Source organism: Streptomyces hyaluromycini, from assembly GCF_002217755.1.
GTDB lineage: Bacteria > Actinomycetota > Actinomycetes > Streptomycetales > Streptomycetaceae > Streptomyces > Streptomyces hyaluromycini.
This window is the reverse complement of sequence record NZ_BCFL01000023.1, coordinates 173015-284634: the sequence shown is the minus strand read 5'-3', so window position 1 is coordinate 284634 and position 111620 is coordinate 173015. Positions and strand designations below refer to the sequence as shown.

Here is a 111620-nt window from a genome sequence, read left to right as displayed (position 1 = left end):
GGGAGGCCTGCTCCTTCTGTCGCGGCGTCACGTCGCTTGCGGGCGCGGGCGCGGGCGCGGGCGCGGGCGCGGGCGCGTCGGTGTCAGGGGCCTCGTGAGCGGGGGTGATCCGCTCCGGCCGTCCGGGGACGGGTCGCTCAGCCTGCTGTTCCCGCCGTGGGGCGGGCACGGGTGCCATGCCGGCGGCGGGCGGACGCGCGTCCTGGCGCGTCCTGGCCGCCCGCGGGAGGCCGGCCACGGGTTCGGGCACGACAACCTCGAAACCGTCCTCGGCCACGGGTTCGAACCGCGATCTCGGCCGCGGCTCCAGCACGGGCACGAGCCCGAGGGTGCGCTCGACGAGGTCGGTCAGCAGCCCGCTCATGCGTCGGCCAGTTCCAGGTACGCGGCGCGCCGCGCGGGGCTGAGGGCGAGCACGTCCGGCTCGGTCCAGCCGTAGGCGCGGGCCAGCACGTGCACCTCCTGCAGCAGCGCCAGGGCCCGGGTCTGCACCTGTGCCCACAGCAGGGCGGGGACGTCCAGGGCCGCGACGGTCGACGCCGCGCACACCGGGCAGTCCACGGCGAGGGTCACCGCGGCGCCCGGCGAGGCCTCCTCCATCGCGGCCTCGATCACCGCCGCGGCCTCCTCGTCGATGCCGTCCGCGCCGTCCGGCAGACAGCGCGCGAGCAGCAGCCACCGGCCGGCCCGTGGATCGTCGGTGCCGGCCAGCGCCCGCAGGTCCCCGGTGTCAGGCAGCCGGAAGGCGATCCGGACACCGGCGACCTCCACCTCCAGCGGCCGCGCGGGGTCGTGCCGCGGCCCGCGGGGCAGGGCCGCCGGATGGACCGGTACGTCGAGCTGCTCGCCGCACCCTTCGCAGCGTACGCAGCCCCATACGGCCGTGCCCGCGGCGAGTTGCTCCAGTGCCGTGGCCAACGCCGCGTCCCGGTCGCCCAGTTCGGTGCGCTCGGCGTCCTCGCGCCCCAGCCCGGCGAGCGCGGACAGCAGTGTCACGGCCCGGTCCAACGGGCCCTCGCGCAGCCCGCGTTCCCAGGCCGCGAGCGTCCACGACGGGTCCGCCGCGTCCACTGCCTGCCTCATCATGCGCGTCACCCGCCGGGCGGGGTGAAGCTGGGCTCGGTCGGCTCCGGTACGTCGAGGTCGCGTTCCCAGCCCTCGTTCTCCAGCTTCAGGTGCTGGATGGCGACCGCGTTGGCGTTCGCGTCGAGCTCGGGCAGCGCCTGGTACTCCGACACCCAGCAGCGGAACACCTTGTAGGCGAGGGCGAGTTGGCCGGACTCGTTGTAGACCTCGATCACGATGTCCTTGCGGAAGTCGCGCAGGGAGACCTCGGAGCCGAGCCCGGAGCCGTGCGTCCAGACCTTGTTCGCCCACGTCTCGAAGTCCGTGTCGTGGGTGACGCCCCGCTCCAGCGTGATGGCCTGGTACTCGGTTCTGCCCGGCGACTTGCGGCTGCTGCTGGGGTCTCCGCCGTCCCGGTGGGTGACCACCTCGGTGGTGCGGTTGAGCGCTCCGACCTTGCTGACGCCCGCGACATAGCGGCCGTCCCAGCGCACCCGGAACTTGAAGTTCTTGTACGGATCGAAGCGCTGCGCGTTCACGCTGAACTGGGCCATGGTCTGCTCCTCGTGCCCGGTGCGGCCTACGCCTGGGCGATCTGCTGGATCTGCAGGATCACGAACTCCGCGGGGCGCAGCGGTGCGAAGCCGACGACGATGTTGACGCGCCCGAGGTTCACGTCGTCCGCCGTGGTGGTCTCGCGGTCGCACTTGACGAAGTAGGCGTCGCGGGCGGTGGTGCCCTGGAAGGCCCCCTGCCGGAACAGGCCCTGCATGAACGCCCCCAGGTTGAGCCGGATCTGCGCCCACAGCGGCTCGTCGTTGGGCTCGAAGACCGCCCACTGCGTGCCCCGGTACAGGCTCTCCTCGATGTGGAGGGCCAGCCGCCGCACGGGCAGGTACTTGTACTCGTCGGCCAGTTGGTCCGCGCCGCGCAGCGTCCGCGCGCCCCAGACCACCAGCCCGGCGCCGGGGAACGACCGCAGACAGTTGACGCCCAGCGGATTGAGCTCGCCGGTCTCCGCGTCGGTGAGGCCGACCGCGAGATCGGCCGTGCCGGCGAGGGCGGCGTCCAGTCCGGCGGGAGCCTTCCACACTCCGCGCGAGGCGTCGGTACGGGCGATGACCCCGGCGATCGCCCCGCACGCGGGGAATGTGCCGAGCCGTCCGCCCGCCGCCGGGTCGGCCTGGAGGAGGCGGGGGAAGTACAGCGCCGCGTTGCGCGCGTCCGGGCCGGTGAGCCGGAGGCCGGACAGAGCTGTGGCGGCGGTCGCGACGGTCATCCCGCCCGGCGGGTCGACGATGAGCACCGCCCGGCGCCGCGCGCAGTAGGCGAGCGCCGCCTGGTAGACGCCCGGCGGGGTGTCGCCCCCGGCGACCGGCGGCGGTATGCACAGCAGGTTGAACAGGTCGGCCTGGTCCAGGGCGTACAGCCCGCCGTGGGTGGCCTGCAGCGCGGGGGCGGTGTAGTCGTCCTCCGTCAGATCGCCGCCGTCCGTGCCGGCGTCGGCCTCGGCCACGGCCAGCGGCTGACCGGCGGTCGTCTCCTTGGGGCGCTGTGCGGGCAGGCCCGGCGTGTCGGGCACGCGCACCAGCCGTGACTCGGCCTGCAGCACGGCGTCCAGCCGCCGGGCGCTCGCGGTGACGGTGACGTTGCGGATGGTCTCCTGCTGACCGGTGCCGCCGTCGGTGACGACGAGGTTGAACAGTTCGTCGGCCGTCGTGCCGAGCCTCGTGGCCACCTCGGTCAGGTCCATGGTGGTGTCGTGGACGACGGCGGCGGTCAGCTGGTTGGCCCACGAGCCGGGTTCGGCGGCCACCAGCACCAGGTCCGTGCCCGTGTCGGCCGCGGTGGTGTCGGTGGTGTCGGTGGTGTCGGTGTCCTTGCCGCCCGGCGTCGCCGCCGGGCGGGTGAGACGGGCAAGGGTCGTCTTGACGGCGCCGGGAGCCACCCGGACCACCAGCGCCTGGCCGCCGCCGTTGGCGAAGAAGTCGCGCACCGCGGAGCTCACCGTACTGTCCGGCGACAGCCCGCCGAAGATCCGCTGGTAATCGGCGAAGCCGTTGACGACCGTGGCCCGATCCACCGGGCCGCGGCGGGTCTTGCCGAGGAACGCCGTGACGGAGGTCGCGACGCCGGTGATGGTCCGCACCCCGCTGGCGATCTCCTGGACGTAGACGCCGGGGTAGGGAGTGCTGGTGGTCACGGTGCTCCCTTCTCCGGGCCGCCGGCGCGGCGGGCCGCGCGCGAAGGCCGGACGGTCAGGCGGCCGGTGGCTCGCCGACCATGAGGCTACGGCCGCCCCCGTCACAGGATCGTCACATTCTTCACACCAGCACCTCGGGCCCGTCCGGCCGCCTACATTTGTTGCGGATATCGGCAAGTGTTGCGGATACCAACAAGTTCAGAGGGGGGAACAAGTGGCGTCCAGCGTCGTGCCCGAGCGGACGATGACCAAGCGCGGACACCTCAAGCTGTTCGATGGTTTCCGTCTGGAGATAGGCGATGATCGGATCCACTTAGCGGACAGCGCCCAGCGGCTGCTGGCCTATCTGACCATCCAGGGGCCCTCGCCGCGAACGGTCGTCGCAGGCAGTCTGTGGGGGGAGGCGCCCGAGGAACGTGCGCTCGGCAGTCTCCGGACGACTGTCTGGCGGATCAACCAGGTGGTTCCGGGACTGGTCACCGGAGAGCACCGCGAGGTGGCGCTGGCGAGCTTCGTCAGCGCCGACGTGACCGAGTTCGCCCACCGGGTCACCGCCCGGTCGACCGACTCCGGCACCAGGGGCCATGATCTGCCGAATCTGCGGATCCGCGAGTTACTGCCCGGATGGTACGAGGACTGGGTGGTCTTCGAGCGGGACCGGCTGCGTCAACTCCACCTCCACGCGCTGGAGGCAGCCGCCACCGCGCTGTGCATGGGCGGAGAGTACGCGGCTGCCTTGGACACGGCGCTCGCGGCCGTCCGCGGCGACCCGCTGCGGGAAAGCGCGCGACGTGCCGTCATCCTGGTGCATCTGGCAGAGGGCAACCTCGTCGAGGCACACCGCGAGTACCAGCGCTTTCGCGCCCTGCTGGCCGGCGAACTGGGCGTGGAGCCCTCCGGCCGCCTCACCAGCCTGGTGACGGGGCGGAACGGCGACCGGCAGTACGGAGCTCCGGCACCGACCGTTTCCGTACCGCTGTTCGACCGCCCTGAGGGAGGTGAGTACAGCAGCGTCGGGCAGGGGCCCGTACGGTGAAGGAGACCCGTTGCCTGCGGAACTCGGCACAGGTCTGCCCACGGCGGGCCTCACCTTGCACGGCATGCAAACGCGCCGCTGACAGCGCGCCTCCCGGTCCCGCCGGGCGGGCCGCCAACGCCCGGCCCCTACGACCGCTGCCCGAGCCGATGGCAGGTCCGCGGCCGGCACGACTACCCCCGTGACCGTATCGTCAGTGGTCAACTCCCCCCTTGGACACGGATCACAACCGCAACTTGTGCGGGTCGAGCTGAGCCTCGGCTCGCACGAGCTGTGTTGCGGGGTCGTAGGTCAGCTTGAGGCCGAGGTTCTGGTAGACGTCGGCTTTGTCCTGGGGTTCGGCGTCGGCGAGTACGTCGCGGATGCTGCCCAGTGATGTGCTCATCGAGCGCATATCCTCCTTGGTGAGCCGGTCCTCATGGGTGGCTGGGCGGCGCTCAGCGATCGCTCGGGCGCGGCGGGCCTGGACTTCGGTGATCCACTGGCCGACCAGTGCTGGGTCGGTGCCCGCTTCGCCGAACGCCTCGTGGACACCCCAACCCCCGTCGGCCCAACCCCCGGGAGCTCGGAACGACCAGCGCCTTCGTCCCTCTGGCCCGGCTCATGAGCACCGCTTCTGCGAAAGCGCCGGGTCAGCACGGCAGGCGAGATACCGGCCGAAAATCTCCTGACTGTCAGGAGTGAAGGTCCACTGCCGCAGAATCCGCCGCAGCTCGGACTCGGTCAGCCACCCGTGCCAGGCCACTTCTCCCGGATCGGGGGCGCCGATCTCCGGAAGCACGGCATCGCACACCCCGAGCCAGTGAGGGCTGAGCCCACCCCGGTTGAGGAACTTGAACCGAAGGCACACTGTCGCCCGCGCCCCCAGCTCCTCACCGAGCTCGCGGGCAGCCGCCTGCTCATAGGACTCGCCGACTCCCGCAGCGCCCCCGACACCGAGTTCGTATTGCCCCGGGAAACGGGACAGCTGTTCGGCACGCCGATGAACGAGAAAGCGACCTTGCCCATCGCGGCACACCACCACGCCAACCCGGTGCAGCCAGCCCTGCCGAACAGCGTCCCGCCGACTGACCACCCCCAGCACACGATCCTGCGCATCAACGCGTTCCACGAGTTCATCCACGACGCACACGATCGCAGAACCCACTGACACCCACCCGGAATGCCCGGACAGGAGCCGTTCCAGGAGGAGCCATTCGAGGTCACTGGTGTCGGAGGGGCAGCGGGGCAGGGGCAGGGTCATGACGGGGTGGCGGGCCGCGACCTGACAGACAGTCAACCCGGGCTGGCGAGGAGGTGCAGGGTGGACTCGATCGCGCCCATCTGCGCCATGACCGTCCGGATGCAGGGGCCGTCAGGTGTCCTCTTCTGGTGCGGCATCAGGAACCCGGCGATGAAGTGGGCGACGCGGGCAGCCGGGCTCACGGCACCACAAGCGGCGCTTGTGCCGGCGCACCTCCAGCCCGCTCTCGCCGTACGGCAGATCGCGGGGCCGGGGCACCGCCGAGCCCTTCACCCTGGTGGCGAACACCCCGCAGACCGGGCACGCCCGGGCCCTCTCATCGGCCGTGGCCAGGTGGACCCGGTGTGTTCCGTCCGCCGGCCGCTCGACCCGACACCGAGCGTGACGTCGCGTCAGCAAGCTGAACCAGCGCACCGCTCGACTTTGAAGACCCCGGAAGGCTCTGGGCGGCTTCCCGCTGATTCCGCAGCACCGGCGCCCCCGCGGCGGAGACCTGAGCCGGCACCCACGCGGCCGCCCTGTTCGGCGGCCGGCCGTGCCGAAGCCGTCCCGCTCAACCGTCACGCTGCTGCGGATCCCGGCAGGTCAGTGCCGGTGCCGTCCCGCCGTCCCACCAGATCCCGACTCGTTGTGGACGCGGGCCGGACCGGGGCCCAAAGATCACCTGCAGCGCTGCTTCCGACTGGTACCGCCCAAGCGCTGGACAGTTGGCTCCGGCAGGACTCGAATGCTGCGTCACCCAGCAACTCCCGCGCTGCTCACCGCAACCAGACGTCAAGGATTGGAACATGTCATGAACCTGTTTGACCCCAGCCGTCGATTGTCTCGGCGCAGGCTGCTGACCCTCACCGGCGGCGCCGCGGTGGCCACCGCGGCCGGCATCGGATTCGCCCCGTCGGCGTCCGCGGCTTCCGCGGCGACCGGCTATGGGATCGACTACTCCGACGCGTCGCTCACCGCCGGTTCGGTCGCTGCGGCGGGCTACGGCTTCGTGTGCCGTTACCTCAGCTGGCTGCCGAACCCGAAGGTCCTCACCCTGTCCGAGGCTCAGGCCCTGACCGCCGCGGATCTGGGCATCGTCTCCAACTGGGAGTCCGACGGGCTGCAGTCCTGGCAGAGCAGCGTCCCCTCCGACCCCTACGCCCAGGGGTCCGGGCATGCCACTGAGGCGCAGCGGCAAGCGCTGGCCAACGGGATGCCGTCGTCGCGGCCGATCTACTTCAGCGTCGACTTCGACCTTCAGCCCTCGATGTATGCCGCGCTCAACTCCTACTTCGACGGCGTCGCCTCGGTGATCGGCCGGTCTCGGACCGGTGCGTACGGCGGCTACCACGTGATCAAGGAGCTCTTCGACAACGGGAAGATAGCCTGGGGCTGGCAGACGTACGCGTGGTCCAGCGGGAACTGGGACAGCCGCGCGCAGTTGCGGCAGGTCCAGAACGGCATCGCGGTCGCCGGGCACGACGCGGACCTCGACCAGGCGATGGCCGCCGACTTCGGGCAGTGGGGCGGTACGGGCGGCGGCGGTACCGGTGTCATCCTGCCGTCCTGGCCGAACATCACCGAGGGCATGACGGGGCCCAGCGTGCAGGCGGCGCAGTATCTTCTGCGCTACCACGGTGCCACGATCACTGCCGACGGCCAGTTCGGGTCGGGCACCCTCGCCGCGACCAAGAGCTTCCAGTCGGCGCACGGCCTCGGCGTGGACGGTCAGATAGGTCCGCAGACCTGGTCGGCGCTGATCGTCCAGGTCCAGGACGGCTCCACCGGCGACGCCGTCCGCGCCGCGCAAGTGGAGCTGAACCGGTTCGGCTACGGCCTCGCTGTCGACGGCAGCTTCGGCTCGGGCACCGTCAGCGCCGCCCGGGCTTTCCAGTCCGCGCACGGCCTGGGCGTGGACGGCCAAGTGGGGCCGCAGACCTGGCAGATGCTCGTGGGTACCGGGAACGGCGCCTCGGGCGGTGGCACCGTCGCGCCGCCCTGGCCGAATGTCATCGACGGCGACACCGGGAACAATGTGCTGGCCGCGCAGTATCTTCTGCGTTACCACGGTGCCTCGATCACCGCCGACGGCCAGTTCGGGCCCGCCACCCTCGCCGCGACCAAGAGCTTCCAGTCCGCGCACGGCCTCGGCGTGGACGGCCAGATAGGCCCGCAGACCTGGTCGGCGCTGATCGTCCAGGTCCAGGAGGGCTCCAGCGGTGACGACGTCCGGGCCGCCCAGGTGGAGCTGAACAAGTTCGGCTACGGCCTTGCTGTCGACGGCAGCTTCGGCTCCGGCACCGACAGCGCCGCCCGGGCTTTCCAGTCCGCGCACGGCCTGGGCGTGGACGGCCAGGTGGGACCGCAGACCTGGCAGATGCTCGTCGGCAGCTGACCGCCGAGCCCCTCCGGCGGCGAGTGCGCGGGGCGGGGTTGCCGCGCGCGTGCGGGAGGTAACGCCATGGGATCCCGGTCCGGTTCACGTAGAGGACCGCGTCCAGCAGGCTTCGCAGGTCATGGTCCGGCGCCCGGCCGATATCCAGTCCGCGGCCGCGGCGCTCGGCCCGCACCGAACTGCCGCTCAAGGGCCATGTTCTGAGACGATCACCCGAAACCCTTCATCTGGACGAAGTGGAGGGTCTCGCGGCTGATGTCGTAATCTCACGGGCGCGTGGGTGCTGCTGCTCAGCGCCTCGTCTCGTACCTGGTCAGGACCACGCCGCCGGGAAGCGTCCGCGTCTCCACCAGGTTCAGGTTCACCCAGCTGTCCAGCGCGGTGAAGAACGGCGTGCCGCCGCCCACCAGGACCGGATGGGCGGCGATCACGTACTCGTCGATCAGCCCGGCGCGCATGGCCGCCCCGGCGAGCGTTGCGCCGCCGATGTTCATGGGGCCGCCGTCCTCGGCCTTGAGCCGGGTGATCTCGGCGATCGCGTCGCCGGTGACCAGGCGGGTGTTCCAGTCGACCTTGTCGATCGTCGAGGAGAACACCACCTTCGGCGTGTCCCGCCAGTTCCGCGCGAACTCGATCTCCGCCGCAGTGGCGCCCGGCTGCTGGTCGCCGGTCGGCCAGTAGGAGCTCATCGTCTCCCACAGCTTGCGCCCGTACAGCGACAGGCCACTCGCCTGCTCCTGGTCGAGCCACCACTGGAACAGCTCGTCGCTCGGCGGTCCGCTCCAGCCGATGTCGTTGCCGGCCGCGGCGATGTAGCCGTCCAGGGTCAGATTCATGCCGTAGATCAGTTTCCGCATGGCCCAGCCTTCCGTCCGTGGGTGTCCGGCGTACAGACCAGCGCGGCGCGGGAAACTCATCGGTGCGCGATCCGGGCTCGCCGGCAGCCCTCGTGCTCGGGGCTCAGCGTGGTGTACTCGGCCGACTCGGACAAGCCGCCTGATCTCGACCTCGCCGACACGAGCCGAAATGAGCTGACGGCTACCAACCCGGCAGAGGTTCGCCGAGAGTCAGGCCAGTGGCGGTGAGCCACTCCTCCTGCACGTCCCGGTTCCTGGTTCCGATGGAGAGGTAGACGCCATGCGTGCCCTGCGCCGGCTCGGCGCACTGGGATGTCCAGACGCTGTTGAGGCACAGCTGGACACCGCACAGTTTGCTGGAGGGCAGTCCGCGCAGCGCGGCGTGCCAACCCACGTCGAAGGACAACGGGCCGACATCCGCGACCAGGGCGTCGATGTCGGCTTCCCTGCAGTTTTCCTCCAGGCGGGAGAGGACGAGCGGCGGCCAGGCGTCCCGCCACGGTTGCAGGCACATCTCCGGGGGAAGCGGCCAAAGCCCCTCGAACTCGGGTATCAGCTCCACCTGCACCTCGTACGGACTGTCGCCACGCGGCACGCCCAGCGCGTGCAGCCCTCTCCAGAAGTCCTCCAGGCCCGTCTCCGGAAAGCGCCTGCCGGCCTGTGTCATGAACCGGCCCTCGCGAAAGAACGTGAGCGCGTGAGCGTACTGCTCCGCCGTGACGACCTGGCCGATCTCGGGGATGTCCGGGTCGTCCACCCAATCGGCGAAATCCCTCAGGAGCTCGCGTGCGCGACGCAGAGCGCTCTCCGCGTCCGGCAGCGGTTCCAAGACCTCGTACAGCAACGACATCCCCACGGGCGACCTCCGCGGGCAGCCTAACGGCGACCGAGCAGCCCGATCACTTCGTTTTTGCGCGGCCGTCGACCCGCGGCCGGTGAGAACCACGGGTACGGGCCCAGGCTGCTCCACACGTGATCGAGCAGCCTGACAGGACAGGCTTCGGTCGGCTACCGGCTACCGGCCGTCGGCCGACTGCGCTGCGTTCGGCGGCCGGAGCGCGGATGACCGGGTGAACCTCACCGCCAGAAGCCCTCTCCCGCGCGCGTTCGACGAATCGATACGCGCTGATCGTCTGATTATGAGGCTAATATCCCCCGATTGAGAGGCTGATGTCCCTCATGCGCCGTCCCACGTTCGCCGCCTGCACCGCGGCGTCCGCTCTCCTGAGCACCCTCCCCCTGACCCTGACCAGCCCTGCCGCGTTCGCCGCGGGCGGCGCCCATGAGCCGTGGGTGGTACGGAGTGCCGTCCTGAGTGCGGACGCCAGGGAATTCGCCGGACTGTGCCGCAAGCAGAAGGAAGGTGTCCCCGAGCTCCGTACGTTCCGGCTCTTCCCCAACGGACCGAAGATCACCGCGGAGCGTGACTACCTGCACAAGGAGGCGGACGGCACCGTGTACTGGGACGGCCACGACCCGAAGCGGCCCGAGGACACGGTCTCCCTGTCCGTCATGGGAGCCTGCACGCGCGGCCCGGTCACCCTGGAAGGGGTCATCGAGATCGGCTTCAAGGACTATCTGTTCGAGCCGTTGCGAAAGCGCCCCGGCAAGTACAGCCTGACGGAGATCGACACCCTGAAGCTGCCACCCAGCGGGCACGGGGTCGACACCGTCACGACGGCCCCACGGACCCGGCCCGGTCGGACGAAGCCGAAGGCCGTCGACATCTCCAACCCCGTCGCCATTGATGTCGTCGTCCCGTACACCCCCGCCGCCGTCGCCGAGCTCGGCGGTGTCACGGAGGTGCAGGCCCGCATCCGCTACGGCGTGAGCCAGCTCAACAAGGCCTTCGCCACCAGCCATGTGCCGGCCAGCGTGCACGTCGTCAACTCGTACGAGACGGCGCCGTCCGGCGTGCCCGACGAGGACGCGGGGCAGATGATGACGAAGCTCAGCAACCCCCAGGACCCGACCCTCGGCGCCACGGCACACGCGAAGCGGGAGGAGTTCGGTGCCGACCTGGTGGCGCTCCTCGCTTCCATTCCCATCCAGAACAGCTCCGGCCAGGCCGATCTGCCCCTGCCGGCGACGTCGACGACCGACAATCTCGCCTACTCCGTCACCAGCGTCCTGTCGGTGAAGGAGTGGGACAACCTCGCGCACGAGATCGGCCACAACCTCGGGCTGCAGCACGACCGCAAGACGCTGATCGCAGGCGGTTACACGCCGCCGGCCGGTACCACCGACTACGGATGGGTCACCGCCGACAAGCTGCACCACACACTCATGGCCTACTCCTCGGCCTGCGCCCCGCAGAACTGCAAGGTCATCAACCAGTACTCCAACACCGTGAACAAGATCGGCGGGCAGGCTCTGGGCGACGCGGACAACAACAACGCCGCCACCGCCCAGGCCAGCACCCCCATCGTGGCCGGCTACCGTGCCACGAAGGCCGTGGGCCGGCACACCCTCGGCCTGTCCGCCAACCCGGCCGCGGGCGGGACCATCAGCGTCAGTGAGTTCGGTCCCTACGAGCCTGGGACGCAGGTGACGGTCACCGCGCAGCCCGCCGCCGGCTACCGGTTCACCGGCTGGGAGGTCGACGGCCAGCCGGTTATCGGCACGGCCGACTACCAGCTCACCATGGACGCCAACCGCACGATCCAGGCGGACTTCAGCAGGATCCCGTGACCGTTCGCGTCCACCGCCACTGAACGGCGCACGCCGTACGGCACACGGCAGGGTCCGGATCCCGGCGACCCGGACCCTGCCTTCTCACCGAGCTCCGGCGCGGGGACCGTACGGTCAACGCTGGATCTCTGAGCGGGAAGTGGCACCGGATTGCAGACGTGGCCGTCTCGGCCGAGGCCGTTGAGAACGTGACCGGTCCATGAACCCACCCGCCAGACCGCAGGTCCCCACTCAGCTCTCGCCCGCACCGTCGCCGTCCGCGGCCCAATGCCTTCTCGGCGCCCGGGTACAGCCTCGGCGGAAGTGGTGGATCGCTGTGCCGGCCGGTGTGCTGGTGGCGCTGCCGGTTCAACTCGCCACCGCCTTCCTGCTGCTGATGTCTCCCATGGCGCTGGACTCGTGCGCTGCCGCCAACCCCTGCGGGTCCACGGAAGGCGCCATCGGCGTGGCCCTGGTGCTGCTCCTGCCGGCGCTGCTGTCACTGGGCGTGCCGCTCGGCCAGAAGGTGCTGTGCTGCCAAGGTGCGATCTCGCCTGAAAGGATCCGGCCGGTGCCGGACAGGACGGGTTGTGGAATCCATGACGGAAGAGGAGTCGCGCCAAAGGCAGCGGGCGCGCTTCGAAAGGCTGGCGCACGTGGTGGCCGAGCCGTTGCACCGGTATCTGCTGCGACGGACGAGCGCCGACACGGTCGACGACATCCTGGCGGAGGCGATGCTCGTGCTGTGGCGCCGTATTGACGACGTCCCCGGCCTGGGGCAGGCATCGGGTGTCCCGCCCGACCCCGATGACGTGCTGCCGTGGTGCTACGGGGTGGCGCGGGGCTGCCTGGCGAATGCCCGCCGTGCCGACGGGCGCCGGCTCCGGCTGGTGGAGCGGTTGATCCGAGTGCAGGAGCAGCAGCCGGCCGGGGGCGGCGACCACAGCGATCTGCACGCCGCACTCGCCGCCCTCGGGGCGCTGGACCGCGAGGTGGTGCGGCTGTGGGCGTGGGAGGGGCTGGCGCCCCGGCAGATCGCGGAGGCGACCGGGCTGACGTCCAACGCGGTGAGCATCCGGCTGCACCGGGCGAAAAAGAAAATCGCCGCACAGTTAGTTGGAAAGCATGACGAACCGACCGGACACAAGAGGGATGAAGGAAGGAGCGGTCAGTGAATGACGACGAGTTGCTGGCCCGGCTGAAGTCCGCGGACCCGGCGCTGACCCCACATGCTCCGCTGCCCGACATCGACCGACTTGTGGAGGACACCTTGACCACCGACACCGCGCTCCAGACCGGCAGTACAGCCCCCGCGAAGACCGCTGCGCGACGGAGCCGCCGTCAGCTGTTCGGACTCGCGGCGGCCGCCGGCTTGCTTCTGCTCGGCGGCGGCATCGCCGGAGGAGTCATGGCGAACAACGACAACGGGCACCCGGCCTCGGCCGGCCCGCTGACACTCACCACCGCCGGCGGCTTCGGCAGCCAGAAGTGTGTGGCACCCAGTCCCGACACCCTGCGCGGGTACCCGACCCTCTTCGTGGGAACGGCCACCTCCGTCAAGGGCTCCACGGTCACCTTCCGCGTCGACTACTGGCTGAAGGGCGGCGACACGGAGACGGTCGTGCTCGACAGCGACACGAGCCGGCCGGAGACGCTGACGTTCTCGGAGGGCGAGCGCTACATCGTGGCCGCCGAGAACGGTGTCGTCCCGGTGTGCGGCGCGAACGGGGCCGACGACGAGACCGTCGACGCGTTCCGACAGGCATTCGGGAAGTAACGGAAAACAGCCGCACGGACGATCCGAGCCCACCGACGGCCGCGGTGGGCTCGGATCGGTCCGGGAGCCGGTTCGGGAGCCGGTTCAGGGGCCGGTCCGGGAAGTCGCCGCGAGACGGCCGTCCTGGAGACGGGTGCCGGCTGGCTTGAGCCGGTGCAGTACAGGGACGACGTCGACCTGGACCACATGGGGGATCGCACCGACGACGCCGGTGACGTACATGTACAGGTCATCAACGTTTCGGCAGGTGACGGTCACGAGGAGGTTGGCCGCGCCGGTGACCGACGCGGCGAAGGTGGTCGCGGGATGACGGGACAGCGTTTCGCCCGTGGCGTGCAGGTGTCCTGGTGCGACCGTGAGCCACAGATAGGCCGTGGCATGGAATCCGAACCGGTCGTAGGCGAGGTCGACGGCCACGTACACCGCGTGCTCCGCAAGCAGCTGCTCCAGACGCGCCGACACGCGCGCCTGACTCCAGCCGGTGCTGCGGGCCAGTTCGACCACCCCTGCACGACCGTCACGCGACAACTCCGTCAACAGCGGTGCGTCGGCATCGGCGCACCCGCCCACCGACCGGACGACGGCCTGGTGGACCGGTGCGCCCGACAAGGCATCGCCTTCGTGCCCTTCTGGCCGCCGGGAGGGTTCCGTCCCCTCCAGCTCCAGGTCCTGGAGGACGTCGCCGCGGACCTGGGCGCCTCCGCCCGGCAGATTCGCCCTCGCCTGGCTGCTGCACCGTTCCCCCACCGTCTGCCTCATCCCCGGCACATCGACCCGCGAGCATCTCGCCCAGAACATCGAGGCCGCCGGCATCCGGCTTCCGGCCGCGGCGCTGGAGGCTCTGGAGGAACCCGTCCCAGTAATCTGACCCGCCGAAGAACACCCCCGACCCGGCGTCGAGCGGGCCACCCGCCGGAGGGCGAGAGCGGTGACGACGGGGTCGTCGGGGGTTACCCGCACTCAGTGGTTCGGTCAGACTCAGCGCATGGCAGAGGACGCCCGATGGTCGCTGGACGATGACTGGGATTGGCAGATGCGATGCGCGCGAGCCCACGATGCGTTGCTGCGTGGCACGGACTCGTGGGTGCCTCCTGTCGAGGAGGAGCTGGTGCTGGCCGCCCGGGCGAGTGCGTTGAGCCGGTGGTATCCGTCCACCAGTCACAACTACCTCCGGTTCTTGGACGGTCCTGCGCCCTGGTTGCCCGGAGGGCGCGACGACGTGAGATATCTGCCGGGATGCATCTCCTTCGCAAAGGACGGCGCGGACGGCAGCGCTGTCTTCCGGGTCTGGAGCGGATTCCTGTTGCAGACCCCTGATCCGGTGCTCGTGCTGGCCACCCCGGAGGCCGTGGTCGCCGTCGAGGCCCTGGTGAAGGTTCTGACCACGGACGACTGAGAGCCCGCGACGAGCCGCGTACTCGCCGCGCGGTCAAGACGCCCTGCGCTGCCGCCTGATGGGTTCTCCCACCCGGTGCAGGTGCGCGAGGGCCTCGTAGTAGGACCGCAGCAGCCCCGTCTCGTGGTACGGCACACCGATCTTCGCGCAGTACGCCCGCACGATCACCCGGGCGCGTCGCAGATGAGGTGTGGGCATGCTCGGGAACAGGTGGTGCTCGATCTGGTAGTTGAGCCCGCCGAGCATCACGTCCGTGAACCGACCGCCCCGCACGTTGCGGGAGGTGAGCACCTGACGCCGCAGGAAGTCGGGCCGCTCGTCGCCGGTGAAGGTGGGCATGCCCTTGTGGTTCGGGGCGAACGTACAGCCGAGATAGACACCGAAGAGACACTGGTGCACGGCGAGGAACGCGACGGCCTTGCCGGGAGAGAGCACCAGGAACAGCGCGGACAGGTAGGCCGCCAGGTGCAGGAGGAGCAGCGCGCCCTCCAGTCCCCGGTTCTTCATGGACGGCGAGCGCAGCGCCCGCATGCTCGACACATGCAGGTTGAAACCCTCCAGCGTCAGCAGCGGGAAGAACAGGAACGCCTGGTGGCCGCCGATGACCCGGGCCAGGCCGCTGCTGTTGCGTGCCTGGTCGGTGGACCAGACCAGGAGGTCCGGAGCGACGTCGGGGTCGAGTTCCTCGTGGTTGGGGTTGGCGTGGTGACGGGTGTGCTTGTTCATCCACCACCCGTAGCTCATGCCGATGGCGAGGTTGCCGAAGAGGCGGCCCCAGGTCTCGCTCGGGCGGCGCCGGCGGAAGACCTGCCGGTGGGCCAGATCGTGCGCCACGAGCGCCACTTGGCCGAAGACGACGGCCATGGCGGCGGCGAGGGCCAGCTGCCACCAGCTGTCGCCGAGCGCGAAGAAGGCCGCCCCGCCACCCAGCAGAGCCGCGATGACCAGACCCAGCCGCACCGTGTAGTAGCCCGGCCGCCGGTCCAGCAGGCCTGCCTCGCCGATGCGTTGGGAGAGTCTGGCGAAATCGCTGCCGGGACCGGAGGGCCGCGCAGGGGCGGCGGGCGGTGCGGCCGTGACCGGATCGTCGATGGAGAACGTCATGCCGCCGAGTCTGGGCAAGGCCGCACCGGGCCGACAGCGGGCCAGCCACCGGATCTGCAGGGGGCCCGCCTCCCGTTCCCTCGGGGGCTACCACCAGTCCTACGCCGCTGACCTCGGCTTCGGACGTCGTCTCAGGACCGAACGGAATGGCTGACGGTGGTGGCCCGAACGGTGGCTGCGGGCGGACCGGCACCGGTCTCCGGCAAGCGGGGCGGTGGGCCCGGCCTGATGTCGCACCCGGCTGTCAGTGCCGGGTGGGACACTGCCCGGCATGATCGAAGCGAACCCGAAAGCGGACCTCCTCCGGTACCTGCAAGAGGCGCGCGACGCCCTGGTGTGGAAGCTCGACGGCCTCTCGGAGTACGACATCCGCCGTCCCCTGACCCCCACGGGCACGAACCTGCTGGGGCTGGTCAAGCATGTGGCCGGCGTGGAGCTGGGGTACTTCGGCGACACGTTCGGGCGACCGTTCTTCGAAGCGGAGCCGCCGTCCTGGTGGTACACCGAGGAGTCGGAGCCCAATTCGGACATGTGGGCCGGCGCGGACGAATCGCGGGAACAGATCGTCGGTCTGTACCGCCAGGCGTGGGAGCACTCCGACGGCACGATCGCGACGCTCGCGCTCGACGCCACCGGTCGCGTCCCGTGGTGGCCGGCGGAACGCCGGGAGGTGACGCTGCACCACGTCCTGGTGCGCGTGATCTCCGATACCCAGCGGCACGCCGGCCACGCGGACATCGTGCGAGAGCTCATCGACGGGTCCGTCGGCTATCTGTACGGCAAGGAGAACCTGCCGCCGGGGGACCAGGAGTGGTGGGAGCGCCACCGGAGCCGCCTGGAGCGCGTGGCGCGGGAAGCCGACGGCTGATCCCGCTCCGCCGCCGACCCCGTCGGGTCCGGAACCGAGGCGCCAAACCTGCGGCCCGGGTGTCGCGCGGAGCGGATCAAGGGCCCTCTCCGGCCCCGGCGGGCGGGCGGATCAGCGCAGTCCGGCGAAGAGGTCGTTCTCGGGCAGGGCCGCGCCGGTGGTGTCCTGGACGCGTACGAAGGTCTCGACGCCCATCAACTCGGTGAACCTCTCCCGGCCCATCCCGAGGAAGAAGATGTTCTCGCCCTGGCTGGCATGTGCGGCCAGCGCGTCGAACTTCTGGCCGCCGAACGCGGTGGTGTCCACCCAGGTGGTGATCTCCTCGTCGGGGAGTCCGATCTCCGCGAGCGCGGCGGCCTCGGCCGGATCCGGCTCCGGCACGTCCGCACCGAACTCGCGCATGGCCTCCCCGAACCGCTGCATCATCGAGCGGGGCGCCGTCGTCCAGTACACCTTCGGCGTCGGCTCGGTCATCGCCAGCGCGGCCATGGTGATGCGGTTGGCCTGGATGTGGTCGGGGTGCCCGTAGAAGCCGTTCTCGTCGTAGGTGACGACCACATCGGGTCGGTAGCGCCGCAGGAGTTCCGCGAGTCGGGCGGCGCCCTCCGCCACGGGCGTCCGCCAGAAGGATCCGGGGGCGTCGTTGGCCGGCCAGCCCATCATCCCGGAGTCGGCGTAGTCCAGCATCTCCAGGTGACCGATCTTCAGGATGTCGCAGCTGGCCTTGAGTTCCTGACGTCGCATCAGGGCGACGGCCGCCGGATCGTGCCCGGGATCGCCCGGTTTGACACCCTCCGGTCCGTCACCGCAACCGCCGTCGGTACACGTCACGAGGACCGTGCGCATGCCTTCCGCCGCGTACCGTGCGAGGACGCCTCCCGTGCTGGTGGCCTCGTCGTCGGGGTGAGCGTGTACCGCCATGAGTGTCAAGGGCCGGTCGTTCATCAAACAGTCCTCCTGTGTGAAAGGGCATCGCTCCGAGTCTGTGGCGAGCACATGAGCGGGCGCCTCTGAATAGCAGATCACCAGGTAAAACGGCGAACCCGAGGGCAGCCGATCCCGTCGGGACGCACGATCTTCCGGTCTCCGTCGTCCCAGGCCGGGGGCGAGATCTGCCCATTCCTCTCGGTTCGGACCGATACGCTCCGGCGGGGCGTCGGCTGTCCGCACTGGAAGCGGCCGACCGTCGCGCGTGAGACGAAGGCGAACGCGCCCGACACGGCGATCGAGGTACGGCGATCCCGGCCGCCCGAGCCCCCGGCGCGACACACCCATCCCGTGATCGCGGGCGGTCGGCCACCATGCATCGAGGATTTGCGGACTTTGAGTGAGGAACTTGCAAGAACATGCGGGATTCATTCTTTACTTCGTCGGAATCTAGCGGGCTGAATGGGGGCTCTGTACGGTCGGGGCCCCGGTTTCCCGCATTCCTCGAAGGAGCATCACATGCTGACGATCTCCAGACCCCGGCGACTGGCGGTGGCCGCCGTCGCCGCGGTCGGCGCGATGTGCGTGTCCGCCTTACCGGCCGCAGCCGCACACCAGCCGCAGCCGCAGCCGCAGCCGCAGCCGCAGGCGGCGGCGAGCGCGGCGGTGGGTGCGACGACGCCGTTCTCGGTCTACGAGGCCGAGGCGGGAACGCCGGCCGGAGGTGCGGCCGTCCGGTCGCTGACCTCGGCGCCGACGACGCAGTACTCGAGCGCGGCCTTGGAGGCCTCGGGCCATTCGTACGTCCACCTGGACGGCACGGGCCAGTCGGTGCAGTGGACGAACACCACCGGGCAGCCGATCTCCTTCCTCAACGTCCGCGCCAGCATCCCGGATTCGGCATCCGGCGGCGGTCTCACCGGGACGCTGAACCTGTACGTCAACGGGGTGTTCCGGCAGACGCTGAACCTCAACTCGCGTCAGAGCTGGGTGTACGAGGGCAACGGCAACTACAACACGAGCGACAACCAGAACCCGGCCGACGGCGACCCGAGGGTCTTCTGGGACGAGTCGCACACCTTCGTCACCGGGTCCCCGATCCCGGCGGGCGCCACGTTCTCGCTGCGGAAGGACTCCGACAACAGCGCGTCCTTCTACGACGTGGACTCGGTCGACGTGGAGAACCCGCCGGCGCCGCTGACGCAGCCGGCGAACTCGATCTCGATCACGAGCTGCGGGGCGGTGGCGGACAACACGCCGACGAACGGCGCGGCCGACAGCCAGTCGGTGGACAGCCGTGCCGCCATCCAGAACTGCATCGACCAGGCGCAGTCGCAGGGCAGGATCCTGTGGATCCCCCAGGGCACCTTCTATGTGAAGGGCACCGCGGGACTGAACGCGCAGGGGATCACCATCGCGGGCGCGGGCCTGTGGTACAGCACGGTCTACCGTGACGTCCCGGTCCCCAACAACACGCCGTTGGCCGCACTGTTCGACCTGACCTCCTGCACCGTACGGAACTTCCACATCGACGCCAACGCCGTCAGCCGCAGCACCGTCGGCGGGGACGGCGGCGCGATGGACACCACCGGCACCGACTGGCTGGCCGACGGCATCTGGACCCAGCACACCATGTCGGGTTTCTGGGCCTCCGGCACCGGCGGGACGGTTCGGAACAGCCGGCTGACCTCGATCTGGGCGGACGGGATCAACGTCAACAACGTGTCGCTGGGCGCGGACACGGGGAACGACCTGACGGTCACCGACAACTTCGTCCGCGGCACCGGGGACGACGCGATCGCCATCAACTCGGTGAACTACAACACCAACAGCGACGGTTCCAAGACCTACTACAACCCGATGACCAATGTCACCGTCAGTGACAACACCTCGATCGCGCCGTGGGGCGGCAAGGGTGTCGGGATCTACGGGGGCAGCGGCCACCAGGTCAAGGACAACTACATCAGCGACACGGCCCGCTACATCGGCCTGGGAGCCGGGCGCTTCGGTGTCAACGGCAGTGACCTGCTGTCCGCGACCGTGACGGGCAACGCCGTGGTCCGCTCCGGCGGCAACGCCTACAGCCAGGGCCAGCCCGCCCTGCACATCGGCAACGGCGGCGACGGACAGAACACCGGGACCGTCGACAAGGTCACGGTGACCGGCAACACCGTCACCGACTCCCTCTACGACGGGATCGGCTTCTCCGCCTCGACCAACACCCTGCTCCAGGACAACACGGTCAGCAACCCCGGCCGCAACGGCATCGCGATCTCCCCGCCGTTCTACCCCGCGCCCACCGGTTCGGCGACGATCACCGGCAACACGGTCACGGGGCTCCCCTCGGGCGCCTCGGCCTTCGTGAACAACTCCGGCGGGTTCGTCGCGACGCTGAGTGACAACCACTGGCCGCCGCCCGCTCCCGAGGGCCCCTACGGCGGCACCCCGGCCGCCGTGCCCGGCACGGTGCAGGCGGAGGACTACGACACCGGCGGCCAGGGCGTGGCCTACAACGTCACCTCCGTCAACGGCAACGCCAACTCCTACCGCGCCGACGGGGTGGACCTGGACAACACCTCGGACACCGGCGGCGGCCACAACCTGGGCTGGACCGGCGGCGGACAGTGGTTCCGCTACACCGTGGACGTCGCCACGGCCGGCACCTACACCCTCGGCCTGCGCGTCGCGGCCCCGTCCGCGGTGGCCGGTGCGCTGCACCTGTCGGACGCCGCCGGCACCAGTCTCACCGGAGCCGTCGACCTGCCCGCCACCGGTGACTGGCAGACCTGGGCCACCGTGACCACTCATGTGACCCTGCCCGCCGGGCGGCAGGTCCTGACGCTCGACCAGGACACCGGCGGCTGGAACATCAACTACCTCGGCTTCACCGCGGCGGACGGCACCACCGGAACCGACCTCGCGGCCGGCAAGCCCACCGGCGAGTCCAGCCACACCGACGTGTACCCGTCGTCGAACGTGACGGACGGCAACCAGGGTTCCTACTGGGAGAGCGCCAACAACGCCTTTCCGCAATGGGTCCAGGTCGATCTGGGCTCGGCCCGGAGCGCCTCCCGCGTGGTCCTGCAGCTGCCCGCCGCCTGGGGCGCCCGCACCCAGACCGTGACCCTGGGCGGCAGCACCGACGGCACCACCTTCACCACCCTGAAGTCCCCGGCCGCCTACACCTTCGACCCGAGCACCAGGAACACCGTCACGCTCACCTTCCCCGCCACCACCCAGCGCTACTACCGCGTCACCATCACCGCCAACAACGGCTGGCCCGCGGGTCAGGTGTCCGAATTCCAGATCTGGACCACCTGACCCCACCCTCTCCACGGTGCCGCCGGACTCCCCGTCCGGCGGCACCGCCATGTGTGCGGCCCGGTGCCGGACGCAGCCCCAAGAGGGCACATTAGATCTTGCGGGCTGAATTTTTATTGTTGCAATGTTCTGTCTAGTTCTTGCGCGGCCCTGTCGAGGACATTACGGTCCCCCTCGCGTCATCAGCACCCCCTGCCTTCCCCCTGCCTTCCGTCTCCCCTTGCGCCACGTCCCTCCCTCTCTGGCGGTGTCAGCAGGGCATTTCCGGCATGTCCTGATGAAAGGAGTGGTAAGTGTTCCATTCCATCCGAGATCTGAGACGAGCCCTCGTCTGGGCGGTGAGCACCGCGATGGTGGCTGCCGTCGGCATCGTCGCTCTGGCCGTCCAACCCGCCTTTGCGGCGGCCGCCGCCACCGGCGGCAGCGGCGCGAGCCTGCCGTACGTCGAGGTGCAGGCGGAGAACTCCGCCACCAACGGCACGCCCATCGGACCGAGCTACACCCAGGGCCAGTTGGCCGACGAGGCGTCGTACCGCAAGGCGACGACGCTCCAGGGCACCGGCCAGTACGTCACGTTCACCACCCCGGTGGCGACCAACTCGATCAACTTCCGGTACAGCATCCCCGACACCTCGGGCGGCTCGGTCTACACCGCCGCGCTGTCCCTGTACATCAACGGCGTCAAGCAGCCCGACTTCACCCTGACCAACGCCTACAGCTGGTACTACGGCAGCTACCCCTTCACCAACACGCCGGGCAGCAACCCGCACCACTTCTTCGACGAGGCCCACCGCCTGTTCTCCACCACCTATCCGGCGGGCACGACCTTCAAGCTGCAGGTCGACTCGGGGGACACCGCCTCCTCGTACACCATCGACTTCGCCGACTTCGAACAGGTGGGCGCCGCCCTGACCGCACCCTCCGGGTCGGTGTCGGTGACCAGCAAGGGCGCCGACTCGACCGGTGTGAGTGACGCGACCAGCGCGTTCAACGCCGCGATCAGCGCGGCAGGACCCGGCGGCACCGTGTGGATCCCGCCGGGCACCTACAACATCCCCGGCCACATCAGCGTCAACAACGTCACGATCGCCGGCGCCGGCATGTGGTACTCGACCGTCACCGGCACGGCACCCGGCTTCTACGGCAACTCCGCGCCCTCGGCCAGCACCGGCGTGCACCTGCAGAACTTCGCCATCTTCGGCGATGTGCAGGAGCGCAACGACAGCGCCCAGGTCAACGGCATCGGCGGCGCGCTGAGCAACTCGACCGTGGCGGGCCTGTGGATCGACCACATGAAGGTCGGCGCCTGGATGGACGGGCCGATGGACGGGCTGACGTTCAGCGGCATGCGCATCCGCGACACCACCGCGGACGGCATCAACTTCCACGGCGCCGTCACCAACTCGAAGGTCACCAACAGCGACATCCGCAACACCGGCGACGACGGCATCGCCACCTGGGCGGACTCCGGTATCGGCGCCGACGCCAACGACACGATCTCCAACAACACCGTGTCACTGCAGATCCTCGCCAACGGCATCGCGATCTACGGCGGCCACGACAACACCGTCAGCGGCAACCGGGTGGTGGACAGCGGCATCACCCAGGGTGGCGGCATCCACGTGGGGCAACGTTTCTCCTCGACGCCGGTCGGCACCACCACCATCTCCGACAACACCATGGTCCGGGACGGCAGCCTCGACCCGAACTGGCAGTTCGGCGTGGGCGCGCTGTGGTTCGACGGCAGCCAGGGCGCGATCACCGGCCCGATCAACGTGACCAACGCGCTGATCCAGCAGAGCCCGTACGAGGCCGTCCAGTGGGTCGAGGGCACCATCAGCGGCGTCAACCTCGACAACGTGACCATCGCCGGCACCGGAACCTTCGCCCTGCAGGAACAGACCGGCGGCGCCGCGAAGTTCACCAACGTCACCGCCACCGGCGTCGGTTACTCCTCCCCGGTGTACAGCTGCTCGGTCGGGAGCTTCACGGTGACCGACGGCGGCGGCAACTCCGGTATCAGCGGCACGCCGTACTGCGGAGGGTGGCCGGCTCCGGTCTACCCGCCCTACCCGTCCGAAGGCGTGACGGCCACCCCCGGCGCGCTCAACTTCGGTTCGGTGCCGACCGGTTCGACGAGCGACGCGCAGACCGTGACGGTCTCCAACCCGATGAACACGGCCGCGTCCGTCTCGTCGATCTCGACCAGCGGCGACTACTCCCAGACCAACACCTGCGGCTCGTCGATCGCGGCGAACGGCTCCTGCACCGTCAGCGTGAGGTTCGCGCCGACGGCGACCGGCAGCCGCAGCGGCACGCTGACCGTCAACGCGGGCGGGGTCACCAACACGGTCACCCTCTCCGGCACCGGCACCGCGCCGGGCCCGGTCCTGAACACCGACCCGGCGAGCCTGGCCTTCGCCGCCACGGTGGTCGGCTCCTCGGCCGACACCCAGACGGTGAAGGTGACGAACTCGGGCACCACGTCGGCGACCGTCTCGGGCGTCGCGGCGACCGGCGACTTCAGCCAGACCAACAACTGCGCCACCCTCGCGGTCGGCGCGTCCTGCACGGTGACCGTCGGCTTCAAGCCCACCACGGGCGGCTCGCGCACCGGCAACCTGACCGTCACCAGCAACGCCAACAACAGCCCGACCGTCGTCTCCCTGACCGGCAGCGGCATCGACTCCACCACCGACATCGCCGCCGGGCGGCCGGCGACGGCGAGTTCGAGCAACAGCCCGTACGTCGCCTCGAACCTCACCGACCCGGACGCCTCGACGTACTGGGAGGGCACGAACGGCTCGTTCCCGCAGTGGGCCCAGGTCGACCTCGGCCAGAACTACAGCGTCGGCAAGGTCGTGCTCAAGCTCCCGCCGGCGACGGCGTGGTCGGCCCGTACGCAGACCCTGTCGGTGCAGGGGTCCACGGACGGCTCCAGCTTCTCCACGATCAAGGCGTCGGCCGGCTACACCTTCGACCCGAACGCCAACAACAACACGGTGACCATCACGTTCAGCGCCGCCACGGCGAGATACGTGCGGGTGAACATCACCGCCAACACGGGTTGGAACGCGGCCCAGTTGTCGGACTTCGAGGTGTTCCCCAGTGACGGCGGCTCCTCGAACGCGACCCTGTCGGCCAGCCCGACGTCGCTGACGTATGCCACCCAGGCGCTCAACACCGCCAGCAGCGCGCAGACGGTCACGGTGACCAACACCGGTACCGCGGCCGCGACCGTCTCCGGCATCACCGTCACGGGTGACTTCTCGCAGACCAACACCTGCGGTACGTCGATCGCAGCAGGGGCCTCCTGCACGGTGGCCGTCACGTTCACGCCCACCGCGTCCGGTACCCGCACCGGTGATCTCAGTGTCGCCAGCAACGCGTCGAACGGCACGACCACGGTCGCGCTGACCGGCACCGGGGCCGGCACGGTGAGCAGGAACCTGGCAGCGGGCGCGGCCACCACCGAGTCCAGCCACACCGACGTGTACCCGTCGTCGAACGTGACGGACGGCAACCAGGGTTCCTACTGGGAGAGCGCCAACAACGCCTTCCCGCAGTGGGTCCAGGTCGACCTCGGTTCCGCGCAGAGCGCCAGCCGCGTCGTCCTCCAGCTCCCCGCGACCTGGGGCGCCCGCAACCAGACGCTGTCCCTGTCGGGCAGCACCGACGGCTCCTCCTTCACCACCGTCAAGGCGTCGGCCACGTACACCTTCGACCCCACCACCAACAACACGGTCACCATCACGTTCACCGCGACCACCCAGCGGTACTTCCGGGTGAACATCACGGCGAACAACGGCTGGCCGGCCGGTCAGATCTCCGAGTTCCAGGTCTGGAACACCTGATCCGATCCGACGGTGCCGCCGGGCGCGAGCGTGAGCGCGCCCGGCGGCACCGGTCACCGAAGGCCACTCGACCAGAGGAGTCCAGATGGGTGTCACACGCAGAGTCTTCTTACGGGCCGCGATCGCGGCCACCGCGGTGGGAACCGTGGGCGCCACCGAGACCGTACTCGCGCAGACCGCGTCGGCGGCCAGTGCGCCGGGCGACGTCGTCGGCAAGATCAGCGTCGGCTACCAGGGCTGGTTCGCCTGCATCGGCGACGGCGCGCCCATCAACGGCTGGTGGCACTGGAGCCAGAACTGGGGCCAGTCGCCGTCCCCGACCAACACCAACATCAAGTGCTGGCCCGATGTACGTGACTTCACCAAGACGTACCAGACGTCGTACGCCGCCCTCGGCAACGGTCAGCCCGCCACGCTGTTCTCGTCGTACGACCAGCAGACGGTGAACACCCACTTCCTGTGGATGCAGCAGAACGGCATCGACACCGCCGCCCTGCAACGGTTCAACCCCACCGGCGGCGAGGGCCCCACCCGCGACGCCATGGCGACCAAGGTGCGCAGCGCGGCAGAGTCGTACGGGCGGAAGTTCTACATCATGTACGACGTCTCCAACTGGACGACCATGCAGTCCGAGATCAAGACGGACTGGACGAACAAGATGTCCGCGCACACCGCGTCCTCCGCCTACGCGAGGCAGAACGGGAAGCCGGTCGTCTGCATCTGGGGCTTCGGCTTCAACGACCCCAACCATCCCTTCACCGCTGACGCCTGCCTCGACGTCGTCAACTGGTTCAAGGGCCAGGGGTGTTACGTCATCGGTGGCGTCCCGCGCGAATGGCGGACGGGGACCGGGGGCTCGCAGCCCGGCTTCCTGGGTGTCTACCACGCCTTCAACATGATCTCGCCGTGGATGGTCGGCGCCATCGGGAACGTCACCGAGGCCGACAACGCGTACACCACATACACGGTCCCCGACCAGGCCGACTGCAACGCCAACGGCATCGACTACCAGCCCTGCGTGCTGCCCGGCGACGTCTCCGGCCGGCAGCGCGCGCACGGCGACTTCATGTGGCGGCAGTTCTACAACGTGGTCCGCGCCGGAGTGCAGGGCATCTACATCTCGATGTTCGACGAGTACAACGAGGGCAACCAGATCGCCAAGACCGCCGAGACCCAGGCATGGGTGCCCACCGACTCCGGATTCCTCGCCCTCGACGAGGACGGCACCGCCTGCTCCTCCGACTACTACCTTCGCCTGACGGGCGACGGCGGCCGCATGCTCAAGGGGCAGATCGCGCTGACCGCCACCCGCCCCACCCAGCCGGTCGTCCCCACCGGCGGCGACACCACACCGCCGGCCGCGCCGGGTGCCCTGACCGTCACCGGGCACACCGGCAACTCCGTCTCGCTGGCCTGGAACACGTCGACCGACAACGTCGGGGTGGCCGGATACCGCGTCCTGCAGGTGTCCGGCTCGACCAGCACCCAGGTGGGCACCACCGGCGCCGCCTCGTTCACCGTCACCGGACTCGGTGCGGCCACCGCGTACACCTTCGACGTCGTCGCCTACGACGCGGCGGGAAACGTGTCGCAGCCCTCCAACCAGGTCACCGTCACCACCGACCCCCCTTCCAGCACCACCAACCTCGCCCTGCACCGCCCCACCTCGGAGAGCAGCCACACCCAGGTCTACGCCTCGTCCAACGCGACCGACGGCGACACCAACACCTACTGGGAGTCGGCCAACAACGCCTTCCCGCAGTGGGTGCAGGTCGATCTCGGCGCTGCCACGGGCGTCAGACGGATCGTCCTCCACCTCCCCCCGGCAACCGCCTGGACCACCCGCACCCAGACCATCTCCGTCCAGGGCAGCACGGACGGCGGCACCTTCGCCCAACTGCTCGCCTCGGCGGGGTACACCTTCGACCCGGCGACCGGCAACACCGCGACCCTCACGCTCCCGTCCACCGCCACCACCCGCTACCTACGACTCACCTTCACGGCCAACAGCGGCTGGCCGGCCGGGCAGGTCTCGGAGTTCCAGGTCTTCGGAGCCTGATGCCCGGCCGTCCCGGACGCGCCTAGACCGTCGTCAGGTCGAACTGCTCCCAGGTCCCGATCGCGGTGCGGTTGGCGATGAGCGGGTCGGCGCCGCCGTTCTCGGCGGTCACGTACTTGCCGTCGGCGGCGGCCAGCAGACTGACGGTGCCGTTGGAGTTCTTCACCAGCTGGAAGGTCTCGTAGCTGCCGATGGCCGTACGGTTGGCGATCAGCGCGGACGCGCCCGCGTCGTCCGCGCAGACGATCCGGCCGTTGGCGCGTGAACGCAGCGCGATGTTGCCGTTGCCCAGGTCGATCTGGTCGAACCTCTCCCAGGTGCCGGCCGAGTCCCGGTTGGCGATCAGGGCGGAGGCGCCCGCGTTCTCGGCCGTCACGTACTTGCCGTTGGCCCGTGCCTTCAGGGTGACGGTGGCGGTGGCGGGGGTGCCGGCCGAGGTGCCGTTGACGTAGGGGGTGGTGGGGCGGGTGGCGGTCAGGGCGAGGTCGCCCTTGAGCATGCGGCCGCCGTCGCCGGTGAGGCGCAGATAGTAGTCGGCGGAGCAGGCGGTGCCGTCCTCGTCGAGGGCGAGCAGGCCCGCGTCGGTGGGGACCCATGCCTGGGACTCGGCGGTCTTGGCGATCTGGTTCCCCTCGTTGTACTCGTCGTACATGGAGATGTAGATGCCCTGCACTCCGGCCCGGACCATGTTGTAGAACTGCCGCCACATGAAGTCGCCGTGTGCGCGCTGGCGTTCGGCGACGTCACCGGGCAGGACGCACGGCTGGTAGTCGATGCCGTGGGAGGCGCAGTCCGCGACGTCGGGGACGGTCGCGTTGGTGTAGAAGTTGTCCGCGTCGGAGGAGGTGCCGATCCGGCCGACCAGCCACGGCGAGATCATGTCGAGTGCGTGGTAGACGTCCGAGAAGCCCGAGCGGGAGTCGCCGGTACCGGTCCGCCACCAGGTCGGTACTCCGCCGATGACGTAACAGCCCTGGTTCTTGAACCAGTTGATGACGTCGAGGCAGGCGTCCGCGCTGAACGCGTGCTTGTCGTCGTTGAATCCGAAGCCCCAGATGCAGACGACCGGCTTGCCGTTCTGCGTCGCGTACGCCGAACTGGCCGTGTGCGCGGACATCTTGTTCGTCCAGTCGGTCTTGATCTCCGACTGCATGTTCGTCCAGCCGCTGACGTCGTACATGATGTAGAACTTCCGGCCGTAGGCCTCGGCCGCGGAGCGTACCTTCTGCGCCATGTCGTCCCGCGTCGGGCCCTCGCCGCCGGTGGGGTTGAAGCGCTGGAGGGCGGCGGTGTCGATGCCGTACTGCTGCATCCACAGGAAGTGGGTGTTCACGGTCTGCTGGTCGTAGGAGGAGAACAGGCCAGGGGCGCGGCCGTTGCCGAAGTTCGCGAAGGCGGTCGGGTACGTCTTGGTGTAGTCGCGGATGTCCGGCCAGGCCTTGATGCCGTTGTTGGAGGGGGAGGGGGTGGAGGCGCTGTTGGGGGCCCAGTGCCACCAGGCGTTGATCGGCGCGCCGTCGCCCTTGCAGGCGAACCAGCCCTGGTAGCCGACGGTGACCTTGCCCACGACGTCACCGACGGCGCTGGTGTTCGCATCGGCCGCCGAGGCGAAGCGGCGGACGCCGAACGTGCCGAGTGCCGCGAGCGCGGTGCCGCCCGCCGTGGCGCCGAGCAGCTTGCGGCGCGTCCAGGTCGGAGCGCGGTGGGAGAGGGGCACGGAGGGCTCCGGGGTGGGAGAGAAGGTGTCCATATGAAGGGAGGGTCCGCCGCCGGCGCCGCCGTAACAGAAACCGCGCGAGATTCTTTCCTTGGCCGGGGGGACTGCTTGGTCCGTGGTCGGCGGAGAGATCATCATGTGGGAATGTCTGAGAACCAGTCCTCCGTGGCACCGACTGTGGTGCGGCTGCCCCGGTACACGAAGGCCGACCAGGAGGAGATCCTCGGCACCGGCGATGATCCCTTCGGTGTCGCCTCGACGGGTCTGACCTGGCTGCCGAAAGAAGACCACTTCGGCATCAGACACGACGACCGGCTCGTGGCCCACGCCGGCCTGCTGCGACTGCCTGTCGCGATCGACGGTGCCGGGACAGAGGTGGTGGGCGTCGGCGGGGTGGCCGTCGCACCCCGCATGCAAGGGCGGGGGCTGGCGCGGCGCGTCGTCACAGCCGCACTGGAGCACGCCCGCACGATGGGTCCTCGGCACGCCCTCCTGTTCTGCCGGCCTCCCCTGGTGCCGCTCTACCGGCGCCTCGGATGGCATCCGCTCGACAGGGACGTACTGGTCGAACAACCCGAAGGCCGTCTGGTCACCATGCCACTGCGGACCATGGTGACCCCCCTGCACGACGACGCCCGCTGGCCCTCTGGGACGGTGCGGCTGTTCTCGCTCCCCATGTGACGGGCTGCGACGGGCCGTTGCAGCGACTGCCTCGGCCGGGTCGGCGGCGGGTTCTATGCTCGGACGCGTGATCGAGACCGAGTGACTGCTCCTGCGGCCTCTGCATGTGTCCGACGTGGACGTCTTTGTCGAACTCCATGCGGACCCGCAGGTCAACCGTTTTGTCGGGTCCTGCTCGCGGCAACAGGCGCTGGAGCGGCTCACCGCGATCGAGCGGCAGTGGACCGAGCGAGGCCATGGCCTGTGCGCGATCGAGCTGAAGTCGAGTGGGGAGTTCATCGGCCGGAGCGGTCTGTAGTACTGGGAGCAGTTCGATGAGGTGGAACTGGGGTGGACCCTTCGAGCGGACCACTGGGGTCACGGGTATGCGACCGAGGCCGCTCAAGCGTGCCTGGAGTGGGGGTTCGCCACGCTCGACGACGCCTATTTCACGGCTCTCATACGGCCGGGCAACGAGGCGTCGGCCAGGGTGGCCGAGCGCCTGGGGTTCGCGCCGCGCCGAGAGGACCTTCTGCGGGGCAACCCGGTCACGGTGTACGCCGTGGACCGTCCGGCCCCTTGAGGACACTGCCGGAAGTCATCGGAAGGCCACCGGTGAAAACCCTGTGCGGCGATGTCGGTGGGGCCGCTTATGCTGCACCGGAATGATCACGCGGGACCTGGGGAGGGCGCGGCATGTTCGGCAAGCTGTTCGGCAGAGGCGGGGAGAGACCGGCGGCGGATCCGCATGCCCTGCCCGCGCCGCGCCGGCAGAACGGGGTGTACAAGCTGCAGTTCCTCGGGGACACCCGGGTCATGGCGCTGGTGGTGGCGGCGGAGTCGGGGGACTGGGACGCGGTCAAGATGGCGTCGGCCCACTTCGATCTCGGCCGCGACCACCAGGTGCTGGGTGAACTGTCCGACGTGGACGGGCTGGAGGAGTGGATCGGCCGGGCCGTCGAGGAGGACGAGGAGCACCGGGCGACGGCCCTGCTCATATCCGGGGCGCGCCACATCAGCTGGGGCTGGGAGGCGCGCACCTCCGCGCGTGCCTCGAACGTCTCGCAGGAACAGTGGCGCATCTTCCACGAGCGGCTCCACATCGCCGAGGAGCACCTGCTCGAAGCCGCCGAGCTGCGGCCGGAGTGGATCACGCCGTGGCGCCGCCTGCTCACCTCGGGCCGTGGCATGTCGCTGGGCACCCCCGTCAACGAGGCACGGCTCGACGCCGCCCTGCGCCGCGACCCGCTGGACCTGGAGACCCACATCGAGTGGGTGTCGCACCTCCAGCCGCGCTGGCACGGTGAGCCGGGCCAGGCCCTGGAGTTCGCGCGCAAGGCGTTCGCCGACGCTCCCGACGGCCATCGCCTCGGCTGCGCGGTCGCCATGGCCCACATCGAGGACTGGGTGGAGTCGGACGACAAGAACTGTCTCGACACCCCCGAGATCCAGGGCGAGTTGAAGGACGCGGCCAAGCGCAGCATCCTCCACCCCGACTACGAGCGGTGCCCGGGCTGGCAGGAGGACTTCAACATCTTCGCCATGGCCCTGTCGCTGGCCTCCGAGTCCGTCGTGGCCCCGCGCGTCTACCACGAGCTGGACGGCGCCTTCACCCGGTGGCCCTGGACCTACATGGCGCAGCCGGAGAAGGCGTACGCCCGCTTCCGGCGCCGCTCCTGAGCCGACGGCCGCCGTCACCGGTGTCTCGCACACCGCCCGGCACGTCTCTTCCCGCCACCCGTCGACCACCCCACCCCGGACGCCTTGATGACCCTGCCCCACACCCCCGCGAGCCCGGCCGGCGCCGACCGCACCTTCCAGGTGGACCTGCGCGGCCTCGTCGACCTCCTCTCCCACCACCTCTACTCCAGCCCCCGCGTCTACCTGCGCGAACTCCTGCAGAACGCGGTGGACGCGCTGACCGCGCGGCACGGCCTCGAACCCGGCGCCCCCGCCGACGCGTTCGGCATCCGCCTGTACGCCGACGGTTCGGTGGTCCGGGTGGAGGACGACGGCGTCGGTCTCACCGAGGCCGACGTGCACACCTTCCTTGCCACCATCGGCCGCAGCAGCAAGCGGGCCGAGCAGGTCGCCGAGCAACGCGCGGACTTCATCGGCCAGTTCGGCATCGGGCTGCTCTCCTGCTTCCTGGTCGCCGACGAGATTCACGTCGTCAGCCGCTCCGCCCGCACCCCGGACGCCCCCGCCGTGGAGTGGCGGGGCCGTGGCGACGGCAGCTACACCGTCCGCACCCTGCCCGCCGCCGCCCGCCCGCGCCCCGGCACCACCGTCACCCTCACGCCCCGCGCCGACGCGGGCGAGTGGACCCGGCCGGCCCAAGTGCACGCGCTGGCCCGGCACTTCGGCTCCCTCTTGCGCCACCCGGTGACCTTCGACGACGGCACCGGCGGCCCCGGCGCGGCCGTCAATCCCGAGCCCGCACCCTGGGCGCGTACCTACCCCACACCGGGCGCACGCTCCCGCGCGCTGGCCGCGTACGGCGAGGAGGTCTTCGGGTTCACCCCGCTGGACACCATCGACCTCGACCTGCCGGCAGTGGGCCTCAAGGGCATCGCGTGCGTGCTCCCCGACGCGGTGCCCGCCGGGCGCCGCCACGGCCACCGCGTGCACGTCAAGGGCATGCTGCTGTCCGAGCAGGCCGAGGAGATCCTGCCCGAGTGGGCGTTCTTCGTCCGCTGCGTCCTCGACGCCGAGAGCCTGCGCCCGACCGCGTCCCGTGAGTCCCTGTACGAGGACGACACCCTCGCCGCGGTCCGCGACGCCCTCGCCGAACGGCTCCGCGCCTGGATCGCCCGGACCGCCGCCAGCGACCCCGACCTCCTCGGCCGCTTCCTCCAGACCCACCACCTGGCCGTCAAGTCGCTGGCCGTGCACGACGACGAGATCCTGCGGATGCTCCTGCCATGGCTGCCGTTCGAGACCACCGACGGACACGCCACCCTGGACGAGTTCGCGCGCACCCACCGCACCGTCCTCGTGACCGCCAGCGTGGAGGAGTTCCGGCAGGTGGCGGCGATCGCCGCGGCCGCCGGGCTCGGCGTCGTCAACGGCGGCTACACCTACGACCGTGAACTCGTCCACCGGCTGCCGGAGATCAGGCCCGAGGTCAGCGTCGCCGACCTCGACCCCGGCACCCTCACCGCCCACCTCGACCCCGTCGACCGGGAGACGGAGCTCGCCGCCGCGGCCTACCTCGCCCAGGCCCGTGACGCCCTCGGGGTCTTCGACTGCGACGTCGCGCTGCGCACCTTCCAGCCCGCCTCCGCCCCCGCCCTCCTCCTCGACAGCCGCGAGGCCCGGCACGAGCGCACGCGCTCCCAGCTCGCCCGCGAGCAGCAGGGCGGCGTGTGGGGCGACATCCTCGGCCACCTCCGCCAGGAGGCCCCGCGAGCCCAGCTGATCCTCAACCAGCTCAACCCGCTGGTCCGCACCGCGGTCACCATCGACGAGCCCGAACTGGCCCGCACCAGCGCCGAAGCCCTCTACGGGCAGGCCGCGATGCTGTCCCGCCGCCCGCTCAGGCCCGCCGAGTCGAGCCTCATCAACCGCTCCTTCCTCGACCTCCTCGCCCACGCCCTCCGCAAGGACAGCTGACGATGCCGACCGCACCCCATCCCCAGAACACGGACGAGCTGTACCAGGCGCTCCAGGAGAACGACCGGCGCCCCTACGGCCGTACCCGCACCGTCACCGCCGAGGAACTGGTCGACGCCGCCGAGCAGTTCGCGGAGCCCCGCCCGCTCGTGCACGCGCTCCTCGCACTCCAGAAGGCGTACAACTACGGCTCCGAGCCCAGGAAGTCGCCCGTCGTCTTCGCCCGGGTGCTCACCCTCTTCGACGAGCAGCCCGACGTCTTCGACGAGCGGCTGCGGCACACCCTGTTCTGGCGGTTCAAGTGGGTCGCCAACGCCCTGCTCGCCCTGCCCGAGATACCCCTGGCCAGCCTGCGCCAGTGGCTCACCGAGATGCGTGACCGGTACGAGAAGGCCGATCTCGGACTCCAGCCCTACTACGGACAGGCGTACCACCTCGCCGCCCACGTCGGCGAGGACACCGACCTGGCCTACGAGCTGTGGGCGGGACGGACCCGCACCCGGCTCAGCGACTGCGAGGCCTGCGAGATCTGCGAGCGTGCCCTGCACCACCTCGCGGCGGGCGACGACGAGCGGGCGCTGCGCACCTGGGAGACCGTGCTGGCCGGGAAGGAGTCCTGCCAGGAGGAGCCCGCCCGCTCCGTCTCCTACGCGCTGCTCCCCCTGCTGCGCACCGGCGGCGCCGACCGGGCCCGCGAACTGCACCTCGCCGGCTACCGCGCCTGCCGCCGCAACCCCTCAATGTCCGGCGAGGTCGGCCGGCACCTGGAGTTCTGCGCGCTCACCGGCAACGAGGCCCGCGGCCTGGAACTCCTCGCCGAGAACCGGAACCTGTTCGACGAGGTCGAATCGCCGCTGGACCTGCTCGGCTTCCTCACCGGCGTGGAGGTCCTCCTCCAGCGCGTCGAGCTCCTGGGCCACGGCGACCTGCCCGCCGCCGGATACGCGGGCCGCGTCTGGACGGTGGCCGGCCTGCGCGCCGAGGTCCGCGGCCGCGCCGACGACCTCGCCGCCCGCTTCGACGCCCGCAACGGCACCACGGCCCACACCGGCCGGCGCCGGGCCCGCCTCGACCGTGCCCCGCTCCTGGACGCACTCGAACTGACCCTGCGCACCCGCGGCCTCGACGACGTGACCCCGGCGGCCGCCCCCGCCTCCGCGCCCACTCCCGCGTCCGCCGCCGTCCCCGAGTCCCTTCCCGAACTCATCACGCGGGCGCGGGAGTCGGAAGAACAGGGGCATCCGGACGCGACGGCCTGCTGGGCACGGCTGCGCACGCTCGTCGCCGCCCCCGGCTATGCCCACCCCGACGACCCGGCCGTGGGACCACTGGTACGGCTGCGCGCGGACCTGCTGGAGGACGAGGCGAGCCGGGCGGGACAGAAGGACGAGTTCGACGCGTCCGCCGCCCTGTACGAGGAGGCCGCGGGCGCGTACGACGAGGCCGGAGCGCCGCAGCACGCGGCGCTCGCCCGCGCCTGCGCCCTGCTTGCCGGCGCCCAGGTCGCCCCGCAGGACGTCGACGGGGCCGAGGGCGCAGACGGGGCCGAGGGCGTCGACGGGGCCGAGGCCGAGGCCGCCGACGGCGCCGAGGCGAAGGCCGCCACGCTGGCCGCCGCCCACGCGGCCCTCGTCCGCCTGCACGAGGAGACGCCCGGCCTGGCCCCGTTCCAGGAGGCCCGTCTGCTGCGGCTGCGCACGTCCGCGCTCGGCCTGCGGCTACAGACGTCGACGAACGAGGAGGACATCGCGCCGGTCTTCGCCGAGCTGGACCTGATGCTCGCCTTCGCCACCCGGCACGACATCGCCGGGCAGATCTCCACCGCCCACCTGCTGCGGGCCAGCTCGTACGCGATCGTCGGCGATCTGCCCGCCGCCGTCACGGAGACCGACGCCCTCCTCGACCGGCTGAAGGCGCACGGCCCGGCCTGGCACCTGCCCCGCACACTCGGCCTGCGCGGCAAGATCCGGCTCGGGCTCAAGGACGCCCAGGCCGCGCACGCGGACCTGGCCGAGGCGGTTCGCCTGGCCGCCGAATGGCCCGCCGACACGGTCGACACGGCCGGCCTCCACGGCGATCTGGCCAGGACCTGCATGCGCCTGGGCCGCCCCGACGAGGCGCTGCGGCACCTGACGCGCTCCGCGGAACTGGAACTGCGCCACGGCAGCCGGTTCGACGCGTTCTGCACCTACAGCAACGCGGCGCAGCTCAGCCTCGACCTGGGCCGGATCGAGGACTGCATCGCGCTCCTCGACTCCCTCCTGGCCGAACCGGACGTAGCCGCCGGGGAGCTGGACGACCGGCTCGTCGCCCAGCTGCGCCTGGCCCGCGCCCGCGCGCTGCACGCGGGGGAGGACCTCAAGGCGGCGACGGCGGAGTTCGCCGCCCTCGCGGCCGAGTCGGCGGGCTGGGACGACGACCCGGGGAGCCATGCCATGATCGCCGCGGAGACCGCCGTACTCCTGGCCGAGTCCGGCGAGTTCGGCCGGGCCCGCGAGGCCGCGGACCAGGCTCTCGCCGCGCACGCCCGGGAGCCGCGCTACGAGCAGCTCAGCAACTGCCTGCGCGAACTCGCCCGCCTCCAGGCCGAGCGGCAGGGCGCCGAGGGCCTCGCAGACGCCCTCGCGCTGCTCGCCGACGCCGGCCGGATCGCCGACGAGGCCCGCACCGCGGGGTACGAGTCCCGCGGCCGCGACCTGGACAGTGCCCTGGCCTACGAACACGGGCGGGTCAACGCCTACGCCAGTGAGTACGAGACCGCCCTGACCGCCCTGGACAAGGCGCTCACCCTCCTCGGCGAACCCGAACCCGACTCCCACGACAGGGACCACGTCGGCGAGTGGGCCGAGTGCGTCCGGCTCGCGGCCGTCGTGGAGGGCCGCTACCTGGAACGCCCCGCACCCGCCCTGGCCCGCCTCGACGGGGCGGTATCCCGCCTCACCGCCCTGGGCCACACCGAGGAGACCGAGCCGCTGACCTCCCTGGCGGCCCGGCTGCGCGACGAGGGGTGACCCGACGGGCGCGCCGCCCTCACCAGGTCACGGGCAGCTCGCTGACCCCGCCGGTGAGGGTGGTGCGCACCTTGAGCTCGTCGACGTCCTTGGCCAGCCGCAGCCCGGGCAGGCGCTCGGCCAGGGCGGCGAAGACGATGCGCAGCTCCGTGCGGGCCAGGCTCGCTCCGATGCAGAAGTGCGAGCCGTGGCCGAATCCGAGATGGCCCCGTTCCGGACGGTCGGGGTCGAACGTCTCGGCGTCGGTATAGACGGCCGCGTCGCGGTTGGCCGAGTTGACGGAGAGGATCACGGCGTCGCCGCTCCGGATGGTGACCCCGGCGACGTCGACGTCGGTGTGGGCGTAACGCAGCAGACCGAGGTCGCCGGGCGCGCCCAGGCGCATGATCTCCTCGACGGTGGCGTTGACCCGGCCGGCGGGGTCGGCGGTCAGCGCCCGCCACTGGCCGGGGCGGGTCAGCAGGAAGAGCGTGCCCAGCCCGATGCGGTTGACGGTGGTCTCGTGCCCGGCGAACAGCAGCCCCACGCAGAGCCTGATCATCTCGGCGTAGTCGAAGTCCGCGTCGGCGCTCTGCGCGCGTACGAGGTCGGAGATGACGTCCTCGCCCGGCCGGGCGCGCTTGGCCTCGGCGAGGGTGGTCATGTAGTCGTTGAACTCGTCCCGCGCCCGTTCGGCTTCGTCCCCGATGGCGTAGTCGGCCATGCGTCCCGACAGCGAGGCGAAGTACTCGCGGTCGCTCTCGGGCGCGCCGAGCAGTCGGCAGATGACGGCGACCGGCACCGGGAAGGCCAGCCCGGCATGCAGGTCGACCACCCCGTCGGGGGCGGCGTCCCGCTCGGCCTGCAGCCGGTCGACACAGCCGTCGACCAGGTGCCGTACATGATCGGAGAGCATCACCATGCGCTTGGCGGAGAAGGCCGGGGTCAGCAGCCGGCGCATCCGGGTGTGGTCGGCCTCCTCGGTGGCGTAGTCGCCCGAAGGACCCTCCTGCACGGCGGCGGTCGTGATGCGGGACGCCCGTTCCGGCTCGGGATGGGAGCGGCAGAGCCGCTTGTCGCCGAGGAGCTCGCGCACCTCGTCGAAACGGGTGACCAGCCAGGCCGGATCCCCGGCTGGCGTGGTGACCGGCGTGATCGGCGCCTCGCGGCGCAGCACCTCGTACAGAGGCGCGAGATCGAGCACGTTCGGCCGTGCGAAGGGCAGTCGTGAACGCTCGGCGGCACCGTTCATGGTCCTCCTCCTGGACCTCGGAACGCGATCTTCCGGCACTTCGACCGTAACACTTTATTGTCAGTGACTGCCAATAACCTTTTCGGCCAGTCGCCCCGCGGCCCCGGCGTGATTGGATCGCCCGATGGAGGACGTGACGGTGGACAGTGGCCCGATGGCGCCCCGCCGGGGACGGCCCCCGGTGAGCGACCGGCAACGGCAACGCCGGCGCCTCGACATCTCCCGCCATGCGGTCCGGCTGTTCGCCGAACAGGGAGTGGCCGCCACCTCCGGCGGACAGATAGCGCGGGCGGCCGGAGTCTCGGAGCGCACGCTGTGGCGCTGGTTCCCCAGCAAGGAAAGCTGTGTGGAGCCGCTGCTCACCCAGTCGGTCGCGGCCTTCCAGGAGGTCCTGCACGCCTGGCCGCCCGAGGCCGACCTGACGGAGCATCTGCGCGCCGCCTACCGGCCCGCCCCCGACGCGTCGTCCGCCGGGGACGCCGAGGCGGTGCTCACCGTGATCCGGATGACCCGCGACGAACCCGCGCTGCGCGCCCTCTACCTGGTGCTCCGGGAGCGAGCGGAGGAGACGTTCGCCGAGGTGCTCGCCGGACGCGCGGGCGGGTCCGCCGACCTGCTCGACGTCCGTATGCGGGCCGCCACCATGAGCGCCGTGCTCAAGGTGGCGACCGATGATCTCGCCCGGGCCGTGGCCGAGAAGGGCATCACCCCCGAGGCGCTGCGTCGGCACCGCGAACAGCTCGCCGACGCGCTGAGCCACGTCACCCGGGGGCTGTAGGGCCGCGCGGGGCCGTTGCCGAGTGGGCGTAACTCCCATAAGGAAACCGGGCGTTGATCCCGGCGTGGCCCACTCTTTGAACTTCGCGCGCAGAAAGTCCTGTTGGCCTCGTTGACATGCCGCAAGCACAGGCGTTTCACTCAACACTCGTGTATGGCAACGTTGTCAGGCCGTGGGAGCGCGACCCGATCCGTTGCCCGTCGCCTGGCTTTCCGGCGCTTCCCGACGCGCCGACACCTGATGTGCGAAGCACGAACTGCTGCGGAGGCAACCGATGGTGAGACCCCGACGTTCAGCCGCACCACCCCCCACCAGAGCAGGATTCCGCGGGCGCCTTGCCGTGGTCTGCGTCCTGGGCATGGCAGCCCTGCCGCTCTCGACGGCCGGCAGCGCCCATGCCGCGAGCACCGCGAGGCCGGCCCTCGTGACCGACCCCGCGTCCCTCGTCAACCCCCTCATCGGCACCTCCGGTGCGGTGGACACCTTCCCCGGCCCCGACATGCCGGCCGGCATGGTGCAGTGGGGCCCCGACACGACGCCGAACCGCCCCGACGGCGGCGGCTACGAGTACGCGGACACGAAGCTCTCCGGCTTCAGCCTCACCCACGTCTCGGGACCGGGCTGCCCGGTCGCGGGCGACCTGCCCGTCCTGCCGGTGACCGGCGCTCTGTCGGGCGACCTCGGCAGCACCTCGGTCGGTTTCAGCCACAGCGACGAGAAGGCCGGCATCGGCTCCTACAAGGTCACCGACGCCAACGGGGTCACCACCGAGCTGACCGACACCACCCGCGCCGGTCTCGGCGCCTTCGCCTTCCCGGCGGGACAGCAGGCGAACCTGCTGTTCAAGCTCAGCGGGGGAGCCACCCAGGTGGACGGCACCCGCGTCCAGGTGGTGAACAGCAAGGAGATCAGCGGCGCGATCGACAGCGGCCACTTCTGCGGCGCGAGCAACCGGTACACGCTGCACTTCGACATCAAGTTCGACCGGCCGTTCACCGCGAGCGGCACCTGGGTCGGCGGCGCCATCACCCCCGACGCCAGGTCGCTGAAGGCGGGCAAGGTCCAGCAGGCCCCGCAGAAGTCCACGTCGAAGCCGCTGAAGGAGAAGCACTTCACCGTCCCCGCGAAGCCGGCCCCGACGGTCCACGGGAGCGCCGCCAAGGCGAGCAAGGCCGCCCAGCCGCCCACCACCGGCGCGAACGGCATGTACCTCACCTTCGACACCTCCGCGAACCGCACGGTGACGGCGAAGGTCGGCATCTCGTACACGAGTGACGCCAACGCGGCGAAAAACCTCGGCACGGAGATCAAGAACTGGAACGTCGGCGCCGTCGAGAAGGCCAACCACGACGCCTGGAACGCGGTGCTGAAGAAGATCAAGGTGGGCGGCGGAACCGCCGACCAGCAGACGCAGTTCTACACCGCGCTCTACCACGCCCTGCTGCACCCGAACGTCTTCTCGGACGACAACGGCCAGTACATGGGCATGGACAACCAGATCCACAAGCTGGCCAAGGGCCAGAAGGCCCAGTACGCCAACTACTCGGGCTGGGACACCTACCGCTCCCAGACCCAGCTGATGGCGCTGGCCGAGCCCAAGGTCGCCAGTGACGTCGTCACGTCCATGCTCAACGGCTACGACCAGACGGGCCTGCTGCCCAAGTGGGCCTCGAACAACGGCGAGAGCTATGTGATGGTCGGTGACCCGGCCGCCGGCATCATCACCGACGCGTACGCTTTCGGCGCCACGGACTTCGACACGGCCAAGGCGCTGGCCGCCCTCCAGCACGAGGCCGCCGTCCCGAACAACGACCGCCCCGGCGAGTCGGTCCGGGACGCCAAGGGCTACCTCCCGCTGGACGAGAACGACTACAACTGCTGCAACTTCTACGGCCCGGTCTCCACCCAGCTGGAGTACGACTCCGCCGACTACGCCCTCGCCGCCTTCGCGAAGTCGCTGGGCAAGACGGCCGTCTACGAGAAGTTCGCCACCCGTGCCCAGGACTGGATGAACGTCTTCAACCCGCAGACCGGTTACCTCCAGGCCAGGAACAAGGACGGCCAGTTCGCGACCGGTTTCACCCCCGGCACCTCCAACGGATTCGTGGAGGGCACCTCCGCCCAGTACACCCCCATGGTCCCGTTCAACCTGCAGGAGCTCATCCAGGCCCGCGGCGGCACCAAGGCGTACTCGTCCTACCTGGACAGTCTCCTCGACGACATCACCGGCCCTGGCAGCACCGACGCCGACCTGAGCAACGAGCCCAGCGTCGAGATCCCCTGGGAGTACGACTACACGGGCCAGCCGTGGAAGACCCAGGCGGCCGTCCGCGACGCCCAGCAGAACCTGTACTTCAACGCGCCCGTCGGCTCCTTCGGCAACGACGACCTCGGCGCGATGAGCTCCTGGTACGTCTGGTCCGAGCTCGGCATGTACCCGGAGACCCCGGGCACGGACACCCTGGTGCTCGGCAGCCCGGCGTTCCCGGCGGCCCAGGTGACCCTCGGCAACGGAAAGACCGTGAAGATCAACGCACCGCAGGCCGCGCCCGACGCGCCGTACGTGCAGTCACTGAACGTCAAGGGCAAGGCGTGGAACGCCTCCTGGCTGACGTACCGGCAGTTCAAGGGTGCGGGCACGCTCGACTACACGCTCGGCACCCAGCCGAACACCTCCTGGGCGTCCGGCCCGTCGGCGGTGCCGCCGTCGGACACCACGGGCGGCGGCCGGGTGCTGGCGGCGACCGGTCCCGCCAACGGCCTGGTCCTCCAGCCGGGCACCGGCGGTGACGGCACCCTCGATGTGACCAACCTCGGCAGCAAGGCCGTCACGGTCGACTGGACGGCGACGGCGCCCTCCGGCGTCACGCCCGACACCGCGTCCGGCTCGCTGACGGTGCCCGCCTCCGGCAGCGCCGAGGCGAAGGTCCACGTGACGGCGGGCGCGACCGAGGGAACGTACCCGGTCACCTTCGCCCTCACCGACCACAGCACCGGTACGGCACTGTCCGGGGCGGCGCTCCGGGTGGCCGTCGCCAAGCCCGGCGCGCTGTGGCCGTACGCCACCAACGAGGGCATCTACCCCGACGGCGCCGGCTACTCGGGCGGCTTCGACGGCGGCGGCTGGGCCTACTCGCAGAACGCGCTGGCGGCGGCCGGCGTCACGAGCGGCTCCACCCTCACGGTCGACGGTATCTCCTACACCTGGCCGACGGTGACCTCCGGTCAGCTCGACAACCTGGAGATGGCCGGCCAGACCCTCCCGATGCCGGCCGGCACCTCGGGGGCGTCGCTGGGCCTGCTGGGCGCGGCGGTCAACGCGCCGACCGACGGCAGCGGGGTCTCGGGCACGCTGACCGTCACCTACACCGACGGCACCACCTCCCAGGCGACGGTCGGCTTCTCGGACTGGACGCTCAACGGCGGACCGAGCAAGCCGCTGCCGGGTGACACGACGGCCGTCACCACCGCCTACCGGAACACCGGGAGCGGGGGCCGGGACGGCGTGAAGACCTATGTCTTCGCCACGAAGGTCCCGCTGGATCCGTCCAAGCAGGTGGCGTCGGTGACGCTGCCGGTGACCGGCTCCTCGGGCACCGACCACCTGTTCGCCTACGGCTTCGGCCAGTAAGGCGTACGGCAGCACGTATGAGGGAGGGGGCCGGTTCCCCGGGCGGGTGCCCGGGGAACCGGCCCCCTCATCGACTCGCGCCCGCGCTCAGCTCAGGGTGAAGTCGTCCGCGTTGACGTTGGACTGGCCGTACCAGCCATGGGCGTAGACGGTGACCGTTCCGCTGCTGCCGGTGGTGAAGGTGACCGTGAGCTGGTTCCAGCTGCTGCTGTTGGACCAGGTGCTCGCGGTGGCGCCGCCGCTGACCCCGAGGTAGGCGTACGGGCCCTGCACCCAGGCGGTGAGCGTGTAGCTGTGGTTGGCGGACAGGGTGACGGTCTGGTCGCATTCGCCGGTGCTGCTGGAACTCGGCGTGACCTGCAGGCTGTGGCTGCCGCTGTGGACCGGGCTGGAGACCACCGAGCTGCCGCCCGTGCAGGTCCACGGGCTCAGACTGCCGGTCTCGAAGCCCGCGTTGGTCAGCGAGCCCCCGCCGCTGCCGGAAGACGTGACCGTGAGCGAGTAGGTCGCGCTGTGGCTGCCGCTGGCGGCGGTACCGGTGACGGTGATCGGGTAGGTGCCCGCGGCCACGGACGAGCCGACCGTCGCCGTCAGCGTCGAACTGCCGCCGGACGTCACGGATGTGGGGCTGAAGGAGACGCTGACACCCGAGGGTGCGCCGGAGGCGGCGAGGCTGACGGACTCGGCGCTGCCGGAGGTGACGGCCGTGGCGACGGTCGCGGTCGCCGAACCGCCCTGGGCGACCGAGGCGGAACCCGGCGACAGCGACAGGGAGAAGTCGGTGGTGGTGCCTCCGCCGCCGCCCGTGCTGCCCTCGTAGGGCACGAACGCGTCGGTGAACGCGAGCTGGTTCTGGCTGATCTCACTGCACGTGGACAGCGAGTTGGCGCTTCCGCTGCACGGCTGGTCCCGGTTGGCCGACCAGAACGACAGCCGCCCGATGCTGTTCTGCGCGGCGAAGCTCTCCACCGTCTGGGCGTCCGCGAGCGTGAAGGTGGACCCGTCGTCGTTCTTGCCGATCATCGGGGTGATGCCGAGGTTGGCGTAGGTGTAGGAAGAGTCGACGGACTGCATCTGCGCGAGCGTGGCCTTGGCCGCGGAGACCGCCGCCTGGCCCATCTCGGTGCCGGTGCCCGCGTAGTAGTCCATGGCCATGATGTTGACCACGTCGATCTTGATGCCCGCGGTCTTGGCGGCCTTGATGATGTTGACGCCGTCGCCGGTCAGCCCGCTGGTCAGCACCGGCAGGGTCATGGAGAACTTCAGGTTCGGGTTGGACGCCTTGAGATCCTTCATCGCCTGCATCTGACGGGCCGCGGCGGCGGTGTCCGCGATGGCGGCGCCCTCGACGTCGAAGTCGAGCTGGGTGACGCCGTAGTCGTTGATGATGGCCTGGTATCCGGCGTCGATGCTGCTCTGGGTGGAGCAGGTCCAGGCGAGCGGCTCACCGCTCGCCCCGCCGGAGGAGATGATGACGGAGGCGCCCTCGGACTTCGCCCTGGCGATCTCGGGGTCGGTGTAGGAGTCGTTGCCTATGGGGAGCGTGTCGCCCCAGATCTGGGTGCAGCCTTCGCCGAGTACGAAGGCCGCCGTGTAGGCCTTGAGCCCGTGTCCGGTGATGGCCGTGTCGAGCAGTCCTTCCTGACCGTTCGACATGTCGACGTAGGGAGCGACGGAGTAGACGCTGCTCCCCGCGGCGCTGCCGGCGGGGGCCAGGGCGACGGTGACGCCGGTGGCCGCGAGTGCGAGGGCACCGGCGGAGGCCGCGAATCTTGCCAGGCGCATGACAGAAAACCCCTTTCGGGGGGCCCGTGGGAGGTGGAGAGGGGAGAGAGGGAGCCGTGAGGGCTTTGGTATATACCAAACAACCGGTCAGACTCTCCGTCAAGAGGACTAGACCAAGTGTTTACGTGGGGCGGAATGGCCAACTCCGCGTGAATGGACGGTCGCTACCGGCCACCCACGGGTCCTGTTACCGCCGTGTGATCCTCCGGCTGCCAAGGTGGGGACATGCGCGTACTGATCGTGGAGGACCACCGGGATCTCGCGGAGAGCCTCGCCAGGGGGCTGCGCCGGCACGCCATGGACGTCGAACTCGCGCACGACGGCGAGCAGGGACTCACCCGGGCCGCCAGCGGCGCGTACGACGTCGTCGTCCTGGACCGCGGCCTGCCGCTCGTGCACGGCGACGACATCTGCCGTGCCCTCGTCGAGCAGGGCTGCCCGTCCCGCGTCCTGATGCTCACCGCCTCCGGCGCCCTCGCCGACCGTGTCGAGGGACTGGCCCTCGGCGCCGACGACCTCGCCAAGCCCTTCGCCTGGGCCGGACTCCTCGCCCGCACCCGCGCCCTCGGCCGCCGCGCCCACCCGGTGCGGCAGCCCGAGCTCGTCTGCGGCCCCCTGCGCCTCGACCCCGCCCGCCGCACCGCAAGCCACGCCGGCACCCAGCTCCCCCTCACCGCAAAGGAGTTCGGGGTCCTGGAGTACCTGCTCGGGGCCCGCGGACGCACCGTGGCCACCGACGAACTCCTGGCCAAGGTCTGGGACGAGGTCGCCGACCCCGGCACCACCACCGTCAAGGCCACGGTCAACCGGCTGCGGACCAAACTCGTCGACCGCTCCGTGATCCAGACCGTGCCAGGAGAGGGCTACCGGATCTGACACGGCGACCACCCTCGTGACCCGTGCCCGTGCCCGGCTGCGCCGCTCGGCCGCCGTCGTCCGGGGGCGCGCCCTGATCCGCGGCCTCACGCCCCGCCGGGCCCGGGTCCGCTTCGCCATGCTCTTCGGCCTGCTGTTCATCGCCTCCGGAGCCGTTCTGCTCGGCATCACCTACCTGCTCGTCAACCGCCCCACCCACAACGTCGTCACCGCCTTCCACGTGGCGCCGCAGGGCGGTGCACAACCGCAAACGATCATCCGGCCCGGCTCCGACCCCGGCTCCGGGGCCCCGCCGGACGTCACCGACTGGCTCAACGACCAGCTGAGCAAGCAGACCGCCAAGATGCACGACGCCCGGATGCACCAACTCCTCGTGCAGTCCGGCATCGCCCTCACCATCATGGCGGCTATCTCCGTCGTGCTCAGCTGGCTGCTGGCCCGCCGGGTCCTCCAGCCCGTGCGCACCCTCACCGCCGGCATCTGCCGGATCTCCGCCGGCAACGCGCACGAGCGCCTCGCCGTCGAGGGCCCCCGCGACGAGGTCAGCGAACTCGCCGACAGCGTCGACGGGCTCCTCGAAAGGCTCGGACCGCACCGAACCGGCGACGGTCGCCGGCGACACCGCGCTCCTGGAGCGACTGGTCGCCAACCTGACCCACAACGCCGCCTACTGCAACGTGCCCGACGGCAGCGTGGACATCACCGTCCGGCGCCACGAGGGGTGAACGCGGAACTCGTCGGCCATCTCGCGGGAACCCGGGTGTGACGACGTGCCAGGGGGACCCGCTACTTTCCGACCAGCCGGTCGGTCGCTCAGGCGGAGGGCTCGGTCACGGTGGACTCGCGGCGGCGGACGGTGGCCACGCCCGCCCATGCCATGGCCACCAGCGGGATGACGCCGGAGATGATCACCTGTCCCTGGCTGGAGACCGCGCTGTTGGGGGTGCCCAGCAGGAACCCGGCGCCGATGCAGCTGCGGGAGAGCGCCTGGAAGCAGGCCCAGGCACTCCCGTGCACCTCGGCCGGCACGCGGGCGTGCACCGCGTTGCGCAGGCCGACGTTGCAGGCGCCGTTGCCGAAGCCCGCGATCAGGAACAGCGGGAAGATCACCGCGGCCACCGGGATCAGACCGGTGAGGAGCAGGCTCACGCCCATGCCCAGGATGCCGGTGACGATCAGCTGGCCGTGCCGGTCCGACCAGCCCGGGCGGCCCGCGAGCAACGCGCCCGGGACGGACCCGAGGGCCCAGGTCGCCAGGATGAGGCCGAACACGGTGTCGTTGCCGTTGACGACGTCCCGCAGGTAGTAGACGCCGGCGACGTTCTCGATGCTGATGGCCAGTATCGAGGCCGCCAGCGCCGGCATCAGCGTGCCCACCACCGGCGCGTCGCGCAGCGCCCGGTAGCCGTCCGCGAGTTTGGTGGCGGGGCGGCGGCCGATCGCCACGTCCACGGTGTTCGGCACCGCCAGCATGGTGCAGCCCGCGAGCACCAGGAACGAGGCGCCGTCCACCGCGAGCAGCACTCGGGTGCCCCACAGGGAGTTCAGGAAGCCGGCCAGGGGAGGGCCGATCAGCCCCGCGACGGACAGGCCGGCCGTCAGCAGGCTGTTCGCCCGGCCCGTGTGCTCCTCGCCGGCCACGGCGGGCAGCATCTTGAACCCGGCGGCCACCGAGGCGACTCCGGCCAGCGCGGACAGCGCGATCAGGGCCACCCGCGCATGGAACCCGCCGACCGCGGTGGCCGCGCCCAGGGACAGTGCCTGGAGCAGCAGCGCCCACAGGCAGACCGCGCGTGCACTGAACCGGTCCACCACGGTACCGATCAGCGGCGCCGCGAGCACCGTGGGGATGAGCTCGGCGATCATCACCTCGGTCACCCCGAAGCGGATGTCCCGGTCCGCCGCGTGCAGCACCAGGCCCAGGGAGGCGAGCGTGTCACCGAGACGGGAGAAGAGCGTTCCCGCGATGAGCACCTGCGCGGCGACCGGCATCGTGGCACCGGGGCGCAGCGCGGCGAATGGCGCTCTCCGCGTCTTTTCCGTGTCCAATCGATTCCAATCCGTCCGTTTTCCGGGCCCATTCAGCCTGCTCGCGCATCAGATTAGGCCTGCTCGTTCAGTGGTAGAGCGTCCACCGGCCACCGGGACTGACCGCTTCCCGGTCATTGCGCGCCCCGCCGGAACCCGAGGTGGCGTCCCAATTTCTCAGCCAAGAGCAGTGCTTCACCGAATGTCCACACACGTTCCACACCAACTCCCGCTGTGCCGGTGCCGGAAGGTCCACTCCCCGTGCCACCCGGGATGATGTGGATCCGGGGCGTTCCGGACGTCCTTTCCGGGCTCGGCGGCGCCGATGCGGTGGATCGGCGCCCCGATGTCCCCGTGGGAGCCGTAAAGCATGTTTTTCGGCCAATCGCTGGAGTTGCGGCGGTCTCTTCCGGTGAACACCTCCACTCCCGTCCGTCGATCCGGAAAGCGCCTTCCCGGTGCGTGGCGTTATCGATGCCGGCCAGATGAATGTCCGGAAAATGTCGGGACAACGAGCCGCCTCATTCCCCGAGCAGTGGAGAAAAGGGAACGAACCGGTATCCCCGCCCGGCCCCCGGGCCGCCGTGCCCGGCCGAGGCGTCCGGCGAAGTGCCGGGAGTGCCGGGAGTGCCCGAAGTGCCGGATCGAAGCGGCCAGCCGAAAACCGAATGCCGCGCCCCGCATCGCCTGCTTACACTCGGCCGGTATCACGCACCGTAGCCGCGGAACGCGGTCCAGGTGCTTTGCCGTGACGAGTTCGGACGAATGAGGGGAGAGGACCATGCGGGATCGCACCGCCGTCGTCCCTCCCCGTTCCCGCTACGAGGTGATCCTCGTGTCCCCGTCCCTCCGGTGCCCGCCGCGCGGCCGGCACCGGACTCCGTGACGCGCGACCGGATCAATCAACTACCGGCATATGCCCAAGCATTGACGTGCCGTCAGTCGTGGCCGGTGAACTTCGCCGCACGGGAAATTGCGCCGCCCCTTCCCGGAGCCGTTCCGGGAAACCGTCATTCGAAAGGCATCGGGCCATGCGCGCCGAACTCCACCCGAACTCCGTCAACCCTCTCGCCGCCGTTCGCAACCTGGGCATCCTCGCCCACGTCGACGCCGGAAAGACCACCGTCACCGAACGCATCCTCTTCGCCACCGGCACGATCCACAAACGCGGCGAGGTCCACGACGGCACCACCGTCACCGATTTCGACCCCCAGGAACGCGACCGCGGCATCACCATCTTCGCCGCGGCCGTCAGCTGCGCCTGGAACGGCCACCGCGTCAACCTCATCGACACACCCGGCCACGTCGACTTCGCCGACGAGGTCGAACGCTCCCTGCGCGTCCTCGACGGCGCGATCGCCGTCTTCGACGCGGTCGCCGGCGTCGAGCCGCAGAGCGAGTCGGTGTGGCGGCAGGCCGACCGGCACGGCGTCCCCAGGATCGCCTTCGTCAACAAGCTGGACCGCGCGGGCGCCGACCTCGACAGAGCCGTCGAGTCGATCCGCAGCCGCCTGCACCCGGCCCCGCTCGTCGTGCAACTGCCCATCGGCACGGAGGACGGCTTCACCGGCGTCGTCGACCTCGTGCGCATGCGGGCGCTGGTCTGGGCGGACGACGGCGGTACGGCGCTGGAGGGGCCCGTTCCGCAGGAGCTGAGGGAGGCGGCCGAGCGGCGTCGGCGCACGCTGGAGGAGGCGGTGGCCGCGCTGCACCCGGCCGCGCTGGAGGAGTTCTGCGCGCCGCCCGGCCGGCTGTCCGACGCCACCCTGGCCGGCGCCCTGCGCGACCTCACCCTGACCGGCGAGGGCGTGGTCGTCCTGTGCGGCTCCGCCTACCGCAACCGGGGCGTCGAACCGCTCCTCGACGCGGCCGTGGCGTATCTGCCCTCGCCGCTCGACGTCCCCGCCGTGCGCGGTACGCATCAGGGCACCGAGCAGCGGCGGGCCGCCGACCCGGAGGGGCCGTTCGCGGCACTGGCGTTCAAGGTGACCGCGACCGCCACCGGGCGCCTCACCCACGTCCGGGTCTACTCGGGCACGATCGAGAAAGGAGCCACCGTGTGGGACCCGGCGACGCGCCGTACCGAACGCGTGGCGCGCATCCTCCGTGTCATGGCCGACCGGCACCAGCCCCTCGACCGGGCGGTGGCCGGTGACATCGTCGCCGTCGCCGGGCTGAAGTCGGCCCGCCCCGGCGCCACGCTGTGCGCTCCGGACGCCCCGCTGCTCCTGGAGCCGCCGGTCGCCGCGGAACCGGTGGTCTCGGTCGCGGTCGAGGCCCGCCGCGGTACCGACACCGACCGGCTGGCGCAGGCGCTGGCCAGGCTGGCCGAGGAGGACCCCTCGCTGGTGGTGCGCACCGACCCCGAGACCGGGCAGACCGTGCTGTCCGGAATGGGCGAACTGCACCTGGAGGTCGCGGTGGAGAAGATCCGCCGGGACGGCGGGCCCGAGGTCACGGTGGGCCGGCCGCGGGTCGCCCTCAGGGAGACCGTGGCCCGCGGGGTGACCGGCTTCGTCTACCGGCACGTCCACCAGACCGGCGGGGCGGGGCAGTTCGCGCACGTCGTCCTGGACGTCGAACCCCTCGGGCACGAGGGCGGGCAGGAAGGCGGGCGCGAGGGCGGGCGCGAGGGCGGGCGCGAAGGCGGTCGGGAGGGCGGCTTCGAGTTCCGGTCCGCGGTCGTCGGCGGCCGGGTGCCGCAGGAGTACGTGCGTGCGGTCGAGGCCGGCTGCCGGGACGCCCTCGCCGAGGGTCCCCTCGGCGGGCATCCGGTCACGGGGCTGCGGGTCACCCTGACCGACGGCTCGACGCACGTGAAGGACTCCTCCGACACGGCGTTCCGCACGGCGGGCCGGCTCGGCCTCCGGGAGGCCCTGCGAGCCTGCGCGATGACGCTCCTGGAGCCGGTCGCCGAGGTCACGGTCACCGTGCCCGAGGACGCGGTGGGCGGCGTGCTCGGCGACCTGGCCGCCCGGCGCGGCCGGGTCACCGGTTCCGCGGCCCGGGGCGGCGAGGCGGTGCTCACCGCCACCGTGCCGCTGGCCGAGCTGTTCGGCTACGCGACACGGCTGCGCGGCCGCACCCGGGGCCGGGGCACCTTCACCACCCGCCAGGCCGGCCACGCGCCGGCTCCGGCCCCGGTCACGGCGCCCGCCCGGTGACACCGGCACGGGGGCCGGGGACAACCTCCCCGGCCCCCGCTGTCGCACCGGGCGGCGGGCCCTGGCTGTCGTGCCGGGCGTGCGGCTCCGGCCGTTGCGCCGGGCGCCGGGCCCTGGCTGTCGTGCCGGGCGTGCGGCTCCGGCCGTTGCGCCGGGCGTCCGGCCCCGGCCGTCGCGCCCGGCATCCGGCCGTGGCCCGCCGTCGTGCCCGGCATCCGGCCGTGGCCCGCCGTCGTGCCCGGCACCCCGCACCGCCGTCGTGCTCTGTACCTCACCTCACCTCACCCCACCCCCGCCCACGCCGCCCGCAATCGGCCGTCGAAACACAACCGTTGTGGAACGGCGTCCGGCCCCGCACCGCGCAGGTCACCCGGCTCCGGCCCAGGTCACACAGCCGGGCACGGCCGCACCACCGCCCCGGAACCGGCTGTTCCCCGGCCTGCCTGCACGGATACCCGTGCCGGATCCCTTGACGAGCCAGCCTTCCGAGGATTAACTCACGTCCTAAATTAAGCCATGAGGGGCTTCGGAAGCCGAACGTCGGTCTCGGCATCCGCACTCGCGGGCGCCGGCCTTCGCGAAGCCCTCTCGGGGTTCTCGACTCCCGGAAAGGCACAGCTGGAGCCATGCGCAGCATCCGAGCCGCGGCCGTAGGCGCCGTCACCATGTCTCTCGCCCTCGCGGCCACGGCCTGCGGTGGCGGTTCGTCCACCGGGGGCGGGTCCAACGACTCCCCGAAGACGCTCACCTACTGGGCCTCCAACCAGGGTGCCAGCATCGAGATCGACAAGAAGGTACTCCAGCCGGAACTCGACAAGTTCCAGAAGCAGACCGGCATCAAGGTCAAGCTGGAGGTCGTGCCCTGGTCGGACCTGCTCAACCGGATCCTCACCGCGACCACCTCCGGCCAGGGCCCCGACGTGCTGAACATCGGCAACACCTGGAGCGCCTCGCTCCAGGCGACCGGCGCACTGCTGCCCTGGGACGCCAAGAACTTCGCCAAGATCGGCGGCAAGGACCGGTTCGTCGACTCCGCGCTCGGCTCCACGGGCGCCGAGGGCAAGGACCCGGCGGCCGTACCGCTGTACTCGATGGCGTACGCGCTCTACTACAACAAGAAGATCTTCGCCGACGCCGGTATCGCCAAGCCCCCGGTCACCTGGGACGAGCTGATCGCCGACGGCAAGAAGATATCCGCCAAGGGCAAGTCGGTGCTCGGCGCCGAGGGCGGCAACGTCTCGGAGAACATCCACCACACCTTCGTCTTCGCCAAGCAGCACGGCGCCGACTTCTTCACCTCCGACGGCAAGCCGGACTTCACCAACGACAACATCGTCGCCGCGGTCAAGCAGTACGTCGACCTGATGGCCAAGGACAAGGTCATCCCGACCGGCGACGCCGAGTACGCGCAGAACCAGTCGGTGAGCGACTTCGCCAAGGGCAAGCAGGCCATGCTGCTGTGGCAGTCGGCGTCCGCGAACCTCAAGTCGCAGGGCATGCCCGACAGCGACTACGGCATCGCCCCGGTGCCCGTGCAGTCCGGCACCCCCGGCACCGGCACCCAGGTCAACTCGATGGTCGCCGGCATCAACCTGGCGGTCTTCAAGAACACCAAGAACCTCGACGGCGCCACCAAGTTCGTGAAGTTCATGACCAGCGACGACGAGCAGAAGATCCTCAACACCGCCTACAGCTCCATCCCGCCGGTCAAGACCGCCCAGGAGGACGCGGCCTTCAACACCCCGGCCAACTCCGTCCTGAAGAACACCCTCGCCACCAGCGCCTCGGCCCTGCCCCAGGTGGCCTCGGAGTCGCAGTTCGAGACGACCGTCGGCACGGCCGTGAAGAACCTGTTCGCCGCCGTGGCCGCCGGAAAGGCCGTCACCACCGACTCCGTGAAGGCCGAACTGGAGAAGGCCCAGCAGCAGATGCCGGCGGCCTGAACGCGATGACGACCACCACCACCGCTGTGCAAGAGCCGGTGCGTGCGAACCCCTCCGGGACGGCGGGCGGCTCGGGCCGCCGTCCCGGGCGGATCCGCCGGATCGGACTGCCGTACCTGCTGCTCCTGCCCGCCCTGCTGCTCGAACTCCTCGTCCATCTCATCCCGATGGTCATCGGCGTCGTGATGAGCTTCAAGGAGCTCACCCAGTTCTACATCCGCGACTGGACCACCGCCCCCTGGGCCGCGTTCGACAACTACAAGACGTCGGTCGAGTTCAACGCCCCGGTCGGCAAAGCCCTGTTGCACTCCTTCTTCGTCACCGTCAGCTTCACCCTGCTCTCGGTCGGCCTGTGCTGGCTGATCGGCACCGCGGCCGCGGTGTTCATGCAGGACACCTTCCGCGGCCGGGGCCTGCTGCGGGCCCTGTTCCTGGTGCCGTACGCGCTGCCGGTCTACGCGGCCGTCATCACCTGGGTGTTCATGTTCCAGCACGACAACGGCCTGGTGAACCACGTCCTGCACGACCAGCTGCACCTCACCGACAAGCCGTCCTTCTGGCTGATCGGCGACAACAGCTTCTACGCCCTGCTGACCGTGTCGGTGTGGAAGGGCTGGCCGTTCGCCTTCCTGATCGTGATGGCCGGACTGCAGAACATCCCGAGGGAGCTGTACGAGGCGGCCGCCCTGGACGGTGCCGGGATGTGGCAGCAGATCCGCCGGATCACTCTGCCGTCGCTGCGCCCGGTCAACCAGGTGCTGGTCCTGGTCCTGTTCCTGTGGACGTTCAACGACTTCAACACGCCGTACGTCCTGTTCGGCAAGTCCGCCCCGGAGGCCGCCGACCTCATCTCGGTCCACATCTACCAGGCCTCCTTCGTCACCTGGAACTTCGGCACCGGCTCGGCCATGTCCGTGCTCCTGCTGCTCTTCCTGCTGGTGGTGACCGGCGTGTACCTGGTGTTCACCTCACGCGGACGGAGGACCGCCGATGTCTAGCCCCAGCTCGCCGATGGCCCCGCCGCGGTCCTTCCTCTGGTCCCGGCGGATCTTCCTCACGCTGCTCACCGGGTTCGTGCTGATCCCCGTGTACGTGATGATCTCCAGCTCGCTTAAGCCCCTCGCGGACGTCACCGGCAAGTTCCGCTGGCTGCCGAGCGGGCTGACCATCCGCCCGTACATCGACATCTGGTCGACGGTCCCGCTCGCCAAGTACTTCGTGAACTCGCTGATCGTGTCGGTCGCGGCGACGGTCTGCTCGGTCGTCGTCGCGGTGTTCGCCGCCTACGCGGTCAGCCGTTACGAGTTCCGCGGCAAGCGCGTCTTCACGGTCACCGTGCTCTCCACCCAGATGTTCCCGGGCATCCTCTTCCTGCTCCCGCTGTTCCTCCTGTACGTCAACATCGGCAACGCCACCGGCATCGCCCTGTTCGGCTCCCGCGGCGGCCTGATCCTCACCTACCTGACCTTCTCCCTGCCGTTCTCGATCTGGATGCTGATCGGGTACTTCGACTCGGTGCCGAGGGACCTGGACGAGGCGGCGCTGGTCGACGGCTGCGGGCCGCTCGGCGCGCTGCTGCGGATCGTCGTACCCGCCGCGATCCCCGGCATCGTCGCGGTCGCCGTCTACGCCTTCATGACCGCCTGGGGCGAGGTGCTGTTCGCGTCGGTGATGACCAACGACACCACCCGCACGCTGGCCGTCGGCCTCCAGGGCTACTCCACGCTCAACGACGTGTACTGGAACCAGATCATGGCCGCCTCACTGGTGGTGAGCGTCCCCGTCGTGGCCGGCTTCCTGCTCCTGCAGCGCTACCTCGTCGCCGGGCTGACCGCCGGCGCCGTGAAGTGAACCCACCCAGTTCCGAAGGGAATTTCGTGACCATCGACCTCGCCGCCCTCCCGCACGACTTCCTGTGGGGCACGGCAACAGCGGCGTACCAGATCGAGGGAGCCGTCGCCGAGGACGGCCGTGCACCCTCCATCTGGGACACCTTCTCGCACACCCCGGGGAAGATCGCGGGCGACGACAACGGCGACGTCGCGTGCGACCACTACCACCGCTGGCGCGAGGACATCGGCCTGATGCGGCAACTGGGCGCGAACGCCTACCGGCTGTCGGTCGCCTGGCCGCGCGTAGTGCCCGGCGGTGACGGCCCGGTCAACGCCAAGGGCCTCGACTTCTACGACGAGTTGATCGACGCCCTGCTGGCGGCCGGCATCACCCCGTCGGTCACCCTGTACCACTGGGACCTGCCGCAGGCCCTCCAGGACCGGGGCGGCTGGCCCGAGCGGGCGACCGCCGAGCACTTCGCCGCGTACGCCTCTGTCGTCGCCGAACGCCTCGGCGACCGCGTCCGGCACTGGACCACCCTCAACGAGCCCTCCTGCTCGGCCTGGATCGGCCACCTGGAGGGCAAGATGGCCCCCGGCTGGACCGACCTGACGGCCGCCGTCCGGGCCTCCTACCACCTGCTCCTCGGCCACGGTCTGGCCGCCCAGGCGATCCGCGCCGCCGCGCCCGGCGCCGAGGTCGGCATCGTGAACAACCTCTCCACCGTGTTCGCCGCCACGGACCGCCCCGAGGACGCGGCCGCCGTCCGCCGCCACGACGGGCACGTCAACCGCTGGTGGCTGGACCCGGTGCACGGCCGCGGCTTCCCGGCCGACATGGTCGAGACCTACGGCGTCGAACTCCCCGAGCGGCCGGGCGACCTGGCGACCATCGCCACTCCGCTCGACTGGCTGGGCCTGAACTACTACTTCCCGGCCTACATCGAGGACGACCCGAAGGGCCCCGCCCCGTACGCCCGTTCGGTGCGCCGCCCCGACGTCCCGCGCACCGGCATGGACTGGGAGATCGACGCGAGCGGCATCGAGACGCTGCTGCTGCGCCTCACCGAGGAGTACGGCGCCCGCAAGCTCTACGTCACCGAGAACGGCTCCGCCTACCCGGACGTGGTCCGCCCCGACGGCACCGTCGACGACCCCGAGCGCCAGGAGTACCTGGTCGGCCACCTCGCGGCCTGCGCCTCGGCGGCCCGCAAGGGGGCTCCGCTGGCCGGCTACTTCGCCTGGTCGCTGCTGGACAACTTCGAGTGGGCGTACGGCTACAACAAGCGCTTCGGCCTGGTCCACGTCGACTACCGCACCCAGGTCCGCACGATCAAGGGCAGCGGCCGCCGGTACGCGGACATCATCCGCGACCACCGGGGACAGGCCCGCCGGGCGGCCTGACACACACCGCGGTGGGCGCGGACCAGGGGAGTTCCGCGCCCACCGCACACTCGACCGACATGCGTCATCGCCATACGTGCGCGCAACAGGCACGGAGCCTGATCTGTCATGCCCACAACAAACCCGAAGGAACCGTCAACGCTCAGGAGACCCGCATGCCATCCCCGACCCGCATCCCCCGTACCGTCCTGGCCGCCCTGGCCGCGGCCGCCCTGCTGACCTCCGGCACGATCCTGGCCGCGCCGCCATCCACCGCCGCCACCGCCGTGACCTGGGACACCGACCGAGCGAACACCGCGTACGCGGCCAACCCGAACGCCGTCACCGCCTCCGGCTACGAGAACGGCGGCACCACCCCCGGCATGGCCTTCGACGCGAACGGCGCGACCCGCTGGTCCAGCAACTTCGCCGACGACGCCTGGATCCAGATCGACCTCGGCACCACGATCCGCATCGACAGCGTGCAACTCGACTGGGAGGCCGCGTACGGCAAGAAGTACGTCCTGGAGGCCTCGAAGAACGGCACGGACTGGACGCCCTTCTACACCGAGACCGCGGGCACCGGCGGCTCGGTCACCGCGCACACCTACCCGCAGGAGGTCACCGGCCGCTACGTCCGCATGCGCGGCATCCAGCGCGCCACCCCCTACGGCTACTCGCTCTGGAACTTCAAGGTCTACGGCGGCGAACCGGCCCCCGCGTCCTCGACCGTCACCAACCTCGCCCTGAACCACCCGGCGTACTCCAACTACTACCAGCACGCGGGCAATTCACCGGCGTTCGCCACCGACGGCGGCTGGCCGGCGGACCTGAAGGGCGACTACACCCGCTGGTCGAGCGACTGGAACGCCGACCGCTGGATCTCGGTCGACCTCGGCGTCACCTCGACCATCTCCTCCGTGGACCTCTACTGGGAGTCGGCGTACGCCGTCGACTACCTGCTCCAGGTCTCCGACGACAACGTCAACTGGCGCACGGTGTACGAACCTTCGGCCGCTGACATAGCCGCCCGCCGCGCGAACGTCGTGTCTCCCTCGGACGCGTCGGGCCTGCACGACACGGTCACCCTCTCCTCCCCGGCGACCGGCCGCTACGTCCGCATGCTCGGCAAGGAGCGCCGCAGCTTCTACAACCCGGCCCCCGCCACCGCCCAATTCGGCTACTCGCTCTACGAGTTCCAGGTCTGGGGCACCGGCGGCAGCGCCTCCGCGGCCTACCCCGCCCTCCCCGGCGACCAGTCCGGCACCTACCAGACCACGTTCTTCGACGACTTCACCGGCTCCTCGCTCGACCGCTCCAAGTGGCGGGTCGTCCGCACCGGCACCGAGATGGGCTCGGTCAACGGCGAGGCACAGGCGTACGTCGACTCGCCGGACAACATCCAGACGCAGAACGGCGAACTGCTCCTCAAGGCGAAGTACTGCAAGGGCTGCACCCAGGCCGGCGGCGGCACCTACGACTTCACCTCGGGCCGCATCGACACCAACACCCACTTCGACTTCACGTACGGTCGCGTGAGCGCGCGCATGAAACTCCCGGTCGGCGACGGCTTCTGGCCGGCCTTCTGGCTGCTCGGCAGCAACGTCGACGACACCTCCGTCTCCTGGCCGGCCTCCGGCGAGACCGACATCATGGAGAACATCGGCTACCCGACCTGGACCAGCACCTCGCTGCACGGTCCCGGCTACTCGGCCGACGGCAACATCGGCGCCCGCCAGACCTTCCCGAACGGCGGCACCATCGACCAGTGGCACACCTACGCGGTGGAGTGGACGCCGACGGCGATGCGCTTCTACGTCGACGACACCCTGGTCCAGGAGACGACCCGCAACGTCCTGGAGTCGACGCGCGGCCAGTGGGTCTACAACCACAACCAGTACGTCATCCTCAACCTCGCCCTCGGCGGCGCCTACCCGGCCGGCTGGAACCAGGTCACCAGCCCCTACTGGGGCCTGCCGCAGTCCAGCGTGGACAAGATCGCGGCCGGGGGAGTGCAGGCCGAGGTGGACTGGGTGCGGGTGGAGCAGAAGCGGTAGGGAGCGCTTGGGGGGGTCCGCGCGCCCTCGGCGGTGATCAGGCGGAACCCCCTGGCGCGGCGACCGGCACCCGTCCCCTCACAGCAAACCGAGGCCATCGCACCGGAAAACCCCAGCCGTGAGTGAACGGGGCGTCCGCGCCGCGCGTACCACCCGACCGTGGGAGGATCGCTCACCATGGATGCGTCACCGGCGGTACGGAGCCTGCGTGCCGCGGTGTTCGCCGCGGTGTGTGTGCTGCTGGCTGCCGCCGGCCACGGGCTGGCCATGGGCGACATGCCGCCGCTGTGGGCCGACGTTGCCGGCTTCGTCGCCGTGTTCGCCCTGGTTCGCGCCCTCGCGGGGCGTGAGCGCGGGCTGCCGGAGATCGGTATCGGCATGCTCCTCACCCAGGCCGGTCTGCACTTCGGCTTCGACGCGGCCCGCGCGGCCACCCCGGCTCCCGCGCCCGCCGTGACCATGGCCCCCATGCGCATGCACGGTCATGCCATGGCCGGTATGGGCGGCGGGGCCGGTATGGCGCAGCTGCACCCGCACGTCCACGTCCTGACCGCGCACGCCACCGTCGCCCATGTCGTCGCCGCGCTCGTCGCCTCCTGGTGGCTGCGGCGCGGCGAGGCCGCGCTGTGGTCGCTGCTGAGGCGGACGGCCGCGCTCGTGCCCGGTCTGGCCGCCTGGTGGCACGACGCCCCGCTGCCCGCCCCGGCCGACGGCCTCCGCCTGGCCCCGGCCGGCCCGATACGGCCCAGCCCGCTGCTCGCGCTGCGGCACGCGGTGAGCCGACGCGGCCCCCCGAACCCGATCCCGTACCCGGTCCAACACCAGTAAGACTCTCTAACAGACTTCACTCGTACGGAGATCGACTCACTCATGCCTGCTGTCTCTGCGACTCGCCTCACCCTCCGCCGCGCCGCCACCGTCACCGCGGTCACCGCCGCCTCGGTCCTCGTCGCCGCCGGCGTCGCCTCGGCGCACGTCACCGTCCACCCCGAGAGCTACGCCAAGGGCGCCACCGACGGTGTACTGACCTTCCGGGTCCCCAACGAGGAGAACACCGCCGCCACCACCAAGGTCCAGGTCTACCTGCCCACCGACCACCCGGTCCTGGGCGTCCTCGTCACCCCGCAGGACGGCTGGACCGCCAAGGTGACCACCACCAAGCTCAAGACGCCCGTCAAGACCGACGACGGCACCATCACCGAGGCCGCCTCCGAGATCACCTGGACCGGCGGCAAGATCGGCGCCGGCCAGTACCAGGACTTCGACGTCGCCTTCGGGCAGCTGCCGGAGGACACCGACCAGCTGACCTTCAAGACCCTGCAGACGTACTCCGACGGAAAGGTCGTCCGCTGGATCGAGGAGGCGCAGAGCGGAGGCGACGAGCCGGAGAACCCGGCGCCGACGCTCAAGCTCACGGCGGCGGGCGACGACTCCGCCACGTCGGCCGCGCCGGCCGCCAAGACCAGCGCCAAGGCGACGACGGCGGCCGCCGACTCCAGTGACTCGACCGCCCGCGGCCTCGGCATCGCGGGCCTGATCGTCGGCGCCCTGGGCCTGGCGGCGGCCGCGTTCGCCGTCGTACGCACGCGGGGCGCACGGTCGTAGGTCAACGCCTGTAGGCAACCGCCTGTAGGCCAACGCCCGTTGGCAACCGCCTGTAGGCCAACGCCCGTTGGCAAACCAGAAGGGGCCCGGACCGATCTCTCGGTCCGGGCCCCTCTGCTGTCCCCGGGTCAGCGCACCGCCAGCTCCAGCATCTCGATGCCCTCGACGGACGTCTCCGAAGTCTCCATGGACGCCTCCGCCGGCACCTCCAGCACCGGCATCGCCGGCCGCGTGTTCCGCGCGTTGCGCCACAGCCATGCCACATCCCGCCCGAAGGACCACACCAGGGAGCCGAGCGCCAGCAGCACCACGCCCAGGTTGGCCAGGTGCGGCAGCAGGTCCGCACCGGCCAGCAGCAGGCAGATGCCCTGCATCGCGGCGACCGTCTTGCGGGCCATGGAGTGCGGCAGCGGGGCGTTCAGCCAGGGCGCGGCCTTCGCCGCCGCGACGAACGCGTAGCGCATCCCGCCGATGAGGAGGACCCACGGGCCCAGCTGCGTCGAGACGTACACGCTCAGCACCAGGATCAGGAACGCGTCGACCTCCATGTCGAAGCGGGCGCCCAGGGCCGTCGACGTACCCGTGCGGCGGGCCACCTTGCCGTCCACGCCGTCGAGGATGAGGGCCACGGCCGTCAGGCCGACCAGCAGCGTGACCGGCGGGGAGCTCTCGAAGGAGTCGGCGACCAGGGCGGTCACGCCGCCGACCAGGATCGCGCGGCCGAGGGTCACCCGGTTGGCGGGACCGAAGGAGCGCGGCCGGGTGCGGTGCAGGGCCCGGGACAGGACCGCCCAGGTGGCTATCGCGAACGCGAGACCCGTCAGCCAGCCGGCCGGCCCCATGCCGATCGCCGTCCCGAGCAGGGCCAGCAGCAGGACCTGCACGCCCGCTCCCACAGCGGTCTCCTGCTGGACCAGCCTGGCTTCGTAAGTGTTGTTCAGGGCCACCGCACGTTCCTCCGGCCGAGTGACAGAGTCGATCAACGCCGCGTACTGTGCGCGGACTGTGCACTTCTCGCTGTGCACATCTCGGTACGTGAACAACTTCCCGATCGTTCAGGAGGATGCCGATGAACTCCTCGGCCCGCGCGTTCTGGCTCCGCTCTCCGGGCCACGGAGAGCTGCGTGACGTCACCCTCGCGGAGCCCGGCGAGGGCGAGGTCCTGGTGCGCTCGCTGTACTCGGGAGTCAGCCGTGGCACCGAGACACTGGTGTTCAGGGGCGGGGTGCCGGAGAGCCAACACGCCGTGATGCGGGCGCCGTTCCAGGAGGGCGACTTCCCCGGTCCGGTGAAGTACGGCTACCTCAGCGTCGGCGTGGTCGAGCAGGGCCCCGATGGGCTGATCGGGCGTACGGTCTTCTGTCTGTATCCGCATCAGACGCGTTACGTCGTTCCGGTGAGCGCGGTGACGGTGGTACCGGAGCGGGTACCACCGGCGCGTGCGGTACTCGCGGGCACGGTCGAGACCGCCGTGAACGCCCTCTGGGACGCGGCGCCGCTGGTCGGCGACCGGATCGCGGTGATCGGCGGCGGCATGGTCGGCTGCTCGGTCGCCGCCCTGCTCGCCCGCTTCCCCGGGCTGCGGCTCCAGTTGGTCGACGCCGACCCGGCCCGGGCCAAGACCGCCGAGGCCCTCGGCGTGGACTTCGCGGCCCCCGAGGAGGCCTTCGGCGACTGCGACCTCGTCGTGCACGCCAGCGCCACCGAGCAGGGCCTCACCCGTGCCCTGGAACTCCTCGCGCCGGAGGGCACGGTCCTCGACCTGAGCTGGTACGGCGACCGGCGCATCGCCCTCCCGCTCGGCGAGGCCTTCCACTCCCGCCGGCTCACCGTGCGCAGCAGCCAGGTCGGCACCGTCTCCCCGGCCGCCCGCGCCGGCCGCACGTACGCCGACCGGCTCGCCCTGGCCCTGGACCTGCTGGCCGACCCGGCGCTGGACGCCCTCATCACCGGGGAAAGCGCGTTCGAAGAGCTGCCGGAGGTGCTCCCGAAGCTCGCCTCCGGGGAGATCCCCGCCCTCTGTCACCGGGTCCGCTACGGCGACATCGGCTGACGGAACGTCCAATGACGTCCGGCGCGGTTCGCCAAGAGGTCCTGACCTGAGAAAAGAGTGAGAGTGGACTGAACGCGGGGAAGCCAAGAGCCGTATTAAGGGCATCCCCCGGCAGGGATCAGCCGGGGGACCAGACGCGCCGCACCTGGAGGGTCGTCCGTTGTTCAGCATCACCGTCCGCGATCACATCATGATCGCCCACAGTTTCCGCGGCGAGGTGTTCGGGCCCGCGCAGCGACTGCACGGCGCCACGTTCCTCGTGGACGCCACCTTCCGGCGTGAACAGCTGGACGACGACAACATCGTCGTCGACATCGGTCTTGCCACCCAGGAACTCGGCGCCGTGGTCAGCGAGCTGAACTACAGAAACCTGGACAACGAGCCCGACTTCGCCGGGATCAACACCTCCACGGAGTTCCTCGCGAAGGTCATCGCCGACCGGCTCGCCGAGCGCATCGAGAAGGGCGCGCTGGGCGAGGGTGCCAAGGGCCTCGCCGGACTGACCGTCACCCTCCACGAGTCCCACGTCGCCTGGGCGAGTTACGAGCGTGCCCTGTGACCGACATGGCCATCGGCCGCCCGTCGGCCCTCACCTACGTGCCCGCGCCGCGCGCGGCCACCGCCGCCGGCGAAGCCCCCGCGAACATCGGGATCCTCCCCATGTCCCTGCGCAACGTGCACTTCGTCATGCCGGGCGGTGTCGACGACCCGGCCCAGCCGAGCGGCGGCAACGCCTACGACCGGCGGGTCTGCCTGGACCTGCCCGGCTTCGGCTGGCAGGTCACCCGGCACACGGCGGACGGCTCCTGGCCGCGCCCCGAGCAGGCCGCCCGGGACGGCCTCGCCCGCACCCTGCGGGAACTGCCCGACGGCGCGACCGTCCTCCTCGACGGCCTGGTCGCCTGCGGCGTCCCGGAGATCATCGTCCCGGAGGCGGAGCGGCTGCGGCTCGCCGTCCTCGTGCACCTGCCGCTCGGCGACGAGACCGGGCTCGACCGGGCCGTGGCCGCCGACCTCGACGCCCGGGAGCGCGCGGTGCTGCGCGCCGTACCCGCCGTGATCGCGACCAGCGACTGGGCGGTACGACGGCTGGTCTCGCACCACGGCCTGGCCCCCGACCGGGTCCATGTCGCCGCCCCGGGCGCCGACATCGCCCCGCTGGCCGGCGGCACCGACGGCGTCTCGCACCTGCTGTGCGTCGCCGCCGTCACCCCGCGCAAGGGCCAGCACCGGCTGGTGGAGGCGCTCGCGGCGGTCCGGGACCTGCCGTGGACCTGCACCTGTGTCGGCGGACTCGGCCAGGACCCCGAGTACGTCGCCCACCTGCGCTCGCTCATCGCCGAGCACGGGCTGACCGACCGGCTGCACCTCGCGGGCCCGCGCTCCGGCGCCGACCTCGACGCCAGCTACGCGGCCGCCGACCTGATGGTCCTCACCTCGTACGCCGAGACCTACGGCATGGCCGTCACCGAGGCCCTCGCCCGGGGCATCCCGGTGCTCGCCACCGACGTCGGCGGACTGCCCGAGGCGGTCGGCCGCGCTCCCGACGGCGGGGTGCCCGGCATCCTCGTGCCGCCGGAGGACCCCGCCGCGCTCGCCGCCGAACTGCGCGGCTGGTTCGGCGAGGCGGACGTACGCCGCCGCCTCAAGGCCGCCGCGCGCGGCCGGCGGGCGGCGCTCGACGGCTGGGCGACCACCGCCCGCAGCCTGGCCGGAGTCCTGCTGCGGCTCCCCGACGAACCCCGGAGGGCCGCATGACCAGCGAGACCACGACCACTGCTCCGGTCGGCGCGATCCCCGCGCAGCCCGGGCCGACGGATGTTACGGATGCAGGAGTGGCACGAGAACGCGAACAGGAGCCCTCCGAGGTGATCGCCGGGGCCGGTCCCGTCGCGCGTCCGGGCGAGCGGGCCACCGTACGGCTGCGGGAGGCCGGGCCCGAGGAGCCGCCGCGGTACGCCCCCGAGTGGCTGGAGCTGCGGGAGAGCGCGGACGCGGCCGCCCGGGCGCACGACCTGCTGGACCCGCTGCGGATCCGGCTGGCCAACCTCCCCGGCAAGGCGGGCGTCGTCGTACACGACCTGGGCTGCGGTACCGGCTCCATGGGCCGCTGGCTGGCGCCCCGCCTGGACGGCTCCCAGCACTGGATCCTGCACGACCGCGACCCCTACCTGCTGCACTTCGCCGCCGTCGCCTCGCCGCGCGCGGCCGCCGACGGCAGCCGGGTCACGGTGGAGACCCGGCGCGGTGACGTCGCCCGCCTCACCCCGGACGCGCTGATCGGCGCCTCCCTGGTGACCGCGTCCGCGCTGCTCGACGTGCTCACCCGGGAGGAGATCGACACCCTCGCCGCGGCCTGCGCCGGTGCCGGCTGCCCCGCGCTGCTCACCCTGTCGGTCGCCGGGCGGGTCGAGCTGACCCCCTCCCACCCGCTGGACGCGGAGCTCGCCGAGGCGTTCAACGCCCACCAGCGGCGCGGCGGGATGCTCGGCCCGGACGCGGTCACGGCCGCCTGCGAGGCGTTCGCCGACCGGGGCGCCACCGTGAAGGTGCACCCCAGCCCGTGGCGGCTCGGCCCCGACGAGAAGGCGCTCACCGAGCAGTGGCTGCGCGGCTGGGTCGGCGCGGCCGTCGAGCAGCGCCCCGAACTGGCCGAGCGCGCCGACGCCTACCTGGCCGAGCGGCTCGCCGCCAACGCGGCCGGCGAACTGCGGGTCGTCGTGCACCACAGTGACCTGCTCGCGCTCGCCCGGCCGACCGGAGGCACCTCATGAGCACCCCCACCCTGGTCAGGGAGACCGCGCCCGTCGCCCCGCTCGCCGTGCCCCGGCGCCTCAACCTCCGGGCCCTCCGCACCCACCTGGGCACCGTCGCCGGAGCCGCCATCATCGCCGTGCTGCTGTGGCGGCTCGGCACCGGCGTCTTCCTCGACGGACTGCGCCGGATCGACACCCCGACGCTGGTCATCGGCCTCGCGGTCGGCGCGGTCACGACCGTGCTGAGCGCCTGGCGCTGGCAGTTGGTGGCCCGCAGCCTCGGCCTGCGGCTCCCCCTCGGGCCCGCCGTCGGCGACTACTACCGGGCGCTGTTCCTGAACGCGGCCCTGCCCGGCGGGGTGCTCGGCGACGTGCACCGGGCGGTCCGGCACGGACAGAGCGAGGGCGACATCGGGCGCGGGGTCCGCGCCGTCGTCCTCGAACGGACCGCCGGGCAGATCGCGTTGACGGTCTTCGGCGCGGGCGCGCTGCTGATCCTGCCCTCGCCGGTCCGCGACGAGGTGCGCAGCTTCGCCCCGCTGGCGGCGGCCGGGCTGGCCGGCGCCGGCGCGATCGTGGTCGCCGTCCGTATGAACAAGTCCCCGGGCAAGCGCGGCGGAGCCCTGCGCGCCACCCTCGGCGAGGCCCGCCGCGCGCTGCTGTCGCGGCGGAACGGGCCGGGCGTCGCGCTCTCCTCGGCGGCCATCCTCGCCGGGCACGTCGGAATGTTCGTGGTGGCCGCCCGGGTCGCCGGCTCGGCCGCCTCCGTGGCCGTCCTCGTCCCGATCGCCGTCCTCGCCCTGGTCGCCATGGGCCTGCCGCTGAACGTCGGCGGCTGGGGCCCCCGGGAGGGCGTCACCGCCTGGGCGTTCGCCGCGGCCGGCCTCGGTGCGGACAGCGGCTTCGCCACCGCGGTCGTCTACGGCGTCCTCAGCTTCGTGGCGGCCCTGCCGGGCCTGGTGGTCCTGGTGGTCCGCTGGTACGCCGGACTGCGCTACTCCCGCCCGGCGGTGAGCAGTTCGAAAATCGCGCCGAAGGAATCCGCGAGGCTCGACAGGAGTTCCTTCCCCTTTTCCGCCGACCCCAGGGAAGGACGGCCGATGACGCCCGACTCGGTATAGGCGGACATTCCCAGGGTGAGGAGATGACGACGGTCGTCAGCGGTGAAATCGGCGGACTCGTAACCAGGGCGGACCAATTCGGGATGAGCGTGCAGCAGAATGGAGGTCTCGATTTCTCCGGCATGCATGTCGGTGAGCGCCGAGGTCTCCACCCCGGCACCTGCGAGCGCCGCCTCCCAGTCCTCCGCGGCCGGGTAGAGCGCCAGCCGCTCGCCCCGCGCGGATGCCTCCTGCACGACGTTGCCCAGCACGTAGTTGCCGCCGTGGCCGTTGACCACGACCAGCGCCTCGACGCCCGAGCGGCGCAGCGAGGCGGCGATGTCGGTCACCACCGCGTGCAGCGTCACCGCGGAGATGCTGACGGTCCCCGGCCAGGCGGCGTGCTCGTGCGAGCAGGAGACGGTCACCGGCGGCAGCAGGTGCACCGGGTATGCGGCGGCGATCTCCCGGGCGACGGCACAGGCGACGAGGGTGTCCGTCGCGAGCGGAAGGTAGCGGCCGTGCTGTTCGAAGCTCCCCACGGGAAGGACCGCGACCTGTGTTGAAACGCCCGCCCCCCTGGTCCGTACCTCTTCCGTGGTGTCCGCCGGCAACAAGCCGTATGCCGCCGTACGCGCGCCCGAACCACTCATCTTTTCACGGCCTTTCGTCTCTGCTTAGGAATCAGATCATGACAGAAAACATCGGCGTACTCGGCACGAAGTCCCCACGGCGTTCGGGCGTGGAACGCGTCGTAAATGCACCGCTGCCCACCGTGTACGGGAAATTCCAGGCGATCGGCTACCTGGACCACGACCGCGGCGACGAGCAAGTGGCCCTGGTCTACGGGGACATCGACAGCGACCGGGTGCTGACCCGGCTGCACTCGGAGTGCCTGACCGGGGACGCGTTCGGCTCCCAGCACTGCGAGTGCGGTGACCAGCTGGCCGCCGCGCTGCGCGCGGTCGTCGCCGAGGGCAGTGGCATCGTCGTCTACCTGCGGGGTCACGAGGGCCGCGGCATCGGCCTGCTCGGCAAGCTGCGCGCGATGGCCCTGCAGGCGGAGGGCCTGGACACGGTCGAGGCCAACCTGGCGCTCGGACTGCCCGTCGACGCCCGCGACTACGGGGTCGCCGCCGGCATCCTGAGCGACCTCGGGGTGCGTTCGGTACGCCTGATGTCCAACAACCCGCGCAAGCGCGAGTCCTTGGAACGGCACGGCATCGAAGTTGCCGAAACGGTCCCGCTGCTGATCGAGCCGTGCGAGAACAACATCACCTACCTGCGGACGAAGCGCGAGCGTCTCGACCACGTGCTGCCCCACCTGGACGCGGTGGCGCACTGGTCCTGAGGTACCGGACGGCCCCCCGGGGAAGGATCGGGGGAGACCGACAGGAGGTACACGCGTGAATCTTCGGGCCCAGGTCGTGATCATCGGTGGCGGGGTGATGGGGACCAGCATCGCCTGCCATCTCGCGAGGGCCGGCGTCCGCGACGTCGTCCTCGTCGAACGCGACGAACTCGCCGCCGGATCCACCTCGAAGGCCGCGGGCGGGGTGCGCGCCCAGTTCTCCGACGAGCTCAACATCCAGCTGGGCGCGCGCAGCCTGGAAGCCTTCGCCCGCTTCGGCGAGGAGATCGGGTACGACATCGGGCTGCACCGGGTCGGCTACCTCTTCCTGCTCTCCACCCCCGAGGAGGTCGCCTCCTTCGAGGCGGGCGTCCGGCTGCAGAACCACCTCGGCGTGCCCAGCCGGATGCTCACCCCGAAAGAGGCGGCCCGGCTCTCCCCGCTGATCGCCACCGACGGACTGCTGGCCGCCGCCTACTCCCCGGACGACGGCCACTGCACCCCCGAGTCCGTCGTGCACGGGTACGCGGCCGCCGCCCGCGCGCACGGCGCCCGCGTCCTGCGCCACACCGAGGTCACCGGCATCGAACGGGACGGCGCCTACCTCACCGCCGTGCACACCACCCTCGGCCGGATCGCCACCGAAACGGTGATCTGCGCGGCCGGCGCCTGGTCGCGGGCGGTCGGCGCGATGGCCGGCGTCGACTTACTGGTGCAGCCGCTGCGCCGCCAGATCGCGGTGACGGAACCGGTCCCGGGGCTGCCGCCGACGCTCCCCATGACGATCGACTTCACCACCAGCCTGTACTTCCACGCCGAGGGCCCGGGACTGCTGCTCGGCATGTCCGACCCCGACGAGCGGCCGGGCTTCGCCACCGACACCCACGACCGCTGGATCCCGCGCCTGTACGCGGCGATGGAACGCCGGGCCCCGGCCCTGCTCGACCTGCGCCGCACCGGCGGCTGGGCGGGCCTGTACGAGAACACCCCGGACCACAACGCCCTGATCGGCGAGGCGGCCTCGGTCTCCCGGTTCCTGTACGCCACCGGGTTCTCCGGTCACGGCTTCCTGCAGGCACCGGCCGTCGGCGAGGTGATCCGCGACCTGTATCTGGGCCGGGCACCCTTCCTGGACGTCCGCCCGCTCGGCGCCGGCCGGTTCGCGGCCGACGCCCCACGCCCGGAGGCCAATCTGGTCTGACCCCGCCCGGCCGAATCTGGTCTGACCCCGCCCGGCCGGACGGCGCTCAGTCCTGGATCGACTCGTGGACCAGCCGGCGCAGCTCCGGGAAGATCTTCAGCGTCTTGGGCCGGACCTGGGTGTGGAACTGCACGGTCAGGTCGTGGGTGGGGTCGACCCAGAACGCGGTGGTGGCGGCGCCGGTCCAGCCGTAGGTGCCGGGGCTGCTCGGGGCGAGGGTGCGGTCCGGGTCGACCACCACGGAGACGCCCAGGCCGAAGCCGAGCCCGTCGTTGCCGGGTTCCTGGTGGACCGGGGCGCCGTAGGCCCGCAGATCGGCCCCGCCGGGCAGGTGGTTGCTGGAGAGCAGCCCCACCGAGGCGGGCGACAGCAGCCGGACGCCGTCCAGCTCGCCGCCCCGGCGCAGCATCTCCATGAAACGGTGGTAGTCGTACGCCGTCGCCGCGAGGCCGCCGCTGCCGGACAGGAAGCGGGGGCGGCCGCGCAACGGCAGGCCGGGGATCGCCTCGATGGCGCCGCCCTCCGTCTCGCCGTACAACTCGGAGAGCCGGTCGGCCTGTTCGGGCACGATGTGCAGGCCCGCGTCCGGCATGCCGAGCGGGCGGAAGATCCGGTCGGCGAAGTACTCGTCGAGTCGCTGCCCGGAGACCACCTCGATGACGCGGCTGAGCACGTTGAAGCCGACGGAGTAGTTCCACTGGGTGCCCGGCTCGAACTGGAGCGGCATACGGGCGTACACCGCCATCGTCTCGGCGAGGTCCGCGCCCGACGGCACCGAGAACTCCAGGCCCGCCTCGCGGTACCGGGCGTCCACGGGGTGCGTGTGGTAGAAGGCGAAGGTCAGGCCGGCGGTATGGGTGAGCAGATGACGGATCCGGATCGGGCCGTCGGCCGGCCGGGTCACCATGTCGTCGCCCGAACCGGACACATGGACCCGCGGGTCGGCGAACTCGGGCAGGAAACGGTCGACGGGGTCGTCCAGCGACAGCAGTCCGTCCTCCACGAGCAGCAGCACGGCGACCGCGGTGACCGGCTTGGTCATGGAGTAGATCCGCCAGATGGTGTCCGGCTCGACCGGCAGTCCGGCCGCGCGGTCGCGGTGGCCCTGCGTGGTGAGGTGGGCGACCCGGCCGCCGCGCGCCACCGCCACCAGGTAACCGGGCAGGCGCCCTTCGTCGACGTAGTGGGCGAAGTGCTGGTCGAGGCGGTCCAGCGCCTTCACGTCCAGCCCGACCTCACTGGGGTCGACTTCCTGTCGCAGCTGTGCCATCGCTCTCCTTGGGTCGTGTCGTCCGCGGTGCGGTGCGACCTCGGACCTCATCGTCGCGCAGGAAGAGGGGAACGGTCCCGCTCATCCGCGTGTGGTGTGACGGACGCTATAGAAGAGGCGCCGGCAAGCAGACGCGCCGCCGCCATGCCGACCACGGCCGGAAACACCGGTGTGAGCAGCGGTTTCGCCCTCCCGGAGCCCAGCGGCGGGCTGGTCTCCCGCAGCCGCGGGCGGCCGCTCTCCAGCAGGTCATGCCGGCACATCAGCTCGTACATGCCCGCGTTGTCCCGCGCGAACTCCGGGTGCACCCGGGCCGGCGCGGCGACTTGCGCGCCCGGCGCGGCCGTATCGTCGCCCGGCGCCGCCTCCGTGCGCACGGCCGGCTCGGTGAAGCCCCGGCGTGCGATGGCCGAGAGCAGTTCGAGACGGGTGCGGAAGCAGCGGCGGGGCGCCCCGTGCGAGACCCCCGCACCCGCAGGTTCAGGCCGGACTCGGTCATGGACGCTGTCCACCGGTCGCATGTAGGCAGTGTCTACGGAATCGGGCGCCGGGAATGTCCGAGGGGCGGGGCGGGGTTGGACCGGACATGACCCAGGACGCTCTTCTGAAGCTGCTTGCCGAAGGCCATGACGGGGTGCTGGTCAACCTCAGGAGCGACGGCCGCCCCCAGCTGTCCAATGTCAACCACGCGTACTACCCCGACGAGCGGACGGTGCGCGTCTCGGTCACCGACGGCCGTGCCAAGACCCGCAACCTGCGCCGCGACCCCCGTGCCTCGTATCACGTCACCAGCCCGGACCGCTGGGCCTACACGGTCGCCGAGGGCACCGCCGAACTCTCGCCGGTCGCCGAGGACCCGTACGACGCGACGGTCGAGGAGCTCATCCGCCTCTACCGCGACGTCCGCGGCGAGCACCCCGACTGGGACGACTACCGTGCCGCGATGGTCCGCGACCACCGCCTGGTACTGCGGCTGCGAGTGGAGCGGGCGTACGGCATCCCGCGCGCCTGACGACAGGGGCGGCGGGGCCCGGGACCCGGCGGTGCTTGCCGCCGCGGCCTGCCGGGGCTAACCTCCGCGCGTGATCAATGGGGCACATGTGGTGATCTACACGCGCGATGCCGATGCGGACCGGGCCTTCCTTCGGGACGTGCTGGACTGGCCGCACGTCGACGCCGGACACGGCTGGCTGATCTTCCGGCTGCCGCCGGCCGAGGTGGCGTGCCATCCGGCCGAGGGCGAGCCGTCGCACGAACTGATGCTGATGTGCGACGACCTTGATGAGACGGTCGCCGAACTCACCACCAAGGGAGTGGAGTTCAGCCGACCCGTCCAGGTCGCGGCCTGGGGCCGGGTGACGGGCTTCCGGTTGCCGGGCGGAGGCGAGGTCGCCTTGTACGAGCCGCGTCACCCGCGCGCCTAGTACCGGCGTCCTCCCGCACCCAGGTCTCCAGCCACTGCGTGAACTCGGCTGCCTTGTCCGGCCAGTTGAAGTGGGTGAGGGCCGCCTCACGGCCGCGCTGGGCCGCGGTGTGGCGCAGGATCGCGTCGTCGCCCAGCCGTCGTATCGCCTCCGCCGCCGCGCGTGGATCCTCGTACGGGACGACGAGCCCGCAGCCGTGCTGCTCGACCATGTCCGCGGCCAGCGGGGTGGGAGTGGTGATGACGGGTACGCCGTGGGCCATGTACTCGACGACCTTGGTGGGCCGGGAGTGGCGGTAGTTGGGCTGGTCGTGGAGGAGCGAGAGGCCGGCCAGGGCGCCGGGGAACAGGGCGAGGGCGCGGTCGTTGGGCAGGAAGCCGTGCCAGCGCAGAATGCCGTCCCGGTCGGCGGCCGTGAGCGCGTCCCGGACGTCGGGGTCGGCCGCGCCGGCCACCTCGATGCGCGGACCGGGGCCCAGGTGCCGGGCCGTCTCTATCAGGTCCAGGGCGCCACGCGCCCGTGACAGATGGCCGACGTAGACGACCCGTTCGGTGCCGGGCGGTTCGGGTGCCCCGGTCGGGGCGGTGGTGAAGTTCGGCACCACGGGGTGGGTGCGGCGGAACCGGTCCTGGTAGGCGTCCTCGGCGAGCAGCAGCCGCAGATGGCGTTCCGCCAGCCGTTCGGCCGCGCGGACGCCGAGCCGCAGCGGTGGCCGCAGCGGCCCCGGCACCCAGCGCTTCATGGCGAGCGCGGCCGCGGTGTCCTCGTGGACGTCCCAGACGACCACCGGCCCGGTTCCGGACCGCCGCCAGCGGCGCAGGGTGCCGGGGAGGGTCAGCAGCAGTTCCGGGTCGTGGAGCAGCACCACGTCCGCCTCGTGGCCGCGTTCGGCCAGCAGGGTCCGGGCCGCCCGCACCGCCGTGCGGCGGCTGCGGCCCACCGCGCGGGGCAGGTCGATGCCTTCGAGGTCCGGGCGCGGCCGTACCTCGCGGGCCGAGAACGGCGCCGCGTAGACGACGTGGTGTCCGCGGTCCCGCAGCGCGGTGATCTGCCGGTGCAGGATGCGTGCGTCCTCGGGGTGGTGGACGACGGTGACGACGAGTATCCGCATCTGAGCGCCTTTCGACTCCGCGGCCGGAGCCCTTCGACTCCGGTCCGCGGAAGGGGAGTTGCCACAGAGGTCAGGCAGCGGCCGGTTACAGCACCTCGACACCGGGCCGGAAGATCCGCCCCCGGGTGTCGAAGAGCAGGCGGGCCTCGTCGCCGAGGGCCGGGAGGTCGTACACGGAGTGGTCCTGGAGCAGGATGGTCAGGTCGTGCGAGCGCACGGCGGCCATGACGTCGGTGACGCGTGGCACGCCCTCCCCGTCCACGAACCAGGCCGGTACGAACGGGTCGTGGAAGGCGATCTCGGCCTCCCGCTCCCGCAGCAGCCGGGCCACCGGCACCGCCGGCGCCTCGCGCTGGTCGGCGACGTCCGGCTTGTAGGTGACGCCGAGGAGCAGCACCCGGGAGCCGTGCAGCGCGCGGCCCTCGTGGTTGAGCAGGTCCTGGGCGCGCCGGACGACGTACTCCGGCATGTGTGCGTTGATCTCCCGGGCGAGTTCCACGAACCGGAACTCGTAGCCGATCGAACGCACCTTGTAGGAGAGGTAGTTGGGGTCGATCGGGATGCAGTGCCCGCCCACCCCGGCGCTCGGCCGGAAGGGCTGGAAACCGAACGGCTTCGTCCCGGCGCAGCGGATCGCGTCCCAGACGTCGACGTGCAACTCGCGGCAGAGGATGGCCAGTTCGTTGACCAGGGCGATGTTGACGTGCCGGTAGGTGTTTTCGAGCAGCTTGGCCATCTCGGCCTCACGGGTGCCCTTGGCCTGCACGACCGTGTCGACGAGCTTGCCGTAGAAGGCGGCGGCCTTCGCCGCGCACGCCGGGGTGCAGCCGCCGACCACCTTGGGTGTCTCGCGCAGCCCGTGGGTGGTGTTGCCGGGGTCGATGCGCTCCGGGGAGAAGGCCAGTGCGAAGTCCTCGCCGGTCCGCAGCCCCGACTCCTCCAGCAGCGGTTTGACGATCTCCTCGGTGGTGCCCGGATAGGTGGTCGACTCCAGGACGACGAGCCGTCCGGGGCGCAGCCTGCCCGCCACCGTCCGCGCCGCGGAGGTCACCGCGCTCAGATCGGGGCCGCCGTCCTCGCTGAGCGGGGTCGGCACGCAGATCACCACGGTCTGCGCGCGGGCCAGGCACTTGTCGTCGGTGTACGCGGTGAACCCGGCCGCCCGCATCCGGGCGACGTCCTCGTCGGAGACGTCGTCGACATGGGAGTGGCCGGCGTTGAGGCCCTCCACGACCCGTGGGTCGAGGTCGAGCCCGGCCACTCTCAGGCCGACCAGCGACGCCTCCCGCGCGAGCGGGAGACCGACGTAGCCGAGTCCGATGACGGCCAGTTCGAAGCAGTCGGTCTGTTCCTCATCCCCGAGCGATGCGCTCGATTCCCCGAGCGGTACGGCCTTTTCGACCTGCATAGGGATTCACTCCGCCCTCGACGGCAGCAACGGCAGATGCCGTATGGATCCGAAGAGCCCGGACGGTGAGCGGTTCCGGGCGCGGGGTCTCAGACACATCCAAGAGCGCGATACGCCTCTCGGGTCGTGGCAGCGACCCTTTTCCAGGTGCGTTCACGCGCCACCAGCGCGCGGGCGGATGCTCCCCATTCATGCCGCCGTTCTCGACTGTAAAGCAATCCTTCGAGAGCTTCTGCCCAAGCTTGTGCTGAATCAGGAGGGATGAGCCGTCCGTTCACTTCGTCTTGCACCAGTTCGCGCAGGGCTGTGAGATCGCTGGCCGCCACCGGAACACCGCTCGCCATCGCCTCGACCGGCTTCAGCGGGGTGACCAGACGGCAGACCCGTTCGTCGGTGCGCGGCACCGCGAAGACATCGAGAACGGCGTGGTAGGCGCGCACTTGGCGGTGCGGCACGCGGCCGGGGAACAGGGCGACGCCGGCGCCGAGCCCGAGCCGCTCGGCCAGCGCCTGGAGCCTGCCGCGCTCGGGCCCGTCACCGACGATCAGCAGCCGCAGCGGTACGCCCCGACGGCGCAGTTCGGCACCCGCATGGAGCAATGTGGAGATTCCCTCGTGTGGAGTAAGGCTGCTCACGGTGCCCACCACGAAGTCGTCCGCCGCGATGCCGAGCCGGGCGCGCATGTCCGCCCCGTCCGGCGGCGGGGCGAGGAAGGCGTCGTCCGCCGCGTTGGGCACGATCAGGACCCGCTCCTCGGGCACCCCGCGGCCCACGATCTCGGCCTTCATCGCCGCGCCCAGCGTCAGCACCAGATCGGCCCCGCGCATGCAGTACGTCTCCAGGGCGCGCCGGGAGCGGTACGACGGGTCGTCCGCACTGCGGCCGGGCGCCTGGGTCAGCCAGGTCTCCTCCAGGAAGCCCCGCACCTCGTACACCACCGGCAGCCCGTAGGTCTCCCGCAGGGCCAGCGCCACCCGCCCGTTGCCGTGGTCGGTGGCCGCGTGCAGCACGGCCGGCCGCAGCCGCTCCACAAGCCGTCCGGCGAGCTCGGCGTTGCGGGCCAGCACCGGCCCCTGGCCGTAGGGCAGCCCGTACGGCAGCAGCCGGTGCTGCGGCACCCCGTTCACGATCTGCAACGGGCGGGCGTCCAGGACGCCCTGCGCCACCGGGAACCCGATACGGGTCACCACGTGCGGATCGAGCCCGGCGACCCGCTGGGCCTCGGCGAGGGCCTGGGTGCGCACGGTGTACCCGGCGTGTTTGAACGGCAGCCCGTTGGTGACCAGATGGAGCACCCGGCCCGGCTCGGGCCGCACCGCCCGCCCGGCGGGCGCCGGTACCCGGGCGGCGGACGGGACGGCGGCGGGCCCGGCCGCGCGGGCCCGGGCGGCGAGCCGTCTCTCGACGGGTTCCAGCCCGCTCCGCACCCGCCCCGGCAGCAGCCGTACACCGAGCAGCGCGGCCCGGGCGGGGTCGTGCCGCAACTCGCCCCAGGCGACGGATGCGGCCAAGCTGATTGCACGGGGGAAGCGATGAACACCACGCGGCAGGTGCCGGGACGGACGTCGGGCCATGTCGCCAAGGTAGGCCGACAGAGCGGAGAACGTACGACATGAACGGCCGCGTACTCCATGTCGTAGGGACCAGGCCGAACTTCGTGAAGGCCGCGCCCGTCGTCGCCGCCCTGCGCGCGACCGGGCACGACCAGGTTCTGGTGCACACGGGTCAGCACTACGACGAACGGATGTCGCAGATCTTCTTCCGGGAGCTGGGCCTGCCCGCCCCGGACACCGACCTGGGCGTCGGCTCCGGCAGCCACGCCCGGCAGACCGCCGACCTGCTGGTGGCCCTGGAGGGCGAGCTGCTGGCCCGCGCCCCGGCCCTGGTCGTCGTCTACGGCGACGTGAACTCCACCCTGGCCGCGGCCCTGGTCGCCGCCAAGCTGGGCATCCCGGTGGCCCATGTCGAGGCGGGCCTGCGCAGCTTCGACATGGCGATGCCGGAGGAGGTCAACCGGCGCCTGGTCGACCAGCTCGCCGAGCTGCTCTTCGTGACCAGCCCGGAAGCCGTCGGGCACCTCGCCCGCGAGGGCGTCGACCCGGGCCGGGTGCACTTCGTCGGCAACCCCATGATCGACACCCTGCTCACCCATCTGGAGCATTTCGACCCGGCCGCAGCCCGCGCCGCCCACGCCCTGCCCGAGCGGTACGGCGTGGTCACCCTGCACCGCCCGGCCAACGTCGACGACCCCGAGGCCGCCGCGGCCGCCGCCCGCGCCCTCACCGAGGCGGCCGGCCACCTCGACCTCGCCGTCCCCCTGCACCCGCGCGGCCGCGAGGCGCTGCGTCGGGCGGGCCTCGCCGACGCGCCCGGCATCCATCTCCTCGAACCGCTCGGCTACGTCGAGTTCATGGGCCTGGTCCGCGGGGCCGCCGCCGTGATCACCGACTCGGGCGGCGTCCAGGAGGAGACCACCGTGCTCGGCGTGCCCTGCCTGACGCTGCGCACCACGACCGAACGCCCCGTCACCGTCACCCACGGCACCAACCGCCTGGTCCGGCACAGCGAACTGGTGCCCGCCCTGCGCAAGGTCCTCGACGGGCAGACGGCGGCCGACCCCGAGGGACCGCCGCTGTGGGACGGCAAGGCCGGCCCCCGGATCGCCCGCGTGCTCACCGAGTGGCTGGAGCGCCATGACTGACGCCACCCGTACCTACCCCGAAGCCCCCCTCACCTACTGGGACACCCGGCACCGCGAACGCGACGACCTCGCCTCCGGCGGCCACATCGGCCTGGACCGCCCCGGCAACGAGATCTTCTACGCGATCCGGCTCGGCCAGCTCCTCACCCTGATCGGCGACCTGTCCAGCCCCGCCTCCCCGCTCTTCGTCCTCGACGCGGGCTGCGGCAAGGGGCACTTCGCCCGCTCCCTCGCCCGCTGCGGCCACCACGTCGACGCCTTCGACGCCAGCGAGGCGGCCGTCACCCACGCGCAGGCCGAGGGCGGCGGCCCCCGTTACGCCGTCGCCGGCCTCGACGAGTGGCGCAGTCCCTGGCTCTACGACGTGGTGCTCTGCGTGGACGTCCTCTTCCATGTCCTGGACGACGCGCAGTGGGCGGCGAGCCTGCGCAACCTCGCCTCACTCGTCCGGATCACCGGCCGGCTGATCGTCACCGACGAGCACACCGACGAGCCCGTCCCGCGCGGCGACTACATCCTGCACCGGCCGATCGCCGCCTACCGTGAGGAACTCGATCCCCTGGGCCTGAGCCACACCCACTTCCGGCCCTACGGCTTCCGCGAGAACCGGGTCGGCTTCCACGTCTTCACGAGGACCCGCTGATGCGCCTGACCGATCTGCTCCACCCGCACCTGGACGACGTGACCTCCGTCGTGGACGCGACGAGCGGCGGCCTGCGTCTGGACCCCTATCTGCACCTGCCGCCCGGCGTCGAGCTGCGGCGGCACGGGGAACCCGTCGGCGCAGGGGAGCTGATGCTCCTCTGCTACGGTCCCGACCCCGCCCTGCACGGCGCGGAGGCGGACTGTCTGGCCGCACTGGAACGGATGCGGCCCGGCGGCCGCGGCCTGATCGTCTTCGGCCATCCCGGCACCGACCTGCCCTACCACCGGCTCCTGGACGCCCTGGTGGCGCACCGCTGCCAGGTGCTGCACGCGGCCTCGCTCGGCTACACCCACCTGCACTCCGGCGCGGTGTTCGCGTGCACGGAGGAACTCCTGCCGCCGCACGACTGGTTCGGCCACCCGCTGCCGGCCGACGGCTTCGCCACCGCTCTCCGGATGGCCGACGAGTACGTCCTCGCCGACTTCGTCTCCCGTTCCCAGCGGGCCCGCCTGATCGACTTGGAGCGGGCCGCCGAGGAGACCGCCCGCGCCCTGGAGACCGCCCGCGAGGACGGTCTCGCCGAACGGCTCGCCGCCGCCCTGCGGGACAAGGACCAGCTCTCCTCCGCGCTGCGCCGGGCCCGGGAGCGGACCGGCGTGCTGGAGGCGCGGGTGTCCATGCTGGAGGGCTCCACCTCGCTGCGGGTCGGCAAGGCGCTGGTGTCGGCGGCCCGGTCGCCGAAGCGCCGCGCGGCCCGGCTGCCGGGGGAGCTGTACGGGCTGTGGCGGCAGCGGAAGGCCGAGGGCGGCCGCCCGGCCGGCTCCCAGACCCGCGCCGCCGCCACCGCGCCGGAGCCGCAGGCCGACGACCGCTTCCACCTCTCCCACCGTGCCCTGTCCGTGGCGCCCCGCGACCGGCTGGTGATCACCGGCGTGCTCACCGACGGCACCGCCCAGGACTTCGCGGCGGACGCGGTGGTCAGCCGGGTGCTGCCGCACGACGGGCGGCTGCTGGTCGAGCGCACCGACCCGGACGTCTTCCTGGTCCAGCTGAGCGCCTGCGCGGCTCATGACGGCCCGTGGTCGCTCACCGGCACCGGACTCGCCCCCGACCTGGACCGCCGGCTGGCCGAACTGGTCGCCCAGGCACGGGGGCTGGGCCGCACGGCCGTGCTGTGGCGGGACGACCCTGCATCGTCCGCCCCGGGCCTGTCCCTGCTGCCCTGGGACACCGTCCTCGACGGCGACACCGGGACGGCGCTCTTCCGCCTCGACCCGGTCACCGACGGCCGGGACCGGCTCCGGGACGTCTTCGTGCAGGACAGCACCCGGGTCCGGCTGGCCCGGCTCGCCGCGCTCACCGGCGGCCCCGACCCGCTCGCCGAGCGCCGGATCGCCGTCCTCGCCGCGCCCCGGGACGCCACCGACGTGGCCCGGCTCGTCGCCCAGGCACTCGGCCAGCTGCACCGGCCGGCCGAGGTGATCGTCGCCGACCCGGCGGGCCTCGCCCTCGACGAACTCACCGCCGCCTCGGTCGCCGTGCACGCCGGACCGCCCACCGCACCCTGGGTCGCCGACTGGACGGACCTGACCGAGGACCGCCCGGACACCCTGCTGCTCGACCTGCTGTGCGCCCAGGAGTTCTCGGGCGCCGACGCGGTGGGCCACACCCCCGCCGCCGACGACTACGCCTTCGTACCGGCCCTGCACCCGCTGCTCGTGCGCCGCTCGCTCCTGGACTCCGGCACCCCGCCGGACGGTTGGTCGCGGGCCGGACACCGCCTGTTCGCCGTGCGTGGAAAGGAACCGTCATGACCCGCACCCTCCGGGCGCTCGTCTACGGCGACGTGGACCTCAACCTCATCGACGGCTCCGCCGTCTGGGCCCAGTCGACGGTCCAGGCGCTGTCCCGCGCGGGCTGCCGGACCCGCCTCGTCCTCAAGGCCCCGGTCGAGACCGGCCGGCTGACCGACCCGCTGGCCGGACTGCCCGGCGTCACCGTGGTCCGCCCGTACGAGGAACACCTCGTCCCCGGCCAGGGCGCGCACCCCCTTTCGCCCTTCCAGGCCTCGCAGTTGCTCGCCCGGCTCGACGCGGAGGAGCCCTGCGACCTGCTGGTGCTGCGCGGCCGGCGGCTGGTGAAGCAGATCGTCGGCGACGGCGCCTTCGACGGCCGGATCTGGGCCTACCTCACCGACATCCCGCAGTCCCCGGCCGAGATGACCGAGGAGGCCCGCGCCGACCTCGCCCGCATCGCCACCGCCTCCCGGCAACTCCTCTGTCAGACCGAGGAGTTGCGCTGCTTCCTGGAGGCCTGGGTGCCGGAGGCCTGCGGCCGGTCCGTGCTCTGCCCGCCCGCGGTGCCCGAGCCCGGCTTCCCGGTCCCGGCCCGGGGCGGCCTGCACGATCCCGTACGCCTCGTCTACACCGGCAAGTTCGCGCCCCGCTGGAACACCCTGCCCATGACCCGGCTGCCCGCGATGCTCGCCGAACGCGGTATCCGGACCGAACTGCACGCCGTCGGCGACAAGATCCACAAGGATCCTGGCCATCCCGGCTTCGACACCGCCATGGCCGAGGCGCTGCGCACCACCCCCGAGGTCGTCCACCACGGCGGAGTGCCGCGCGAGGAGGCCATGCGCCTCGCCGCCGACTGCGACCTCGGCCTCGGCTGGCGCGACGCCTCCCTCGATGCCAGCCTCGAACTCTCCACCAAGGTCCTGGAGTTCGGCTCCCTCGGCCTGCCCGTCGTACTCAACCGCACCCCCGCCCACGAGGCCCTGCTCGGCGCCGACTACCCCCTGTTCGTACCGGGCACCGCCACCCTCGCGGACGCGGCGGACGCCGTCTGTCTCGCCGTACGCGACACCGCGGCCCGGCACCTCGCCGCCGACCGGTGCGCGGCGGCCGCCCGGGAGTACACCATGGAGGCCGCGGCGGCCCGCTGGCGCGGCCACCTCGACCGCGCCTTCCCTGCCGCACCGGCCGCCGTCGCCACCCGGGCCCGCCCGCTGCGGGTCGGCGTCGCCGGCCACGACCTGAAGTTCCTCACCCGCCTCCTCGACCACCTCCGCGCGCTGCCCGGCCTCGACGTCCGGATCGACGCCTGGCCCGCGCTCGCCCGGCACGACGCGGCCGCCAGCCGCGAACTCGCCGACTGGGCCGACGTGGTGGTCGTCGAGTGGTGCGGCCCGGCGGCCATCTGGTACAGCCGCCACAAGCGGCGCGGCAGCAGGCTGATCGTGCGTCTGCACCGCTTCGAACTCGACGCCGGATACCCGCGCCAGGTCGACATCGACGCCGTCGACCGGGTGGTGTGCGTGAGCCCGTACTACGCCCGCGCCACCCGGGACCGCACCGGCTGGCCCGCCGCGAAGATCACCACGATCGGCAACTGGGTCGACGTCGACCAGCTCGACCGGCCCAAGGCGCCCGGCGCCCGCCACCGCCTCGGCATGATCGGCATCGCACCCAGCCGCAAACGCCTCGACCTCGGCCTCGACGTCCTCGAAGCACTGCGCGCCCGCGACCGGCGCTGGCACCTCTCGGTCAAGTCCAAGCCGCCGTGGGAGTACTGGTGGATCTGGAACAAGCCGGAGGAACGCGAGCACTACGAGGCGATCCTGCGCCGGATGCAGACCTCGCCACTGCTCGAAGGGGCCGTCGTCTTCGACCAGTTCGGCCCCGACGTGCCCAACTGGCTGCGCCGCATCGGCCATGTGCTGTCCACCAGCGACGACGAGAGCTTCCACCTCGCCCCGGCCGAGGGCATGGCCTCCGGCGCCGTACCGGCGCTGCTGCCGTGGCCGGGCGCGGACGAGATCTACGACCGGCGCTGGATCCACGACACCCCGGAGGCGATGGCCGGCGCGATCGCCGGACTCGCCGAACAGGAGGACTGGCAGTCCGCCGGGGCGGTGGCCCGCGAACAGGTACGGGAGGGGTTCTCGCTGGAGCGGGTGGCCAAGGACTGGACGGAGCTGCTGGTGTCCGGGTGACCGGTCGTGGAAAACCCGTTGGCCGACCACGGCGACCGCTGCTACTTTTCCGGAGGCCGTGCGAGAGAACGAGGAGGTGGTACCCGTGAACGCAGTATCGACATGGGTGCTCCCCTCCGGGGTCACGGTCGGACGCTAGGTCGTCCGGGAGCGCCGCTCTGAGCACTCCCGAAAGGCACGACCATGCAGTTCACTTCCGAGCAACGCCTCGACGACGGCGTCCTCGAACGCGAATTCACCCTCGGCGAGATCCCCGGCACCCTGTGGACGCCTGACTCCACAGCCGCACCGGCCCCGCTGATCCTGATGGCCCACAACAACAGCCTGCCCAAGAGCCAGGCCCGGCTGGTGGCCCGGGGCCGGCACACCGCGGCGTACGGCTACGCGGTGGCCACCATCGACGCCGCCGGCTGCGGTGACCGGCCCCGTTCCGCCGCCGACGAGCAGGCCCGCGCCGGCCTCCGCCGGGCGATGCAGGCCGGCGAGCCGGTCGACGAGATCTTCGAGTCCCTCGTCGGCCCGCTGGTCGAAAAGGCGGTCCCGGAGTGGCGGACCACCCTGGACGCCCTCCTCGCGCTGCCCGGGATCGGCGGCCCGGTCGGGTACTCGGGGTGGATGGCCCTCGGCATCCGCCTTGCGGCGGTCGAACCGCGCATCGCGGCCGCCGGTTTCTTCGCCGGGGGCTTCGTGCCCCGCGCCCAGCGCGAGGAGGCCCGGCAGGTCACCGTTCCGCTGCTGATGCTGCTGCAGTGGGACGACGAAGGGAACCCCCGGCAGCGGGCCCTGGACCTGTTCGACGCCTTCGGCACCAAGGAGAAGACCCTGCACGCCAATCTGGGCGGACACACCGGCACCCCGTGGTTCGAGGGGGAGGACGCGAGCCGGTTCTTCGGCCGGCACCTGAAGTGAGGCCGGGCCGTCGGGCCGGCACCGGACGGTAGGTGGCGTCGGCCAGGCTGCCGCTCGTCGAGGACAGGTCCCGTACCTCCTCGACGAGCGGTGGCCGGCAGCCGCATGACCGCCCCGATCGCGGCGGTCCGGGGGGCGTCAGGCTGCCGACTCCTGCCGGCCGGCCGGCTCGGGCAGCAACCGGGCGCCGAGACGGTCCGCGCTCGGCCAGCGGACGTCGTAGGCCCAGCCGAGCTTCTCGAAGATCCGGATCAGACGTGCCGACGGGTCGATCTGGCCCGGCAGCACACCGTGGCGCGCGCCGGTGGGGTCGGCGTGATGCGAGTTGTGCCAGCTCTCGCCGAAGGACAGCACGGCGAGCGGCCAGAAGTTGGTGGCCTTGTCCCGGCTGGCGAACGGGCGCCTGCCCGCGACGTGGCAGACCGAGTTCACCGACCAGGTGACGTGGTGCAGCAGCGCCATCCGCATCACGCCGGCCCAGAAGAACCCGGTCAGCGCGCCGGCCCAGGTGCCGGTGACCAGCCCGCCGACCAGGGCGGGGGCCAGGAGCGAGAGGACGGTCAGCGGCCCGAAGAGCCGGCCGACGACTCGCAGGTCGCGATCGGCGGCGATGTCGGGCGCGAACCTGGCCCGGTTGCTCAGTTCACGCTTGAGCATCCATCCGATGTGCGCGTGGAGCAGCCCCTTGAGCAGCGCGCGCGTGTCGGTGCCGAAGCGCCAGGGCGAGTGCGGGTCGCCTTCGCGGTCGGCGAAGGCGTGGTGGCGGCGGTGGTTCGCCACCCATTGCACCGGCGAGCCCTCCACCCCCAGCGAGCCCGCGACGGCCAGGGCGATGCGCAGCCCCCGCTTCGCCTTGAACGAGCGGTGCGTGAAGAGGCGGTGGTAGCCGACGGTGAGGCCGAAGCCGGACACCAGGTAGGCGACCAGGGCCATGGCGACGTCCAGCGCGGACAGGCCCCGCCCCCACACCAGCGGCACCGCGACGACCAGGCAGATCAGCGGGCCGACCACGAAGATCCACATCGCGATGCCCGCCGCGGCGGTCTGCGGGGTGTCGAGCAGCGGCTTGGCCCCGGCCGCGCTCTCGGCATCGCCTTCGGTGACGGTCTGTTCGGGACGGTCGGCTGTGCTCGGGCTCATCGGTTCCCCGCCGTTGCTCGAGGTTGTCGGACCCGGTGCCGGTCGACCGGGAGAAGGCGCGCGCCCGCGCTGGAGAGAGCGCTCGGCGGCCTACGGCCCACGATCGCACCGAACGGCATCCTCGCAGGTCACCGCTTATGTCCAGGGTGTGAACGGCGCGGGGCCAAATCTCCTTCGGCCGGACTCGGGGAGCGCTTGATCTCAAGTCCGCTTGAGGTTCTAGAGTCGAACGCGCTGACGCCGATGCAGGGGAGGGGAACGGTCATGAGGACGCTGGTGCTCGGAAGGACGCCCGCCAGGGTGACGGCCGTGCTGGACGCGCTGCGCGCGGACGGATTCGACGCGGAGGGAGTGAGCACCGACGAGGAGGCCCGGAAGCTGCTGGAGACCGCGGAGTTCGGGGTGCTGGTCATCGGCGGGGGCGTGGGCCCCGACTCCCGTGCCGCGATCAAGGAGCTGGCTGCGCAGTACCAGGTGCGGCGCGTGATCGACGGGGCGCTGGCGGAGCCGTTCGACGCCTACGTACGGCGGGAGTTCGAGCCGCTGATCCGGGAGACCGCCGCAGGGTGACGGCCACCGTCCGCCCGGGCGCCGGCCCGGGCGGACGTGTGCCCGCTGCTCCTCGCGCCACCGGCTCAGGCCGTCACGGTCTCCGGCCGGGATGTGTCCCGGAGGGTGTGTGACCCGAGGTCCTCCGTGGCCAGGGTGTGGGTCTCGCGTGCCGTGAGGGCGGCGATGACCGGAGGCACGCACAGCGCCGCCGTGAACAGGGCCACCGCCGACCAGTCGTCGCCGCCCGGACCCGCGATTTGCGCCGCGAAGGTCACCGCGAACCCGGCCACGGCGAACCCGATCTGGGTTCCGATCGCCATGCCGGACAGCCGTACCCGGGTCGAGAACATCTCGCCGTAGAAGGACGGCCAGACACCGTTCGCCGCGCTGTAGACGACACCGAAGGCGACGACCCCGAGAAGCATGATCAGCGGGTAGGAGCCGGTGGAGATCGCCCACAGGTAGCCGGACATCGCCACCGCGCTGCCCACCGCGCCGATCAGGTACACCGGGCGCCGGCCGATCCGGTCCGACAGCGTCGCCCACGCCGGGATCGCGCCCAGCGCCACCAGGTTCGCCAGCGCGCCCACCCACAGCATCGACGTCTTGGACATCCCGACCGAGTCGCTCGTCGCGTACGCCAGCGCCCACACCGTGAAGATCGTGCTCACCGAGGCGATCAGGGCGCCCCCGATCACCCGCAGCACGTCCGCCCAGTGGTGCCGCACCAGCGTCACCAGCGGCAGCCGTACGACCCCTTCGCCCGCCGCCTGCCGGGCGAAGGCCGGGGTCTCCTGGAGTCTGCGCCGGATGAACCAGCCGGCCACGGCCACCGCGACACTCAGCCAGAACGGCACCCGCCAGCCCCAGGACATCAGCTGGTCCTCGGGCAGCTGGGAGACCGCGATGAAGACCAGGGTGGCGATCAGCTGGCCGCCCTGGGTGCCGCTGAGCGTGAAGCTGGTGAAGAAGCCCCGCCGGTTCGGCGGCGCGTGTTCGAGGCTCATGGAGCTCGCGCTGGCCTGCTCGCCCGCCGCCGAGATGCCCTGGAGCACCCGGCACAGCACCAGCAGCACCGGGGCCAGGCCCCCCACCTGGGCGCGGGTCGGCAGACAGCCGATCAGGAACGTCGACAGGCCCATCAGCAGCAGCGTGAAGACCATGACCTTCTTGCGGCCGATCCGGTCCCCGAAGTGCCCGAGGAACAGCGCGCCGACCGGGCGGGCCGCGTACGCCACACCGAACGTGGCCAGCGAGAGCAGGGTCGCGGTGGCCGGGTCCGACTCGTCGAAGAAGACCTTCGGGAAGATCAGCGCGGCCGCGCTGCCGTAGATGAAGAAGTCGTAGTACTCCAGGGCGCTGCCGATCCAGGCGGCCAGGGCGGCCTTCCTCGGCTGGCCACCGGGTGGTACGGCGGTGGCGGCGGACTGGGCGGGGACGGACACGGCGGTGCTCCTTCGGGGAACTCCAACGTAAGCGGAGTGAGCGGAGGGGGAGAGAGCCGGATCCCAGGGATGACGGGGTCGGCGGACCAGAGGGCGGGTGCTAATTAACCCACTGGGTAGTTAGTCGCGATGGGTACGGATGTTGCGCCCGCGTTTCCCCGGTGTCAAGAGGTCATGCCGGTCCCGTTCGCCCGCGGCCGTTCTCCGCCCCGGCTGAGCCCGTCCTCTCCCTGCGGCGGTCAGTCCGCCGCGCGCTCCGCGGTGAGGTACGCGATCACCATGTCGCCGAGCATGGCCCGGTAGTGCGCGCGCTGCGCCGGGTCCACCAGGTCACGGCCGAAGAGGACGCCGAAGGTGTGCCGGTTCGCCACCCGGAAGAAGCAGAACGAGCTGATCATCGCGTGCAGGTCGACGGCGTCGACATCGGCCGTGAACAGGCCGGACTCCTGCCCGGCGGCCAGGATCCGGCGGATCACCTCAAGAGCCGGCGAGCCGATCCTGCCGAGCTTCGCGGAGGCCGCGATGTGCTGGGCGCCGTGGATGTTCTCGATGCTGACCAGGCGGATGAAGTCCGGATGCTGCTCGTGGTGGTCGAAGGTCAGCTCGGCGAGCCGGCGGATCGCCGCGACCGGGTCCAGGTGCTCGACGTCCAGCTGCTGCTCGGCCTCGCGGATCAACCCGTAAGCGCGCTCCAGGACCGCTGTGAACAGCTGCTCCTTGCCGCCGAAGTAGTAGTAGATCATCCGCTTCGTGGTGCGGGTGCGGGCCGCGATCTCATCGACGCGGGCCCCGTCGTAGCCGGCCCGGGCGAACTCCTGGGTGGCCACGTCGAGGATCTCGGCCTGGGTGCGGGCGGCGTCACGGAGCCGCCCGTTGGTCTGTGCCGGTTCGTCGACGCTGGTCATCGGGTTCCTTCGGGAGTGCGGCCGGTGCGCCAGATTCTAGAAGGCGGGGCGGGGGCCGCGGCCGGGGTCTTCCCGGGGGGCGGTCCGGGCTGATATAGCTAACGTACTAGTTCGTACATTAGCGGTGTGCTTAGGAGGTCCCCGTGGCCAAGGACTCGTTTCTCGTCGGCCTGATCGGCTCCGGCATCGGACCGTCGCTCAGCCCGGCCCTGCACGAGCGCGAGGCCGACCGGCAGGGGCTGCGGTACCTGTACCGGCTGATCGATATCGACGTGCTCGGCGTTCCACCCAAGGCCGTGGGGGAACTGGTGCGGGCCGCGCGGAACCTCGGCTTCGACGGGCTGAACATCACGCACCCCTGCAAGCAGCTGGTCATCGAGCACCTGGACGCGCTCGCCCCGCAGGCCGAGGCGCTCGGCGCGGTCAACACGGTGGTCTTCGAGGCCGACGGAAGGGCCGTCGGCCACAACACGGACGTGACCGGGTTCGCGGCGTCGTTCGCGCGCGGGCTGCGGGACGCTCCGCTGGAGAGGGTCGTACAGCTCGGTGCCGGGGGCGCCGGGGCCGCAGTCGCGCACGCGACGCTCACGCTGGGGGCCGAGCGGGTCACTGTCGTGGACGCGCTCGCCGACCGGGCCGCAGATCTCGCGGGCTCGCTGAACCGGCACTTCGGCGCGGGGCGCGCGGAGGCCGGGACACCGGACCGGCTGGCGGAGGTGCTCAAGGGCGCCGACGGGCTGGTGCATGCGACGCCGACGGGGATGGCGGCGCATCCGGGGCTGCCGTTGCCGGCCGAGCTGCTGCATCCCGGGTTGTGGGTGGCCGAGGTGGTGTACCGGCCGCTGGAGACCGAGCTGTTGCGGGTTGCCCGGGCGGCGGGGTGCGCTGTGCTCGACGGGGGTGGGATGGCCGGGTTCCAGGCGGCGGATGCGTTTCGGTTGTTCACGGGGAGGGAGCCCGACGGTGCTCGGATGCTTGCGGACATCGGGGAGTTGGCCGGGTTCGTGGAGCGGAATGTTGTGTGACCTGTGCGGGTCCGTTGTGGCTGGTCGCGCCCACGCGGCGGCAGCCGCAAATCGATACAGCCCCGCGCCCCTAGGTAAGTGCAGTGCACGTAAGGGAAAAGGTCATGCGTACTTCCATCGCTACTGTCTCGCTCAGTGGGTCTCTCACCGAAAAGCTCACCGCAGCCTCCCGGGCCGGGTTCGACGGCGTTGAGATCTTCGAGAACGATCTGCTAGCCAGTCCGCTCTCGCCCCGTGAGATACGGGCTCGGTGTGCGGATCTGGGGCTGTCCGTCGATCTCTATCAGCCCATGCGCGACATCGAAGCCGTCCCCGATGACGAGTTCGCGCGCAACCTCCGCCGCGCCCGGCACAAGTTCGAGCTGATGCGGGAGTTGGGGGCCGACACCGTTCTCGTCTGCTCCTCCGTCTCGCCGCTCGCGATCGACGACGACGATCTCGCGGCCGAGCAGCTTTTCCAACTGTCGGCGCTCGCCCAGGACTTCGGCATCCGTGTCGCCTACGAAGCGCTCGCCTGGGGGCGGCACGTCAGTACGTACGACCATGCCTGGCGGATCGTCGAGGCGGCCGGTCATCCCGCCCTCGGCACCTGCCTCGACAGCTTTCACATCCTCTCCCGGGGGTCCGATCCCAAGGGCATCGAGGACATCCCCGGTGCGAAGATCTTCTTCCTCCAGCTCGCCGATGCCCCGCTGCTCGCCATGGACGTGCTCCAGTGGAGCCGGCACTACCGGTGCTTCCCGGGGCAGGGCGGGTTCGACGTCGCCGGGCTCGTGGGGCACGTGCTGCGCACGGGGTACGACGGGCCGCTCTCCCTCGAAGTCTTCAACGACGTCTTCCGGCAGGCCGAGGCCGGTCCCACCGCGGTCGACGCGCACCGTTCGCTGCTGGTGCTGCAAGAGGCCCTCGGGGTGGGGGAGTTGCCCGCGCCGGTGGTGCCGACGGGAGTCGCCTTCGCCGAACTCGTCACGCCGGACGCCGAACCCGTCTCGGCGCTGCTCGGCGCGCTCGGCTTCGCCCGGACCGCGCGTCATCGGAGCAAGCCCGTCGATCTGTGGGAGCAGGGCGAGGCCCGGATCCTGGTGAACACGGGTCCGGCCGCCCGCCGCGACGGTACCGGGCTCGCCGCGATCGGCCTGGAGTCACCGGACCCGCGGGCCGCCGCCCGCCGCGCCGAGGCCCTGCTCGCCCCCGTGCTGCCCCGCCGCCGCGCCCCCGAGGACGCCCCGCTCGACGCGGTCGCCGCCCCCGACGGCACGGAACTGTTCTTCTGCGCCACCGGCCGAGATCCTGAACTCCCGGACTGGCGCGCCGACTTCGCAGATGTGCCGCACGAACCGGGGTCGGCTGCGGCGCGCATCGACCACCTCGCGCTCGTCCAGCCCTGGCACCAGTACGACGAGGCGGCCCTCTTCCACCGCAGCGTCCTCGGCCTGCACGCCCAGGAGAGCGTCGACGTCGCCGACCCCTACGGGCTGCTGCGCTCCCGTGCCGTCACCAACGCCGACGGCAGCGTCCGGATCGCCCTCGGGGTCGGCGCGGCCCCGGCCGACGACACCCTGCACGCCCAGCACATCGCCCTGGCCGTCGAGGACGTGGTCGCCGCCGCCCGTGCCTTCCGCGCTGCCGGTGGCGGTCTGCTGCCCATCCCCGCCAACTACCACGACGACCTCGCCGCCCGGTACGAGTTCGCCGACGGGGAGCTGGAGACGTACCGCGACCTCGGCATCCTCTACGACCGTGACGCCGGCGGTGTCTTCCGGCACTGCTACACACGGACCGTCGGACGGGTGTTCTTCGAACTCGTCGAGCGGGACCCCGGATATCGCGGATACGGCGCCCAGAACGCCCCGGTGCGCCTCGCGGCCCAGCACGCCGGCCGGCCGGCCCGCTGAGCCGGTGCCGGTGCCGGTGCCGGTGCCGGGTGAGCTTGCAGTGAGAGGCAGGTGAGATACAGGCAGGGTTCAGGATCCTTACAGCTTCCACGACCGATACTCACGAACATCCTGAATGTTCCTTGACATTCCGGATGTGACGTTCGTCGAGATCCAGTCGTCCTAGAGGCCGTAGAAGTCCAGGGCGTTCTGGAAGTCCTGGATACCGGGAATCCTGGAGGCCGTCCGCGATGCCGAGCCCTGTCAGCGCCGAGCCGCTCGTCCGTGCCGAGGGGCCGCCGCCCCCGCCGACCCGGGCGCGGAGCCGCACCCAGCGCTACGAGCGCCCGATCCTCGCCGGCATCGCCACCGTCGCCGCCCTGCTCTTCTTCTGGGGCATCTGGCACAGCGCGTACCACGCCTTCTACGCGAGCGCGGTCCGCAGCATGACCGACAACCCGGTCGCCTTCCTCTACGGCTCCTTCGACCCGGGCAACTCCATCACTCTGGACAAGCTGCCCGGCTTCCTGTGGCCGCAGGCCCTGTCGGCGCTGGTCCTCGGCTTCCACCCCTGGTCCCTGGTGGTCCCGCAGGCCCTGGAAGGCGTGGCCTCGGTGGTCCTGCTCCACGTGGTGGTGCGGCGCTGGGCCGGTGTGACGGCCGGGCTGCTGGCCGCCGCCTTCCTCACGCTCACCCCGGTGACCGTGGGCCTCGGCCGGTCGGTCACCGAGGACGCGCCGTTCGTCCTGCTGTTGCTGCTGGCCGCCGAGGCCACCCAGCGGGCCACCGCCCGTGCCCGGCTGCGCACCCTCGTCCTGGCGGGCGTCTGGGTGGGGGTGGCCTTCCAGTGCAAGATGCTGGAGGCCTGGGCGGTGCTGCCCGCGCTGGCCGTGACCTATCTGGTGGCCGCTCCGACCACGTTGCGCCGCCGGATCCGGGACCTCGCCGTGTCCGGGGCGGTCATGCTGGCGGTGTCCCTGTCCTGGATGCTGGCCGCCGGCCTCACCCCGGCCGCCGCCCGTCCCTACCTCGACGGCACGACCGACAACTCGCCGATCGCCCTGGTCGTCGGCTACAACTTCCTGACCCGCTTCCAGGCGCTGGGCGTCGACGCGGCCGGCACCGGGAGCATCGTCGCCGCCCGAGCGCACGGCAGGGCGTCGGCGGGGATGGGGGACAGCGTCTGGAAGATGTTCAGCCCCGGGCTGGCCAGTCAGACGGGCTGGCTGTACCCGCTGGCGGCGCTGGGCCTGACCGCCGGGCTGGTCGTGCTCTGGCGCCGCCGCCCGCAGCGCACCGATCCCTTCCTGGCCGGGTACCTGCTGTGGGGCGTCTGGCTGGTGACGTTCTTCCTGGTCTTCAGCTTCGGCAGCGTGACCGGACACACCTATTACATGGGTGTGGTGGCGGTCGGCCTGTCGGCCCTGGCCGCGACGGCCGTGACCCGGGTGCGGCACCGGAGCGTGCTGTGCGCGGTCCTCGCCGTCAACGTCGGCTGGTGCGCGGCCCTCACCCTGTACTACCCGGGCTTCTTCACCTGGTCGGTCGGTGTCGCCGCGGTCCTGGCCCTGCCGGCGCTGGTCCTCTTCGCCGTCGGCGGGTCACGTCCGCGCAGGACCGCCCTGGCCGTCGCCCTCGCGGCGGTCCTGGTCGTCCCCGCCGTCTGGTCCGCGTCCGCGACCTCCCTGCGCTACAACCAGCCCGGCGGCTTCGGCCGGATCGGCCCGGGCAGCATCGCCACCCGCAACGGCGCCTCCGCCCTGACCCCGGCCCAGCAGCGCGTCCTCGCCTACCTCACCGCCCACCGCGACGGCGCCCGCTACCTGGCGGCCGTGCCCCGCTGGCAGATGGCGGCGCCGTACATCCTCTCGGACAACGCCTCCATCCTCCCGCTCGGCGGCTTCACCGCCCATGTGCCGTACCCCGCGCCCGGCACCTTCCACCACCTGATCGACACCGGCCGGCTCCGCTACGTCCTGCTCTCCGCGGCCGACCTCACCCACCGGGCCCGGGGCGCCAAGACCCCGGGCCGGGCCCTGGTCCGCTGGGTCATCGGCCATTGCGGGCCGGTGCACGTGTCGGGCTACACGCTGTACCGCTGCGGGCCGGGCCACGGAGGGTGACCGCGTGCCGGGTCAGCCGATGTCCGCGAACACGAAGGAGAACTCGGCCGGTCCGGCGTGGAGTTGGTACTGCGGCAGGACGCCCGGGCCGCAGGACTGCGAGCCGATGCCGTGCTGGCCGTGGTCCAGGTCGACCCAGACAGTGTCACCTGCGACCAGGTCGGTACGGTGGGCCGCCGCGTCCAGCTGCTCGGTGGTCCAGCGCCGGGCCGTGAACCAGAACTCCGGGTCGCCCTCGATCCGCAGGCCGCCGATCTCCGCCCAACGGACGTCCGCGCGGGCGCCGTTCTCCTGCGGGCGGAGATACGGCGTCTGCATGTCGTCCACGGTCGACTGCCAACGGCCCACTACAGACGCCGTCTTGGTGTCCGGATAGGCCTCGCCCGGCCCGCCGCCGAACCACCGCACCCGGTCGGCCGCCGACAGCCCGAAGCGGATGCCGAGCCGGGGCAGCGGCACCGTCCAGTCGCCGTCGGGGGTCACGGAGACGGTGAGCCGGAGGCGGCTGCCGTCCGTGGTCCAGCGGTAGACCGTCACCAGCCCGAACTCCCAGGCGGCGGGCGCCACCCGGGTGCGCACGGTCAGGGCGTCGCCGGCCGGCTCCACCGCGTCCAGGCGGTGCCGCATGCGGTGCAGACCGAACTTCCGCCACAGGGCGCCGTAGCGGATGTCGCTCTGCCAGGCGGCGCCGTCGTCGTTGTCGGTCGTCGCCCGCCACACGTCCAGACGCACTCCGGTCACCGGCACCGAGCCGATGCTCTTCAGCGCGCCGCTGCGCCCGTCGAAGGCGGCCGGGCCGAGGGTGATCAGCCCGCCGGCGGACCCCACCGGTCCGGCGGAGGCGGCGAAGGACGTCAACTGCCGTCCCGAGACGGGGAACTGACCCCAGGCCACCACATGGCCGCGCGGTCCCCAGGCGGTGTCCGCCGCCAGCAGGGCCCGTACCGTCCACTGGGTCTCGCCGCTGCCGGTGGCGACCGGCGGCTCCGGCAGCTTCACCTCCGCAGACTCGCCGGGCGCCAGGGCCGGTACGGCCAGACTGCCCGACTCGACGGTCTCGCCGCCGACCTGGTACGACCACTCGAAGTCCAGCGCCGACAGATCGGCGAAGTCGTACTTGTTGGTGAGGCGTACGGTCCCGGCTGCGGCGTCGCCCTCGATCCGGACGGGCTCGATCACCTTCTTGTACTCCACCAGCCCGGGGGAGGGCTCCCGGTCGGGGAAGACCAGTCCGTCGCAGACGAAGTTCCCGTCGTGCAGCTCCTCGCCGAAGTCGCCGCCGTACGCGTAGCCGTAGCGGTCGTCCTTGATGCCGTGGTCGATCCACTCCCAGATGAAGCCGCCCTGGAGCCGGTCGTACGACTCGAAGATCCGCTGGTAGTCGGCGAGGCCACCGGGGCCGTTGCCCATCGCATGCCCGTACTCGCAGAGGATGAAGGGGAGTTGACGGCGCCTGTGGGTGCCGCCGTCCAGACCCCGGCCGATCCGCTCGACCTCGGCGTGGTCGGCGTACATCCGCGCATACACGTCCGTGTCGCGGCAGTCGATGTCGCCTTCGTAGTGCACGAGCCGCGACGTGTCCCGGCCGTGGATCCACTCGGCCATCGCGGTCAGCCCGCGGCCGGTGCCGGCCTCGTTGCCCAGGGACCAGATGACCACCGACGGATGGTTCTTGTCACGCTCGACCATCCGGGCGGCCCGGTCGAGCAGGGCCGGGGTCCAGCGGTCGTCGTCGACCGGGTTGTCCCGCCAGGCCTGCTCGGTGAAGCCGTGGGTCTCCAGGTCGCACTCGTCGATCACCCACAGGCCGTACTCGTCGCACAGGTCGAGGAAGGCCGGGTGCGGCGGGTAGTGGGAGGTGCGGACCGCGTTGATGTTGTGCCGCTTCATCAGCAGCACGTCCGCGCGCATCGTCTCCAGGTCGAGGGCGCGGCCCCGCTCGGGGTGCCACTCGTGCCGGTTGACGCCCTTGAAGAGGACGGGCCGGCCGTTGACCTTGATCAGCCCGTCGGCCAGTTCCACCGTCCGGAAGCCGATGCGCAGCGGCACCCGCTCGCCCTCGGTGGCCAGCACCCCGTCGTACAGCCTCGGCGTCTCCGCCGTCCACGCCTCGACCGGGACGGTCGCCGGCTCCCCGGTGGCGATGTCGATGCCCAGCTCCGGCACGGTGACCCTGCCGTCCGCGTCGGAGTCGACGCGCAGCGTGCCCGCGCCGGTGACATGGTCGTAGGAGGCGTGCACGAAGAAGTCGAGGACGCTGCCGGCCGGGCGGTGCAGCAGCGTCACGTCCCGGAAGATGCCGGGCAGCCACCACTGGTCCTGGTCCTCCAGGTAGGAGCCGGCCGACCACTGGTGGACGCGGACGGCGAGCACATTGCCGGCCGGCCTGAGCAGATGACCGACCGCGAACTCGTGCGGCAGCCGGGAGCCCTTGAACTCGCCGATGTCCGTGCCGTTCAGCCACACCCGGGCGCAGGACTCGACGCCGTCGAAGCGCAGCACCGTCCCGGCGTCCGCGAGGTCCCAGCCCTCGGGCAGGTCGAAGAACCGCAGGTGGTCACCGGTGGGGTTCTCGGTCGGGACCTTCGGCGGGTCGACCGGGAACGGGTAGAGGTGGTTCGTGTAGATCGGTGCGCCATGCCCCTGGAGCACCCAGTGCCCCGGGACCGAGACCTCCGCCCAGCCGCCGGCGTCGTACCCCGGCTCGGCGAACGAGTCGTCCTCGGCGTCGGCCGTGGGCGACAGCCGGAAGCGCCAACCACCGTTCAGAGAGAGGGACGCGGCGTCCGAGGCGGGGTACCAGGCGCGGGGCGGCAGGGCCCCGGAGCCCGGTGAGACGTCCTCGACGTGGTCGACGGCCGTGGCAGAGCGGAAAGACATCGGTCTCCAGGTCTTTCGAGGCGGGTCAGCCCTTGATGCCGGTCTGCGCGATCCCCTGGACCAGCCAGCGCTGGAGGAAGAGGAACACGAACACCAGGGGCAGGATGGAGATGGCGGTGGCCATGAAGATCAGATGGAAGTTGACGGTCTGGTTGGTCATGAAGGAGGAGAGCGCGATCTGCACGGTCCAGGAGCTCGGGTCCTGGCCGATGACCAGCGGCCACAGGAAGGAGTTCCAGGCGCTGATGAAAGTGATCGTGGCGATCGCCGCGAAGAAGTTCAGCGAGTTGGGTACGACGATCCGCCAGTACGCGCCCCAATAGCCGAGCCCGTCCACACGTGCCGCCTCCTCCAGCTCCTTCGGGAATCCGAGGAAGTACTGCCGGAAAAGGAAGCAGGTGAAACCACTGAAGAGGCCCGGGATGATCAGACCGCGGTAGGTGTCCACCCAGCCGAGTGACGAGACCAGCACGAAGCTGGGCACGAAGGTGACGGCCGTGGGGACCATCAGGGTCGCCAGGACCGCGTAGAAGACCTTGTTGGCGTGCCGGTACGGGATGCGGGCCAGGCCGTAGCCGGCCAGGGAGCACACCAGGAGCGTGCCGACCGTGGTCAGGACGGCGACGACCAGCGAGTTCACCATGGAGTGGCCGAACTCGACCGTGGGGTCGTCGAACAGCTCGGAGATGTTGCCCCACTGGAAGGAGGGCAGCAGCTTCCAGTTCTCGCCGGTGATCTCCAGGTCCGTGGAGAGCGCGTTGCGGAGGATCAGATAGAAGGGGATCAGGAAGAGCAGGGCGGCGATGCCGACGGCGACGTACAGCCCCGCGTTGCCGAGGACGCCTCCGTCCTTCCTGCGTCGCTTGCCGACCCGAGGTGCGGTGGTGGTCACTTGGACTCATCCCCCCTTCCGAATCCCATGAACTTGCCCTGGACCAGGGTGACGAGGCAGATGAGCAGCGACAGGATGACCGCGCCGGCGCTGCCCGCGCCGTAGTCCTGGCTGGTGCCGAGGGCCGTCTTGTAGAGCTCCATGAGCGGCGTCTGCGCCCAGGTCGCCTTCTGTCCGACGATGTTGAAGAACTCGTCGAACGCCTGGTAGGCGGCGATGAGCAGCAGCAGGATCACCGCGGTCGAGGTGGCGCGCAGCTGCGGCAGCGTGATGTACCGGAAGGTCTGCCAGCCCCGCTTGGCGCCGTCGATGGCGGCGGCCTCGTACAGCTCGGCCGGGATGTTCTGGAGCGCAGCCAGGAACAGGATCATGTAGAAGCCCGACTGGATCCACAGCCGCAGGGTCACGATGACCAGCCAGTACCAGGGCGGAGTGGGGTTGGACATCCAGGCGACGGTGTCGGCGCCGAACCAGCCGATGACCGTGTTCGCGAGTCCGAAGCGGACGCCGCTGAAGATGGACATCTTCCAGATCAGGGCGGCGGCCACGTACGAGACGGCGGTCGGCAGGAAGAACACCGACCGGAAGAACGCCCGCATGAACCGCAGCTGGTTCACGAGCAGCGCGAGCCCGAGCGACAGCGCCCAGGTGGTCGGCACGATGAACGCGGCGAACACGGTGAACGTCAGCAGCGAGTCGGGGAAGCCGCTGTTGGTGAGGATCTGCTTGTAGTTGTCGAGGCCGATGAAATGGCTCGGTGTGACGGTGTAGCGGGCGTCGAAGAAGCTGAGCCAGATGCTCCAGCCGATCGGCACGATGACGAAGATCGCCAGGCCGATGAGGAAGGGCCCGGTGAAGAGCCAGAAGTTCACGGTCGGGTTGCCCCGCAGGCCCCGCCGCGGCCGGGCCGGGGAGGCCTTGGCCGGGGCGGGCTGGGCGACCCCGCGTGTGGTGGTGGTCGACATGTCGTGGTCTTCCCGGTGGCCTATCCGAACAGCTTCTTGAGCTCGACGTTGACCTTCTTGTCGCAGGTGTCGAGCGCCGCCTCGGGGTCGCCGTTCTTGCGGACGGAGGAGGCGATCACGTCGGCGAACGCGGTCTGCATGGTCTGGTCGTAGGCGATGTTGTCGAAGTGGCCGTAGTCGGTGAAGAGCTTCACGCCCTCGGCGGCCAGGCCGGACTTGAGCTTGGTGGCCCCGCCGGCGATCGAGGTGCGCGGCGGGATGTGGAAGCCGTACGAGGTCGCCCAGTCCTCCTGGTACTGCTTCTGGTCGATCCACAGCCACTTGACGTACTCCTTGGCCGCGTCGACGTTCTTGCCCTTGGCGTTGACGAAGATCGACCAGCCGCCGTTGTAGACGGACAGCTTGCCGGCGCTGCCGATCTTCGGGAACGGGAAGATGCCGAGGTCGTCGCCGAGGGCCTGCTGCATGGCCGGCATGGACCACATGCCGCCCCACTGGATGGCGCACAGGCCCTGGTTGAGCGAGGACGGGTCCCAGAAGTCGGTCGGGGCGTCCAGGAGCACGTTGCCGCTGGTGAACAGCTGGCGAAGCTGCTTGAGGCCTCCGACGACGCCGTCCGTGTGGTAGGCGATCTCGTTCTTGTCGTTGATGGTGTCGGCGCCGGCGGACCAGATGATGGGGTTCTGGATCGCGCTGAAGTCGTTGCCGAGGAAGACGCCCTTGACCTTGCTGGTGGTGAGCTTGGCGGCGGCCTCTATCAGCTCGTCGAGGGTGGTCGGCACCTCGACCTTGGCCTTCTCCAGCATCGACTTGCGGTAGTAGAAGAACTGCGGGTCGTCGATCATCCGGATCCCGTAGATCTTCCCGTCGACCGTGTGGGAGTTGATGTCGTTCGGGTTGAAGTCGTCCTTGACCGGGTCGATGATGTCGCTCAGGTCCGCCACCTGGCCGCTCTTGACGAGCTGGAGCTGCGGGTGGAACTCGAAGACGTCGGGCGCCTTCTTGGTGAGCAGGGACGCGAAGAGCGCGGACTCGAAGTTGTTGCCCGTGATCCAGTTGGTGCTCACGTCGGCCTTCTTGTACGCCGCCGCGTAACGCTTGAGGGCCTGCTCGGTCCCCGCCTCGCCGTAGGCGTGGAAGTACTGGGTGAGCTGGGTGCCCGACCCGCTGCCGCCGCCTCTGCCGTTGTTGCTGCCGCACGCCGCCAGCGTGCCGGCGGCGGCCATGCCCGCTGCCGCCCGGAAGAGGGACCGGCGGGACCAGTTGGTGTTGCTGAGTGCCGACATGCTGACGTCCTTGTCTGTCGAGTGCGGCTGTGCCTCTACGGCCCGTGGGACCTCGGAACCAGATGGCTGAAATTGCGTTGCGGAGCGGGACGTTAACCTTCGGCTAATACTTCGGCAAGAGGTTGGACGAAGTCTGCGTGAAACGTTGTAGCCGGTTCGGGATGACGAACAGATGGGAAAGCAGGGTGAGTTGAGGGCCGCCGGGACAGGTGTGGCCGGCGGCCCTCGAACAGGGCGGTGAGGTGCGGTTACTGCCTGGTCCAGACCTCGTTGGTGCCGCTGTTGCAGCTGTAGAGGATCACCTTGCTGCCGTCGGCGGTGGCCTGTCCGCTGACGTCCAGGCACTTGCCGGACGCCTCGCTGAGGATCTGCCCGTTGGCGTTCAGCAGCCAGCGCTGGCTCGCGTCACCCGCGTAGGCGGCGGTGGCCGTCAGGCCGGAACCGGATGCCGTCAGATAGCCGTTCGGGCCTTTCAGGGCGCCCTTCGCGTCGTAGGACCAGGACTGGTCCGCCGCGCCCGTGCAGGCGGCGATCGCGGCCCTGGAGGCGTCCGCCGTCAGGCACTTGCCGGACTGCCTGCCCGCCAGCGCGCCGGTCACGGCCGAACTGCCGTGCCCCTTCTGGTCGAAGACGTACGTCGTGATCGAGCGGGCGGCGAGGGTGGCGGACACCGTCCCCGAACTCACCGACGGCTTCGCGACCTCGGCCCAGTCTTCGGTGGCCGACGTCCGCACCGCCTCCCTGGCCCGCACCGGTGCCGCGTTGTTGAAGTGCAGGCTCAGCGGGGTGTCGGTGGTGTTCTGGTTGTTGACCACGACCACCCACTTGCCGTCCTTGTCGTACGACGACACCTCGACCCCGTCCGGCGCCCCGGTCACGTTGTGCGCGACCGAGCCGGGTTCGACGAACTTGCTGTACTGGCCGAGCGCGTAGTACCGCTTGGTGAAGTACAGCGTCTGGTTGCCGTCGGTCGCGTAGTCGGGGTCGTAGTAGATCAGGCCGTCGTTCCAGCCCTCGTCGTTCTTCGTGTACGGGTCGGTGCCGTACCCGCTGGCGAGCGCCACCCACCACTGGAAGGCCGAGTCGTGGGCGCTCGCGAAGTCCTTGTAGATGATCCGGGACATCAGCAGGGCGTTGTCGATGGACGGGTCGTACTCCTGGTTCCAGCCCGTCGAGCCCTTGCCGAAGCAGCAGATCTCCGAGGCCCAGGACGTCTTGCCGGCCGTCTTCGCGGTCTCGTAGACGTTGCCCAGCTGGCCGTCGGTCGGGTTGTTGTACGTGTGGTGGGCCAGCTTGGACACGTACTGCGCGGTGTCCGGCTGGGACAGCCACTGCGGGACCTCGGTGCCGAACAGCACGGTGCTGCTGGACTCGTCGGCGATGATGCCCGTCTTCTGGTGCCGGGCCTGCTGCTCGGCGCCGAGCGCCCGCACGATGTCGTCCCGCTGGTCGACGGTGACCTGCATGCCTTCCTGGCCGCACGAACCGAAGTTGTTGTCCGGTTCGTTGAACGGGCTGATGTAGTCCAGCTGCACGCCCTGGCGGGCGAAGTGGCCGGTGAGGTCGGCGATGTACTTGGCGTAGGCGGTCTCGTCCTCCGCCTTCAACCGGCCGCCGCAGCTCTGCCCGTTGGTGGTCCACTGGGCGGGTGCGCTGTTGACGAAGCCGATCAGGTCCTCGACGCCGTACTTCGCGGCGTACGTGAGGAAGGTCCGGCCGCCCTTGTCCTTGCTCCAGTCGTAGGAGCCGTCGGAGTCCAGGAAGTCCTCGGCGGCGCGGGCCGGGGTGGTGACCGCGACCCCGCCACCGCCGATGTTGTAGCGGTACGAGCTGAGGTTCAGGCCCTTCTTGGAGAAGAGCAGCTTCGCCACCCGGGCCTGGACCTTGGGGGAGAAGTTCTGCAGGTCGTTGACCCACCAGGCGCCCGAGGCGCCGATGTCGTCGATGGTCTGGGCGGCGTGCGGGGACACCTCGGCGGTGGTGGCGGAGGCGGCGGTGGTGTCGGTGGCGTCGGCGGGCGGGGAGCCGATCAGGGCCCCGGTCACGGCCAGTGCGGCCGTGGCGGTGGCGAGGACCGGTCTCCTGCTGGGCGCGGTGCGTGTCAAAACGGCATCCCTTCCGTCGTCATGAAGGCGGTGCGGTACGGCTCCTTGCGGGGGTGGTGCGTTTCGGTGACCTCTGTCCCACGGCCTGCAGGGCGCCCTCCAGCGCGAACGTGGCAGCGCCCAGGCACACCGGGTCGGTGGGCACGGGAGAGAGGACGATCTCGGTGGCGGCGAACGGCCGCCGCAGCGCGTGCCGGCGGGCGGCCTCGCGCACTTCGTCGAGCAGCGGTGTGCCGAGCTTCCTGGCGACCCAGCTGCTGAGCACGACCACCTCGGGGTTGTACACGTTCACCAGGTCCGCGATGCCCGCCCCCAGGTAACGGGCCGTGTCGCGGACCACCTTGACGGCCACCGGGTCGCCCGCGGCGACCCCCCGGGTCAGGGCGTCGATGGTGGCCGTCTGGTCCTCGGGGTGCAACAGCGGGGAGCGGGGGCTGAGTTCGCGCAGGTTGAGCATGATGCCGGGGGCGCCGACGTACGTCTCGACGCAGCCGTGGTTGCCGCAGTGGCACAGCCGCCCGTCAAGAACGAGCGTCGTGTGACCCCACTCCCCGGCGCTGTTGCTCACCCCCCGGTACAGCCCGCCGCCGAGGACCAGCCCGGCTCCCACCCCGGTGCCGAGGTTCACCACCACGGCGTCCTCGCGGCCGCGCGCGGCCCCGAACCACAGCTCCGCCACCGCGCTCGCCCGCAGCGGGTTGTCCAGGTGGAGGGGGTAGGCGATGTGTTCGGAGAGCAGGTCGAGGAGCGGCACGTCGTGCCAGTCCCAGTTGGGGGCGTACTCGGCGATGCCGGTGGCCCGGTCCACCTGCCCCGGCACGCTCACCCCGGCACCCAGCACCCGCGCGCCCTCGACGCCGGCCTGGGCGACCACCGAGCCGACGGCCGCGGCGACATGGCCGACCGCCTGCTCGGGCCGGCTCTCCCCGGGGCGCATGTCCTCCACCGCGCGGGCCAGTACGTTCAGCCCCAGGTCGAACAGCTCCACCCGGACGTAGGTCTCCGCCATGTCGACGCCGATCAGCGCGCCGCCCGAGGCGTTGACCGCGACGAGTCCCCGGGGCCGGCCGCCCGCGGAGTCCTCGAAGCCGACCTCCGTGATCATCCGGAGGTCCAGCAGCTCGCCGACCAGGGTGGCGACGGTGGCCACGCTCAGCCCGGTGGCGGCCGCCAGCGTCTGCCGGGAGGTGGGGGACTGGGCGATGATCTGGCGCAGCACCTCGTAGCGGTTCGCGGTGCGGATATCACGCGATGTGCGCTTCACGCGGCTGCCCCTCCCATCCGTCACGGCCGGGCCGGGGTGTACGACGGCTCCGGCGCGGCGCAAGGCTATGGGCTTCGCAGGACTTTCGACAAGGGGTTAGGAAAGGGGCCGTAGAAACTTCCCCGTGAGGTGCCGGAGGGTTGCCGGGCGCCAACACGTCGAAACGGCCCGCCAGTTGTCACTGACGGGCCGTCACGAGATGTACTACGGCTGTTTGTTCCACTCGGCGATCACGGGCCACCCGTGCTCGGTGGACAACCGGCTGACCGTGCCGGTCGCCAGCTGGAACAACCGGCCCTCGGCGGGCGGCAGCCCCAGGCGGCGCGCCGTCAGCACGCGCAGGAAGTGGGCGTGGGCCACCAGGATCACGTCACCCGTGCCGGTGTTGAGCGCCGTCTCGACCTTCCTGAGCACCCGGTCGGCCCGCGCGCCGATCTGCTCCGGCGACTCGCCGGGGTGGCCCTCAGGGCCCGGCGGAACACCGTCGGTCCACAGGTACCAGTCGGGGCGGGAGCGGTGGATCTCCACCGTGGTGATGCCCTCGTAGCCGCCGTAGTCCCATTCGTGCAGGTCGGGGTCTGGTACGACGCCGGTCAGACCGGCCAGTTCGGCGGTGCGTATCGCGCGGTCCAGCGGGCTGGCCAGCGCCAGTGCGTAGGTCCGGTCGGTGAGAAGCGGGGCGAGGGACTTGGCCTGTTCCTCGCCGTGCTGGGTCAGGGGCAGGTCGGTCCAGCTGGTGTGCTGGCCCGACACGCTCCACTCCGTCTCACCGTGGCGGACCAGGAGGAGGTCCCCCACGGCGCACCTACTTCGACTCGACGGCGTGGCCGCCGAACTGGTTGCGCAGCGCCGCGATCATCTTCATCTGCGGGGAGTCGTCCTGGCGGGAGGCGAACCGCGCGAAGAGGGAGGCCGTGATCGCCGGCAGCGGCACCGCGTTGTCGATGGCCGCCTCGACCGTCCAGCGGCCCTCGCCGGAGTCCTGCGCGAAGCCCTTCAGCTTGTCCAGGTGCTCGTCGTCGTCCAGGGCGTTGACCGCGAGGTCAAGGAGCCAGGAGCGAATAACGGTCCCTTCCTGCCAGGAGCGGAAGACCTCGCGGACGTTGTCCACGGACTTGACCTTCTCAAGGAGCTCCCAGCCCTCGGCGTACGCCTGCATCATGGCGTACTCGATGCCGTTGTGGACCATCTTGGAGAAGTGCCCGGCACCGACCCGGCCGGCGTGGACATAGCCGTACGGGCCCTCCGGCTTGAGCGCCTCGAAGATCGGGTGCAGCCGCTCGACGTGCTGCTTGTCACCGCCGACCATCAGGGCGTAGCCGTTCTGCAGGCCCCACACACCGCCGGAGACACCGGCGTCGACGAAGCCGATGCCCTTGATGCCGAGTTCGGCGGCGTGCTTCTCGTCGTCCGTCCAGCGGGAGTTGCCGCCGTCGACCACCGTGTCGCCCTCGGACAGCAGGTCCTTGAGCTCGTCGACGACGGACTGGGTGGCGTTGCCCGCCGGGACCATCACCCACACCACGCGCGGGGCGTCGAGCTTCTCGACCAGTTCCTCAAGAGACTTGACGTCGGAGACGTCGGGATTGCGGTCGTAACCGATGACGGTGTGGCCTGCGCGGCGGATCCGCTCGCGCATGTTGCCGCCCATCTTGCCGAGGCCGATCAGACCCAACTGCATGGCTGTCATGTCATTCACTTCCTAAGCGTGCGGTACGTCGAGACGAGAGCGGTGGTGGACGCGTCGAGGCCGGGTACGTCGGCGCCTTCGGTGAGCGCGGGCTCGATGCGCTTGGCGAGCACCTTGCCCAGCTCCACGCCCCACTGGTCGAAGGAGTCGATGTTCCAGATCGCGCCCTGCACGAAGACCTTGTGCTCGTAGAGGGCGACGAGCTGGCCGAGGACCGACGGGGTCAGCTCGCGGGCCAGGATCGTGGTGGTGGGGTGGTTGCCCCTGAAGGTGCGGTGCGCCACCTGCTCCTCGGCCACGCCCTCCGCGCGGACCTCCTCCGCCGTCTTGCCGAAGGCCAGCGCCTGCGTCTGGGCGAAGAAGTTCGCCATCAGCAGGTCGTGCTGCGCCTGGAGTTCGCCGCTGAGCTCGGCGACCGGCTCGGCGAAGCCGATGAAGTCCGCCGGGATCAGCTTGGTGCCCTGGTGGATCAACTGGTAGTACGCGTGCTGCCCGTTGGTGCCGGGCGTGCCCCACACCACGGGACCCGTCTGCCAGTCCACCGGACGGCCGTCCCGGTCCACCGACTTGCCGTTGGACTCCATGTCCAGCTGCTGCAGGTAGGCGGTGAACTTGGAGAGGTAGTGCGAGTACGGCAGCACCGCGTGCGACTGGGCGTCGTGGAAGTTGCCGTACCAGACGCCCAGCAGGCCCAGCAGCAAAGGCGCGTTGGCCTCGGCGGGGGCGGTGCGGAAGTGCTCGTCGACGAGGTGGAAGCCGTCGAGCATCTCACGGAACCGGTCCGGGCCGATGGCGATCATCAGCGAGAGGCCGATGGCGGAGTCGTACGAGTAGCGGCCGCCGACCCAGTCCCAGAACTCGAACATGTTGTCCGGGTCGATGCCGAACTCCGTCACCTTGCCGGCGTTCGTGGAGAGGGCCACGAAGTGCTTGGCCACGGCCTTTTCGTCGCCGCCGAGCCCGTCAAGGAGCCAGGTGCGGGCCGAGGTCGCGTTGGTGATCGTCTCGATCGTGGTGAACGTCTTCGACGCGACGATGAACAGCGTCTCCGCCGGGTCCAGGTCACGGGTCGCCTCGTGCAGGTCGGCGCCGTCCACGTTGGACACGAAACGGAACGTCAACTCCCGTGCCGTGAAGGCGCGCAGCGCCTCGTAGGCCATCGCAGGACCGAGGTCCGAGCCGCCGATGCCGATGTTGACGACGTTCCGGATGCGCTTGCCGGTGTGGCCGGTCCACTCGCCGGAGCGGACCCGCTCGGCGAAGTGGCCCATCTTGTCGAGGACGGCGTGCACGGCCGGGACGACATCGACACCGTCCACCTCGACCACCGCGTCGCGCGGGGCGCGCAGGGCGGTGTGCAGGACCGCCCGCCGCTCGGTGATGTTGATCTTCTCGCCGCGGAACATGGCGTCCCGCAGCCCGAACACGCCGGTGGCGGTGGCCAGTTCCTGGAGCAGGGCGAGGGTCTTGTCCGTGATCAGGTGCTTGCTGTAGTCGATGTACAGGTCGCCGACCCGTACGACGTACCGCTCGGCGCGCGCCGGGTCGGCCGCGAACAGCTCACGCAGGACGGGCTGTCCTTCGGCCCGGTGGTCCTCCAGGGCGGCCCACTCGGGCCGCCGGGTGAGCTCGGGGGTGTCAGGCATGGGAGACGGTCTCCTTGGTGCCCCAGGGGGCGTCTGATGGATCTTGCCGGAGTCGCGAGGCCTGGCACGCACATCTGCGGCGTTGTCGTCGGTCGCCGACGCTCCGCGTCGACTCCCTCCTCCGCCTTGCAGCTGCACGCACCAGCCCCCGCTCGGCTTGGCTGCATCGCAATGTCATTCAGGGCCGGCCTGATCCATCAGACACCCCCTCGCCGCGCAGGGCGATGGCGTACATCTCGTCGGCGTCGAGGCGGCGCAGTTCCTCGGCGATGAGTTCGGAGGTGGGGCGGACCTTCAGGGCGAGGGTGCGCGGCGGCTGGCCCGGCAGGGTCAGGCTGGCCAGCGGGCCCTCGGGGCGGTCGATGACGATCTCGCCGGTGGCGGTGCCGAGCCGTACCTTCGTGACGACCGGGCCGGGGGAGACCACGCGGTCCACCTTCACCTTCAGCCGTGCCTCCAGCCAGCGGGCCAGGAGTTCGGCGCTCGGGTTGTCCGCCTCGGCCTCGACGGCCGCCGTGGTCACGTCGGCCCGGGCCTGGTCGAGGGCGGCGGCCAGCATGGACCGCCACAGGGTGAGCCGGGTCCAGGCCAGGTCGGTGTCACCGGGCGCGTAGTTGCGGGCACGGGTCTCCAGGACCTGCATCGGCCGCTCGACCGCGTACAGGTCGGTGATCCTGCGCTGGGCCAGCGCGCCCAGCGGGTCCTTGGAGGGGGTCTCCGGGGCCTCCACCGGCCACCACACGACCACCGGGGCGTCCGGCAGCAGCAGCGGCAGCACCACCGAGTCGGCGTGGTCGGAGACCTCGCCGTAGGTGCGCAGCACGACCGTCTCGCCGGTGCCGGCCTCGGAGCCGACCCGGACCTCGGCGTCCAGACGGGAGGTGGTGCGGTCGCGCAGGGTGCGGGCGTGCCGCTTGATGACGACCAGGGTGCGCGAGGGGTGCTCGTGCGAGGCCTCCTCGGCCGCCTTGATCGAGTCGTAGGCGTTCTCCTCGTCCGTGACGATCACCATCGTCAGGACCATGCCCACGGCAGGGGTTCCGATGGCGCGGCGACCCTGCACCAGCGCCTTGTTGATCTTGCTTGCCGTGGTGTCGGTCAGGTCGATCTTCATGGCCTGCGCCAGCTCCGTCCGTCTCGTGCGAGCATCTCGTCGGCTTCCTGCGGTCCCCAGCTGCCCGACTCGTACTGTGCGGGCTTACCATGCTTTGCCCAGTACGTCTCGATCGGGTCGAGGATCTTCCAGGACTCTTCCACTTCCTGGTGACGAGGGAACAAATTGGCGTCGCCGAGCAGCACATCCAGGATGAGCCGCTCGTACGCCTCCGGGCTGGACTCCGTGAACGACTCGCCGTAGGCGAAGTCCATCGTCACGTCCCGGATCTCCATCGAGGTGCCCGGCACCTTGGAGCCGAACCGGACGGTCATGCCCTCGTCGGGCTGGACGCGGATGACGATCGCGTTCGCGCCGAGTTCCTCGGTGGCCGTGGAGTCGAAGGGAGAGTGCGGGGCCCGCGTGAACACCACCGCGATCTCGGTGACCCGCCGGCCGAGCCGCTTGCCGGTGCGCAGGTAGAAGGGGACGCCCGCCCAGCGGCGGTTGTCGATGCCGAGTTTGACGGCCGCGTAGGTGTCGGTCTTCGACCTGGGGTCGATGCCGTCCTCTTCGAGGTAGCCGATCACCTTCTCGCCGCCCTGCCAGCCCTCGGCGTACTGCCCGCGCACGGTGTGCCTGCCCAGGTCCTCGGGCAGCCGCACCGACTTCAGGACCTTCAGCTTCTCGGTGAGCAGCGCGTCCGCGTCGAACGCGATCGGCTCCTCCATCGCCGTGAGGGCCATCAGCTGGAGCAGGTGGTTCTGGATGACGTCACGGGCCGAGCCGATGCCGTCGTAGTAGCCCGCCCGGCCGCCGATACCGATGTCCTCGGCCATGGTGATCTGCACGTGGTCGACGTACGAGCGGTTCCAGATCGGCTCGTACATCTGGTTGGCGAAGCGCAGCGCCAGGATGTTCTGGACGGTCTCCTTGCCCAGGTAGTGGTCGATCCGGAACACCTGGTCCGGGTCGAACACGTCGTGGACGACCGCGTTCAGGTCCTGTGCCGAGGCCAGGTCGTGGCCGAACGGCTTCTCGATGACCGCCCGCCGCCAGGACCCGGCCGGCGGGGTCGCCAGGCCGACCTTCTTCAGCTGCTGCACGACCTTCGGGAAGAACTTCGGCGGCACGGAGAGGTAGAACGCGAAGTTGCCGCCGGTGCCCCGGGACGAGTCCAGCTCGTCCACGGCCGACTTGAGCTGCTTGAACGCGGTGTCGTCGTCGAAGTCGCCGGGGATGAACCGCATGCCCTCGGCGAGCTGCTGCCAGACCTCCTCGCGGAACGGGGTCCGGGAATGCTCGCGCACCGCGTCGTGGACGACCTGCGCGAAGTCCTGGTCGGCCCAGTCCCGGCGGGCGAAGCCGACGAGCGAGAAGCCCGGCGGCAGCAGCCCGCGGTTGGCCAGGTCGTAGACGGCCGGCATCAGCTTCTTGCGGGACAGGTCACCGGTCACGCCGAAGATGACCAGGCCCGACGGGCCCGCGACCCGCGGCAGCCGCCGGTCGCGCGCGTCGCGCAACGGGTTGTCCCAGTCGGCGGCGGGCACCACCGGCACCCGCACCTCCTTGGCGGTCTCGCTCATTACGCCTCAACTCCCTTGCTGTCCAGGGACTTCGTGACGGCGTCCAGCAGGTCCTGCCAGGCCACCTCGAACTTGGCGACGCCCTCGTCCTCCAGCTTGCCCACGACCTCGTCGTAGGAGATGCCGAGCCGCTCCACCGCCTCCAGATCCGCACGGGCCTGGGCGTAGCCGCCGGTCACCGTGTCGCCGTGGATGTCACCGTGGTCGGCGGTCGCGTTCAGCGTCGCCTCCGGCATGGTGTTGACGGTGCCCGGAGCGACCAGCTCGTCGACGTAGAGGGTGTCCTTGTACGCCGGGTCCTTGACGCCGGTGGAGGCCCACAGCGGGCGCTGCTTGTTGGCCTTCGCCCCGGCGAGCGCGGTCCAGCGGTCGCCCCTGAAGACCTCTTCGTACGCCGCGTAGGCCAGCCGCGCGTTCGCCAGCGCCGCCCTGCCCTTGAGCGCGAGCGCCTCGTCCGTGCCGATGACGGTCAGGCGCTTGTCGATCTCGCTGTCGACGCGGGAGACGAAGAAGGAGGCCACGGAGTGGATCGTGGAGAGGTCCAGGCCCTTGGCGGCGGCCTGCTCCAGGCCGGCCAGGTAGGCGGCCATGACCTCGCGGTAGCGCTCCAGGGAGAAGATCAGCGTCACGTTGACGCTGATGCCCTCGGCGACGACCGCGGTGATCGCCGGGAGGCCGGCCTTGGTCGCCGGGATCTTGATCATCACGTTGGGGCGGTCGACCAGCCAGAAGAGCTGCTTGGCCTCGGCGACGGTGGCGGCGGTGTCGTGGGCGAGGCGGGGGTCGACCTCGATGGACACCCGGCCGTCGGTGCCATGTGACACATCGTATACAGAATGCAGGATATCGGCCGCGGCCCGCACATCCCGCGTGGTCATCATCCGCACGGCCTCGTCGACCGTGACCCCCCGCACGGCCAGGTCGGCGAGCTGCTCCTCGTACCCCTCGCCGGAGCCGATGGCGGCCTGGAAGATCGAGGGGTTGGTGGTGACGCCGACGACGTTCTTCGTGGCGACCAGCTCGGCGAGGTTGCCGGTGCTGATCCGCTTGCGCGACAGGTCGTCCAGCCAGATCGAGACGCCCTCGTCGGAGAGGCGCTTGAGTGCTCCCGCGGTGGCGGTTGCTTCGGTCACAGTGATCATCTTCCTCTTCTGAACTGTTTCTGGCTGGTGGATCAGGCGGTACGGGTGGCGGCGAGGGACTCGCGGGCCCGTGCGGCCACGTTCTCGGCGGTGAAGCCGAACTCGGCGAACAGGGTCTTCGCGTCGGCGGAGGCACCGAAGTGCTCCAGGGAGACGATCCGGCCGGCGTCGCCGACGAAGCGGTACCAGGTCAGGCCGATCCCGGCCTCGACGGCGACCCGCGCCTTCACGGCCGGCGGCAGGACGCTGTCGCGGTACTCGCGGGGCTGCTCCTCGAACCACTCCACGGACGGCATCGACACCACCCGGGTGCCGACCCCCTCGGCCTCCAGGAGGTCGCGCGCCTCGACGGCCAGATGCACCTCGGAACCGGTGGCGATCAGGACCACCTCCGGGGTCTCGGTCGACGACTCGCGCAGCACATAGCCGCCCTTGGCCGCGTCCGGGTTCGGCGCGTATGTCGGCACGCCCTGGCGGGTCAGCGCGAGCCCGTGCGGGGCCGGGTGCGTGGCGTGCCTCTTCAGGATCTCGGCCCAGGCGGCCGCGGTCTCGTTGGCGTCGGCCGGGCGGACGACGTTCAGGCCCGGGATGGCGCGCAGCGCGGCCAGGTGCTCGACCGGCTGGTGGGTCGGGCCGTCCTCGCCGAGCCCGATCGAGTCGTGCGTCCAGACGTACGTCACCGGCAGCTGCATGAGCGCCGACATGCGGACGGCGTTGCGCATGTAGTCGGAGAACACCAGGAAGGTGCCGCCGTAGATGCGGGTGTTGCCGTGCAGGGCGATGCCGTTCATCTCGGCGGCCATCGAGAACTCGCGGATACCGAAGTGGACGGTACGGCCGTACGGGTTCGCCTCGGGCAGCGGGTTGCCCTTCGGCAGGAAGGAGGACGCCTTGTCGATGGTGGTGTTGTTCGAGCCCGCGAGGTCGGCCGAACCGCCCCACAGCTCGGGCAGCACCGGGCCGAGCGCCTGCAGGACCTTGCCGGAGGCGGCGCGGGTGGCGACGGACGCGCCCTCCTCGAAGACGGGGATCTGGGATTCCCAGCCCTCGGGGAGCTGGCCGGCCACGACCCGGTCGAAGAGCCGCGCGTGCTCCTCGTTCCCGGTGCGCCACTCGGCGATGCGCTTGTCCCAGGCCGCATGGGCCTCGGCGCCCCGGTCGAGGGCCCGGTGGGTGTGGGCCAGGACGTCGGCGTCGACCTGGAAGGTCCGCTCCGGGTCGAAGCCGAGGACGCGCTTGGTGGCGGCGACCTCGTCGGCGCCGAGCGCGGAGCCGTGGGAGGCCTCGGTGTTCCGGGCGTTCGGGGCGGGCCAGGCGATGATCGTGCGCATCGCGATGATGGACGGCCGCCCGGTCTCTTCCTGCGCCGCCTTCAGGGCCGCGTACAGGGCGTGAACGTCGACGTCACCCTCGGCGGTCGGCTCGATGCGCTGGGTGTGCCAGCCGTAGGCCTCGTACCGCTTCAGGACGTCCTCGGAGAACGCGGTCGCGGTGTCGCCCTCGATGGAGATGTGGTTGTCGTCGTAGACGAAGACCAGGTTGCCGAGCTTCTGGTGTCCGGCCAGGGAGGAGGCCTCGGCGGAGACGCCCTCCTCCAGGTCGCCGTCCGAGACGATCGCCCAGACGGTGTGGTCGAAGGGGGAGGTGCCCTCGGCGGCCTCGGGGTCGAAGAGACCGCGCTCGTAGCGGGCGGCCATGGCCATGCCGACGGCGTTGGCGAGACCCTGGCCGAGGGGGCCGGTGGTGGTCTCGACGCCGGCCGTGTGCCCGTACTCCGGGTGGCCGGGCGTCTTCGACCCGTGCGTCCGGAAGGCCTTGAGGTCGTCCAGCTCCAGCTCGTACCCGGCGAGGAACAGCTGGGTGTAGAGGGTGAGCGAGGTGTGCCCGGGGGAGAGGACGAAACGATCCCGGCCGGTCCACTCGGGATCGGCCGGGTCGTGGCGCATCACCTTCTGAAAGATCGTATACGCGGCCGGGGCCAGGCTCATCGCGGTGCCGGGGTGTCCGTTGCCGACCTGCTGTACGGCGTCGGCCGCGAGGAGGCGCGCGGTGTCCACGGCGCGCCGGTCGAGGTCGGTCCACTCGAAGCCGTCCGATGTCTGCGTGCTCATCTTCGTGCTCATCTTCAAGAAGTCCTCGTTCGAAGCGTTCTGGCTGGCCTGACGCGTTCAAAAGTAAAAGTCTGACTTTTGGGAGGGAAGGTCGGAGTGTGTCAGCCTGTGGTGAAAGTGGGACACGGATCTTCGACAGGGACGGCACGAGAAGGACATGGCGGACAGAACGCCCAACGGGGCAGGCGACGGTGACGGAATCAGAACCTTCCCCTTCCCGGTGGATCTGAGCGTCGGCGGTGTCGGCATGCAGGTAGGCCCGATGGGGACCGGCCGCCGCTGGCACGCCGCCGACGCCCCGCTGGAGCGGGTCCACCGCATCGACTTCCACGTGGTCATGCTCTTCACCGAGGGGCCGGTCAGCCACATGATCGACTTCGCCGAGTACGAGGCCCAGGCCGGCGACCTGCTCTGGATCCGCCCCGGCCAGGTGCACCGCTTCTCGCGGACCTGCGAGTACCGCGGAAGCGTCCTGGCCATGCAGCCCGGCTTCCTGCCGCGGGCCACCGTCGAGGCGACCGGCCTCTACCGCTACGACCTGCCGCCCCTGCTCCGCCCCGACGCGCCGCAACTCGCCGCGCTCCAGGCGTCGCTGGCGAACCTGCGACGCGAGTACGAGGACACCGAGACCCTCCCCCTGAGTCTGCACACCTCGGTGCTGCGGCACTCCCTCACCGCGTTCCTGCTGCGCCTCGCGCATCTCGCGGCCAGTTCTGCGGAGGCGGCCCGCCGCCAGGCCGATACGACGTTCACCCTGTTCCGGGACGCGGTGGAGAAGGACTTCGCCGGCAACCACAGCGTCAGCGCCTACGCCGACGCTCTCGGCTACTCCCGCCGCACCCTGGTCCGCGCGGTCCGGGCCGCCACGGGGGAGACCCCGAAGGGTTTCATCGACAAGCGGGTCGTCCTGGAGGCCAAGCGCCTGCTGGCCCACACGGATCTGCCGATCGGCCGCGTCGGCGCGGCGGTCGGCTTCCCGGACGCGGCGAACTTCTCCAAGTTCTTCCATCTGCACACGGGACAGACACCGGTGGCGTTCCGGGCGGAGCTGCGGTAGCCACGCCCGCGGTCGGCGGCTGCCGGCCTAGAACGGCAGCAGCTCGATCAGGCAGAGAACCGCCGGAGCGCAGAGGGCGACGCCCCAGACGCCGGTCACCATGAAGGCGGCCAGGGCGACCCCCAGCCAGGCCACGCGCGTCGGTGCGAGGACGCGTTGGGGGTCCTGGGGGTCGTATCTGATCTCGTCGCGGTGCCCGCGCAGTGACGGGCGCGCGGTGACCTCCCGGCCGTCCAGCGTGCGGAAGTGGACGACGCAGTTGTTGGCGGCCTCGCTGTCCGGGTCCGGCGCGAACCTCGCGCGTACGGTGACGCCCCGCCGCCGCAACACCCACCACGTGTCCACCTCGGCCATGCCCACCCACAGGCGCAGCAGGGCGACGCCGGCCGGAAGCGACAGCCACGCGAAGACTCCGAGCAGGTCGTCCCCCGGCAGCCACACGGCCAGTGGCAGACCCAGGAGCACGTACCAGAGCGCCCGTCGCCACCACGGGCTGCCGTGCAGAACCCGGTCACGCAGACCGGCCGCCACGCGCAGGGGCCACACCCGCGCCGAACGCCGCCGCAGCTGCGGCCGGTTGCCCGACGGCCCGGCGTCACCGATGATCGCTTCGATCTCCGCACCGAGAGCGGCGACCATGTCCCGGTTGCGGTGCCGGACCGTGAGGGTCACCTCGGCCCGCGTGTCCTCGCTGACCGACACGGTCAGCGACCGTCCGTCGACTTCGACCCGGCGGATCAGCGCCCCGGGCGCGGCAACCGTCGTCCGCCCCCGTCTCCAGTGCAGCGCGTCCCGTTCCACCCACACCCGGGTACGGCCTGCGGCCAGGACGACCCCCGCCGCGGGCCCGGATTTCGATTCCCCCACAGCCTTCCCCATGGCTTCCCCCGTGGATTCCCCCATGGTGGCGAATCGTAGGCCTGCCGAGTGGCGGATGTCTGTACGGGTGCCCCGCGAGGTCCTGTTCGCGGGGCACCCTGGCGGCCGGTTCAGTGGCCGAAGTCGAACCAGTTCACGTTCACGAAGTCCGCCGACTGGCCGCTGCTGAAGGTCAGGTAGACGTCGTGGGTGCCCGTGACCGAGCTGATGTTGGCCGGGACCGTCGTCCAGGTCTGCCAGCCGCCGGTGTTGGCCACCGAGAAGCTGCCGATGGGGGAGTTGGAGGGGCTGTCGAGCCGGACCTGGACCTGGCCGCTCACCCCGGAGGCCGCGCCGCTCGCCACCCTCGCGTAGAACTGGGTGGCCGCCGTGGAGCCGAAGTTGACGCCCTTGTAGAGCGCCCAGTCGCCGTTGGCGACGTACCCGATGTCCTGGCCGCCGCCGGTGTCGGTGGTGGTCTCGGCGGTGACGCCGGACTGGCTGTCGTAGGACTCGGCCTGGATGGCGCTGTACGCGTCCCGGTTGCCGGTCGGCGGGGTGGTGGTACCGCTCCCACTGGCCTGCAGGACCTGGACGTAGTCGACGACCATCGGGTGGCCGGACTCGGTGGCGCTGGTCGGGCCGCCGCCGAACGCGGCCGGGAAGCCGCCGCCCATCGCCACGTTCAGGATGACGAAGAAGCCGTGGTTGGTGGCGTTCGCCCAGGTGGTGGCGTCGACCTGACTGGCCGTCACCGTCTGGTAGTTGACGCCGTCGACGTAGAAGCGGATCGCCTCGGGGCTGACCGAGCGGTCCCACTCCATCGTGTAGGTGTGGAAGCCGGACTGGCAGGTGGTGTTGGGGCAGGCGGTCGAATTGCCCAGGCCCGTCGTCTCGTTGCAGGGGCCGCCCGGGTTGGTGCCGCAGTGCATCGTCGCCCAGACCTTGTTCAGGCCCTGCACGTTCTCCATGATGTCCAGCTCGCCGACGCTCGGCCAGTTCTGGTAGTTGCCCCGGTAGGGCGCGCCCAGCATCCAGAAGGCGGGCCAGTAGCCGAGGGCGGCGTTCCCGGTGACGTTCGGCATCTGGATCCGCGCCTCGACGCGCAGCTTGCCGCCGGCGGGGGGCTGGAAGTCGGTACGGGTGGTCTCGATCCGGCCCGACGTCCAGTTGCCGGCCGAGTCCCGCACCGGCGTGATCTTCAGGTCGCCGCTGCCGTCCAGGGCGACGTTCGTGGTGGACGAGGTCATCGTCTCGACCTCGCCGGTACCCCAGTTGGCGGCACCTCCGGGGTACGAGGTCCCGGTGTCGTACTGCCAGTCGGAGGTGTTGACGCCGGTGCCGGCGGTGCCGTTGAAGTCGTCGAGGAAGACCTGGCTCCAGCCGGACGGGACGGAAGGGGCCGAGGCGCTGGCGGGCAGGGTGGCGGTGGCGGCGGCCGCGACCGCCAGGCCCATGGTGGCGAGCGCGGCGAGGAGGGCGCGGCGCAGCGAGCGCCGCCGTCTGTGATCCGCAGGGGCTATACCGGAGGTTTCACTCATGGGGGTGCCTCTCGGGTACGGAGGGGGGTGCGCGGGTGTGCCTCCGAGAGCGCCGGGACTGGCTGAGAGCGCTCTCAAAGTGGGCCCAATGTGCTCTCCGTGCCTGCGGCCGTCAAGAGTTAAAACAAAGAATCACCTTGTTTCTCAACGGAGTTCAGACGGTGAAGCCGACGAAGCCGCTGAAGCAGCCGTCAGCGGTGCCTCGCCCGTCGGCCGGATCCAGGGGCCGGGAACGCCGGAATCAGGCTCCGGCAGGGTCAGTAGGCGCGGGCCACGACGGCGACGTTGCCCGGCTGGTCGTCGCGCTCGGGAACGGAACCGTCCGCGGCGACCAGGCACCGCACGGACACTCCCTGTTCGGCGAGCTTCGCCTCGCCCTCCACGCCCAGCGTCTCCCAGGCAATGCGCGCCCAGCCGGTGCTCGCCGCCTCCGCCGCCTC

General features: G+C 71.0%; 86 protein-coding genes and 4 pseudogenes (1 of these 90 cut by a window edge). 46 read left to right on the top strand and 44 right to left on the bottom strand.

The features are described 5' to 3' along the window. The 4 genes and pseudogenes from SSP29_RS58665 to SSP29_RS30195 form a co-directional block, all read right to left on the bottom strand. Nucleotides 1-364: pseudogene (locus SSP29_RS58665) on the bottom strand (hypothetical protein); the annotation flags it as partial. Next, nucleotides 361-1086, bottom strand: a complete 726-nt coding sequence (locus SSP29_RS30205) for a hypothetical protein (RefSeq protein WP_145968968.1) — start codon at nt 1084-1086, stop codon at nt 361-363. The gene SSP29_RS30205 and the pseudogene SSP29_RS58665, both read right to left, overlap by 4 nt. Before the next feature lie 5 nt (nt 1087-1091). Then, the gene (locus SSP29_RS30200) at nt 1092-1619 is read right to left on the bottom strand and encodes a phage tail protein (RefSeq protein ID WP_089104004.1); all 528 of its coding nucleotides are present in this window, start codon (nt 1617-1619) and stop codon (nt 1092-1094) included. Between the two features lie 26 nt (nt 1620-1645). Then, nucleotides 1646-3268: a phage tail sheath family protein gene (locus tag SSP29_RS30195; RefSeq protein ID WP_089104003.1), complete on the bottom strand. Its 1623-nt coding sequence runs from the start codon at nt 3266-3268 to the stop codon at nt 1646-1648. Between the two features lie 214 nt (nt 3269-3482). On the opposite strand from SSP29_RS30195, the gene SSP29_RS30190 reads away from it, so the two are divergent. Beyond that, entirely contained in the window at nt 3483-4304 is an 822-nt protein-coding gene (locus SSP29_RS30190; RefSeq protein ID WP_150135185.1) for an AfsR/SARP family transcriptional regulator, read from the top strand. 223 nt (nt 4305-4527) lie between these two features. On the opposite strand, the gene SSP29_RS58660 is transcribed toward SSP29_RS30190, so the two are convergent. The 4 genes from SSP29_RS58660 to SSP29_RS61300 all read right to left on the bottom strand — a co-directional run bounded on the left by SSP29_RS58660 (nt 4528) and on the right by SSP29_RS61300 (nt 5805). Further along, nucleotides 4528-4689 (bottom strand): hypothetical protein, encoded by a 162-nt coding sequence (locus SSP29_RS58660; protein WP_167450034.1) that lies wholly within the window; start codon nt 4687-4689, stop codon nt 4528-4530. Nucleotides 4690-4905: 216 nt separating this feature from the next. Continuing rightward, nucleotides 4906-5427, bottom strand: a complete 522-nt coding sequence (locus SSP29_RS30185; RefSeq protein ID WP_245883286.1) for an NUDIX domain-containing protein — start codon at nt 5425-5427, stop codon at nt 4906-4908. Between the two features lie 152 nt (nt 5428-5579). Beyond that, nucleotides 5580-5729, bottom strand: coding sequence for a hypothetical protein (locus SSP29_RS58655; RefSeq protein ID WP_167450033.1), 150 nt, complete (start codon nt 5727-5729; stop codon nt 5580-5582). Continuing rightward, nucleotides 5659-5805 (bottom strand): hypothetical protein, encoded by a 147-nt coding sequence (locus SSP29_RS61300; protein WP_368669266.1) that lies wholly within the window; start codon nt 5803-5805, stop codon nt 5659-5661. The genes SSP29_RS58655 and SSP29_RS61300 overlap by 71 nt, the downstream gene beginning before the upstream one ends. Nucleotides 5806-6340: 535 nt before the next feature. On the opposite strand from SSP29_RS61300, the gene SSP29_RS30180 reads away from it, so the two are divergent. Beyond that, nucleotides 6341-7924, top strand: a complete 1584-nt coding sequence (locus SSP29_RS30180) for a peptidoglycan-binding protein (protein WP_167450032.1) — start codon at nt 6341-6343, stop codon at nt 7922-7924. A 37-nt stretch (nt 7925-7961) separates the two neighbouring features. On the opposite strand, the pseudogene SSP29_RS30175 reads toward SSP29_RS30180, so the two are convergent. From SSP29_RS30175 to SSP29_RS30165, 3 genes and pseudogenes are all read right to left on the bottom strand, one after another. Continuing rightward, nucleotides 7962-8114: pseudogene (locus SSP29_RS30175) on the bottom strand (transposase); the annotation flags it as partial. Between the two features lie 100 nt (nt 8115-8214). Next, nucleotides 8215-8781, bottom strand: coding sequence for a dihydrofolate reductase family protein (locus SSP29_RS30170; RefSeq protein WP_089104000.1), 567 nt, complete (start codon nt 8779-8781; stop codon nt 8215-8217). 181 nt (nt 8782-8962) lie between these two features. Continuing rightward, nucleotides 8963-9631: a hypothetical protein gene (locus SSP29_RS30165; RefSeq protein ID WP_145968967.1), complete on the bottom strand. Its 669-nt coding sequence runs from the start codon at nt 9629-9631 to the stop codon at nt 8963-8965. Between the two features lie 329 nt (nt 9632-9960). On the opposite strand from SSP29_RS30165, the gene SSP29_RS30160 reads away from it, so the two are divergent. From SSP29_RS30160 to SSP29_RS30150, 3 genes are all read left to right on the top strand, one after another. Then, a complete protein-coding gene (locus tag SSP29_RS30160) occupies nt 9961-11472 on the top strand; it encodes an InlB B-repeat-containing protein (protein ID WP_167450031.1) in 1512 nt (503 codons plus the stop codon). Between the two features lie 578 nt (nt 11473-12050). Further along, nucleotides 12051-12626: an RNA polymerase sigma factor gene (locus tag SSP29_RS30155; RefSeq protein ID WP_150135183.1), complete on the top strand. Its 576-nt coding sequence runs from the start codon at nt 12051-12053 to the stop codon at nt 12624-12626. Continuing rightward, nucleotides 12623-13228 carry a hypothetical protein gene (locus SSP29_RS30150; protein ID WP_089103996.1) on the top strand — a complete coding sequence of 202 codons (606 nt, stop codon included), beginning with the start codon at nt 12623-12625 and terminating at the stop codon, nt 13226-13228. Before SSP29_RS30155 ends, SSP29_RS30150 begins: the two co-directional genes overlap by 4 nt. Before the next feature lie 84 nt (nt 13229-13312). On the opposite strand, the gene SSP29_RS56645 is transcribed toward SSP29_RS30150, so the two are convergent. Further along, nucleotides 13313-13987, bottom strand: coding sequence for an Lrp/AsnC family transcriptional regulator (locus tag SSP29_RS56645; protein ID WP_245883284.1), 675 nt, complete (start codon nt 13985-13987; stop codon nt 13313-13315). 226 nt (nt 13988-14213) lie between these two features. On the opposite strand from SSP29_RS56645, the gene SSP29_RS30140 reads away from it, so the two are divergent. After that, complete coding sequence (locus SSP29_RS30140) at nt 14214-14624, top strand: hypothetical protein (RefSeq protein ID WP_145968966.1); 411 nt, start codon at nt 14214-14216, stop codon at nt 14622-14624. Nucleotides 14625-14657: 33 nt separating this feature from the next. On the opposite strand, the gene SSP29_RS30135 is transcribed toward SSP29_RS30140, so the two are convergent. Further along, a complete protein-coding gene (locus SSP29_RS30135; protein ID WP_089103993.1) occupies nt 14658-15728 on the bottom strand; it encodes a fatty acid desaturase family protein in 1071 nt (356 codons plus the stop codon). Between the two features lie 271 nt (nt 15729-15999). On the opposite strand from SSP29_RS30135, the gene SSP29_RS30130 reads away from it, so the two are divergent. Continuing rightward, complete coding sequence (locus tag SSP29_RS30130; protein WP_089103992.1) at nt 16000-16596, top strand: DinB family protein; 597 nt, start codon at nt 16000-16002, stop codon at nt 16594-16596. Nucleotides 16597-16707: 111 nt separating this feature from the next. On the opposite strand, the gene SSP29_RS30125 is transcribed toward SSP29_RS30130, so the two are convergent. Beyond that, entirely contained in the window at nt 16708-17541 is an 834-nt protein-coding gene (locus SSP29_RS30125) for a PIG-L family deacetylase (protein WP_089103991.1), read from the bottom strand. 501 nt (nt 17542-18042) lie between these two features. Between SSP29_RS30125 and SSP29_RS30120 the strand changes: the two genes are divergently transcribed. The 3 genes from SSP29_RS30120 to SSP29_RS30110 all read left to right on the top strand — a co-directional run bounded on the left by SSP29_RS30120 (nt 18043) and on the right by SSP29_RS30110 (nt 26757). Then, nucleotides 18043-20844: a discoidin domain-containing protein gene (locus SSP29_RS30120; RefSeq protein WP_089103990.1), complete on the top strand. Its 2802-nt coding sequence runs from the start codon at nt 18043-18045 to the stop codon at nt 20842-20844. A 293-nt stretch (nt 20845-21137) separates the two neighbouring features. After that, nucleotides 21138-24698 (top strand): choice-of-anchor D domain-containing protein, encoded by a 3561-nt coding sequence (locus tag SSP29_RS30115; RefSeq protein ID WP_089103989.1) that lies wholly within the window; start codon nt 21138-21140, stop codon nt 24696-24698. Between the two features lie 85 nt (nt 24699-24783). Beyond that, nucleotides 24784-26757 carry a glycoside hydrolase family 99 protein gene (locus SSP29_RS30110; RefSeq protein WP_089103988.1) on the top strand — a complete coding sequence of 658 codons (1974 nt, stop codon included), beginning with the start codon at nt 24784-24786 and terminating at the stop codon, nt 26755-26757. Between the two features lie 22 nt (nt 26758-26779). On the opposite strand, the gene SSP29_RS60105 is transcribed toward SSP29_RS30110, so the two are convergent. Then, nucleotides 26780-28507: a DUF7910 domain-containing protein gene (locus SSP29_RS60105; protein WP_150135180.1), complete on the bottom strand. Its 1728-nt coding sequence runs from the start codon at nt 28505-28507 to the stop codon at nt 26780-26782. A gap of 111 nt (nt 28508-28618) precedes the next feature. Between SSP29_RS60105 and SSP29_RS30100 the strand changes: the two genes are divergently transcribed. The 5 genes and pseudogenes from SSP29_RS30100 to SSP29_RS30080 all read left to right on the top strand — a co-directional run bounded on the left by SSP29_RS30100 (nt 28619) and on the right by SSP29_RS30080 (nt 35760). Beyond that, on the top strand, nt 28619-29155 hold the full coding sequence (locus tag SSP29_RS30100) for a GNAT family N-acetyltransferase (RefSeq protein ID WP_089103987.1): 537 nt from the start codon (nt 28619-28621) through the stop codon (nt 29153-29155). Between the two features lie 85 nt (nt 29156-29240). Next, nucleotides 29241-29717, top strand: a pseudogene (locus SSP29_RS56635) (GNAT family N-acetyltransferase). Nucleotides 29718-29830: 113 nt separating this feature from the next. After that, nucleotides 29831-30814 carry a hypothetical protein gene (locus SSP29_RS30090; protein WP_089103986.1) on the top strand — a complete coding sequence of 328 codons (984 nt, stop codon included), beginning with the start codon at nt 29831-29833 and terminating at the stop codon, nt 30812-30814. 87 nt (nt 30815-30901) lie between these two features. Continuing rightward, entirely contained in the window at nt 30902-32749 is a 1848-nt protein-coding gene (locus tag SSP29_RS30085) for an HSP90 family protein (RefSeq protein ID WP_089103985.1), read from the top strand. 2 nt (nt 32750-32751) lie between these two features. Further along, the gene (locus tag SSP29_RS30080; protein ID WP_089103984.1) at nt 32752-35760 is read left to right on the top strand and encodes a hypothetical protein; all 3009 of its coding nucleotides are present in this window, start codon (nt 32752-32754) and stop codon (nt 35758-35760) included. Nucleotides 35761-35779: 19 nt separating this feature from the next. On the opposite strand, the gene SSP29_RS30075 is transcribed toward SSP29_RS30080, so the two are convergent. Next, nucleotides 35780-36991, bottom strand: a complete 1212-nt coding sequence (locus SSP29_RS30075; protein ID WP_089103983.1) for a cytochrome P450 — start codon at nt 36989-36991, stop codon at nt 35780-35782. Between the two features lie 124 nt (nt 36992-37115). Between SSP29_RS30075 and SSP29_RS30070 the strand changes: the two genes are divergently transcribed. After that, a complete protein-coding gene (locus tag SSP29_RS30070; protein WP_150135176.1) occupies nt 37116-37769 on the top strand; it encodes a TetR/AcrR family transcriptional regulator in 654 nt (217 codons plus the stop codon). 358 nt (nt 37770-38127) lie between these two features. Continuing rightward, nucleotides 38128-41400 (top strand): lectin, encoded by a 3273-nt coding sequence (locus SSP29_RS30065; protein WP_245883282.1) that lies wholly within the window; start codon nt 38128-38130, stop codon nt 41398-41400. A gap of 87 nt (nt 41401-41487) precedes the next feature. On the opposite strand, the gene SSP29_RS30060 is transcribed toward SSP29_RS30065, so the two are convergent. Continuing rightward, nucleotides 41488-43185 (bottom strand): carbohydrate binding domain-containing protein, encoded by a 1698-nt coding sequence (locus SSP29_RS30060; protein ID WP_089103981.1) that lies wholly within the window; start codon nt 43183-43185, stop codon nt 41488-41490. A gap of 225 nt (nt 43186-43410) precedes the next feature. Between SSP29_RS30060 and SSP29_RS30055 the strand changes: the two genes are divergently transcribed. Together SSP29_RS30055 and SSP29_RS30050 are read left to right on the top strand one after the other, a co-directional pair. Continuing rightward, entirely contained in the window at nt 43411-44061 is a 651-nt protein-coding gene (locus tag SSP29_RS30055; RefSeq protein ID WP_089103980.1) for a response regulator transcription factor, read from the top strand. 16 nt (nt 44062-44077) lie between these two features. Then, entirely contained in the window at nt 44078-44827 is a 750-nt protein-coding gene (locus tag SSP29_RS30050; protein ID WP_089103979.1) for a HAMP domain-containing protein, read from the top strand. A gap of 47 nt (nt 44828-44874) precedes the next feature. Here SSP29_RS30050 and SSP29_RS30045 read toward each other — a convergent pair whose 3' ends face one another. Further along, nucleotides 44875-46053, bottom strand: coding sequence for an MFS transporter (locus tag SSP29_RS30045; RefSeq protein ID WP_089103978.1), 1179 nt, complete (start codon nt 46051-46053; stop codon nt 44875-44877). Nucleotides 46054-47120: 1067 nt separating this feature from the next. On the opposite strand from SSP29_RS30045, the gene fusA reads away from it, so the two are divergent. From fusA to SSP29_RS30005, 8 genes are all read left to right on the top strand, one after another. Further along, nucleotides 47121-49253 (top strand): elongation factor G, encoded by a 2133-nt coding sequence (gene fusA, locus SSP29_RS30040; RefSeq protein ID WP_089103977.1) that lies wholly within the window; start codon nt 47121-47123, stop codon nt 49251-49253. A 626-nt stretch (nt 49254-49879) separates the two neighbouring features. After that, nucleotides 49880-51196, top strand: a complete 1317-nt coding sequence (locus tag SSP29_RS30035) for an ABC transporter substrate-binding protein (RefSeq protein ID WP_089103976.1) — start codon at nt 49880-49882, stop codon at nt 51194-51196. Nucleotides 51197-51201: 5 nt separating this feature from the next. Then, nucleotides 51202-52194 carry a carbohydrate ABC transporter permease gene (locus SSP29_RS30030; RefSeq protein WP_089103975.1) on the top strand — a complete coding sequence of 331 codons (993 nt, stop codon included), beginning with the start codon at nt 51202-51204 and terminating at the stop codon, nt 52192-52194. Then, nucleotides 52187-53047 (top strand): carbohydrate ABC transporter permease, encoded by an 861-nt coding sequence (locus SSP29_RS30025; RefSeq protein ID WP_089103974.1) that lies wholly within the window; start codon nt 52187-52189, stop codon nt 53045-53047. The genes SSP29_RS30030 and SSP29_RS30025 overlap by 8 nt, the downstream gene beginning before the upstream one ends. A gap of 26 nt (nt 53048-53073) precedes the next feature. Then, entirely contained in the window at nt 53074-54432 is a 1359-nt protein-coding gene (locus SSP29_RS30020) for a GH1 family beta-glucosidase (protein ID WP_089103973.1), read from the top strand. A 155-nt stretch (nt 54433-54587) separates the two neighbouring features. After that, a complete protein-coding gene (locus SSP29_RS30015; RefSeq protein ID WP_089103972.1) occupies nt 54588-56468 on the top strand; it encodes a discoidin domain-containing protein in 1881 nt (626 codons plus the stop codon). A 177-nt stretch (nt 56469-56645) separates the two neighbouring features. Continuing rightward, nucleotides 56646-57296, top strand: a complete 651-nt coding sequence (locus SSP29_RS30010; protein ID WP_089103971.1) for a hypothetical protein — start codon at nt 56646-56648, stop codon at nt 57294-57296. A 42-nt stretch (nt 57297-57338) separates the two neighbouring features. After that, nucleotides 57339-58073, top strand: a complete 735-nt coding sequence (locus SSP29_RS30005) for a YcnI family copper-binding membrane protein (RefSeq protein ID WP_089103970.1) — start codon at nt 57339-57341, stop codon at nt 58071-58073. Nucleotides 58074-58201: 128 nt separating this feature from the next. Here the strand turns inward: SSP29_RS30005 and SSP29_RS30000 are convergent, their stop codons facing one another. After that, nucleotides 58202-59020, bottom strand: a complete 819-nt coding sequence (locus SSP29_RS30000; RefSeq protein ID WP_089103969.1) for a CDP-alcohol phosphatidyltransferase family protein — start codon at nt 59018-59020, stop codon at nt 58202-58204. Nucleotides 59021-59142: 122 nt separating this feature from the next. Between SSP29_RS30000 and SSP29_RS29995 the strand changes: the two genes are divergently transcribed. The 5 genes and pseudogenes from SSP29_RS29995 to SSP29_RS29975 form a co-directional block, all read left to right on the top strand. After that, nucleotides 59143-60126 carry a zinc-dependent alcohol dehydrogenase gene (locus tag SSP29_RS29995; RefSeq protein WP_089103968.1) on the top strand — a complete coding sequence of 328 codons (984 nt, stop codon included), beginning with the start codon at nt 59143-59145 and terminating at the stop codon, nt 60124-60126. A gap of 160 nt (nt 60127-60286) precedes the next feature. After that, nucleotides 60287-60685, top strand: a complete 399-nt coding sequence (locus tag SSP29_RS29990) for a 6-pyruvoyl trahydropterin synthase family protein (RefSeq protein ID WP_046728401.1) — start codon at nt 60287-60289, stop codon at nt 60683-60685. A 5-nt stretch (nt 60686-60690) separates the two neighbouring features. Continuing rightward, entirely contained in the window at nt 60691-61884 is a 1194-nt protein-coding gene (locus tag SSP29_RS29985; protein WP_438363818.1) for a glycosyltransferase family 4 protein, read from the top strand. After that, nucleotides 61881-62900: a trans-aconitate methyltransferase gene (locus SSP29_RS29980; RefSeq protein ID WP_089103966.1), complete on the top strand. Its 1020-nt coding sequence runs from the start codon at nt 61881-61883 to the stop codon at nt 62898-62900. The genes SSP29_RS29985 and SSP29_RS29980 overlap by 4 nt, the downstream gene beginning before the upstream one ends. Beyond that, nucleotides 62897-63775 (top strand): annotated as a pseudogene (locus SSP29_RS29975) (lysylphosphatidylglycerol synthase transmembrane domain-containing protein); the annotation flags it as partial. The gene SSP29_RS29980 and the pseudogene SSP29_RS29975, both read left to right, overlap by 4 nt. 101 nt (nt 63776-63876) lie before the next feature. Here the strand turns inward: SSP29_RS29975 and SSP29_RS29970 are convergent. Then, nucleotides 63877-64635 (bottom strand): creatininase family protein, encoded by a 759-nt coding sequence (locus SSP29_RS29970; protein ID WP_089103964.1) that lies wholly within the window; start codon nt 64633-64635, stop codon nt 63877-63879. Between the two features lie 38 nt (nt 64636-64673). Between SSP29_RS29970 and ribA the strand changes: the two genes are divergently transcribed. Together ribA and SSP29_RS29960 are read left to right on the top strand one after the other, a co-directional pair. After that, on the top strand, nt 64674-65333 hold the full coding sequence (ribA, locus tag SSP29_RS29965; RefSeq protein WP_089103963.1) for a GTP cyclohydrolase II: 660 nt from the start codon (nt 64674-64676) through the stop codon (nt 65331-65333). A gap of 55 nt (nt 65334-65388) precedes the next feature. Further along, nucleotides 65389-66534 (top strand): NAD(P)/FAD-dependent oxidoreductase, encoded by a 1146-nt coding sequence (locus SSP29_RS29960; RefSeq protein WP_089103962.1) that lies wholly within the window; start codon nt 65389-65391, stop codon nt 66532-66534. A gap of 46 nt (nt 66535-66580) precedes the next feature. On the opposite strand, the gene SSP29_RS29955 is transcribed toward SSP29_RS29960, so the two are convergent. Beyond that, nucleotides 66581-67804, bottom strand: a complete 1224-nt coding sequence (locus SSP29_RS29955) for a serine hydrolase domain-containing protein (protein WP_089103961.1) — start codon at nt 67802-67804, stop codon at nt 66581-66583. A 47-nt stretch (nt 67805-67851) separates the two neighbouring features. Further along, nucleotides 67852-68325: a TetR/AcrR family transcriptional regulator gene (locus tag SSP29_RS29950; protein WP_145968965.1), complete on the bottom strand. Its 474-nt coding sequence runs from the start codon at nt 68323-68325 to the stop codon at nt 67852-67854. Nucleotides 68326-68390: 65 nt separating this feature from the next. On the opposite strand from SSP29_RS29950, the gene SSP29_RS29945 reads away from it, so the two are divergent. Together SSP29_RS29945 and SSP29_RS29940 are read left to right on the top strand one after the other, a co-directional pair. Further along, nucleotides 68391-68816 (top strand): PPOX class F420-dependent oxidoreductase, encoded by a 426-nt coding sequence (locus SSP29_RS29945; RefSeq protein ID WP_089103959.1) that lies wholly within the window; start codon nt 68391-68393, stop codon nt 68814-68816. A 70-nt stretch (nt 68817-68886) separates the two neighbouring features. Beyond that, nucleotides 68887-69228, top strand: coding sequence for a VOC family protein (locus tag SSP29_RS29940; RefSeq protein WP_089103958.1), 342 nt, complete (start codon nt 68887-68889; stop codon nt 69226-69228). Here the strand turns inward: SSP29_RS29940 and SSP29_RS29935 are convergent. The 3 genes from SSP29_RS29935 to SSP29_RS29925 form a co-directional block, all read right to left on the bottom strand. Next, nucleotides 69125-70339, bottom strand: coding sequence for a glycosyltransferase (locus tag SSP29_RS29935; RefSeq protein ID WP_089103957.1), 1215 nt, complete (start codon nt 70337-70339; stop codon nt 69125-69127). The genes SSP29_RS29940 and SSP29_RS29935 overlap by 104 nt on opposite strands. An 85-nt stretch (nt 70340-70424) precedes the next feature. Beyond that, nucleotides 70425-71747 carry a nucleotide sugar dehydrogenase gene (locus tag SSP29_RS29930; protein ID WP_089103956.1) on the bottom strand — a complete coding sequence of 441 codons (1323 nt, stop codon included), beginning with the start codon at nt 71745-71747 and terminating at the stop codon, nt 70425-70427. 89 nt (nt 71748-71836) lie between these two features. Further along, nucleotides 71837-73258: a glycosyltransferase family 4 protein gene (locus SSP29_RS29925; protein ID WP_245883280.1), complete on the bottom strand. Its 1422-nt coding sequence runs from the start codon at nt 73256-73258 to the stop codon at nt 71837-71839. 101 nt (nt 73259-73359) lie between these two features. On the opposite strand from SSP29_RS29925, the gene wecB reads away from it, so the two are divergent. From wecB to SSP29_RS29900, 5 genes are all read left to right on the top strand, one after another. Continuing rightward, nucleotides 73360-74448, top strand: coding sequence for a non-hydrolyzing UDP-N-acetylglucosamine 2-epimerase (wecB, locus tag SSP29_RS29920; RefSeq protein WP_089103954.1), 1089 nt, complete (start codon nt 73360-73362; stop codon nt 74446-74448). After that, on the top strand, nt 74441-75091 hold the full coding sequence (locus tag SSP29_RS29915; RefSeq protein ID WP_089103953.1) for a class I SAM-dependent methyltransferase: 651 nt from the start codon (nt 74441-74443) through the stop codon (nt 75089-75091). Before wecB ends, SSP29_RS29915 begins: the two co-directional genes overlap by 8 nt. Next, a complete protein-coding gene (locus SSP29_RS29910) occupies nt 75091-76908 on the top strand; it encodes an amino acid adenylation domain-containing protein (protein WP_089103952.1) in 1818 nt (605 codons plus the stop codon). The genes SSP29_RS29915 and SSP29_RS29910 overlap by 1 nt, the downstream gene beginning before the upstream one ends. Then, nucleotides 76905-79091 (top strand): glycosyltransferase, encoded by a 2187-nt coding sequence (locus tag SSP29_RS29905; RefSeq protein WP_089103951.1) that lies wholly within the window; start codon nt 76905-76907, stop codon nt 79089-79091. The genes SSP29_RS29910 and SSP29_RS29905 overlap by 4 nt, the downstream gene beginning before the upstream one ends. Nucleotides 79092-79274: 183 nt before the next feature. Continuing rightward, nucleotides 79275-80000, top strand: coding sequence for a dienelactone hydrolase family protein (locus SSP29_RS29900; RefSeq protein ID WP_089103950.1), 726 nt, complete (start codon nt 79275-79277; stop codon nt 79998-80000). A 138-nt stretch (nt 80001-80138) separates the two neighbouring features. Here the strand turns inward: SSP29_RS29900 and SSP29_RS29895 are convergent, their stop codons facing one another. Further along, nucleotides 80139-81140, bottom strand: a complete 1002-nt coding sequence (locus SSP29_RS29895; protein ID WP_089103949.1) for an acyl-CoA desaturase — start codon at nt 81138-81140, stop codon at nt 80139-80141. A 264-nt stretch (nt 81141-81404) separates the two neighbouring features. Here SSP29_RS29895 and SSP29_RS29890 point away from each other — a divergent pair, with 264 nt between their 5' ends. After that, nucleotides 81405-81710 carry a hypothetical protein gene (locus SSP29_RS29890; RefSeq protein WP_089103948.1) on the top strand — a complete coding sequence of 102 codons (306 nt, stop codon included), beginning with the start codon at nt 81405-81407 and terminating at the stop codon, nt 81708-81710. Nucleotides 81711-81775: 65 nt separating this feature from the next. Here SSP29_RS29890 and SSP29_RS29885 read toward each other — a convergent pair whose 3' ends face one another. After that, nucleotides 81776-83137: an MFS transporter gene (locus SSP29_RS29885; RefSeq protein WP_089103947.1), complete on the bottom strand. Its 1362-nt coding sequence runs from the start codon at nt 83135-83137 to the stop codon at nt 81776-81778. Between the two features lie 239 nt (nt 83138-83376). Further along, nucleotides 83377-84042 (bottom strand): TetR/AcrR family transcriptional regulator, encoded by a 666-nt coding sequence (locus tag SSP29_RS29880; RefSeq protein WP_089103946.1) that lies wholly within the window; start codon nt 84040-84042, stop codon nt 83377-83379. 143 nt (nt 84043-84185) lie between these two features. Between SSP29_RS29880 and SSP29_RS29875 the strand changes: the two genes are divergently transcribed. The 3 genes from SSP29_RS29875 to SSP29_RS29865 all read left to right on the top strand — a co-directional run bounded on the left by SSP29_RS29875 (nt 84186) and on the right by SSP29_RS29865 (nt 89064). Next, the gene (locus tag SSP29_RS29875; protein ID WP_089103945.1) at nt 84186-85067 is read left to right on the top strand and encodes a shikimate dehydrogenase; all 882 of its coding nucleotides are present in this window, start codon (nt 84186-84188) and stop codon (nt 85065-85067) included. A gap of 104 nt (nt 85068-85171) precedes the next feature. Continuing rightward, complete coding sequence (locus tag SSP29_RS29870) at nt 85172-86962, top strand: bifunctional sugar phosphate isomerase/epimerase/4-hydroxyphenylpyruvate dioxygenase family protein (RefSeq protein ID WP_089103944.1); 1791 nt, start codon at nt 85172-85174, stop codon at nt 86960-86962. Nucleotides 86963-87192: 230 nt separating this feature from the next. Then, nucleotides 87193-89064 carry an ArnT family glycosyltransferase gene (locus tag SSP29_RS29865; protein WP_089103943.1) on the top strand — a complete coding sequence of 624 codons (1872 nt, stop codon included), beginning with the start codon at nt 87193-87195 and terminating at the stop codon, nt 89062-89064. A gap of 12 nt (nt 89065-89076) precedes the next feature. On the opposite strand, the gene SSP29_RS29860 is transcribed toward SSP29_RS29865, so the two are convergent. From SSP29_RS29860 to tkt, 13 genes are all read right to left on the bottom strand, one after another. Next, entirely contained in the window at nt 89077-91944 is a 2868-nt protein-coding gene (locus tag SSP29_RS29860; RefSeq protein ID WP_089103942.1) for a glycoside hydrolase family 2 TIM barrel-domain containing protein, read from the bottom strand. Nucleotides 91945-91969: 25 nt separating this feature from the next. Beyond that, nucleotides 91970-92836, bottom strand: coding sequence for a carbohydrate ABC transporter permease (locus SSP29_RS29855; protein WP_089103941.1), 867 nt, complete (start codon nt 92834-92836; stop codon nt 91970-91972). Next, the gene (locus SSP29_RS29850; RefSeq protein WP_089103940.1) at nt 92833-93801 is read right to left on the bottom strand and encodes a carbohydrate ABC transporter permease; all 969 of its coding nucleotides are present in this window, start codon (nt 93799-93801) and stop codon (nt 92833-92835) included. Before SSP29_RS29850 ends, SSP29_RS29855 begins: the two co-directional genes overlap by 4 nt. Before the next feature lie 20 nt (nt 93802-93821). Beyond that, nucleotides 93822-95087, bottom strand: a complete 1266-nt coding sequence (locus SSP29_RS29845; protein ID WP_089103939.1) for an ABC transporter substrate-binding protein — start codon at nt 95085-95087, stop codon at nt 93822-93824. Between the two features lie 248 nt (nt 95088-95335). Continuing rightward, nucleotides 95336-97192 (bottom strand): glycoside hydrolase, encoded by a 1857-nt coding sequence (locus tag SSP29_RS29840; protein WP_089103938.1) that lies wholly within the window; start codon nt 97190-97192, stop codon nt 95336-95338. Nucleotides 97193-97211: 19 nt separating this feature from the next. Further along, entirely contained in the window at nt 97212-98456 is a 1245-nt protein-coding gene (locus SSP29_RS29835) for an ROK family protein (protein WP_089103937.1), read from the bottom strand. 204 nt (nt 98457-98660) lie between these two features. Next, complete coding sequence (locus SSP29_RS29830; RefSeq protein WP_089103936.1) at nt 98661-99254, bottom strand: histidine phosphatase family protein; 594 nt, start codon at nt 99252-99254, stop codon at nt 98661-98663. A 7-nt stretch (nt 99255-99261) separates the two neighbouring features. Continuing rightward, nucleotides 99262-100146: a phosphogluconate dehydrogenase (NAD(+)-dependent, decarboxylating) gene (gnd, locus tag SSP29_RS29825; RefSeq protein ID WP_305793842.1), complete on the bottom strand. Its 885-nt coding sequence runs from the start codon at nt 100144-100146 to the stop codon at nt 99262-99264. 5 nt (nt 100147-100151) lie between these two features. Next, the gene (gene pgi / locus SSP29_RS29820) at nt 100152-101792 is read right to left on the bottom strand and encodes a glucose-6-phosphate isomerase (protein WP_089103935.1); all 1641 of its coding nucleotides are present in this window, start codon (nt 101790-101792) and stop codon (nt 100152-100154) included. A gap of 178 nt (nt 101793-101970) precedes the next feature. Beyond that, nucleotides 101971-102906 carry a glucose-6-phosphate dehydrogenase assembly protein OpcA gene (opcA, locus tag SSP29_RS29815; RefSeq protein WP_089103934.1) on the bottom strand — a complete coding sequence of 312 codons (936 nt, stop codon included), beginning with the start codon at nt 102904-102906 and terminating at the stop codon, nt 101971-101973. Further along, nucleotides 102903-104471: a glucose-6-phosphate dehydrogenase gene (gene zwf, locus SSP29_RS29810; protein ID WP_089103933.1), complete on the bottom strand. Its 1569-nt coding sequence runs from the start codon at nt 104469-104471 to the stop codon at nt 102903-102905. The genes opcA and zwf overlap by 4 nt, the downstream gene beginning before the upstream one ends. Beyond that, nucleotides 104471-105613 (bottom strand): transaldolase, encoded by a 1143-nt coding sequence (gene tal, locus SSP29_RS29805; protein ID WP_089103932.1) that lies wholly within the window; start codon nt 105611-105613, stop codon nt 104471-104473. The genes zwf and tal overlap by 1 nt, the downstream gene beginning before the upstream one ends. Nucleotides 105614-105645: 32 nt before the next feature. Next, nucleotides 105646-107724 (bottom strand): transketolase, encoded by a 2079-nt coding sequence (tkt, locus tag SSP29_RS29800; RefSeq protein WP_167450029.1) that lies wholly within the window; start codon nt 107722-107724, stop codon nt 105646-105648. Between the two features lie 157 nt (nt 107725-107881). Between tkt and SSP29_RS29795 the strand changes: the two genes are divergently transcribed. Continuing rightward, nucleotides 107882-108781 carry a helix-turn-helix domain-containing protein gene (locus tag SSP29_RS29795; RefSeq protein WP_089103930.1) on the top strand — a complete coding sequence of 300 codons (900 nt, stop codon included), beginning with the start codon at nt 107882-107884 and terminating at the stop codon, nt 108779-108781. A 27-nt stretch (nt 108782-108808) separates the two neighbouring features. Here SSP29_RS29795 and SSP29_RS29790 read toward each other — a convergent pair whose 3' ends face one another. The 3 genes from SSP29_RS29790 to proS all read right to left on the bottom strand — a co-directional run. Further along, nucleotides 108809-109648 carry a DUF3592 domain-containing protein gene (locus SSP29_RS29790; RefSeq protein ID WP_089103929.1) on the bottom strand — a complete coding sequence of 280 codons (840 nt, stop codon included), beginning with the start codon at nt 109646-109648 and terminating at the stop codon, nt 108809-108811. A gap of 122 nt (nt 109649-109770) precedes the next feature. Beyond that, nucleotides 109771-111180: a glycoside hydrolase family 16 protein gene (locus SSP29_RS29785; RefSeq protein ID WP_089103928.1), complete on the bottom strand. Its 1410-nt coding sequence runs from the start codon at nt 111178-111180 to the stop codon at nt 109771-109773. Between the two features lie 257 nt (nt 111181-111437). Next, nucleotides 111438-111620, bottom strand: the final stretch of a protein-coding gene (proS, locus tag SSP29_RS29780; protein WP_089103927.1) for a proline--tRNA ligase. 1230 nt of this gene lie beyond the right edge of the window; only the last 183 of its 1413 coding nucleotides appear in the window; its start codon lies beyond the right edge, outside the window; the stop codon is at nt 111438-111440.

What these genes read in the sequence shown, in the direction of transcription:
- SSP29_RS30165 (WP_145968967.1), bottom strand. Translation starts at nt 9,631, where the DNA reads ATGTCGTTGCTGTACGAGGTCTTGGAACCGCTGCCGGACGCGGAGAGC.
- SSP29_RS56645 (WP_245883284.1), bottom strand. Translation starts at nt 13,987, where the DNA reads ATGAGGCAGACGGTGGGGGAACGGTGCAGCAGCCAGGCGAGGGCGAAT.
- SSP29_RS30135 (WP_089103993.1), bottom strand. Translation starts at nt 15,728, where the DNA reads ATGACGTTCTCCATCGACGATCCGGTCACGGCCGCACCGCCCGCCGCC.
- zwf (WP_089103933.1), bottom strand. Translation starts at nt 104,471, where the DNA reads ATGAGCGAGACCGCCAAGGAGGTGCGGGTGCCGGTGGTGCCCGCCGCC.
- SSP29_RS30010 (WP_089103971.1), top strand. Translation starts at nt 56,646, where the DNA reads ATGGATGCGTCACCGGCGGTACGGAGCCTGCGTGCCGCGGTGTTCGCC.
- SSP29_RS30075 (WP_089103983.1), bottom strand. Translation starts at nt 36,991, where the DNA reads ATGAACGGTGCCGCCGAGCGTTCACGACTGCCCTTCGCACGGCCGAAC.
- SSP29_RS30130 (WP_089103992.1), top strand. Translation starts at nt 16,000, where the DNA reads ATGATCGAAGCGAACCCGAAAGCGGACCTCCTCCGGTACCTGCAAGAG.
- tkt (WP_167450029.1), bottom strand. Translation starts at nt 107,724, where the DNA reads ATGAGCACGCAGACATCGGACGGCTTCGAGTGGACCGACCTCGACCGG.
- SSP29_RS30110 (WP_089103988.1), top strand. Translation starts at nt 24,784, where the DNA reads ATGGGTGTCACACGCAGAGTCTTCTTACGGGCCGCGATCGCGGCCACC.
- SSP29_RS29860 (WP_089103942.1), bottom strand. Translation starts at nt 91,944, where the DNA reads ATGTCTTTCCGCTCTGCCACGGCCGTCGACCACGTCGAGGACGTCTCA.
- fusA (WP_089103977.1), top strand. Translation starts at nt 47,121, where the DNA reads ATGCGCGCCGAACTCCACCCGAACTCCGTCAACCCTCTCGCCGCCGTT.
- SSP29_RS58660 (WP_167450034.1), bottom strand. Translation starts at nt 4,689, where the DNA reads ATGAGCACATCACTGGGCAGCATCCGCGACGTACTCGCCGACGCCGAA.
- wecB (WP_089103954.1), top strand. Translation starts at nt 73,360, where the DNA reads ATGAACGGCCGCGTACTCCATGTCGTAGGGACCAGGCCGAACTTCGTG.
- SSP29_RS30200 (WP_089104004.1), bottom strand. Translation starts at nt 1,619, where the DNA reads ATGGCCCAGTTCAGCGTGAACGCGCAGCGCTTCGATCCGTACAAGAAC.
- SSP29_RS30065 (WP_245883282.1), top strand. Translation starts at nt 38,128, where the DNA reads ATGGCAGCCCTGCCGCTCTCGACGGCCGGCAGCGCCCATGCCGCGAGC.
- SSP29_RS29900 (WP_089103950.1), top strand. Translation starts at nt 79,275, where the DNA reads ATGCAGTTCACTTCCGAGCAACGCCTCGACGACGGCGTCCTCGAACGC.
- SSP29_RS30155 (WP_150135183.1), top strand. Translation starts at nt 12,051, where the DNA reads ATGACGGAAGAGGAGTCGCGCCAAAGGCAGCGGGCGCGCTTCGAAAGG.
- SSP29_RS29850 (WP_089103940.1), bottom strand. Translation starts at nt 93,801, where the DNA reads ATGTCGACCACCACCACACGCGGGGTCGCCCAGCCCGCCCCGGCCAAG.
- SSP29_RS29955 (WP_089103961.1), bottom strand. Translation starts at nt 67,804, where the DNA reads ATGGCACAGCTGCGACAGGAAGTCGACCCCAGTGAGGTCGGGCTGGAC.
- SSP29_RS29985 (WP_438363818.1), top strand. Translation starts at nt 60,691, where the DNA reads ATGGCCATCGGCCGCCCGTCGGCCCTCACCTACGTGCCCGCGCCGCGC.
- SSP29_RS30205 (WP_145968968.1), bottom strand. Translation starts at nt 1,086, where the DNA reads ATGATGAGGCAGGCAGTGGACGCGGCGGACCCGTCGTGGACGCTCGCG.
- SSP29_RS30120 (WP_089103990.1), top strand. Translation starts at nt 18,043, where the DNA reads ATGCTGACGATCTCCAGACCCCGGCGACTGGCGGTGGCCGCCGTCGCC.
- gnd (WP_305793842.1), bottom strand. Translation starts at nt 100,146, where the DNA reads ATGACAGCCATGCAGTTGGGTCTGATCGGCCTCGGCAAGATGGGCGGC.
- SSP29_RS30055 (WP_089103980.1), top strand. Translation starts at nt 43,411, where the DNA reads ATGCGCGTACTGATCGTGGAGGACCACCGGGATCTCGCGGAGAGCCTC.
- SSP29_RS30090 (WP_089103986.1), top strand. Translation starts at nt 29,831, where the DNA reads ATGTTCGGCAAGCTGTTCGGCAGAGGCGGGGAGAGACCGGCGGCGGAT.
- SSP29_RS29845 (WP_089103939.1), bottom strand. Translation starts at nt 95,087, where the DNA reads ATGTCGGCACTCAGCAACACCAACTGGTCCCGCCGGTCCCTCTTCCGG.
- SSP29_RS30080 (WP_089103984.1), top strand. Translation starts at nt 32,752, where the DNA reads ATGCCGACCGCACCCCATCCCCAGAACACGGACGAGCTGTACCAGGCG.
- SSP29_RS30125 (WP_089103991.1), bottom strand. Translation starts at nt 17,541, where the DNA reads ATGAACGACCGGCCCTTGACACTCATGGCGGTACACGCTCACCCCGAC.
- SSP29_RS29935 (WP_089103957.1), bottom strand. Translation starts at nt 70,339, where the DNA reads ATGCGGATACTCGTCGTCACCGTCGTCCACCACCCCGAGGACGCACGC.
- SSP29_RS29905 (WP_089103951.1), top strand. Translation starts at nt 76,905, where the DNA reads ATGACCCGCACCCTCCGGGCGCTCGTCTACGGCGACGTGGACCTCAAC.
- SSP29_RS30070 (WP_150135176.1), top strand. Translation starts at nt 37,116, where the DNA reads ATGGAGGACGTGACGGTGGACAGTGGCCCGATGGCGCCCCGCCGGGGA.
- SSP29_RS29890 (WP_089103948.1), top strand. Translation starts at nt 81,405, where the DNA reads ATGAGGACGCTGGTGCTCGGAAGGACGCCCGCCAGGGTGACGGCCGTG.
- opcA (WP_089103934.1), bottom strand. Translation starts at nt 102,906, where the DNA reads ATGAAGATCGACCTGACCGACACCACGGCAAGCAAGATCAACAAGGCG.
- SSP29_RS30035 (WP_089103976.1), top strand. Translation starts at nt 49,880, where the DNA reads ATGCGCAGCATCCGAGCCGCGGCCGTAGGCGCCGTCACCATGTCTCTC.
- SSP29_RS60105 (WP_150135180.1), bottom strand. Translation starts at nt 28,507, where the DNA reads ATGGACACCTTCTCTCCCACCCCGGAGCCCTCCGTGCCCCTCTCCCAC.
- tal (WP_089103932.1), bottom strand. Translation starts at nt 105,613, where the DNA reads ATGATCACTGTGACCGAAGCAACCGCCACCGCGGGAGCACTCAAGCGC.
- SSP29_RS29895 (WP_089103949.1), bottom strand. Translation starts at nt 81,140, where the DNA reads ATGAGCCCGAGCACAGCCGACCGTCCCGAACAGACCGTCACCGAAGGC.
- SSP29_RS29870 (WP_089103944.1), top strand. Translation starts at nt 85,172, where the DNA reads ATGCGTACTTCCATCGCTACTGTCTCGCTCAGTGGGTCTCTCACCGAA.
- SSP29_RS29795 (WP_089103930.1), top strand. Translation starts at nt 107,882, where the DNA reads ATGGCGGACAGAACGCCCAACGGGGCAGGCGACGGTGACGGAATCAGA.
- SSP29_RS30060 (WP_089103981.1), bottom strand. Translation starts at nt 43,185, where the DNA reads ATGCGCCTGGCAAGATTCGCGGCCTCCGCCGGTGCCCTCGCACTCGCG.
- SSP29_RS30140 (WP_145968966.1), top strand. Translation starts at nt 14,214, where the DNA reads ATGGCAGAGGACGCCCGATGGTCGCTGGACGATGACTGGGATTGGCAG.
- SSP29_RS29865 (WP_089103943.1), top strand. Translation starts at nt 87,193, where the DNA reads ATGCCGAGCCCTGTCAGCGCCGAGCCGCTCGTCCGTGCCGAGGGGCCG.
- SSP29_RS30045 (WP_089103978.1), bottom strand. Translation starts at nt 46,053, where the DNA reads ATGCCGGTCGCCGCGCAGGTGCTCATCGCGGGAACGCTCTTCTCCCGT.
- SSP29_RS30170 (WP_089104000.1), bottom strand. Translation starts at nt 8,781, where the DNA reads ATGCGGAAACTGATCTACGGCATGAATCTGACCCTGGACGGCTACATC.
- SSP29_RS30180 (WP_167450032.1), top strand. Translation starts at nt 6,341, where the DNA reads ATGAACCTGTTTGACCCCAGCCGTCGATTGTCTCGGCGCAGGCTGCTG.
- SSP29_RS29980 (WP_089103966.1), top strand. Translation starts at nt 61,881, where the DNA reads ATGACCAGCGAGACCACGACCACTGCTCCGGTCGGCGCGATCCCCGCG.
- SSP29_RS29785 (WP_089103928.1), bottom strand. Translation starts at nt 111,180, where the DNA reads ATGAGTGAAACCTCCGGTATAGCCCCTGCGGATCACAGACGGCGGCGC.
- SSP29_RS29880 (WP_089103946.1), bottom strand. Translation starts at nt 84,042, where the DNA reads ATGACCAGCGTCGACGAACCGGCACAGACCAACGGGCGGCTCCGTGAC.
- SSP29_RS29930 (WP_089103956.1), bottom strand. Translation starts at nt 71,747, where the DNA reads ATGCAGGTCGAAAAGGCCGTACCGCTCGGGGAATCGAGCGCATCGCTC.
- SSP29_RS30005 (WP_089103970.1), top strand. Translation starts at nt 57,339, where the DNA reads ATGCCTGCTGTCTCTGCGACTCGCCTCACCCTCCGCCGCGCCGCCACC.
- SSP29_RS30160 (WP_167450031.1), top strand. Translation starts at nt 9,961, where the DNA reads ATGCGCCGTCCCACGTTCGCCGCCTGCACCGCGGCGTCCGCTCTCCTG.
- SSP29_RS30085 (WP_089103985.1), top strand. Translation starts at nt 30,902, where the DNA reads ATGACCCTGCCCCACACCCCCGCGAGCCCGGCCGGCGCCGACCGCACC.
- SSP29_RS30015 (WP_089103972.1), top strand. Translation starts at nt 54,588, where the DNA reads ATGCCATCCCCGACCCGCATCCCCCGTACCGTCCTGGCCGCCCTGGCC.
- SSP29_RS29915 (WP_089103953.1), top strand. Translation starts at nt 74,441, where the DNA reads ATGACTGACGCCACCCGTACCTACCCCGAAGCCCCCCTCACCTACTGG.
- SSP29_RS29970 (WP_089103964.1), bottom strand. Translation starts at nt 64,635, where the DNA reads ATGAGTGGTTCGGGCGCGCGTACGGCGGCATACGGCTTGTTGCCGGCG.
- ribA (WP_089103963.1), top strand. Translation starts at nt 64,674, where the DNA reads ATGACAGAAAACATCGGCGTACTCGGCACGAAGTCCCCACGGCGTTCG.
- pgi (WP_089103935.1), bottom strand. Translation starts at nt 101,792, where the DNA reads ATGCCTGACACCCCCGAGCTCACCCGGCGGCCCGAGTGGGCCGCCCTG.
- SSP29_RS29945 (WP_089103959.1), top strand. Translation starts at nt 68,391, where the DNA reads ATGACCCAGGACGCTCTTCTGAAGCTGCTTGCCGAAGGCCATGACGGG.
- SSP29_RS30030 (WP_089103975.1), top strand. Translation starts at nt 51,202, where the DNA reads ATGACGACCACCACCACCGCTGTGCAAGAGCCGGTGCGTGCGAACCCC.
- SSP29_RS30025 (WP_089103974.1), top strand. Translation starts at nt 52,187, where the DNA reads ATGTCTAGCCCCAGCTCGCCGATGGCCCCGCCGCGGTCCTTCCTCTGG.
- SSP29_RS29995 (WP_089103968.1), top strand. Translation starts at nt 59,143, where the DNA reads ATGAACTCCTCGGCCCGCGCGTTCTGGCTCCGCTCTCCGGGCCACGGA.
- SSP29_RS29910 (WP_089103952.1), top strand. Translation starts at nt 75,091, where the DNA reads ATGCGCCTGACCGATCTGCTCCACCCGCACCTGGACGACGTGACCTCC.
- SSP29_RS30100 (WP_089103987.1), top strand. Translation starts at nt 28,619, where the DNA reads ATGTCTGAGAACCAGTCCTCCGTGGCACCGACTGTGGTGCGGCTGCCC.
- SSP29_RS29950 (WP_145968965.1), bottom strand. Translation starts at nt 68,325, where the DNA reads ATGCGACCGGTGGACAGCGTCCATGACCGAGTCCGGCCTGAACCTGCG.